The 113,106-nt window shown below is 65.9% G+C and carries 102 protein-coding genes and 1 tRNA gene (1 of these 103 only partly in view); 50 read left to right on the top strand and 53 right to left on the bottom strand.

The features are described 5' to 3' along the window. Positions 1-776, top strand: the end of a protein-coding gene (locus tag AC1DYS_RS25460) for an efflux RND transporter permease subunit (RefSeq protein WP_477904359.1). It extends 1,711 nt beyond the left edge of the window; the window shows 776 of its 2,487 coding nt (coding positions 1,712-2,487); its start codon lies off the left edge, out of view; the stop codon is at positions 774-776. On the opposite strand, the gene AC1DYS_RS25455 is transcribed toward AC1DYS_RS25460, so the two are convergent. Further along, a complete protein-coding gene (locus AC1DYS_RS25455) occupies positions 667-1,827 on the bottom strand; it encodes an epoxide hydrolase family protein (protein WP_477904358.1) in 1,161 nt (386 codons plus the stop codon). The two genes, AC1DYS_RS25460 and AC1DYS_RS25455, sit on opposite strands and share 110 nt — an antisense overlap. A gap of 123 nt (positions 1,828-1,950) precedes the next feature. Here AC1DYS_RS25455 and AC1DYS_RS25450 point away from each other — a divergent pair, with 123 nt between their 5' ends. Further along, the gene (locus AC1DYS_RS25450; RefSeq protein WP_477904357.1) at positions 1,951-3,189 is read left to right on the top strand and encodes a cytochrome P450; all 1,239 of its coding nucleotides are present in this window, start codon (positions 1,951-1,953) and stop codon (positions 3,187-3,189) included. Between the two features lie 102 nt (positions 3,190-3,291). On the opposite strand, the gene AC1DYS_RS25445 is transcribed toward AC1DYS_RS25450, so the two are convergent. From AC1DYS_RS25445 to AC1DYS_RS25410, 8 genes are all read right to left on the bottom strand, one after another. After that, complete coding sequence (locus AC1DYS_RS25445) at positions 3,292-3,999, bottom strand: ABC transporter ATP-binding protein (protein WP_477904356.1); 708 nt, start codon at positions 3,997-3,999, stop codon at positions 3,292-3,294. Continuing rightward, positions 3,992-4,759 carry an ABC transporter ATP-binding protein gene (locus tag AC1DYS_RS25440; RefSeq protein ID WP_477904355.1) on the bottom strand — a complete coding sequence of 256 codons (768 nt, stop codon included), beginning with the start codon at positions 4,757-4,759 and terminating at the stop codon, positions 3,992-3,994. Before AC1DYS_RS25440 ends, AC1DYS_RS25445 begins: the two co-directional genes overlap by 8 nt. Before the next feature lie 85 nt (positions 4,760-4,844). Then, positions 4,845-5,807 (bottom strand): branched-chain amino acid ABC transporter permease, encoded by a 963-nt coding sequence (locus AC1DYS_RS25435; protein WP_477904354.1) that lies wholly within the window; start codon positions 5,805-5,807, stop codon positions 4,845-4,847. After that, a complete protein-coding gene (locus AC1DYS_RS25430; protein WP_477904353.1) occupies positions 5,804-6,667 on the bottom strand; it encodes a branched-chain amino acid ABC transporter permease in 864 nt (287 codons plus the stop codon). The genes AC1DYS_RS25435 and AC1DYS_RS25430 overlap by 4 nt, the downstream gene beginning before the upstream one ends. Positions 6,668-6,712: 45 nt before the next feature. Continuing rightward, positions 6,713-7,849, bottom strand: a complete 1,137-nt coding sequence (locus AC1DYS_RS25425) for an ABC transporter substrate-binding protein (RefSeq protein WP_477904411.1) — start codon at positions 7,847-7,849, stop codon at positions 6,713-6,715. Between the two features lie 128 nt (positions 7,850-7,977). Next, on the bottom strand, positions 7,978-9,447 hold the full coding sequence (locus tag AC1DYS_RS25420) for a tannase/feruloyl esterase family alpha/beta hydrolase (RefSeq protein ID WP_477904352.1): 1,470 nt from the start codon (positions 9,445-9,447) through the stop codon (positions 7,978-7,980). Positions 9,448-9,660: 213 nt separating this feature from the next. After that, positions 9,661-10,839 (bottom strand): 4-hydroxybenzoate 3-monooxygenase, encoded by a 1,179-nt coding sequence (pobA, locus tag AC1DYS_RS25415; RefSeq protein WP_477904351.1) that lies wholly within the window; start codon positions 10,837-10,839, stop codon positions 9,661-9,663. Between the two features lie 176 nt (positions 10,840-11,015). Next, positions 11,016-12,029, bottom strand: a complete 1,014-nt coding sequence (locus tag AC1DYS_RS25410) for a LysR family transcriptional regulator (RefSeq protein WP_477904350.1) — start codon at positions 12,027-12,029, stop codon at positions 11,016-11,018. A 115-nt stretch (positions 12,030-12,144) separates the two neighbouring features. Between AC1DYS_RS25410 and AC1DYS_RS25405 the strand changes: the two genes are divergently transcribed. After that, positions 12,145-13,032 carry a helix-turn-helix domain-containing protein gene (locus tag AC1DYS_RS25405; protein WP_477904349.1) on the top strand — a complete coding sequence of 296 codons (888 nt, stop codon included), beginning with the start codon at positions 12,145-12,147 and terminating at the stop codon, positions 13,030-13,032. A gap of 191 nt (positions 13,033-13,223) precedes the next feature. Here AC1DYS_RS25405 and AC1DYS_RS25400 read toward each other — a convergent pair whose 3' ends face one another. From AC1DYS_RS25400 to AC1DYS_RS25375, 6 genes are read right to left on the bottom strand one after another with little or no spacing between them, the layout of a single operon-like run. Next, positions 13,224-14,570: a DUF1254 domain-containing protein gene (locus AC1DYS_RS25400; protein WP_477904348.1), complete on the bottom strand. Its 1,347-nt coding sequence runs from the start codon at positions 14,568-14,570 to the stop codon at positions 13,224-13,226. Continuing rightward, the gene (locus tag AC1DYS_RS25395) at positions 14,567-15,874 is read right to left on the bottom strand and encodes a sulfotransferase family protein (RefSeq protein WP_477904347.1); all 1,308 of its coding nucleotides are present in this window, start codon (positions 15,872-15,874) and stop codon (positions 14,567-14,569) included. The genes AC1DYS_RS25400 and AC1DYS_RS25395 overlap by 4 nt, the downstream gene beginning before the upstream one ends. A gap of 11 nt (positions 15,875-15,885) precedes the next feature. After that, entirely contained in the window at positions 15,886-18,357 is a 2,472-nt protein-coding gene (locus tag AC1DYS_RS25390; protein ID WP_477904346.1) for an efflux RND transporter permease subunit, read from the bottom strand. Then, positions 18,354-19,436, bottom strand: coding sequence for a WD40/YVTN/BNR-like repeat-containing protein (locus tag AC1DYS_RS25385; RefSeq protein WP_477904345.1), 1,083 nt, complete (start codon positions 19,434-19,436; stop codon positions 18,354-18,356). Before AC1DYS_RS25385 ends, AC1DYS_RS25390 begins: the two co-directional genes overlap by 4 nt. A 22-nt stretch (positions 19,437-19,458) precedes the next feature. Further along, positions 19,459-20,808 (bottom strand): DUF1329 domain-containing protein, encoded by a 1,350-nt coding sequence (locus AC1DYS_RS25380; protein WP_477904344.1) that lies wholly within the window; start codon positions 20,806-20,808, stop codon positions 19,459-19,461. A gap of 22 nt (positions 20,809-20,830) precedes the next feature. Further along, positions 20,831-22,498: a DUF1302 domain-containing protein gene (locus AC1DYS_RS25375; RefSeq protein ID WP_477904343.1), complete on the bottom strand. Its 1,668-nt coding sequence runs from the start codon at positions 22,496-22,498 to the stop codon at positions 20,831-20,833. 350 nt (positions 22,499-22,848) lie between these two features. Between AC1DYS_RS25375 and cysQ the strand changes: the two genes are divergently transcribed. From cysQ to hyoA, 8 genes are all read left to right on the top strand, one after another. After that, positions 22,849-23,643: a 3'(2'),5'-bisphosphate nucleotidase CysQ gene (gene cysQ, locus AC1DYS_RS25370; protein ID WP_477904342.1), complete on the top strand. Its 795-nt coding sequence runs from the start codon at positions 22,849-22,851 to the stop codon at positions 23,641-23,643. Continuing rightward, complete coding sequence (locus tag AC1DYS_RS25365) at positions 23,640-24,371, top strand: SDR family oxidoreductase (protein ID WP_477904341.1); 732 nt, start codon at positions 23,640-23,642, stop codon at positions 24,369-24,371. The genes cysQ and AC1DYS_RS25365 overlap by 4 nt, the downstream gene beginning before the upstream one ends. Before the next feature lie 71 nt (positions 24,372-24,442). After that, on the top strand, positions 24,443-25,219 hold the full coding sequence (locus AC1DYS_RS25360; RefSeq protein WP_477904339.1) for an SDR family NAD(P)-dependent oxidoreductase: 777 nt from the start codon (positions 24,443-24,445) through the stop codon (positions 25,217-25,219). A 16-nt stretch (positions 25,220-25,235) separates the two neighbouring features. Next, entirely contained in the window at positions 25,236-26,000 is a 765-nt protein-coding gene (locus tag AC1DYS_RS25355) for an SDR family NAD(P)-dependent oxidoreductase (RefSeq protein WP_477904337.1), read from the top strand. Between the two features lie 12 nt (positions 26,001-26,012). Next, entirely contained in the window at positions 26,013-26,558 is a 546-nt protein-coding gene (locus tag AC1DYS_RS25350; protein ID WP_477904335.1) for a VOC family protein, read from the top strand. 5 nt (positions 26,559-26,563) lie between these two features. Beyond that, complete coding sequence (locus AC1DYS_RS25345; RefSeq protein WP_477904333.1) at positions 26,564-26,989, top strand: HIT family protein; 426 nt, start codon at positions 26,564-26,566, stop codon at positions 26,987-26,989. Positions 26,990-27,008: 19 nt separating this feature from the next. After that, positions 27,009-27,824, top strand: a complete 816-nt coding sequence (locus AC1DYS_RS25340) for an SDR family NAD(P)-dependent oxidoreductase (protein ID WP_477904331.1) — start codon at positions 27,009-27,011, stop codon at positions 27,822-27,824. A gap of 248 nt (positions 27,825-28,072) precedes the next feature. Continuing rightward, positions 28,073-32,404, top strand: coding sequence for an NACHT domain-containing antiphage protein HyoA (hyoA, locus tag AC1DYS_RS25335; RefSeq protein WP_477904329.1), 4,332 nt, complete (start codon positions 28,073-28,075; stop codon positions 32,402-32,404). A gap of 220 nt (positions 32,405-32,624) precedes the next feature. Here hyoA and AC1DYS_RS25330 read toward each other — a convergent pair whose 3' ends face one another. Both AC1DYS_RS25330 and AC1DYS_RS25325 read right to left on the bottom strand, forming a co-directional pair. Beyond that, positions 32,625-34,001, bottom strand: a complete 1,377-nt coding sequence (locus AC1DYS_RS25330; protein WP_477904327.1) for an FAD/NAD(P)-binding protein — start codon at positions 33,999-34,001, stop codon at positions 32,625-32,627. Then, positions 33,998-34,627 carry a TetR/AcrR family transcriptional regulator gene (locus tag AC1DYS_RS25325; protein WP_477904325.1) on the bottom strand — a complete coding sequence of 210 codons (630 nt, stop codon included), beginning with the start codon at positions 34,625-34,627 and terminating at the stop codon, positions 33,998-34,000. The genes AC1DYS_RS25330 and AC1DYS_RS25325 overlap by 4 nt, the downstream gene beginning before the upstream one ends. Before the next feature lie 118 nt (positions 34,628-34,745). On the opposite strand from AC1DYS_RS25325, the gene AC1DYS_RS25320 reads away from it, so the two are divergent. The 5 genes from AC1DYS_RS25320 (at position 34,746) to cysN (ending at position 40,936) form a co-directional block, all read left to right on the top strand. After that, positions 34,746-35,540 (top strand): SDR family oxidoreductase, encoded by a 795-nt coding sequence (locus AC1DYS_RS25320; RefSeq protein ID WP_477904323.1) that lies wholly within the window; start codon positions 34,746-34,748, stop codon positions 35,538-35,540. Between the two features lie 11 nt (positions 35,541-35,551). Further along, positions 35,552-36,811, top strand: a complete 1,260-nt coding sequence (locus AC1DYS_RS25315; RefSeq protein ID WP_477904321.1) for a DUF1214 domain-containing protein — start codon at positions 35,552-35,554, stop codon at positions 36,809-36,811. 21 nt (positions 36,812-36,832) lie between these two features. After that, positions 36,833-37,990 carry a sulfotransferase family protein gene (locus tag AC1DYS_RS25310; protein ID WP_477904319.1) on the top strand — a complete coding sequence of 386 codons (1,158 nt, stop codon included), beginning with the start codon at positions 36,833-36,835 and terminating at the stop codon, positions 37,988-37,990. Next, positions 37,990-38,949, top strand: coding sequence for a sulfate adenylyltransferase subunit CysD (cysD, locus tag AC1DYS_RS25305; RefSeq protein ID WP_477904317.1), 960 nt, complete (start codon positions 37,990-37,992; stop codon positions 38,947-38,949). The genes AC1DYS_RS25310 and cysD overlap by 1 nt, the downstream gene beginning before the upstream one ends. 82 nt (positions 38,950-39,031) lie before the next feature. Next, positions 39,032-40,936: a sulfate adenylyltransferase subunit CysN gene (cysN, locus tag AC1DYS_RS25300; RefSeq protein ID WP_477904315.1), complete on the top strand. Its 1,905-nt coding sequence runs from the start codon at positions 39,032-39,034 to the stop codon at positions 40,934-40,936. 470 nt (positions 40,937-41,406) lie between these two features. On the opposite strand, the gene AC1DYS_RS25295 is transcribed toward cysN, so the two are convergent. The 13 genes from AC1DYS_RS25295 to AC1DYS_RS25235 form a co-directional block, all read right to left on the bottom strand. Continuing rightward, on the bottom strand, positions 41,407-42,420 hold the full coding sequence (locus tag AC1DYS_RS25295; protein WP_477904313.1) for a flavin reductase family protein: 1,014 nt from the start codon (positions 42,418-42,420) through the stop codon (positions 41,407-41,409). A 4-nt stretch (positions 42,421-42,424) separates the two neighbouring features. Continuing rightward, positions 42,425-43,669, bottom strand: coding sequence for an acyl-CoA dehydrogenase family protein (locus AC1DYS_RS25290; RefSeq protein WP_477904311.1), 1,245 nt, complete (start codon positions 43,667-43,669; stop codon positions 42,425-42,427). An 11-nt stretch (positions 43,670-43,680) separates the two neighbouring features. Then, positions 43,681-44,841 (bottom strand): acyl-CoA dehydrogenase family protein, encoded by a 1,161-nt coding sequence (locus tag AC1DYS_RS25285; RefSeq protein ID WP_477904309.1) that lies wholly within the window; start codon positions 44,839-44,841, stop codon positions 43,681-43,683. Positions 44,842-44,881: 40 nt separating this feature from the next. Then, positions 44,882-45,898 (bottom strand): phytanoyl-CoA dioxygenase family protein, encoded by a 1,017-nt coding sequence (locus AC1DYS_RS25280; RefSeq protein WP_477904307.1) that lies wholly within the window; start codon positions 45,896-45,898, stop codon positions 44,882-44,884. 65 nt (positions 45,899-45,963) lie between these two features. Further along, positions 45,964-47,052: an amidohydrolase family protein gene (locus AC1DYS_RS25275; protein ID WP_477904305.1), complete on the bottom strand. Its 1,089-nt coding sequence runs from the start codon at positions 47,050-47,052 to the stop codon at positions 45,964-45,966. Between the two features lie 132 nt (positions 47,053-47,184). Then, positions 47,185-48,321 carry an acyl-CoA dehydrogenase family protein gene (locus AC1DYS_RS25270; RefSeq protein WP_477904303.1) on the bottom strand — a complete coding sequence of 379 codons (1,137 nt, stop codon included), beginning with the start codon at positions 48,319-48,321 and terminating at the stop codon, positions 47,185-47,187. 7 nt (positions 48,322-48,328) lie between these two features. Beyond that, the gene (locus tag AC1DYS_RS25265) at positions 48,329-49,585 is read right to left on the bottom strand and encodes an acyl-CoA dehydrogenase family protein (protein WP_477904301.1); all 1,257 of its coding nucleotides are present in this window, start codon (positions 49,583-49,585) and stop codon (positions 48,329-48,331) included. Positions 49,586-49,589: 4 nt separating this feature from the next. After that, on the bottom strand, positions 49,590-50,630 hold the full coding sequence (locus AC1DYS_RS25260) for a zinc-dependent alcohol dehydrogenase family protein (protein WP_477904299.1): 1,041 nt from the start codon (positions 50,628-50,630) through the stop codon (positions 49,590-49,592). 43 nt (positions 50,631-50,673) lie between these two features. Beyond that, complete coding sequence (locus tag AC1DYS_RS25255; protein WP_477904297.1) at positions 50,674-51,471, bottom strand: enoyl-CoA hydratase; 798 nt, start codon at positions 51,469-51,471, stop codon at positions 50,674-50,676. Positions 51,472-51,481: 10 nt separating this feature from the next. After that, positions 51,482-52,663, bottom strand: a complete 1,182-nt coding sequence (locus AC1DYS_RS25250; protein ID WP_477904295.1) for an acetyl-CoA C-acyltransferase — start codon at positions 52,661-52,663, stop codon at positions 51,482-51,484. Further along, positions 52,660-53,730, bottom strand: coding sequence for an acyl-CoA dehydrogenase family protein (locus tag AC1DYS_RS25245; protein ID WP_477904293.1), 1,071 nt, complete (start codon positions 53,728-53,730; stop codon positions 52,660-52,662). The genes AC1DYS_RS25250 and AC1DYS_RS25245 overlap by 4 nt, the downstream gene beginning before the upstream one ends. Positions 53,731-53,774: 44 nt before the next feature. Then, a complete protein-coding gene (locus tag AC1DYS_RS25240) occupies positions 53,775-55,007 on the bottom strand; it encodes an acyl-CoA dehydrogenase family protein (protein ID WP_477904291.1) in 1,233 nt (410 codons plus the stop codon). Positions 55,008-55,009: 2 nt separating this feature from the next. Then, complete coding sequence (locus AC1DYS_RS25235) at positions 55,010-56,563, bottom strand: class I adenylate-forming enzyme family protein (protein ID WP_477904289.1); 1,554 nt, start codon at positions 56,561-56,563, stop codon at positions 55,010-55,012. A gap of 157 nt (positions 56,564-56,720) precedes the next feature. Between AC1DYS_RS25235 and AC1DYS_RS25230 the strand changes: the two genes are divergently transcribed. From AC1DYS_RS25230 to AC1DYS_RS25215, 4 genes are read left to right on the top strand one after another with little or no spacing between them, the layout of a single operon-like run. Further along, on the top strand, positions 56,721-57,491 hold the full coding sequence (locus tag AC1DYS_RS25230) for an enoyl-CoA hydratase/isomerase family protein (RefSeq protein WP_477904287.1): 771 nt from the start codon (positions 56,721-56,723) through the stop codon (positions 57,489-57,491). Positions 57,492-57,510: 19 nt separating this feature from the next. Beyond that, complete coding sequence (locus AC1DYS_RS25225) at positions 57,511-57,879, top strand: Zn-ribbon domain-containing OB-fold protein (RefSeq protein ID WP_477904410.1); 369 nt, start codon at positions 57,511-57,513, stop codon at positions 57,877-57,879. Positions 57,880-57,892: 13 nt separating this feature from the next. Next, on the top strand, positions 57,893-59,044 hold the full coding sequence (locus AC1DYS_RS25220; RefSeq protein WP_477904285.1) for an acetyl-CoA acetyltransferase: 1,152 nt from the start codon (positions 57,893-57,895) through the stop codon (positions 59,042-59,044). A 17-nt stretch (positions 59,045-59,061) separates the two neighbouring features. Continuing rightward, a complete protein-coding gene (locus tag AC1DYS_RS25215) occupies positions 59,062-60,207 on the top strand; it encodes a hypothetical protein (protein WP_477904283.1) in 1,146 nt (381 codons plus the stop codon). A 132-nt stretch (positions 60,208-60,339) separates the two neighbouring features. On the opposite strand, the gene AC1DYS_RS25210 is transcribed toward AC1DYS_RS25215, so the two are convergent. Next, the gene (locus tag AC1DYS_RS25210) at positions 60,340-60,921 is read right to left on the bottom strand and encodes a TetR/AcrR family transcriptional regulator (protein WP_477904281.1); all 582 of its coding nucleotides are present in this window, start codon (positions 60,919-60,921) and stop codon (positions 60,340-60,342) included. 146 nt (positions 60,922-61,067) lie between these two features. Here AC1DYS_RS25210 and AC1DYS_RS25205 point away from each other — a divergent pair, with 146 nt between their 5' ends. Next, entirely contained in the window at positions 61,068-61,868 is an 801-nt protein-coding gene (locus AC1DYS_RS25205; protein WP_477904279.1) for an SDR family NAD(P)-dependent oxidoreductase, read from the top strand. 80 nt (positions 61,869-61,948) lie between these two features. Here AC1DYS_RS25205 and AC1DYS_RS25200 read toward each other — a convergent pair whose 3' ends face one another. From AC1DYS_RS25200 to AC1DYS_RS25190, 3 genes are all read right to left on the bottom strand, one after another. Next, the gene (locus AC1DYS_RS25200; protein ID WP_477904277.1) at positions 61,949-65,611 is read right to left on the bottom strand and encodes a GAF domain-containing protein; all 3,663 of its coding nucleotides are present in this window, start codon (positions 65,609-65,611) and stop codon (positions 61,949-61,951) included. A gap of 218 nt (positions 65,612-65,829) precedes the next feature. Further along, on the bottom strand, positions 65,830-66,648 hold the full coding sequence (locus tag AC1DYS_RS25195; RefSeq protein ID WP_477904275.1) for a FadR/GntR family transcriptional regulator: 819 nt from the start codon (positions 66,646-66,648) through the stop codon (positions 65,830-65,832). A gap of 31 nt (positions 66,649-66,679) precedes the next feature. Continuing rightward, positions 66,680-67,861, bottom strand: coding sequence for a lipid-transfer protein (locus AC1DYS_RS25190; protein WP_477904273.1), 1,182 nt, complete (start codon positions 67,859-67,861; stop codon positions 66,680-66,682). Positions 67,862-67,954: 93 nt separating this feature from the next. Between AC1DYS_RS25190 and AC1DYS_RS25185 the strand changes: the two genes are divergently transcribed. The 6 genes from AC1DYS_RS25185 (at position 67,955) to AC1DYS_RS25160 (ending at position 73,428) form a co-directional block, all read left to right on the top strand. Then, positions 67,955-68,857, top strand: coding sequence for a MaoC/PaaZ C-terminal domain-containing protein (locus AC1DYS_RS25185; protein ID WP_477904271.1), 903 nt, complete (start codon positions 67,955-67,957; stop codon positions 68,855-68,857). Between the two features lie 23 nt (positions 68,858-68,880). Further along, entirely contained in the window at positions 68,881-69,714 is an 834-nt protein-coding gene (locus tag AC1DYS_RS25180) for an SDR family NAD(P)-dependent oxidoreductase (protein ID WP_477904269.1), read from the top strand. 11 nt (positions 69,715-69,725) lie between these two features. Further along, positions 69,726-71,114, top strand: coding sequence for an enoyl-CoA hydratase-related protein (locus AC1DYS_RS25175; protein WP_477904267.1), 1,389 nt, complete (start codon positions 69,726-69,728; stop codon positions 71,112-71,114). After that, positions 71,111-72,547 carry an MFS transporter gene (locus tag AC1DYS_RS25170; RefSeq protein WP_477904265.1) on the top strand — a complete coding sequence of 479 codons (1,437 nt, stop codon included), beginning with the start codon at positions 71,111-71,113 and terminating at the stop codon, positions 72,545-72,547. The genes AC1DYS_RS25175 and AC1DYS_RS25170 overlap by 4 nt, the downstream gene beginning before the upstream one ends. A 269-nt stretch (positions 72,548-72,816) precedes the next feature. Beyond that, positions 72,817-73,101, top strand: a complete 285-nt coding sequence (locus AC1DYS_RS25165) for a hypothetical protein (protein ID WP_477904263.1) — start codon at positions 72,817-72,819, stop codon at positions 73,099-73,101. Between the two features lie 6 nt (positions 73,102-73,107). After that, positions 73,108-73,428, top strand: a complete 321-nt coding sequence (locus tag AC1DYS_RS25160; RefSeq protein ID WP_477904261.1) for a hypothetical protein — start codon at positions 73,108-73,110, stop codon at positions 73,426-73,428. A gap of 92 nt (positions 73,429-73,520) precedes the next feature. Here AC1DYS_RS25160 and AC1DYS_RS25155 read toward each other — a convergent pair whose 3' ends face one another. The 7 genes from AC1DYS_RS25155 to AC1DYS_RS25125 are packed head-to-tail and all read right to left on the bottom strand — an operon-like array spanning position 73,521 to position 81,643. Then, on the bottom strand, positions 73,521-73,958 hold the full coding sequence (locus AC1DYS_RS25155; RefSeq protein WP_477904259.1) for a Zn-ribbon domain-containing OB-fold protein: 438 nt from the start codon (positions 73,956-73,958) through the stop codon (positions 73,521-73,523). A gap of 1 nt (position 73,959) precedes the next feature. Next, a complete protein-coding gene (locus tag AC1DYS_RS25150) occupies positions 73,960-75,123 on the bottom strand; it encodes a thiolase family protein (RefSeq protein ID WP_477904257.1) in 1,164 nt (387 codons plus the stop codon). A gap of 7 nt (positions 75,124-75,130) precedes the next feature. Next, entirely contained in the window at positions 75,131-76,690 is a 1,560-nt protein-coding gene (locus AC1DYS_RS25145) for an AMP-binding protein (RefSeq protein ID WP_477904255.1), read from the bottom strand. Next, positions 76,683-77,366, bottom strand: a complete 684-nt coding sequence (locus AC1DYS_RS25140) for a hypothetical protein (protein ID WP_477904253.1) — start codon at positions 77,364-77,366, stop codon at positions 76,683-76,685. The genes AC1DYS_RS25145 and AC1DYS_RS25140 overlap by 8 nt, the downstream gene beginning before the upstream one ends. Continuing rightward, positions 77,363-78,724 carry a phenylacetate--CoA ligase family protein gene (locus AC1DYS_RS25135; RefSeq protein WP_477904251.1) on the bottom strand — a complete coding sequence of 454 codons (1,362 nt, stop codon included), beginning with the start codon at positions 78,722-78,724 and terminating at the stop codon, positions 77,363-77,365. The genes AC1DYS_RS25140 and AC1DYS_RS25135 overlap by 4 nt, the downstream gene beginning before the upstream one ends. A gap of 5 nt (positions 78,725-78,729) precedes the next feature. Beyond that, positions 78,730-79,524, bottom strand: coding sequence for an enoyl-CoA hydratase/isomerase family protein (locus AC1DYS_RS25130; RefSeq protein ID WP_477904249.1), 795 nt, complete (start codon positions 79,522-79,524; stop codon positions 78,730-78,732). A 10-nt stretch (positions 79,525-79,534) separates the two neighbouring features. Next, positions 79,535-81,643, bottom strand: coding sequence for a 3-hydroxyacyl-CoA dehydrogenase NAD-binding domain-containing protein (locus AC1DYS_RS25125; protein WP_477904247.1), 2,109 nt, complete (start codon positions 81,641-81,643; stop codon positions 79,535-79,537). 172 nt (positions 81,644-81,815) lie between these two features. Between AC1DYS_RS25125 and AC1DYS_RS25120 the strand changes: the two genes are divergently transcribed. From AC1DYS_RS25120 to AC1DYS_RS25085, 8 genes are all read left to right on the top strand, one after another. Then, positions 81,816-82,640 carry a crotonase/enoyl-CoA hydratase family protein gene (locus tag AC1DYS_RS25120; protein WP_477904245.1) on the top strand — a complete coding sequence of 275 codons (825 nt, stop codon included), beginning with the start codon at positions 81,816-81,818 and terminating at the stop codon, positions 82,638-82,640. Then, a complete protein-coding gene (locus tag AC1DYS_RS25115; RefSeq protein WP_477904243.1) occupies positions 82,640-83,425 on the top strand; it encodes an enoyl-CoA hydratase in 786 nt (261 codons plus the stop codon). The genes AC1DYS_RS25120 and AC1DYS_RS25115 overlap by 1 nt, the downstream gene beginning before the upstream one ends. Further along, positions 83,425-84,642 carry a CaiB/BaiF CoA transferase family protein gene (locus AC1DYS_RS25110; protein ID WP_477904242.1) on the top strand — a complete coding sequence of 406 codons (1,218 nt, stop codon included), beginning with the start codon at positions 83,425-83,427 and terminating at the stop codon, positions 84,640-84,642. The genes AC1DYS_RS25115 and AC1DYS_RS25110 overlap by 1 nt, the downstream gene beginning before the upstream one ends. 55 nt (positions 84,643-84,697) lie before the next feature. Then, entirely contained in the window at positions 84,698-85,204 is a 507-nt protein-coding gene (locus AC1DYS_RS25105) for a 2,4'-dihydroxyacetophenone dioxygenase family protein (protein ID WP_477904240.1), read from the top strand. A gap of 9 nt (positions 85,205-85,213) precedes the next feature. Next, positions 85,214-86,380: an acyl-CoA dehydrogenase family protein gene (locus tag AC1DYS_RS25100; RefSeq protein WP_477904238.1), complete on the top strand. Its 1,167-nt coding sequence runs from the start codon at positions 85,214-85,216 to the stop codon at positions 86,378-86,380. Between the two features lie 82 nt (positions 86,381-86,462). Beyond that, positions 86,463-87,608, top strand: coding sequence for an acyl-CoA dehydrogenase family protein (locus AC1DYS_RS25095; RefSeq protein WP_477904236.1), 1,146 nt, complete (start codon positions 86,463-86,465; stop codon positions 87,606-87,608). After that, a complete protein-coding gene (locus AC1DYS_RS25090; protein ID WP_477904234.1) occupies positions 87,605-88,792 on the top strand; it encodes an acyl-CoA dehydrogenase family protein in 1,188 nt (395 codons plus the stop codon). The genes AC1DYS_RS25095 and AC1DYS_RS25090 overlap by 4 nt, the downstream gene beginning before the upstream one ends. 4 nt (positions 88,793-88,796) lie before the next feature. Further along, on the top strand, positions 88,797-89,924 hold the full coding sequence (locus AC1DYS_RS25085) for an acyl-CoA dehydrogenase family protein (RefSeq protein WP_477904232.1): 1,128 nt from the start codon (positions 88,797-88,799) through the stop codon (positions 89,922-89,924). Positions 89,925-90,205: 281 nt separating this feature from the next. On the opposite strand, the gene AC1DYS_RS25080 is transcribed toward AC1DYS_RS25085, so the two are convergent. From AC1DYS_RS25080 to cysS, 6 genes are all read right to left on the bottom strand, one after another. After that, a tRNA-Ser gene (locus AC1DYS_RS25080) sits at positions 90,206-90,298 on the bottom strand. Between the two features lie 108 nt (positions 90,299-90,406). Further along, positions 90,407-91,675, bottom strand: coding sequence for an aspartate kinase (locus tag AC1DYS_RS25075; protein ID WP_477904230.1), 1,269 nt, complete (start codon positions 91,673-91,675; stop codon positions 90,407-90,409). A 59-nt stretch (positions 91,676-91,734) separates the two neighbouring features. Further along, positions 91,735-93,057 (bottom strand): tRNA lysidine(34) synthetase TilS, encoded by a 1,323-nt coding sequence (gene tilS / locus AC1DYS_RS25070; protein WP_477904228.1) that lies wholly within the window; start codon positions 93,055-93,057, stop codon positions 91,735-91,737. Continuing rightward, positions 93,026-93,997: an acetyl-CoA carboxylase carboxyltransferase subunit alpha gene (locus tag AC1DYS_RS25065; protein ID WP_047495307.1), complete on the bottom strand. Its 972-nt coding sequence runs from the start codon at positions 93,995-93,997 to the stop codon at positions 93,026-93,028. Before AC1DYS_RS25065 ends, tilS begins: the two co-directional genes overlap by 32 nt. Before the next feature lie 64 nt (positions 93,998-94,061). Beyond that, on the bottom strand, positions 94,062-94,700 hold the full coding sequence (locus AC1DYS_RS25060) for a DNA-3-methyladenine glycosylase family protein (RefSeq protein WP_047495304.1): 639 nt from the start codon (positions 94,698-94,700) through the stop codon (positions 94,062-94,064). A 4-nt stretch (positions 94,701-94,704) separates the two neighbouring features. Continuing rightward, positions 94,705-96,078 (bottom strand): cysteine--tRNA ligase, encoded by a 1,374-nt coding sequence (cysS, locus tag AC1DYS_RS25055; RefSeq protein WP_477904225.1) that lies wholly within the window; start codon positions 96,076-96,078, stop codon positions 94,705-94,707. Between the two features lie 238 nt (positions 96,079-96,316). Here cysS and AC1DYS_RS25050 point away from each other — a divergent pair, with 238 nt between their 5' ends. From AC1DYS_RS25050 to AC1DYS_RS25030, 5 genes are all read left to right on the top strand, one after another. Further along, positions 96,317-96,805, top strand: coding sequence for a tetratricopeptide repeat protein (locus tag AC1DYS_RS25050; protein WP_477904223.1), 489 nt, complete (start codon positions 96,317-96,319; stop codon positions 96,803-96,805). Between the two features lie 153 nt (positions 96,806-96,958). Beyond that, positions 96,959-97,525, top strand: a complete 567-nt coding sequence (locus AC1DYS_RS25045; RefSeq protein WP_477904222.1) for a peptidylprolyl isomerase — start codon at positions 96,959-96,961, stop codon at positions 97,523-97,525. Between the two features lies 1 nt (position 97,526). After that, positions 97,527-98,027, top strand: a complete 501-nt coding sequence (locus AC1DYS_RS25040) for a peptidylprolyl isomerase (RefSeq protein ID WP_477904220.1) — start codon at positions 97,527-97,529, stop codon at positions 98,025-98,027. 8 nt (positions 98,028-98,035) lie between these two features. Then, positions 98,036-98,806, top strand: a complete 771-nt coding sequence (locus AC1DYS_RS25035; protein ID WP_477904218.1) for a UDP-2,3-diacylglucosamine diphosphatase — start codon at positions 98,036-98,038, stop codon at positions 98,804-98,806. Between the two features lie 9 nt (positions 98,807-98,815). Next, entirely contained in the window at positions 98,816-99,583 is a 768-nt protein-coding gene (locus tag AC1DYS_RS25030) for a M90 family metallopeptidase (protein WP_477904216.1), read from the top strand. A gap of 73 nt (positions 99,584-99,656) precedes the next feature. Here AC1DYS_RS25030 and clpA read toward each other — a convergent pair whose 3' ends face one another. After that, positions 99,657-101,957: an ATP-dependent Clp protease ATP-binding subunit ClpA gene (gene clpA / locus AC1DYS_RS25025; protein ID WP_477904214.1), complete on the bottom strand. Its 2,301-nt coding sequence runs from the start codon at positions 101,955-101,957 to the stop codon at positions 99,657-99,659. After that, entirely contained in the window at positions 101,954-102,307 is a 354-nt protein-coding gene (clpS, locus tag AC1DYS_RS25020; protein WP_047495285.1) for an ATP-dependent Clp protease adapter ClpS, read from the bottom strand. Before clpS ends, clpA begins: the two co-directional genes overlap by 4 nt. Before the next feature lie 202 nt (positions 102,308-102,509). Here clpS and AC1DYS_RS25015 point away from each other — a divergent pair, with 202 nt between their 5' ends. Next, entirely contained in the window at positions 102,510-102,782 is a 273-nt protein-coding gene (locus tag AC1DYS_RS25015; protein ID WP_477904212.1) for a cold-shock protein, read from the top strand. A 62-nt stretch (positions 102,783-102,844) separates the two neighbouring features. Here the strand turns inward: AC1DYS_RS25015 and icd are convergent, their stop codons facing one another. Beyond that, the gene (gene icd, locus AC1DYS_RS25010; RefSeq protein ID WP_477904210.1) at positions 102,845-104,098 is read right to left on the bottom strand and encodes an NADP-dependent isocitrate dehydrogenase; all 1,254 of its coding nucleotides are present in this window, start codon (positions 104,096-104,098) and stop codon (positions 102,845-102,847) included. 149 nt (positions 104,099-104,247) lie between these two features. Between icd and AC1DYS_RS25005 the strand changes: the two genes are divergently transcribed. Continuing rightward, complete coding sequence (locus tag AC1DYS_RS25005) at positions 104,248-104,421, top strand: hypothetical protein (protein ID WP_197068144.1); 174 nt, start codon at positions 104,248-104,250, stop codon at positions 104,419-104,421. A gap of 138 nt (positions 104,422-104,559) precedes the next feature. Continuing rightward, entirely contained in the window at positions 104,560-105,003 is a 444-nt protein-coding gene (locus tag AC1DYS_RS25000) for a DUF192 domain-containing protein (protein WP_477904409.1), read from the top strand. Positions 105,004-105,056: 53 nt separating this feature from the next. Here AC1DYS_RS25000 and AC1DYS_RS24995 read toward each other — a convergent pair whose 3' ends face one another. Next, positions 105,057-105,638 (bottom strand): superoxide dismutase, encoded by a 582-nt coding sequence (locus AC1DYS_RS24995; protein ID WP_477904207.1) that lies wholly within the window; start codon positions 105,636-105,638, stop codon positions 105,057-105,059. Between the two features lie 85 nt (positions 105,639-105,723). Then, positions 105,724-106,998 (bottom strand): exodeoxyribonuclease VII large subunit, encoded by a 1,275-nt coding sequence (xseA, locus tag AC1DYS_RS24990; RefSeq protein WP_477904205.1) that lies wholly within the window; start codon positions 106,996-106,998, stop codon positions 105,724-105,726. A 399-nt stretch (positions 106,999-107,397) separates the two neighbouring features. Here xseA and AC1DYS_RS24985 point away from each other — a divergent pair, with 399 nt between their 5' ends. The 7 genes from AC1DYS_RS24985 to AC1DYS_RS24955 all read left to right on the top strand — a co-directional run bounded on the left by AC1DYS_RS24985 (position 107,398) and on the right by AC1DYS_RS24955 (position 112,085). Continuing rightward, positions 107,398-108,039, top strand: coding sequence for a MotA/TolQ/ExbB proton channel family protein (locus AC1DYS_RS24985; RefSeq protein WP_477904203.1), 642 nt, complete (start codon positions 107,398-107,400; stop codon positions 108,037-108,039). Positions 108,040-108,051: 12 nt separating this feature from the next. Next, positions 108,052-108,471, top strand: coding sequence for an ExbD/TolR family protein (locus AC1DYS_RS24980; RefSeq protein ID WP_047496435.1), 420 nt, complete (start codon positions 108,052-108,054; stop codon positions 108,469-108,471). A 43-nt stretch (positions 108,472-108,514) separates the two neighbouring features. Beyond that, complete coding sequence (gene lpxK, locus AC1DYS_RS24975) at positions 108,515-109,534, top strand: tetraacyldisaccharide 4'-kinase (RefSeq protein WP_477904201.1); 1,020 nt, start codon at positions 108,515-108,517, stop codon at positions 109,532-109,534. 10 nt (positions 109,535-109,544) lie between these two features. Next, the gene (locus tag AC1DYS_RS24970) at positions 109,545-109,751 is read left to right on the top strand and encodes a Trm112 family protein (RefSeq protein WP_477904199.1); all 207 of its coding nucleotides are present in this window, start codon (positions 109,545-109,547) and stop codon (positions 109,749-109,751) included. Then, the gene (gene kdsB, locus AC1DYS_RS24965; RefSeq protein WP_477904197.1) at positions 109,748-110,503 is read left to right on the top strand and encodes a 3-deoxy-manno-octulosonate cytidylyltransferase; all 756 of its coding nucleotides are present in this window, start codon (positions 109,748-109,750) and stop codon (positions 110,501-110,503) included. Before AC1DYS_RS24970 ends, kdsB begins: the two co-directional genes overlap by 4 nt. An 82-nt stretch (positions 110,504-110,585) precedes the next feature. Then, positions 110,586-111,239 (top strand): adenylate kinase, encoded by a 654-nt coding sequence (gene adk / locus AC1DYS_RS24960; RefSeq protein WP_477904195.1) that lies wholly within the window; start codon positions 110,586-110,588, stop codon positions 111,237-111,239. A gap of 87 nt (positions 111,240-111,326) precedes the next feature. After that, positions 111,327-112,085 (top strand): 3-hydroxyacyl-CoA dehydrogenase, encoded by a 759-nt coding sequence (locus AC1DYS_RS24955; RefSeq protein ID WP_477904193.1) that lies wholly within the window; start codon positions 111,327-111,329, stop codon positions 112,083-112,085. Between the two features lie 3 nt (positions 112,086-112,088). Here AC1DYS_RS24955 and AC1DYS_RS24950 read toward each other — a convergent pair. Beyond that, on the bottom strand, positions 112,089-113,106 hold a 1,018-nt coding region (locus tag AC1DYS_RS24950), incomplete at its 5' end, for a tetratricopeptide repeat protein (RefSeq protein WP_477904191.1).

Genomic DNA, 113,106 nt, shown 5'->3' with positions numbered 1-113,106 from the left:
TCGACGGCGCGTGCAGCGTCACGCCTGTCGTGGCCTACCTCGCCGACCACAAAGCCGACACGCTGGCGCGCGTGCTCGCGGCCGTCGAAGGCTTCGCACGCGAGAGCAATGCACCGCAGCGGCAGTTCCTGCCCGCGGCAGGAAGTGCCGGCATCGAGGCAGTGACCAACATCGTCGTGCGCGAGGCCCAGACGCGCATGCTGGTGCTGCTCTACGCGTCGGTGGTGCTGCTGTGCTTCGTGACCTTCCGCAGCTGGCGCGCGGTGCTGGTGGCAGTGATCCCGCTGGTCATCACGTCAGTGCTGTGCGAGGCGCTGATGGTCGTGCTGGGCATCGGCGTGAAGGTGGCGACGCTGCCGGTGGTGGCGCTCGGCGTCGGTGTCGGCGTCGACTACGCGCTGTACCTGCTCAGCGTGCAGCTCCGCCTGCAACGCGCCGGCGTGCCACTGGCCGAGGCTTACCGCCAGGCCTTGCAGTTCACCGGCCGCGTAGTGGCACTGGTGGGCCTGACGCTCGCGGCCGGCGTGGCGACCTGGGCCGCATCACCGATCAAGTTCCAGGCCGACATGGGCGTGCTGCTGACCTTCATGTTCCTCTGGAACATGCTCGGCGCGCTGGTGCTGATCCCGGCGCTGTCGCACTTCCTGTTGCCCACGCCTGCGGCGCTCAGCGCAGATCGCGAAAGAACGCCTGCATCTCTGCCGCAAGCGCCTCAGGTTCCTCCATTGCCGGGAAATGCCCACCCGACTGCATCACGCTCCAGCGCTGCAGATTGACGAAGGTGCGCTCCACACGCGAGCGCGGCGGCCATGGCAGGAACTCTTTGGGAAACAGCGCGCAGGCCGTCGGCACGGTCACACGAGCACCGGCCGGGATGCCGGCACTGTCTTCGTCGACCGTGCCGCGGTACATCCAGATCGAGCTGGCGATGCTGTCGGTGACGAGGTAGATCATCAGCATGGTGATGATTTCGTCAGCGCTGTAGCGCTGCAGCGGGTCGTTGCCGGTGTCCGACCAGCGCTGCAGCTTCTCGACGATCCAGGCGGCGGTACCCACCGGGTTGTCGGCCAATGCGAGGCCGATGGTCTGTGGCCGCGTGTGGTGCACGGCCCAGTACGCCATCTCGCGCTGCTGGTTCTGCTGCATCGCCAGCCCCCACGCGCGTTCGTCGTCGGTCCGCGGCGCCGCCACATCGGCCGCCGACATCACGCACAAGTTCAGATGGATACCCGCCACTTGAGCTGGCTGATCGAGCGCCAGCCAGGTGGCAACCGCGCTGCCCATGTCGCCACCCTGCACGCCGTAGCGAGCATGGCCGAGCACCTCGTGCATCAGCGTGTGAAGCACTCGCGAGACGCGGTGCAAGCCCATCGGCGAGGCCGGGGCGGACGAGAAGCCGAAGCCCGGAAGCGAAGGAATGACGACGTCGCAGCCGTCCTGCGGGTCGCCGCCGTAGCGCTCGGGGAAGCATAGGCGCTCAACCAGCTTGTCGTACTCGAAGAACGAACCCGGCCAGCCATGCACCAGCAGCAGCGGCAAGCGGCCGGAACCCGACCCACGCACGTGAACGAAGTGGATGTCGAGCGAGTCGATGCGGGCGACGAACTGAGGCCATCGATTGAGGTGCTGATGCGCTGCCGGCCAGTCATAAGCCGTCGTCCAGTGCGCGACGAGCCGGCGCAGCCAGGCCAGGTTGGTCCCATGGCGCCAATCGCCATCGCCCTCCCCGGCGGGAATCGCCGGCCATCGCATGTCGGCCAGCTGGGCGAGGATGCGCTCGACGCGCCACGGCGCAACCTCGATGCGGAACGGAGTCGGTTGGGTCATGCCATGTCATCCCTGAAAAGCGTGAGCCCTGCAGCAGCCGTACAGGGGTTAACGCGATTCTCGCCAAGATGACCAACATAGTAAACTAGGTAAACGATGATACCGGACCATCGGAGAACCGCCATGACAGCCTCTTCTCTTCCCGCGTTCACATTCGATCCGCTGAGCCCGCAGGCGCTCGAGAACCCAGGGGCGGCCTACTCCGAGCTGCGCGAGCGATGCCCCTTCCATCATCACCGCAGCGAGACGCACGACTTCTACGTCACCAGCCGCTACGACGAGATCCGGCAGCAGGTGCTGGCAGACAACCCGGTGTGGTCGTTCAAGTTCGGCAACGCGGCCAAAGACACGATGAGCGACGTCGGCTTCGTCACCGACCAGCCCTTCCACAAGGCCTTTCGGGCCGTGCTGCAGCCGGGGTTCTCGCCGCGCGCGATCCAGGGCTACACGGCCGACGTCGAAGCCATCGGCAACGGCCTGATCGACGCGATGCTGACCCATGGCGAAGGCGACTTCCAGGCCGAGTTCGCGTTGCCGCTGCCCGCCAAGGTGATGTGCCTGATGCTGGGCCTGCCGCAGGAGAACTACCTCACCTACAAGCGCTGGTCGAACGAGCTGCAGGCCATGCTGTTCCACGACCACAGCCCCGGCTCGCAGGAAGAAGTGCTGCGCGAAATCCTGCCGTACTTCAGCGCACAGATCGCGGAGCGGCGGCAGCGGCTCGCCGATGCCGGCATCGAGCAACCTAGCATCGAACACCTCGGCACCGTGCTCCCCAACGACTACATCTCGCGCTGCGTCGTATCGCAAGTGGAGAACCGGCCGCTCAGTGAGGCCGAAATCCTGAACGTCTGCCTCGCCTTCCTGACCGGCGGCCAGGAGACCACCACGAACCTGATCGGCAACCTGGTGTGGCGGCTGCTCGAAGTGCCGGCACGCTGGGAGACCTTGAAGGCCGACCCCGGCCTGATCGAGACCGCCATCGAGGAAAGCCTGCGTCACGACCCGCCGGTGCTCGCGCACTTCCGCACCAGCCTGTGCCCGGTGAGCATGCACGGCCACGAGCTGCCCGAGCACAGCAAGCTGATGTTCAATATCACCGGCGCGAACCGCGACCCCGGCAAGTTCGAAGACCCCGAAGCGTTCCGGCTCGATCGCCCCTTGGCCGAGGCGCGGCAGCACCTGTCCTTCGGCAGCGGCGGCCACTTCTGCCTCGGTGCACCCATCGCGCGGCTGGAGGCAAAGATCGCGATGCGCCTGCTGACCGAGCGCCTGCCCGCCCTGCGCCTGGCCGGGCAGACCGAGCGCATCCACACCTGGATGTACTGGGGGCGCGAGAAGTTGCCGGTTGCCTGGGCCTGAGCTTGCGGTCGGCTGAGCGGGCGGCGCGCCAGTGCGGACGGATGAAGGCTTGAAGACCGAGAGGGGCGGGCCTCAAGGTTGGCCACGCGGCGATCGTCGAATTCAAAGTCTCGCGACGGCGAGCCAGCGATCGAGCCGATCGCGGTCGGCCATCAGCTCCGCGCTCGCGCCTTCATGCACCACGCTGCCGCGGTCCAGCACCACCGCGCGCTGCGTGATCGGCAGGATCATGCGCGGGTTCTGCTCGACGATGATCGCGCTCATGCCCTCGTCGCGCACCACACGCGCGATCGAGCGCAGCAGCTCCTCGACGATGATCGGCGCGAGACCCTCGAGTGGCTCGTCGAGCAGCAGCAGCTTCGGGTTCAGCACCAGTGCGCGTGCCACCGCGAGCATCTGCTGCTCGCCACCCGAGAGCTGGTTGCCCATGTTGGACTTGCGCTCGGCCAGGCGCGGGAACATCTCGTAGGCGCGCGCCACCGTCCACGGCCCGGGCCTCGCGACTGCGGTGAGGTTCTCGTGCACCGTCAGCGACTTGAAGATGTTGCGCTCCTGCGGCACCCAGCCGATGCCAGCGGCGGCACGCTCGTGCGGCGCAAGCGTCGTGATGTCCGCCCCGGCAAGCGTGATGCGCCCGGCGTGCCGACGCGTCACGCCGACCAGCGTGTTCAGGAGCGTCGTCTTGCCGGTGCCATTGCGCCCGAGCAGCGCAAGTGACTGGCCCTGCTCGAGCATGAGGCTGATGCCCTGCACGATGACCGCTTCGCCATAGCCGGACTTGAGCCCGTCGAGCTTCAAGAGCTCAGCCATGCGCGTGCCCTTCCGCCGACTCGCCCAGGTACACCGCCTTCACGCGAGGGTCGTTCGAGATTGTCTGCACGTCGCCCTCGGCGAACACTGCGCCGTTGACCAACACAGTCACGCTCTTCGCGAAGTTGAAGACCAGGTCCATATCGTGTTCGATCAGCAATACCGACACTTCGGGCGGCAGTGCGTTGATGATGTCGAAGATCTCCTGGCGCTCGCCTTCGGGCACGCCGGCGACCGGTTCGTCGAGCAGCAGTACGCGCGGCTCGCAGGCGAGCGCGGTCGCGATCTCGAGCAGCCGGCGCTTGCCGTAGGCGAGGTGCTTGACCTGCTGATCGGCCACGTCATCGAGGTGAAACTGCTTCAGCAGGGTGTCGCAGCGCGGCGCCACACGTGTGTCGGTGCCGAGCCGCTTCCACCATTGCGCCGAGATGCCGAGCTGCGCCGAGACGCTGAGCGCGAGCGACTGCAGCGGCGTCAGCTCACCGAACAGCTGGTTGATCTGGAAGGTGCGCACAACGCCGCGGCGCACGCGCTGGTGCGGGGTGAGCTGGGTGATGTCAGCCCCGTCCAACCAGATCGAGCCGGCCGTCGGCTCGATCACGCCAGTCAGCAGGTTGATCAGCGTGGTCTTGCCGGCGCCGTTCGGGCCGATCAGCGCGCGCCGGGCGCCCTTCTCCACCTGGATCGAGACGTCGTTGGTCGGCGTGATGCCGCCGAAGCGCTTCAGCAGGCCGCGGGTTTCGAGGACGGTATCGCTCATCGCTTCGCGCCCGAGCGCCGGGCCGCCCCAAGCCGGGCGCAACCCCCACGGGGGGTCGATCGTTGTACTCGACGAGTGGGGGGCATCAGTTTCTCCAGGTTCGTGGCCGGATCAGCCGCTCGCGGCCGACGAGCACGAGGACAACAAGGAACACGCCGAGCCAGAAGTTCCAGTACTGCGGCGTCCAGGCCGAGACCAGGTCGTGCAGCAGCTTGAACACGATCGCGCCGATGATGCCGCCGTACAGGTAACCCGTGCCCCCGATGACGAGCACCAGCAACACCTCGGCGCTGCGGTGAAAGTCGAACACGTCGAGCGACGCGAAGCCGCTGGTCTGGGCGAGAAGTGCGCCGGCCGCGCCGGCGATCCCCCCGGCGACCGTGTACACCGTGATCAGCCGCGCGTTGACCGACAGCCCGATGCTCGCTGCGCGCAGCCGGTTGTCTCGCAGGGCCTGCAGTGAGTATCCGAACGGCGAGTGCACCAGGCGGCGCCCAACGAGCAGGCAGACGATCAGCACGAAGAGCGTGTAGGCATACCCGACACGACCGGCGATGTCGAAGTCGAAGCGGCCGAACGGCGTCAGCAGCGGGCCCATCACGACGCCTTGCAACCCGTCGGCCCCGCCGGTCAACCAGTCGAGCTTGTTAGCGAGCTCGTAGAGGATGGAGGCGACCCCGAGCGTGACCATCAGTCGCGTCAGATCGGTGCCGCGCAGGATCAGCACGCTGGTCACTGCGCCGAGCAGCGCCGCCAGCGTGATCGCGACCATCATGCCGACCCAGGGGTCGGGCATCACGAGCTTGGCGAACAGCGCCGCCGCGTACGCGCCGAAGCCGAAGAACGCCGCGTGGCCGAGCGAGACGATGCCCGAGTAGCCAAGGATCAGGTCGAGCGAGAGCGCAAACAGCGCGAGGATCGCGATCTCGTTGAGCAGCAGCGCATGGCCGGGCAGCAGCAGCCACGACAGCAGCAGTGCGCCAAGCAGCGCGAACTCCCACCAGCGCCAGCGCGCGGCGTGTTTCAGTCGATCGGCAGCGGTCATCATTTGCCGCCCCCCGCTCGCACGAACAGCCCCTGCGGCCTCACCAGCAAGATCAGGATCATCAATGTGTAGACGATGAACCCGCCGAGCTTGGGTGCGTAGTACTTGCCGAACACGTCGGCGATGCCCAGCAGCAGCGCGGCCAGCAGCGGGCCGGTCAGGGTGGTCGTACCACCCACAGCACAGACCACCAAGAAGTGGATCATGAACTTCAGCGGAAACGTCGGGTCCAGTCCGACCAGCTCGGTACCCAGCGCACCGCCGAGCCCGGCCAGCCCAGAGCCGACGGCAAAGGTCGCGATGAAGATCCGGCCGACGTTCAAGCCGAGCCCGCTTGCGACGCGTGGGTCGTCCACAGACGCCCGCAATTGGCTTCCGAACCGGGTGCGCGACAGCACGCATTGCAACCCGATCGCAAGCAGCGCACACACGACGATGATGAACAAGCGATATTTGCCAATGCCGACCCATTCGATGTCGAAGCGACCCTGCAGCCAGACGGGCAGCGTGATGTTCTGCTGCATCGAGCCAACAAGGTAGTCAGCGCTGGTCACCGACATAAACACGAGACCGATCGAGAACAGCACCTGGTCGAGGTGCGGCTTGCGATACAGCCTTCGGTACAAGAGCGGCTCCAGCACGGCGCCGATCAGTGCCGCGCCGACAAAAGCAAGCGGCAGGCAGGCCAGGAATGGCACGCCGAGTCGGTTCATCGCGAGCACGGTGATGTAGCCACCGGCCATCGCGAACGCGCCGTGCGCGAGGTTGATGAAGTTCATCAGGCCCAGCGTCACCGCAAGGCCGACCGCGAGCACGTACAGCAGCATGCCGTAGGCAATGCCATCAAAAAGCAGGGTGAGCATGTGCGAGCTACCTCTCTGCCGAGAGGCAGCCTCTTCTCGTCGTCATCACTTCGACTTGCCCGGATCCTTCACGGCCCTGATCACGTCGAACTCGACGTTGTACAAGCCGTTGTTCATCGCCGGCACGCGCTCGACCTTGCGGATGTAGACATCCTGCACGATGTCGCGCGTCTGGCCGTCGATCAGCACCGGACCTCGCGGGCTCTCGAACACCTGGCCCTTCATCGCGTTGAGCAGCTTCTCGCCGCCTTCGCCCTTGGTGGCTTCGAGCGCCTTGTAGATGACGCGCATGCCGTCGTATCCGCCGACGGCCATGAAATTCGGGCGCATGCCCTTGTTCGCGGCCTGGAAGGCCTCGGCGAACTTCTTGTTCGTCGCGGACGGGTGCGCGGCCGAGTAGTGGTGCGAGGTGACAACCCCGAGCGCCACGTCACCCATGTCGTTCAACTGGTCGTCGTCGGTGACGTCGCCGGTGGCGATGAGCTTGACGCCGCTCTTGTCGAGGCCACGCTCGGTGAACTGCTTCATGAAGGATGCGCCCTGCCCCGAAGGCAGGAACACGAACAGCGCGTCGGGCTTGGTGTCGATGACGCGTTGCAGTACTGGCGCGAAATCGGGCGCCTTCAGCGGCGTGCGCAGCTTGTCGAGGATCTGCCCGCCGTCGAGGCGGAACTGGCTGTCGAAGAACTTCTCGGCGTCGAAGCCGGGGCCGTAGTCGGCCACCAGCGTGACAGCCTTCTTGATCTTGTTCTTCGCGGCCCAGTCGGCGAGCGCGACCGTCACCTGCGGCAAGGTAAAGCTGGTGCGCACGATATACGGCGAGGCCTCGGTGATGCTGCTCGTAGCGGCGGCCATCACGACCAGTGGCGTCTTGCTCTGCGTCGCCAGCGGCGCGGTGGCGAGCGCAGTCGGCGTGATGCCGAAGCCGGCGATCACCGCGACCTTGTCGTTGACGATCAGCTCTTGCGCGATGCGCTTGGTCGCATCGGGCACGGCGCCGTCGTCCTTCAGGATGACCTCGACGGTGCGGCCTGCAACCTTGTTGCCGTTCTGCGCCATCCAGAGCTTCACGGCCGCATCGATCTGCCGGCCTGTCGAAGCCGACTGGCCGGTCATCGGCAGGATGAGGCCGATCTTGATCGGCCCCGTGTCTGCGGCAAGAACCATTGCGCCGCTTGTCATCGCGAGAGCGGCCAGGATGGCCTGCCCGACGAGTCGTCTTGTGCTGCTCAAACTACTTCTCCATATCGAATGAATCAAATGCAGCGCGCTGGTGCTGCCAGCGCGCTTGTGCCGCTTCGACCCTGCAATCAGGGCGCTTCGCAACTGAAGCTGGCGGCGTCGTCCGTATTGCCGTTGCCTTTGTACTTCGCCACCTTCGGGTAGACGCACAGGGGCCGGGTGCGAAGCACAGCCTGGGTCGGATCGTCGCCCGTGTACTTGGTCGCGACGATCTGGTCCGGCGCGGCACCCTCCTTGACCCACTTGACGAGCGCCTTGAAGGCGTCGTGGTCGGCATCGGCTTTCGGAACTCCGTCCTGGCCGAACGCGTTAGGCCCGTCGCCACCGCTGCAGTGGCCCATGCCGGGCACCATGAAGAGCCGCGCGAAGGTATTGACCGCGGCTGCACCGCCCAGCTTCGAGTTCATCGCCTCGTAGTACTGCGTCGTGCCCTCCGGCATGATCAGCGGGTCGGCCCATCCGTGATAGTTGATCAACTTCCCGCCATGCGCCTTGAAGGCGGCGAGATCCGGGTCGTCAGTGCCGAGGACCGGGCCGACCATGGCAACGGTCTTGTCGAAGAACGCCCCATAGTTCGCGTAGGTCAGGGTCGTCCAGTCCCAGTTGGGATCGAGGTAGACGAAGTACTTGGCCTGCTCGGTCGCCGCAGCGAACGGAACCGCGCCCGCCATCGGGATCGTCGTCGCGCCGCGTTCGGTGCCGGGCCACAGTTGCACGCCGGATGCGTTGCGCGCGCCGCCCCAGATCTTCTGCATCACGCCCGCCTCGGCTCTGGTCAGGCAGGTGTCGTCGGCCTGGGTGCAGGTGTCCTTCGTGATCGCTGTGTCGCCGACCGGGTTGTAGGTGCACTGGCGCGGATCGTTCAGCAGCCCGTCGGTGACACCGTCTGCCATGTCGCATGACGCGATCGCGGCATTGGTCGCGAGCGTTTGCTTGGCAGCCGACAGCACGTAGCCGAGGTCTTGTCGCATCACGACCTGGGGCCAGATCTGCTGCGCCTGGAAGCGATCCCAATGGATGGCCGGGGCGCCGGCCAGGATCCCGTCGTAGTCCTCGGGATAGCGCTGCGCCATCATCATCCCCTGGCGGCCGCCAGTCGAGCAGCCATACCAGAACGACGTGTTCGGTTCTTGCCCGTAGAAGACGCGCGCCAGCTGCTTGCCGACCACCGCCATCAGGTGCTCGGAGCGAAACGCGAAGTCCTCCTGAAGCGCCACGTTGGCAACGCCCGGCGACAGCATTCCAAATGCGCCGCTGAGGAAAAAGCCCGAGTGGCCGGTGTCGGTCTGCACGCCGATGTAGCCTGCTGCAGCGGCAGCGGTTTCAGCGGCCACGGAGCCGGCGAACACGCCTCCGCCTTGGGAACGCAGATCGCCGTTCCACGCCCCGCCCATCGGCAGCGTGACCCAGATGTTGACGGCCTGCGCGACGACCACCTTGACCAGACAGTACGACACTGAACCGATCGTTCCCGGCACCGCGTCGAGGATGGTCGTCGGCGCATCGGTACTGAGCACTGCTGCGCCCACACCCGTCATGGAGCAGGCCTTGATCTCGCTGATGCTGACCGGCGTAGGGGTTGGCGTGGGCGCTGGGGCGGGGGCCGGCGGCAAAGCCGGCGCATCGCTTCCTCCGCCACAAGCTGCGGCACTCAACACGAGCGTCAGTGCGGCAGCAACTTTGAACTTGTTCTGCAGGGTTATGGATATCACGGCGTTGTCTCCTTCTGTTGGCTAGCGATTTGTTCGGGATCAGAGCGGCAGGCCGACGTAGTTCTCGGCCAGCGCAGTGGAGGCCGCGCGGGATCCGACCAGGTACGCCAACTCGGCGTGTTGCAGTCGATATCCGAACGTGCCTGCCTCGGGGAAACGGTGCATCAGTGAGGTGAACCACCACGAGAAGCGCACCGCCTTCCACACCCGCGACAGGCAGCGCGCCGAGTACTGATTCAGACCCGCACTGTCGCCTTCGAGGTAGTACTCCGCGAGGCCTCGCGCCAGGTAGCCGACATCGGTCGCGGCGAGGTTCAATCCCTTGGCGCCGGTGGGCGGCACGATGTGTGCCGCATCGCCGGCAAGGAAGAGCCGGCCGAACCGCATCGGCTCCGCCACGAAACTGCGCAAGGGCGCGATGCTCTTTTCGATCGATGGCCCGGTCGTGATGGTCGCCGCGATCTCAGCAGGGAGGCGGCGCCGAAGCTCGTCCCAGAAGGCATCGTCGCTCCACTGATCGATGTGGTCATCGAGCGAGCATTGGACGTAGTAGCGGCTTCGCGTCCTGCTGCGTTGGCTGCACAGGGCAAACCCACGTTCGTGGTTGGCGTAGATCAGCTCCGGCCCGACCGGCGGCACGTCCGCCAGCACGCCCAGCCAGCCGAACGGGTAGACCTTTTCGTGCGTAGCGATCGCTTCGGGCGGCACGCTTGCGCGGCAGACGCCGTGGTAGCCGTCGCAGCCGGCAATGAAGTCGCAGGCGAGCTCGTGGACGACCCCGTTCTTCACGTACCGCACCACAGGGTGCTCGCCGTCGAAGTCCTTGATCTCGACGTCTGCAGCTTCGTAGTCGGTGATCAGGTTCCCGGCAGCGCGCGACTGCATGAGGTCATGGGTCACCTCCGTCTGGCCATAGACGGTGACATGCTTTCCAGTGAGCGCCTGGAAATCGATGCGATGCAGTCCGCCGTCGAACGACAGTTCGATGCCGTCATGCGTCAGACCATCCTTGAGGCAACGGTCAGCAACGCCGGCTTCGCGAAGCAGGTCGACGGTGGTCTGCTCGAGGACACCGGCCCGGATACGGCCCTGGACATATTCCGCGCTTCTTTGCTCGACGATGACTGCGTCGATGTCATGGCGCGCGAGCAGCGCGCCCAAAAGCAATCCGGCCGGTCCGGCCCCAACGATCGCCACTTTTGTTCGTCTACGCACCAAGAGAAAACTCCGCTTCACTTTGCATGGTGCGAAGTCTCGCGAGTGGGCGCAGGTCCAACAAGTCGATCCGGCCGATGGCAATCATCAGGAAAGCAAATACACCTTGCGCTCCCCTCGCAAGACGGTGCGCGCGGAGTATCCGGCGCTAAGGGAAAACCTGATCACGCCAGAGAAGGTCACCACTCATCCGTCGACTCGTTGAAGAGATCGCTGACAACTTTGCGGATCCAGATGTTGCGTGCGTCCTTGTGGACTTTGCGGTGCCAGTGCTGGCGCAGTTCGATGCGCGGCGACGCAAACGGCGGCTCCATCGACTTGAGCCCGAAGGCGGCCCTGCCGTATTCGATGCCCAGCGCGTGCGGAACCGTGGCCACCATGTCGGACTGCGCGATGAGGCGGCGAACGCTCAGGAAGTGCGGCGTGTAGACGGCAACGCGGCGCTCCAGCCCCTGAGCCTCCAGGTGGCTCTCGAAGATCTCCTGGCTGCGCCCTTCGGATTGAACGACGACGTGCTGAAGCTTCAGGAAGTCACCCATCGTCAGCGCGGATCCCTGAATCGGATGGTCCGCTCGCAGCAGACAAACGAAGTGGTGCATGAAGAGCCGCTGCTGGAAGAAGTCGCCCTTCTTCAAGTCGGGGAAGTACCCCACGGCCAAGTCGACGTCGCCGTCTTCAAGTGCCTGCGCGAGATGCGCTGGGCGCATGCTGACCGAGCGCACGGGCGTGTCGGGCGACGCGACCGCAATGGCCTTGACGATGCGCGGCAGGAACACGATCTCCCCGACGTCGGACATGGCGAAGGTGAACGGCCGATGCCTGCGCGACGGTTCGAATCTCACTTCCGGCCGCAGCTTCTCGTCGACCTGACGAAGGAGCTCTCGGGCTGCGCTGGCGACTTCCGCGCCGCGCGGTGTTGGAGACATCCCGTCCGCCGATCGAACGAACAGGGGATCTTCGAAGTGAACGCGCAACTTGCCGAGCGCCGCGCTCACGGTCGGCTGGCTGACCCCGAGCTTGACCGCAGCCTGTGTCACGCTGCCACTGTCCAGCAGGGTCACCACCACGGAGAGTAGATTCAGATCGAGCTTGTTCTCTGACGACAACCGACGCCTCCGGGCCACTGCAGATTCCAGTCGGCAAACTACGCGATCCACGACATCGGGTATTTCAACGAATTGCTCGATTTGCACGGGATTGCGGAGGGAAGTCCCTCGCGAACCGGGAGGTTGACGCATCAGCCGCGCTAATATCGATGCGACCATGGCACCCCCTGCAGTTCAACCTTCGTCGCTCGAGCCGCGGCACATGTCGTGGCTGCGCGGCACCACCGGACAGCCCGAGCCCTCGTTGCTGCACGAGTCGCAAACCGCAGCCTGGGCCGGCTTTCGGCTGGGCATCTTTGAAGCGACCTCCAAGGAAGTGACAGGTCAGCGCGGCGAGCACGCGGCCCTGGCCATGATCTTGCGGGGACGCACTCGCGCGCGCATCGTCAGCCATGACGACGATTGCGACTTCAGTCCTGGTTCTGATTCGGTCGGTCTCTTCGCGCCCCACCTGGACATACGCTGGACTCGCTGGGACTGCGAACCGGGTTCACAGCGCTTGATGATCGAGCTGGACTTTGCGGATCTCACCCGTGCCGGTGATCTCGATGCGATGGTGGCGCCGCAGCGGCGTGTGTTGCGGCAGGATCTCACGATGCGCGACGGTCAGCTCGCGGCGCTGATGCGGCTCATCGCCGACGAAGTGCGCCTCGGCAGTCCGCACGGTTCGCTCTACGCGAGCTCGTTGAGCCTGGGCCTGGCCGCGCACCTGTTCAGCGAAAAGGGAGTGTCTGGGCGCGCATCCATGCGTGAGCGCGGCCTGCTGACGGCGTCGCAGAAGTCCCGCGTTCTCGATGTCATACAGCAGCGGTTGGCTGAAGACGTTGGCCTGGACGACCTGGCGACGGCGGCCGGTGTCAGTCGGTTCCATTTCCTTCGGCTGTTCAAGAACAGTCTCGGAATCACGCCACACCGTTTCATCATGGATCAGCGGCTCGCCGCCGCGCGCAAGTTGTTGGCGGACACCGATCAACGGCTCACAGACATTGCCGCGAGCACAGGGTTTTCAAGCCAGAGTCATCTTTGCACGACGATGCGAAGACGATTGGGCGTGACACCCAAGCACTGGCGGCGGCCCACGCAGGGGTAGTTCCGTACTGCCCCGGCCCCTACAGGGCCAAGGCATAACTCCGCGACCGGGAATGTCCACTACGTGGCGGCGAGATTCGAGGATCGAATGGCGGCTCAGGGTCGAACGCGCGCTGAACGGCTCCTATGAAGCCATGCACATCAGCGCTGGATCATCTGGCTGCGTCGACGTATCCGGTTTAGCGTGACTCGCTACCCGACGACGCGGATGCCCGGCGGCAGATAGGTCTTGTCGAGCAGTTCCTGCTTGGGCCAGTAGAGCCGCGCCACGACCTGGAACGGCCGCAGAGGCACGGGCAGCCAATTCGGCTCGCGCTCTCGCCCTGGCGATTGGTGTTGAAGGATCAAGGTCAGCGAACCATCGTCGCCCCGCTGCTGGCCGGCATCGCGGTCGCGCACGGCGTAGCGGCCGCTGGAGTGTTCGACCAGCAGCCGGGTCTTCGCGTCGTAGACGGTGAACGACCAGAACGCATGGACAGGGGGCGGGCCGTCGAAGCGGATCTCGTAGCGGTGTTGTGAGCCGTCGAGTGCCACGCCATGTGCGTCCACGTCCGCCACCATGTAGAGGCCTTCTTCGGCGTCCACGCCCCAGATGGCGTAGAGCGCGGCGGCTGCTCTCCGAAGCAGAGCCGCAGCGTCGCCGGCCATGCGAGCGCGGTTTCCGCGCAGGTCGAGCGGCATTTCCCAGCCATTCGCACGGTCGTCGAGCCGTGCGGCCTTGGCCTCGATGCGGCGGTACGCCGCCACGACGCCGGCATCGATCGCCTCGCGCAGTGGTGGCGTCAGGCGATCCGCATCGAAGGGCGTTCCGGCGGCGATGCCGATCCTGGCGAAGCGCTCGAACATCGCGCGTTCGCTGGCCGGCACGTTGCACAGCGGCAGCAGAAAATTGAAGTAGCGAATGAAGTCGGCCGAGCGCGCTTCGAGCTTCGGTGCCGACGGTGGCGGGAACTCGATCGCCGCCGCGGCCGGTGGCGCACCCGCGCCGGTGAAGCGGCTCAGCGGTTCGAGCCGGTACTGGTCTTCGAGCGCATGGATGGCAGCGCCGTCGTCGGCGTGCTCGAGCAGGATGCGGGTCACGATCTTGACCAGCCGGGTCTCGGCATGCGCCAGGTGGTCGACTCCGGCTGGCAGCTCTCCTTCCCAGTCCGGTCCGGCGATCAGGATGCGCGTGGCCTCGTTGCCGTTCACGCGCGTGCCGAAGAACGCGAAGTTGTGCGTGAACAGGTCGATCAGTTGGACGTCCTGGAAGCGATGCGCCGGGAAGCTCGGCAGGCTCAGCACGAAGGGCTCGGCTCGCAGGTCGAGCCAGCCTGCCGAGTACGGTGTGTCGTTGTTGATCCAGGGAATGATGTTCAGGAACGACGGGCCACCGAGCTGCCGGAAGTGATGCAGCCGGTTCATGCCCTGGTGCATCTTGCTTTGCGGGTCGATGGCCTGGGGGTAGAAGTAGCCGTAGCCCATCAGCATGGGATACGCATAGATGTAGGCCTCCTCGGCGATCGCAGAGGCTTCCGACAGTGTGAGATCGGCGCTCACGCGTGCGCATCCGTCGGCACGTTGAATCGCTCGTGATAGAAGCGCAGCGCCTTGCGGCGCTCGCCTTCGTCGATGCCGAAGTCTTCGGCCGAGTACTCGTGCGCGCCGTGCTTGGCGCGCGGGTTGCTGGCCATCCAGCCGCGCATGGCCTGTTCGGCCGCGGCGGTGAGTTTTCGTCCGGCGGCACTGTAGATGCTGCGCACCATCGTGATCGGGTCGGCCATCAACGCGGCGAATTGCACGTCGACGAAGCGCGGGTCGCCCACCGCACGGTCGCGGTCGATGCCGCGCAGCAGCCGCTCGACGGCGCCCGACAGGCTCCGCCCCATCACGAGCGGGTTCGGGTGGTCGAAGTACGCCCGCACGCCATAGCAAGTCAGGCTGGCCAGCGACACGGTGGCGGTGACGGCATCGCGATGGGTCTGGATGACCGTTGCATCCGGGAACACCGCGAGCAGCGGCTTCAGCTGCTCCATGTGGCTGGGCGCCTTCAGCACCCAGCGGCTGCCGCCCCGCAGCCATTGCAGGGTCTGCAGCACACGGCGGAAGTAGCGGTACCCTGCCTCGTGGTCCTGGCTCGCGTAGTAGCGCACATACGAGGGCACGGTGAACGAGAACTCGAAGCCCATGGAACAGAAACCCAACGCCAGCAGGCCGAGCTCCTCGTCGGGCGCCTCGGCCTGCATCTCATGCATGCGCACCAGTTCCGGGGCCACGCGGTGCAGCGAACTCAGCGCCTGTTCGGCCAGCGCGATGCGAGGGTCGGGTTGCGGCGGCGGCACCTCGGCGGCAGGGACGATCTCGGTGTCGTTGTTCCCGAGCGGCAGCGGGTTCAATATCTCCCAGAACGGCGCGCTGCGCAGCGCCGGGTCTTGCGCGAGCAGGCGGTGCAGGAAGGTCGTTCCGCTGCGCGGCAGGCCGACGATGAACCAGGGCGACGGGACCTCGAGTTCGAGGATCTCGGGCCGGCGTTTCCACAGCGCCTGCAAGCGCAAGCGCGTGACGAGGATGCCGAGCAAGCGCCTGTGCGCGCTCTGCCGGCCGGCTTGGCTCAGCAGCATCTCCTGTTCGAGCGATTCGCACAGCACCCGCAAGGGCTCGTGGAAAGGCTCGTCACCAAAGTCGCTCAGACCGGTCTGCTCCGTGGCCTTGTCCATCAAGCTGCCGGGCGACAACGGCCACGCCTCGGCCGATGCATCACTGCCGCTGCCGCCCTGCCCTGCCGTCGGCTGTGCCGGATAGGCGAACTGCGCGGCGCGCTCGGTCAGGCTGCTGCGCGGCGGAACGGGAACTCCCTTGAGCATGGTGGCTCCTTTCAAGCGGCCGCGCGCTGCGCCGCGGCCGGGTGGTTGGTGGCAGTCGCCACGGGCATGCCGGCGTCTTCGAAACCGACGATCGTCGGCGCGCGCGAGGGCAGCAGAAAGTGCGAGAGCGCCGGGATCAACACCAGCGCGCCGACCATGTTCCATAGGAACATGAAGGTCAGCAGCAAGCCCATGTCGGCCTGGAACTTGATCGGCGACCAGGCCCAGGTGATGACGCCGGCGGCCAGCGTGAGCCCGACCATCGCGACCACCTTGCCGGTGAACAGCACGGCGCGCTTGTAGGCCAGCCGCAGCGGCACGCCGGCGCGCTGCTGCGCGAGCTGCACGCTCAGCAGATAGAGCGCGTAGTCGACCCCCACGCCGACACCGAGCGCGATCACCGGCAGCGTGGCCACCTTCACGCCGATGCCCAGCAGCACCATCAGCGCCTCGCACATGAGCGAGGTGATCACCAGCGGCACCAGCGCCACCAGCACCGCCCGCCAGCTGCGGAAGGTGATGAAGCACAGCAGCGTGACGGCGCCGTAGAGCACGATCAGCATCGTCCGGTTGGCTTGCCGCACGACGATGTTGGTCACCGCCTCGATGCCTGCCGAGCCCGCGGCCGGAAGAAACTGCAAGCCGGTGGTGTCGTGCTGCGCGGCGAAGCGCTCGGCGATGCCCAGCACCCGGTTCAAGGTCTCGGCCTTGTGGTCGGCGAGGTAGGCAATCACCGGCGTGATGGCACAGCCCTGGTTGCTGAGCTCCGGGTTGTTCAGCAGCGCCGGCCGCACGCCCTGGTTCACCAGCGTCTGGTTGCGCGGCAGCGTCATCCACTTCGGTGAGCCCTCGAAGCCACCGGCGGTGTAGCGGCGCACCACCTCGGGCAGCGAGATCACGTCCTGCACGCTCGGGTCCTGACGCAAGGCCCAACCGAGGCGATCGCTTTCAAGCAGCACGGCGGCCTTGTCGCAGCCGCCGGGCGGTGTCTTCACGATGATCGCGAACAGGTCACTCGACAGGCCGTAGTTCGCGGTGACATAGGCACTGTCACGGTTGTAGCGTGAGTCGGGCCGCAGCTCCGGCGCACCGGCGTCGAGGTCGCCGACCTGCAGCTTGAGGCTGATCGCAAAGGCGCCCACCGCCAGCAGCGCGGCGCAGATCACCGCCCCGCGCGCCGCCTTGCGTTCGGTGAACTGGACAAGCCCGTCCCAGACCCTGCCCATGCCGACACCGTGGGCCTCTTCGTCACCTTCGCGCAGACTGCGACGCGCGGCCGCCGGGCTGACGCCGATATACGAAAGCAGCACCGGCACCAGCAGCAGCTTGGTGAAGATCAGGATGCACACGCCGATGCTGGTGGTGAGCGCGAGTTCGCGGATCACCGGAATGTCGATCACCATCAGCACCGCGAAACCGACCACGTTGGTCAGCAGCGCGGTCAGGCCGGCGAGGAAGAGGCGTCGGAAGGTGTAGCGCGCCGCGACGTACTTGTCGGCGCCGCGGCCGATGTCCTGCATGATGCCGTTCATCTTCTGCGCGCCGTGGCTCAAGCCGATCGAGAAGATCAGGAACGGCACGAGGATCGAATACGGGTCGAGCACGAAGCCCAGCAGCTGCATCACGCCGAGCAGCCAGACCACCCCGAGCAGCGAACTCGCGATCAGCAGCAGCGTGCTGCGCCAGCAGCGCGTGTGCAGCCCGATGATGACGGCAGCGATCGCGGCGGCGACGACGAAGAACAGCATCACCTCGGCCAGGCCGCTGATCAGGTCACCCGCGAGCTTGGCGAAGCCGACGATGTGAATACGGATCGTCGGCGATTCGAAGCGCTGGCGTATCCCGTCGAGCGCCTGCGCATAGGCGCGGTAGTCGAGCGCCTTGCCGTCCTCCGTCCGGTCCATCAGCGGCACGATGATTATGCTCGAGCGCTGGTCGTTGCCGACCAGGCTGCCGACGATGCCGGCACGGCCGACGTTCAGGCGCAACTGGGAGAGTGCCGCCGACGTCCCGCTCTGGTTCTCGGGCATCACCGGGCCGCCCTGCAGCCCTTCCTCGGTGACCTCGGTCCAGCGCACCACCGGCGTCCAAAGCGATTTCATCCATGCCCGCTCGGTGCCCGGCAACAGGAAGAGTGCGTCGTTGATCTTCGCAAGCGTGGCGATGTAGGCCGGGTCGTAGATGTCGCCCTTCGTGTTCTCCACCACCACCCGCACCGCGTTGCTGATGCCGGCCAGGTCCTTGCGGTTGTCGAGGTAGTTGCGGATGTACGGGTGCGACTGCGGAATCATCTTCTCGAAGCTCGCATTGACCTGCAGCTTGGTCGCCTCGAAGCCCAGCCACAGCGAGGCGACGGCGCAGATCAGCACCACCCACAGGCGGTGGTTGAACACCAGCCGTTCGAGCCGGTTACCGGAGCGGGGGTCGAAGTCGAGGCGCTCGATCGCGCTGGGCATGATCTCGGGTGTTTCTCGGCGGTTCATTCGAGGACCTCGATCCGGACTCCGCGTGCGCCGACGAGCGCCAGCGCTCGGCCGCCCGCCGGGCTGATACCGAAGATGGGCTGTGGCTTGATGCCCGTCACCAGCTGGAAGCTGGCGGCTTTGTCGCGGCTCAAGAGCACCTGCCCGCCCTGGCTCACGAGTGCGATGCGGCCATCGCCGAGCAGTGCGGCGCCGGTCAGGCCGGTCAGCACACCAGTGTCGACCTGCTGCCAGCTCTTGCCTCCGTCGCGCGAGCGCCATGCGTTGCCGCGCAGTCCGTAGGCCAGCAGCAGGTCGGGCGTGGCCAGCAGGCCGAAGAACGTGCCCTGGTACGGGGTGGGCAGCGCGCTGAACCGCTGGCTCGTGCGGTTCAAGCGCAGCACGAGACCGAGTTCGCCGACCATGTAGACCTCGTCACCCACCGCGCGGATGCCGTAGAGGTGGTAGCCCTTCGGGTTGTCGGCCAGATCGGAGGCCGCCCGCCAGTGCTCGCCGCCGTCGTTGGTGACAAAGATCAGATTGAAGGCGCCGACGGCAAAGCCGTTGCGTTCGTCGGTGAACCAGACATCGAGGAAGGGCAGGTCCGGGCCGTCGGCCGACATGCGCCTGGCTTCAACGAGCGCGGCGTCGGCCTCGGTGCTGCCCGTTCTGCTGGCGTAGGCGTCAATCAGCAGTGCCGCCACCTTTCGGCCGTCGAGCTGACGCACCCAGCGGCGTCCACCATCGGCACTGTGCAGGATCACGCCGTCGTGGCCCACCGCCCAGCCCTGCTGTGCGCTCGCAAAGTGCACCGCCACCAGGTCGGTGCTGACTGGCACCTCGGCCTGCAGCCAATGCGCGCCGTTGTCGTCAGAGGTCAGGATGTGGCCGCGCTGGCCCACCGCAATCAGTCGCGTCCCGGCGCGTGCAATGGCGAACAGCGGACCATGCGCTGCGAGCGGGCTGGCGGACGCAGGCAATTCCAATGGATCGATCGGCGCAGCGGTGGCCGGCAGCATGCCGGCAAGCACCGCGGCGAGCGCCCCAGCCCATGCCAGCCGAAGCGCCCTTGCCCGCCTGCCGATGCGTCCCGCGTTCATCGTGTGGCCGCCGCGTGCGCCGTCAGCGAATGCCGGTGCCGGCCAGCGAGTCCGGCGTCCAGAACTTGGACGGCCGCGGCGCCGGATGCTTGACGCCGTAGTACTCGCCGGTGTGCGAGATCAGCACATAGATGCCGTTGACCAGGTCGTAGTGCGACACCATGATCGCCACCGGCGCCGGCACCTCGTACGACGGCGTGGTGTAGTTCATGATCACGCGCCAGAGCTTGCCGGCGGCGTCGTAGGTTTCGGCCATCGAGCCGCCCTGATCTTCGTCCACGTAGAACGTGCGCTTGCTGTAGATGTGGCGCTTGCCCGGCTTCAGCGTGGCTTCGACGACCCAGACGCGGTGCAGCTCGAAGCGATTCAGATCCGGGTTGATGAAGTTCGGCTTCAAGATGTCCACGAGCTTGCTCTGGTAGGCGAGCTTGTAGGTGTTGTAGGGCATGTAGACCTCTTTCTTGCCCACCAGCTTGAAGTCGAAACGGTCCATCTTGCCGCTATAGAACGACGACTCGTCGAACACCTGCACACCGCCCGACGAGTCGGTCGGTGTGTCGTAGGCGAAGTCGGGCGACACGCGCACGCGGCGCTGGCCAGGCGAATACGACCACGCACGGCGGCCGGTGGCCACTGGGTCCAGGTAGTCGGCAAACATCGCTGCATTGCCGGCGCTGCGGGCCAGCAGCTGGTCACCCCGTTGCCACATCACCACGTCGGAGTCGCTCTTGTCCGGGTAGTAGTACGGCATTTCCAGCGCACCGATGAAGTCGGCCGACAACACCGCGCGACCGCTGGCGTCGACGTAACTCGTCTTGGCGCGGAAATCGGTCGTCGTGCCGTTGAAGTGCGTCTGCACGTTCCACATCGCTTCGATGCCTGACTTCGGGATCGGGAACGGCACACCGCCGCGGCAAGCGCCGTCCAGCCCCAGCCCGTCCGCGACCGTCTTGCAGCGCGTCGCGTTCTTCACCGTGTTGTCGAGCAGATAGGCCGGAAAGGCCGCCGAACGGTGCGTGGGGTAGACGTCGACGCGGTAGCCGGGGTACTTGGCCATCATCGCCTTGACGCCATCGGTGAGCTTGTCGGCGTACTTGTCCATGTTCTTGGCATCGATCGAGAACAGGGGCTTCTCATCGGCATACGGGTCGGGGCGGATGCCGCTGCCGGGCTTGTAGCTCGCCGGCGGCGTGGTCAGGCCTCCGGTGTACTCGGGGATCGTGCCGTCCTTGTTGCCGGCTTTTTCGGCGCCCACTGCCGTGAGCGTCGCGCCCAGCGACTTGGCTTCGGCGTCGCTGACAGCGGCGTGTGCCGCCAGGGCCGTGCTCAGCAGGGCCAGCGCGGCCAGGGTCTTGCGTGTTGTCGTGTTCATGGTCGTTGTGTCTCCGTGCGGATCAGAAGCTGGTGCGGAAGCTGAGAGCCAGCAGCCCGCGGTCTTCGTACAGCGGGCCGTTGCCGACCGTCACGACGCTGCCGTTGTCCTTGTACTTCCCGAAGAAGTCGCTGTAGGTCAGCCCGATGACGTACTGCGACTGATAGTCCAGCGTCAGGCCGACGCTGTAGTTGCCGGCGTTCTTGTTGCCGCCGCTGAGCGTCGCCGCATTGCCCTTGATGCCGCCCTGCACGAAGATCGGGATGGACAGGTCTGCACTCGGGAAGACCTGCAGGATCTTCGGGTTGAACAGCGCCGACACGCCGAGGTAGTTCTTCGTCGCGCAAGAGAAGCCGGTGCCTGCCGCAGAGCAACCCGCAAAGCCCTCGCCATTGAACAGGTTCGGGTTGGTGGTGACCTTGTTCCAACGGCTGCCGGCGAGTTCGAACACCGCCGTGTAAGGCACGCTCGCACTGAGGTTGCCGAGCACGGTGGCATTGATGAAGCCGTGGTAGGTGTCGCCACGCGGGCCTTCGAGCGTTGCTGCGTTGATGCCGCTGTTGATCAGCGCCGTGTTGCGGCGCATCGACAGCTCGCTGGCCACGGCGAAGCCACCGATGTTCTTGTTGAGGCCGACGCCGAACACTTCGGTGCCCTTGGCGTAGACCAGGCGGTAGAAGCCGGCACCGCTCGCCGATGGCGGCACCACCTGCGGGGCCGACCACGGTTGGCGCTCGTCGAACTTGCGGTAGTAGACGCCGATCGTGCCGTCGACCCAGTCGGGCGACCACTTGAGGTTGAGGCCCCAGTTGCCCGTCTTGCCAGGTTCGAGGGCATCGGTGCGGCGCACGTTCAGCGTGGGCGCAGCACCCGGGTTGAGAAAGAATCGATCGGGGCCGTAGAACAGGAAGTCGGCCGCGCCGTAGTAGGTGCCGCCCTCGGGCAGGCGGTTCGGCTTCCAGTCGAGGAAGTACTCGCCGGCCACGGCCAGGTTGTCCAGGATCTGCAGTTGCGCCGAGAGCTGGTTCAGCGGCAACACGGTTTCCTTGGCCTCGACACCCGGGCTGCTCAGCGACTTGCGTGAGTCGCTGGGCATCTGCGAATAGGCCACGCTGTGGTTCGCGTTGAAGATCACGTCGCCCCAGAACAGCGAATGCTTGCCGGCCTTCACGCGCAGCGTGGTGCCGCCGAGTTCGACGTTGCCGAACACGAAGGCATCGAGAAACTCGCCCGAGGGTCCGTTGTAGTAGCGCTTGGTGAACGACGAGTAGGTGTTGTTGTCGTAGCTGCTGTTGGCGTATGCCGCTGCGGTCGGCACGTTGTGGTCGTTGTAGCCGGCGTCGTACCAGCCCGCCGCGCTGACACGAAAGCCCATCTTGCCCTTGTAGACGAGGTCGAGTTCGGACAGCAGGTCGAGCCGGTTGTTGACCACGTCACCGCGATCGAACTTGTTGTCCGACTCGTCGGAGTTCGCAGCGTTGGCGATCTTCGGGTCCTTGCCCTCGGCGCGCACGGCGATGTTGTAGCGCACGGTGTTGTCCCAACGCAGTGCGAAGTCCGGGTTGCCGACATCGAACTCCACGGCATTCGCAGCACCCGCTGCGCAGAGCCCGGCGACGGCCCAGGCCAGCCTCGTCGCACGAGGCGCGGGTGCCTGCAAAGACCGTCCAACAATCTGCATCCGTGTCATTGTCTCGCTCCTCTTGTGGGTGGAAGGATGGCCCCGGAATCCGGGCACCGAAAGGTGCCGACGTCGTGGTGCCTCGGCTGCCGTTTCTGTTTAATGTCTAACGTAGTTATCTAGGTTAGCGTTGTACAAAGCCGAGGTCACCAGGGTTTGCACCAGCCAACGCGCTTCTTCTCGATCCATGAGTTACGGGTGCGGCGCCAGCATGTCACCAATCGGCTTTTTCTCCGCGACGCGATGCCGAGGGTTAACGCCGATGAAGCTTAATAGATAACTAAGTACTCTATGTAGAGACTGTGGACCACTGTGATCCTTGGGCTGCGCTGCCACCTCACACCCGAACACCATCCGCCATGACTCCACTGGAATTGCTCGACCGCATCAGCGCCATTGCGCGGGCCGCCGGCACCGCGGCCATGCAGGTGTACGCGAGCGACTTCGCGGTGCGCGGCAAGGCCGACCAGTCTCCCGTCACCGAGGCAGACGAGCGCGCCGAGGCGGTCATCCTCGAATGGCTGGCGGAGCTGACGCCCGACATTCCGGTGATCTCCGAGGAGCAGTCTGCTGCCGGGCTCGCACCTTCTGCCTGCGATCGCTTCTGGCTCGTGGACCCGCTCGACGGCACCCGCGAGTTCATCCAGCGCAACGGCGAATTCACCGTCAACATTGCGCTGATCGAGTCCGGCCGCCCGACGCTCGGCGTGGTGGCGGCCCCGGCGCTCGACCGGCTGTTCGCCGGTGCACTCGGCTACGGTGCCAGCGTGCACGACGCAGCCGGCGCACACCGCATCGCGTGCCGCGGGCTGCCTGCTGAAGGCATCACCGTGGTCTCCAGTCGCTCGCACGGCGACCGCGACGAACTCGACCGCTTCCTCCTGGGCCGCAAGGTTGCGGCCAGCACCGGCGCAGGCTCGTCGCTCAAGTTCTGTCTGGTCGCTGCAGGTGAAGCCGACCTGTACCCCCGTCTCGGCCGCACCATGGAGTGGGACACTGCCGCGGGCCACGCAGTGCTCGCAGCCGCAGGTGGCAGCGTCAAGACGCTGGCCGGCGACGACCTGCGCTACGGCAAGCCGGGTCTGGACAACCCGCATTTCGTGGCCAGCGGCCTGGCCGGCCCACTCTGTGGCATGACCCGGGAGCACGCATGAGTTCAGCGGTGGTGTATGTGCTGACGCAAGGCCTCGACATCGGCTCGCCGCTCGCCGCCGGGCTGGCTGCGCGCGGTGCCCGTGTGGCCTGGCTCAGTGATGGTGCCGAAGCGCCCATGACGGACGCCGGCGCAGACGTGATGCAGATTCCAGCAAGCTTTGGCTCACGCGCCAACCTCGAGCGCGCGTTTGCCGCCGCGGCGCAGCGCGTTGGCCCGCCCACGCAGGTGGTGGTGAGCGCCCTTCCGCTCGTGGCCTTGCAAGCGCAGGACATCGGCACGCTCGACGACTCCCAGTGGCAGGCCGCCTGCGGTGCCGCGATGAAGAGCGTGCTCTACGCGTTGCAGGCCTCGTTCACGCAGTTCGCGCAAGGTGGCGGCTCGGTCGTCGTGATCGGGCCGTCGCTTTCGCTTGCCGGGGCCGGCGGGATGGTCGCGCTGTCCACGGCCGTCGAAGGCCAGCGTGGCCTCGTCAAGTCGACCGCGCGCCAATGGGGCCAGCACGGCATCACCGTGAACTGGGTCGCGGCGGCACCGCGCAGCCTGTCACCGATATTCGGCACCTTGCCGCTGCCGGTGAAACCCGATGCGGTGATGGTTGCCCTGGGTCGCTCGCTCGACCTCGTGACCGAGATCGCGCCGGTGATCGAATTTCTCGGCAGCTCCGCAGGGCGCGTGATGACCGGTGCCACCGTGATGCTGGACGGCGGCGAATGGATGGTGCCATGAGCACGCCGGGCCGCCCCAAGTGCGAATACTCCCTCTCGGAGGGGACGGCGCGAAGCGCCAAGGGTGCACAAATGAACGAACCCAAACTGCTGCAGGGGCGCACGGCGCTCGTCACCGGGGCCGGCGGCGGCATCGGCCGGGGCCTGGCGCAGGCACTCGCCGGTGCCGGCGCCAACGTCGTGATCGCAGCGCGGCGCGCTGCCACGGGCGATGAAACGCTCGCGCTGATCGAGGCCGAAGGCGGCCGCGCCATCTGCGTGCAGACCGACGTGGCGCAGCGGCGCGATGTGGAAGCAGCGGTCAGCGCAGCCATCGCCACCTACGGCGGGCTCGACATCGTCGTGCACAACGCCTCCAGCGGCCAGTCGTCGGCGCCCACCCGATGCGAAGACATCGACGACGCCCGCTGGGACGAGCAATACGCCATCGCGATCGATGCCGCCTTCTACCTCGCGCAGGCCACCTTCCCTCACCTGCGCGACACCGGGCGTGGCCGCTTCGTGATCCTGAGCTCGGCGCAGGCGCTGCATGGCGGCACCATGAACCCGATCTACGCATCGGTGAAGAGCGCGCAGCGCGGCATGGTCAAGGCGCTGGCACGCGAGTGGGGGCCGCACGGCGTGACCGTCAACGCGGTCGCGCCGGCCGCCGAAACCGACGCATCGAAGGCCTACTTCGAGCGCAACCCCCAGATGCGCGAGCGCATCGTGTCGATGATTCCGCTGCGCCGCATGGGCGACATGCGCGACGACATCGGCGGCGCGATCGTGGCACTGGCCAGCGACTCGATGCGCTTCGTCACGGGGCAGACGATCCCGGTCGATGGCGGCGCCTACACGGCGCTCTGACGCGGCTACGCCACCCATGGTCTTGCATGACTTCTCGGGCAAGGTCGCGCTCGTAACGGGCGGGGCCTCGGGCATCGGCCAAGCGGTGGTGAAGGCCTTTGCCGCGGTCGGTGCCAAGGTCATCGTCAGCGACGTGAATGCAGACCTGGGCACGACCCTGGCCTCTGACATCCGCCGCGCCGGTGGCGACGCGCTCTTCGTGCGGGCTGACGCCACACGGCGCGACGACGTGGCGCATCTCGTCGATCGCAGTTTGGCGGCCTATGGCCGGCTCGACATCGCGCACAACAACGTCGGCGGCGGCTCGCCGAATCCCAGCCTGACTGATCTCTCGGAAGCCGAATGGGACCGCACCTTCGAGCTCTGCCTCAAGAGCACCTGGCTGTGCATGAAGTTCGAGATCCAGGCCATGCTGCGCCAGGGCGGCGGCGTCATCGTCAATACAGCCGCGTTGGCAGGCCAGGTGGTGACCGAGATGGCCTCGCCCGCGTACTCCGCAGCGAAGGCCGGCGTGATCCACCTGACGCGCCACGCCGCCGTCACGCATGGCCGGCACGGCATACGCGTCAACGCCATTTCGCCCGGCCTCACCGCCACACCCGACGTGGTGGCCCACATGACACCGGCGCAGATCGAATCCGTCACACAGGCCTGCCACCCGATACCCCGCATGGCCACGGTGCAAGAGCAAGCCGCAGCGGTGCTGTGGCTGTGCTCCGACGCTGCGTCGTTCGTCAATGGCGTGACCGTGCCGGTGGACGGTGGCTGGGCAGCGAAATAACAGGAGGGAACCATGAGCATGAAGTTCGGACCGATCTTCCATGTCGGCTATGCCGTGCCCGACATGGACAAGGCCCTCGCCTACTGGACCGGCGTGATGGGCGTGGGCCCGTTCTTCCTCGAACGCCACGTGACGGGGCAGGACGAGGAGTACACCTACAAGGGCCAGCGCTGCGTACAGGATGTGACGGTCGCTCACGCCTACACCGGCGACATGGACATCGAGCTGATCTGCCCGAACCTCGTCTCACCCTCCCCGGTGTGCGACTACCTGGCGCGTCACCCGGAAGGCGGCGTTCAGCACCTCGGCGTTCTCATCGACGACTGGGATGCGACCCTGGCGCGGCCCGAGGTCAAGCCCCACCTGGTGCTCCAGGGGCACGCCGGCAACATCCGCATCGCCTTCTGCGACGGCTTTGCAATGGGCGGCACGGCGCTCGAGTTCATCGAAGCCAGCGACGAGATCCGCGGCAAGTTCTCGCGGCTCAAGAGCTTTTGCCACGACTGGGACGGGCGCGACCCGATCCGCGGCAAGATCGGCTCGGCGCACGCGGGCTGATCGCGATGGCCTACGACAACACCAACGCGTTCGCGCGCATCCTGCGTGGCGAGCTGCCGTGCATCAAGGTGTTCGAAGACGAGCACACGCTGGCATTGATGGACATCATGCCGCAGGTCGATGGCCACGTGCTGGTGATCCCGAAAGAGGCGGCAACGACCCTGCTCGAGCAGACGGCCGAGAGCGCCGCCGCCTGCATCCGCACGGTCCAGCGCCTGGCCCGTGCAGCGCAGCAGGCCATGGCAGTGCCCGGCGTTCTGATCGTGCAGGTCAACGGCGAAGAGGTCGGCCAGACCGTGCCGCACGTGCACTTTCACGTGATGCCGCGCACCAGCAACGAGGCGCTGCGGCCGCACGTCGCCGAGCGCGAGACGCCCGAACGGCTGCAGGCCTTCGCACAGCGCATCGTCGCCGCGCTGGCCGCGACCTGAAGGCCACGGGACGACACCGATGGGACGACTGCAAGGCAAGGTCGCACTCATCACCGGCGCAGCGTCGGGCATCGGCCGCGCCAGCGCGCAACTGATGGCACGCGAAGGCGCCCGCGTGATCGTGGCCGACTTGAACCTCGGTGCGGCACAAGCCGTCGCCGCGGCGATCAACGCGGCCGGTGGCAGTGCCAGCGCCACGCACCTGGACGCGCTGGATCAGCGATCGATCGAGGCCATGATCGAGCACGCCCGCAGCACCTACGGCGCGCTGCACGTGCTGCAGAACAACGTGGGCGGCACCGACGTGTCGCGCGACACCACCGTGGTCGGCATGGACTGGAGCTGCTGGGAAACCACCCTCACGCTCAACCTCACGAGCACCGTCTACGCCTGCCGCTGCGCGATACCGCTGATGCTGGAAAGCGGTGGCGGCGCCATCGTCAACACCACCTCGATGGTGGCCGTGAGGGGCGACGTGCGCCCCACCGCCTACGCCACGGCCAAGGGCGGCGTGATCTCCTTCACCCGCTTCGTCGCCGCGCAGTACGGCGCCCAGGGTGTGCGCTGCAACGCCATCGCGCCAGGGCTGATCCTCACCGAACGCGCAACGCCACGCCCGCAGGCCGTGCTCGACATCTTCGCGCGTCAGACGCTCACCCCGCAGCACGGCGAACCCGAAGACATCGCCCATGCGGCGCTGTTTCTCGCCTGCGACGAGGCACGTTTCATCAACGGCCAGATCCTCGAAGTCGACGGCGGGCTGCATTCGCACAACCCGACGACGGCTGATCTGGTGGCGCTGGCTGGGGCGACTGCGGCGGCGACGCCTGGCTAACGCAGGGTGCTGACTCATGTCGAATGAGCGGTCACACAATGTGGTTGTCTACGGCGGGCTGTTTTGCGGGATGTGAGCCGTCTGTGACTGCCTGGGACTGAACTGCGTCATTTGCGCTCGACGGCCGGAACGACCGCTTCGGCCATGACCGGCCAATCGACGGGCAACGGCAACGGTGCAGTGAAGCCGGGAGCGCGGAACTTCTGCTCGGACAATGAGCTACGCTTCGGTGCGAGGTGGCTCTACTAATGGCAACGATTCCCCTTGGTCGCCGCTTCAACGAGTGGCGCGACGACACAGACCAAGCCTGGGCGAGGCGGCGAAAAGTTCGCGTGTCCCACGAGACCCTGACGTGGTCCGATCTGCTGGCCAAGCGCCGTGTGGTCATCCTCGCGGAGGCTGGCAGCGGCAAGACGGCCGAGCTCATCGCGCAGGCAAGCCTACAGGTTGCGGCTGGCAAGACTGCCTTCTGCGCCACGGTCCAGGACGTTGGCAGGGACGGGCTGGAGCGGACGCTTCGGCCTGCTGATCGAGCCCGACTGCAGGCATGGCGGGCTGGCAGCGAGCCTGCGTGGTTTTTCATCGACTCGATCGACGAGGCCAAGCTCGACAACATCCGGCTGGAGCGCGCGCTGCGCCATTTGGCCGAGGGCATCGCTGGTGCAGAGGCTCGCGCGCATATCGTGCTTTCAGGCCGTCATACCGATTGGGAGTTCGCGCGCGACGCGCGACGCTTTGACGAGGAGCTGCCGCTCCCCGCCGCCGCGATCGACGCCCCGCTGCCGGCGCTGGAGGAGTTGATCCGGAAGTTGCTCCGTAACGAAAGGCCTGAGGAGCTACCGCCCTCCGAAACGTCGATGGTGGTCGTGATGGCGCCGCTGGACAGCGATCAGGTACGCGCCTATGCAAGAGGGAAGGAGGTTCCCGATGTCGAGGGGCTCATCAGCGCCATCGATGGCGCGAACCTGTGGGCCTTCGCGAGGCGGCCGCTTGACCTCGACTGGATCGTCCGCCACTGGCGACAGCATGAGCGGTTGGGCAGCCTGACCTCGATGATCAACGAAAGCCTTCACGAGCGGATCCGTGAGACGGATCCGGAGCGAGCGCGCCGAGGCACCCTGGATCACACACGGGCACGGCAGGCCTTGGAGCGGATCGGCGCTGCCATGGTGTTAGGTCGCAAGCAAACGATCGCCATACCGGACATGGACGCTCCGGCTGACCAGCGGGACGCGATCCTGTTGGAGGACGTCCTACCCGAGTGGTCGCCAGACGATCGCACCCAGTTGTTGACCCGTCCGGCATTTGACCCAGCCACGTACGGCCGCGCCCGCTTGCACAACGACAACGAGGGTGTGGTTCGGGCGTACCTGGGCGCGCGCTGGCTGCATCGCCTGCGCGGCGCCAACTTGTCGCAGCGACGGCTGCATGACCTGCTATTCACCCAGACGTACGGCATCGACCTCGTCAGGCCCTCCATGCTGCACACGGCGGCGTGGCTGAGCCTGTGGGATGACAGTGTCGCGACCGAAGTGCTGAAGCGTGCGCCGCATCTGCTGTTCACAGCAGGGGATCCGGCGAGCCTGTCTGCACCGATACGCAGGGCCGCATTGCTGATGCTGGTCGAACGGATGAAGCGGGGAGAAGACACTCCTTTGCTCGATCACGGGCTCGTGACGCGGTTCGCGCAGCCCGACATCGTCCCGACGCTGCGGGAGATCTGGGCCGCCAACCACCAGGACGAAGAGATCCGGCTGTTCGTGCTGCGGTTGATTTGGCTGGGAAGGCTTCGTGAATGTCTCGACCTGGTCGGGGCAGTCTCGTTCGGTCGCTATCCGGATCGGTACACCACCATCATTTCCGGGCGAGCGCTGCTGGATAGCAGAGACGAGCTGATGCTCCAAGCCTATGCCGACTACATCAAGCGTGATTGCGCTTTGATCCCGACGACGGCGGTGTGGGAAGTCGTGGAGGAGCTGTTTCCCCGACTGATCGACGTCGACGACCTGCTAAAGATCCTGGCGTCGATCAAGCTTGGTGATGATGAAGGCGGCGGATTCAGCCTGGACTGGCATGGCAAGACGCTGGTGAACAGGCTCACTGCTGCAGGGGATGTGGATCGTCTGATCGACGGGCTGCTCGGGCAGTTGGCTGGGCAGCCGGTCCCTGATATGAACGACTTCTCGTCGCCCGAGGCGCAATATGCGCCTGCGCTAGCAGCCGCCGCGACGCGCTCCTTGGAGCTGTCTGCGCCTGACGTTGTCTCAGCGGCGGCGCTGGATGCGATGCTGCGCCTGAGTGATCGACGGCTGGCCTATCACCATCGCAAGTCAGGCGATCTGGATGACGCCATCAAGCTCGCGAACAGCTCGCCGCAGCGCCGGCGGAGAGCACTCTGGCATGCGGCTGACCGACTGGCTCAACACGAATACTTGCATGGGCGTCCCTTGCAGAGTTTCTTTCAGCTGCAAGTCTTGGGATGGGGACCGACGCTGGTGCTGTCCGACGTCGATTGGCTGCTCGCCGACTCACCGAACCGGACCAAGCCATCGGAAAAGCAGCTTGCGACCAACGCGGCATTGGCCCTTTGGTTGAACGAGGGGAACAAGGACGAAGTCCTCCGGGGACGCATCCAGTTCGTTGCGGCTGCCGATGCAGCGATGCTGGAGGCCTACACCGAGTGGATGACGCCACGAGTTCAGTCGGCGGAAGAGATCAAGGCCGAACAAGAGATCGCCGAGATCACGCGCCAGGGCAATGAGGCGCAGGCCAAGCGAGAGCAGTCCTGGTTCGATTTCGTATCAGACCTGCGAGTGAATCCGGGCCAGCTGCGGACATTGGTGCCCACCTCCGCAGAGGGTGGGGTCGACACGCGCATCTACAACCTCTGGCGCCTGTTGAGCCAGGCGACGCGCAGCAGCTCGAAATATGCGATCGACAGCGTGGCGCCCATTGCGACCATCATTGGCAAGGAGGTTGCCGCAGACCTGCTGGATGGGCTCTCTCAGGTTTGGCGGGCATGGTCCCCCACGTTGCACAGCGACCGCCCGCCAGGTGAGCGCAATCAAGTCGGGAACATCGACTGTCTTTGCATCGCTGCCGTTTCACTGGAGGCGGCGAGCCGCCCGAATTGGGCGGCCTCCTTGACGCGTGAGGAGGCTGTACGCGCCGCGCAGATCGCGACGCTGGAGATCAATGGCTTTCCGGAGTGGCTGTTCGAGCTGGCCGTCATTTGGCCTGAGTCGGTCGCGCAGGTATTGGCGAAGGAGGCTGCCGCCGACCTCGACGATCCTGCACCTGGCGTCCACCACCAGATCCTTGAGTACATCGATCGCACTCCTCAGCCCATCGCCTCTTTGATGTGGCCGCACCTGTACAGCGAGCTACAGGCGCGGCCCTCGCTCGGCGCGCTCGCGTTGCGCCCTCTGCTGCCCACCTTGGTCCACGGCGTTCCAGAGAGCGAAAGGCCTCAACTGTGTGCGCTCGCCATTGACCGGTTTAACAGCGTGCAGGATCCTCAGATCAGCGCTCAATACCTAGGGGTGGCTTACGCAATGGATGCCAGTAAAGCGACCGATGCGCTGACTGCGAAGCTGGACCGGCTCGGCGAGCACGAGAGGACGCCGCTGGTAGAGCGCGTTCTGCCGCACATCTTCGGCTCGCACTGGTCGCACGCCCCGACGCTCGTCACATCCATTGACTTGCGGACGTTGGAGCGGCTTGTCGTGCTGGCGTACCGCATCGTCAAGCCAGAGGAGGACCGAGATCGGGCCAATAAGGGGGTCTACTCACCCGACGAGAGGGACATGGCCGAAGCTGCGCGATCCTCCGCGCTTGAAGCCTTGATCAAGACGCCGGGCCAAGCTACCTTCGACGCGATCAGCCGGATGGCCGAGCAGCACCACCTGCCCTTCGCAGTAGAGCGCTTGCGGTCGATGGCCCATGGCCGCGCGGCGGAGGACGCTGAGGACACGCCTTGGCTGGCCAGCGAGGTAGCCAAGTTCGAGGAAACGGCCGAGCGTCGGCCAGCAACTGGCAAGCAGCTACAGACTTTGGCGATGCAGCGTCTGGCCGACATGCAGCACGATCTGATCCATGGCGATTTTCAGCAGGGAAGGACGCTGAGCGCCTTGTCTGATGAGCGAGCGGTTCAAAACTGGATCGCCGATCGCCTGCGCCATCAGCAGGGCACGTCCTATTCGATCGAGCGAGAGCCCCACGTGTCGGACGAGAAGGAGCCGGATCTGCGTTTTCGGGCGCGCGCCAGCGATGCCAGCGTCGCGACCGAGATCAAGGTGGCAGGAGGTGGAAGTTGGTCCTTGGCGGAGCTTGAGGAGGCGTTGAAGACTCAGCTGTGTGGCCAGTACTTGCGTGCTCAAGACGGCCGAGAAGGGATCCTGCTGCTGGTGAATCAGAAGCCGAGGGCCAAGGGCTGGCAGTTGCCCGACGGAGCGTTCATCGACTTCAATCAGGTGGTGGACCATCTTCGCGTCATGGCTGCATCCATACGTAGCTCGCTGCCGGGTGGCCCTCAACCGGAAATCTGTGTGATCGACGTTTCCAGCTGCGCCAGCCCGTGAGATGGCGTGCCGGGCGAGCCCGCGAGGTGACGAGGTTTGCCCGCTGACCTGCAAGCCAGTCAGTGACAGGTATGCGGCCGACAGCGTGCGTTCGGCACTGGTGACCGAAGGGCCGGCCACGCTGCACGGCGGTCGCTCAGATAGAGATCAAAGGCAGCAACGGATCGAACCAGCCGCCGGGCCCGCTTCTGCCTCCTCTCCAACTGATGCGATAGCCCTGCTACCCACAGAGCGTAGCTGCCAGCCGCTGCGCGTGCCCTCGCAACTCCGGCACGGCAGTGCATTCCCAGTAGCGCGCCCGCAGCAATGGGCCGATGTAGTGCAGCACTTGCGAGGCACGCCCGTCTGCACGCATCACCGCGTGGTCGTCGGCCACGGCGAGCCCCAGGCGCAACGGGTCTTGCTGCAGCAGGCCGCGCGCCAGCAAGGCCCGCATCAGGGGTTCGCTGGCCTGCGGTAGCTGCGTGCCGGGGCCGGTGCAGTTGACGACGGCACCGACCTGCAGCACCTTCGCTTCTGACTTGCCCCGGGGGCGGAATCTGACATCGACCGATTCACCTTCGTCGACGATGGCCACCAGGTGACCGGCGTAGGTCTGCAGCGTGCCCGACGCGCGCAATGCCTCCAGGCGCGCCGCGGGTTGAGGTGCCAGGCGATGCCGGTGCACATCCCAGTAGGCCTGGAGATGGCGCATGAACTGCGATCGCTGCCGCAGGTCAAGCCGTTGCCACAACGCGGGCGTGGCAGCGCGCAGTGTGGCGAGCGTGTCGCGCCAGTCCATGCCCTGCGCCTCATGAGCACGGCACTGCACGCGCAGACGCTGCAGCCACAGGCGCAAGTCGGGCGGGCCCGAGAGCAAATCGTCCGGTAGCACCGCCTTCTCGCCGGGTGCTGCATGGCTGCGGTGAGCCTGCGGCAGCAAGCCGCGCCGCGACAGCGCATGCAAGCCAGCCGCATGGCCGCGCGCCCGCAGGGCCAACGCCGTGTCGACCATCGTCAGCCCGGTTCCGACCAGCAGCACGGGACGCTGCAAGTCAATGCCATCGAGCGCACCCGGTCCCCACGGGTCGCGCACATAGCGAGGGCTGCAATCGAAGAAGCTGCGATCGACCAACGCCGGATCGGCCGGCGCAAAGTGGCCGAGCGCGAGCACGATGCGGTCGACCTCCCAGGGCGTGGAATCGCCGACCTGCAGCGTACCGTGGTCGCCGGCATCCTGCAGGTCGTGCACATGCCCGACGAGGTGAACGAAGCGCCCCGGCTCGGCCAGCGCAGCCTGCGCGCTGCGAAGCGTCCATTCGAGGTAATCACCGTAACGCTCGCGCCGCACGAAACTGCCCGAGTGAAGCGACGCGTCCTCGCGCTGTGCGAAGCGCAGGAAGTGGCCCTCGTCATCGTCGAACGCGCTCATCCTCCCCGCCGGCACGTTGAGCACATGCGCGTCGCTGCGCGTGCCGTAGGCCACGCCGCGCGCCAGCGGGCCCGAGCGATTGACCAGTGTGATGTGCAGGTCGTCGCGCAGCGCACGGCGCATCAGGTGCACGGCCGTGAGCGTGCCGCTCAAGCCTCCGCCGACGATGGCAATGCGCCGAGTCATCGGCCTGCACTCCTAGACCGACGTGCGCGCGAGGTGGGCGCGCTGCCGCGCAAGCCGTCGGCGAACACGTCGACGATGAAGTCGGGCAAGGCCGCGCGCCGTGGGTCGGCCTTGCCGATCTTGCCCATGCTGGCCATCAGCATCACGAAACCCAGCGCAGCAAGTTCCGGGTCGCAAGGCCGCAGGTCACCACCAGCCACGCCTGCGGCAAAGACATCGCGCACCGGCGCCATCACGCGCGCTTCGATCAGTCGGCGCACGAGGTCGCGGTGTTGCTCGGGCAGATGCGCCGCCATGTCGATGAGCGCGTGGTACGGCCGCGTCTGCGCCACCTCGTTGAAGTGCGCGGCGATCGCCCGCAGCCGCGCAAAGGTGTCTGGTAGGCCCTCGATGGCCCGCGCCAGCAGCAGACCGTCGAGCACGGTGCGGCGCTCGACGACGGCGATGAAGAGCTCGTCCTTGCCGCGCGGAAAGTGGTGGTACAGGCTGGGCTTGCGGATGCCGATTGCCTGCGCCACGGCCTCGAGCGACATCGCCGCGTAGCCGCCCTGCGTGAGCAAACGGTCGGCCTGCTCGATAGCGCGTTCGCGTGTTCCCGGGGCGGTCGAGGGGTCGGTGTTTTCCATGAGTGAAAGCTAAATCAGTTAACTATGTGTTGACGAGACGATGGCACGTGCCTATGGTTGCGACAGTCTCCCTACCGACCGGTAGGGCGTCAACCGAACAAACACGGAGACGAGTCCCATGGAACTGGGTCTGCGCGACAAGGTGGCGGTGGTGGCCGGCGGCAGCCGGGGCTGCGGGCGAGGCATCGCCGAGGTGCTGGCGGCCGAGGGTGCGCGGGTGCTGTTGAGCGGGCGCCAGCGCGAGCCGGTGGAGGCGACGGTCGCGGCTATCCGCGCCGCCGGAGGCACCGCGAGCGGCGTGGTCGCCGACATGACGGAACCCGCCGGCGCGGCGCAGATCGTGCAGGCCGCGCGCGAGGCGTTCGGCGCGCCAGACATCCTCGTCATCAACTCGCCCGGCCCCGTGCCGGATCGTTCGACCAACCGCTGGCGCGGTTTCGAGAACTGCTCGGACGCCGACTTCCTGCACGTCTACCAATGCTTCGTGATGAGCACTGTGTATCTCGCGCGCCAGGTGCTGCCGGCGATGCGCGAGAAAGGCTGGGGCCGCCTGCTGAACATCGGTTCCATCGCGATGAAGACACCTCACCTCGACGACCCGATGCCGGCCACCAACACGCGCGTCGCGGTGGCCGCGCTGATGAAGACCCTGGCGCAGGAAGAAGGGCCGCACGGCATCACCGCCAACACCATTGCCACCGGCCCGTTCGAGAGCGAGCTCTCGCGCGACTACCGCGCCTCGGGCACCGGCGTGAAGACCGCTGACTGGTACCGGAAGATGCTTCCCGTCGGCCGCTGGGGCGAGCCGAAGGAGATGGGCGCACTGGCCGCCTTCCTGTGTTCGACACAGGCTGCGTTCCTCACCGGCGAGACCATCCGGCTCGACGGCGGCTACACGAAGAGCCTGTTCTAGGACGCGCCGCGATGCTCACCAGCTCACTGGCCACCGCAGCACAGCGCGAGATCGAAGCGCAGGCCTTGCGCCTGTTCGAGTCCGACGCCGTACAGCGCGCCATGGCCGGGCTGCGCCCGCAGTTCCTCGCCGACCCGCGCGCGCAAACCGCCGCCGGCCTCGCCACGCTGGAGCAGAACCTGCGCGAAATCGTCTTCAGTGCCACCACTTGCGCAGTGAGCATGGACCCGGCGAACCCGCGTGCCTGCTGGACCATCAACCTGCCCCACCGCTGGCTCGGGCATGAGGTGCCTGGCGCGCGCCACGGCGTGGACAACCCGGACAACATCTACCGCGTGATCGCGATCGACGATACCTCGCACTACGAGCTGCAGGGGCGGGTGCCACCCAAGAGCGGCCCCGACGTGAGCTTCACGGTCTTCAGCGCCTACCCCGGCAACGGCGAAGACTCGCATTCGCTGGGCGTGCTGACGCTGGACGAGATCGATGTCGATGCCCACGGCCGCTTCACCCTCAGCGTCGATCCGCGCCCGGCCGACGGGCGGCGCAACCACCTGCAGGTGAATCCGCGCGCCAAGCTGCTGTTCGTGCGCGACTCCTTGCACGACTGGGCCGCCGAATCGCCGATCGAGCTGGAGGTCACGCGCCGGTCCGGCCCGGTGGCAAGACCTGCTGACGACGCCGAACTCGCGCGGCGCGCCGTGCAGATCGCCGAGCGCGCGGTGCCGTACTGGATCGCATCGATGCCCAAGTGGTTCGGCCGGCTTCCGCACAACACCATCCCGATGGCCGGCGCCACGAACTTCGCCTACGCGAAACAGGCCACCGCCGGCGCGCAATGGCGGCTCGCAGACGACGAGGCGCTGGTCGTGACCATCGATCCGATGGGTGCCGCGTACCTCGGCTTCCAGATTGCCGACCCTTGGGGTGCGGCGCCCGACTACGTCGCCCACACCGCAAGCCTGAACGCCTCGCAGGCTGAAGCCAACGCCGACGGCACGATCACCTTCGTCGTCTCGCCGCGTGACCCGCAGCTGCACAACTGGATCGACACCGCCGGCCTGAACGAGGGCACGCTGCTGATCCGCTGGCAGGCCATGGCACCGGGTGCGCTGGTGCCCGAGCGGTCGGTACGGCACGCCGGCGTCGTGAAGCGGACCGGTATCGACGCCCTGCTGCCCTGCCCCACTCGCCGCCTGACAGCGACCGACCGTGCCGCGCAGATCGCCGCGCGCACGGCCGGCTACATGCGCCGCCTGCGCGAAGACTGAACCTTCACTCGAGAACCCGCGATGAGTTCACTCGATGACCAATCGATGATTGCCGAGGCCGAACGCGCGACCGGCCTCAACGACTGGGGCGGCGACGACTTTCGCGAGCCCTTGCGCGTGCTCGTGGACGCGCTCAATGACGAGGCGCAACTGCACGAGCAAGGCGAACGCATCGCGCAGCGCCACCTGCACGACGTGCTGTGCGGCCGCCTGAAGATGGCTGCGGACCGAACGCGCCTGCCCGGCATCGCCGCCGAGAAGATCATCGCGCCGGTGTTCGTGATCGGCCTGCCGCGCTCGGGCACGACCTTTCTGCACAACCTGCTGACGCAGGACCCGGCGAACCGCTCGCCCGCGACGTGGGAAATCATGTTCCCCTCGCCGCCCCCCGAGCGGGAAATGTGGCGCGACGACCCGCGCATCGAACAATGCCAGCGCAAGCTGCGGGAGATCGGCTTTCTGGACGAAGGACTGCAGGCCATCCACCCCTTCGGCGCGCGCCGGCCCGAAGAGTGCAACTTCATCTGGGAGTACACACTGCGCACCGTCAACTACATGGCGTGGTGGAACGTGCCCAGCTACACGAAGCTGCTCTATGGCGGCGACATGCGGCCGGTGTACGAAGCACACAAGCGCTTTCTGCAGCACCTGCAGCACCGGCACCGCGGCGCCCGCTGGGTACTGAAGACACCGGCGCACATGGCCTGGCTCGATACCTTGCTGGCGGTGTATCCCGATGCGTGCCTGATCCAGTGCCACCGGGACCCGGCCAGGATCATTCCGTCGCTCGCCAACAACCTGCTGCAGTACCGCAAGCTCTACTCGACGCTGCGGCCCGCCGGCAGCTTCGGCATGGTCGAACTGCAGGCCGCCGGGCTGCAGCGGGTGGACGCGCTGCGCGACCGGCCCGAGTACCGCGACCGCTTCGTCGACGCGCACTACGCCGACGTGCAGGCCGAGCCGATGTCGGTCGTGCGCCGCATCTACGACCACTTCGGCATGCCGCTCGGCGCAGAGGCCGAAGCCGCGATGACGGCCTGGCTGGCACGCGACCGCGGCGAGCATGCCGCCGGGCCGCAACACATCTACAGCGGCGAAGAGTTCGGCGTGGAGCACGCCGAGATCGATCGCCATTTCGGCGCCTACCTGCGGCGCTACCACGTGGCATTGGAGCGCTGATGGCTGCCGTACTGTCTGACTTGACCGACCTGTCCACGCTCGCAACGACCACCGCGCCGCTGCGCCTCACGCACCTGCAACGCCTGGAAGCCGAAAGCATCGACATCCTGCGCGAGGCCGTGGCCGAAGCCGAGAACCCGGTGATGCTCTACTCGATAGGCAAGGACAGCTCGGTGATGCTGCGCCTGGCCATGAAGGCGTTCTACCCGAGCAAGCCGCCGTTCAAGCTGCTGCACGTGGACACCACCTGGAAGTTCCGCGAGATGTACGCGTTTCGCGACCAGATGGTGCGCTCGCTCGGGCTCGAGCTGCTGGTACACCAGAACCCCGAGGCACTCGCTGGCGGCATCAACCCGTTCACCCACGGCTCGTCGGTGCACACCGACGTGTGGAAGACGCAGGGGCTCAAGCAGGCGCTGGACCGGCACGGCTTCGACGTGGCCTTTGGCGGCGCGCGCCGCGATGAAGAGAAGTCGCGCGCCAAGGAGCGCATCTTCTCGTTCCGCTCCGCGCAGCACCGCTGGGACCCGAAGCTGCAGCGGCCCGAACTCTGGCGCCTGTACAACACCCGCAAGAACGTCGGCGAGAGCATCCGCGTGTTCCCGATCTCGAACTGGACCGAGCTCGACATCTGGCAGTACATCCACCTCGAGAACATCCCCATCGTGCCGCTCTACCTCGCGCAACCGCGCCCGGTGGTCGAACGCGACGGCATGCTCATCATGGTCGACGACGAGCGCATGCCGCTCAAGCCCGGCGAGGTGCCGATGACCAGGAGCGTTCGCTTCCGCACGCTGGGCTGCTACCCGCTGACGGGCGCGGTCGAAAGCCACGCGGCAACGCTCACCGACGTGATCCAGGAGATGCTGCTCGCGCGCACGTCCGAACGCCAGGGGCGACTGATCGACCACGACTCCAGCGGCTCGATGGAGAAGAAGAAGCAAGAGGGGTACTTTTGAACCCCCACGCTCACATTCGTTCACTGCCCCCCGAGGGGGCGCTGGCCTCCCTTGGGGCGGCCCTGCGGGAGTCCATCTGATCATGGCCCACGTTTCCGACCTCATCGCCCGCGACATCGGCAAGTACCTCGAGTCGCACCAGCACAAGAGCCTGCTGCGCTTCATCACCTGTGGCAGCGTCGACGACGGCAAGAGCACGCTGATCGGGCGGCTGCTGTACGAATCGAAGATGCTGTTCGAAGACCAGCTCGCCGCGCTGGAAGCCGACTCGAAAAAGGTCGGCACGCAAGGCGGTGAACTCGACTTCGCGCTGCTCGTCGACGGCCTGGCCGCCGAGCGCGAACAGGGCATCACCATCGACGTGGCGTACCGCTTCTTCTCGACCGACCGGCGCAAGTTCATCGTCGCCGACACGCCGGGCCATGAGCAGTACACGCGCAACATGGTCACCGGCGCCTCGAGCGCCGACGTGGCGGTGATCCTGATCGACGCGCGCAAGGGCGTGCTCACGCAAACGCGCCGCCACAGCTACCTGGTGAGTCTGATCGGCATCCGCAACGTGGTGCTGGCCGTCAACAAGCTCGACATGGTCGGCTACGACCAGGCCGTGTTCGACGGCATCGTTACCAACTACCGCACGTTCGCGCAGGAGATCGGCCTGGGCTCGTTCACTGCCATCCCGATGTCGGCACTGCGCGGCGACAACATCACCGAGCGCAGCCCGAACACACCATGGTATGACGGCCCGTCGCTGATGGAGCATCTCGAACGCGTGGAGATCGACGCCGAGACGGCACAGGCGCAGCCGTTCCGCATGCCGGTGCAGTGGGTGAACCGCCCCCACCTCGACTTCCGCGGCTTCTCGGGCCGCATCGTCGGCGGCGTAGTGCGGCCGGGCGACCGCCTGCGCGCGCTGCCCTCGGGCCGCGAAAGCCGCGTCGCACGCATCGTCACGCACGACGGCGACCTGGCGCTGGCGGTGGCAGGCCAGTCGGTCACGCTGACGCTGACCGACGAGATCGACATCAGCCGCGGCGACGTGCTCGCTGCAGCCGATGCTCAGCCCGAAGTGGCCGACCAGTTCGAGGCCAACCTGGTGTGGATGAGCGACGAGCCGATGCTGCCCGGCCGGCCCTACCTGATGAAGATCGGTGCCCGCACGGTGGGCGCTACGCTGGCTGCGCCCAAGTACAAGGTCAACGTCAACACGCTGGAGCACCTTGCCGCGAAAACGCTGGAGCTCAACGAGATCGGCGTCTGCAACCTGAACCTCGACCGCCCGATCGCCTTCGACCCCTACGAGCGCAACCACGACACCGGCGGCTTCATCCTCGTCGACCGGCTCAGCAACAACACGCTCGGTGCCGGCATGCTGCACTTCGCGCTTCGCCGCTCGCACAACATCCACTGGCAGTCGATCGAGGTCAACCAGCGCGCACACGCCGCGCTGAAAGGCCAGCAGCCCGCCGTCGTGTGGTTCACCGGGCTCTCGGGCGCGGGCAAGTCAACCATCGCCAACCTGGTTGAAAAGCGCCTGCATGCACTCGGCCGCCACACCTACCTGCTCGATGGCGACAACGTACGACACGGCCTCAACAAGGACCTCGGCTTCACCGAAGCCGACCGTGTCGAGAACATTCGCCGCGTGGCCGAGGTGGCGCGACTGATGGTGGACGCGGGGCTGATCACGCTGGTGTCGTTCATCTCGCCGTTCCGCGCCGAGCGCGACATGGCGCGGGCACGTGTGGCGGATGGGCAGTTCTGCGAGGTGTTTGTCGACACGCCGCTGCCCGTGGCCGAAGAGCGCGACCCGAAGGGGCTGTACAAGAAGGCACGCAGCGGCGGCTTGAAGAACTTCACCGGCATCGATTCACCTTACGAGGCACCGGTCTCGCCGGAGCTGCGCATCGACACCACGCAACTCGCCGCCGAGGCCGCAGCCGACGCCGTGATAGCGCAGCTGCGCCGAATGAATCTCATTGACTGACTCACCTGCCGGAAAGCCTTCAGGCACCGGCTGGGGAAAGTCCGCATACAGGCCCTCGCAAAATTAACTAACCTAGGTAACTAGGTTGATTGTGTTGGTTGGCATTCCGGTGCCGAGACAGGAGGACATCATGCTGCGTCGATCTGCACTCGTGTTGGGTTTGCTGGCGGTTGGCGGGCTGTCCGCCTGGGCGGTTCCGGGGTCGATTGCAGTGCCTGCGAAATCGGCCGCAGACGCCGGGTTGGCGTCCACCATGGAACCAGGTCACGACCGGAGCACCACACAAGACCCGTCGTTTCATGCTGCGGACGCACAAACGCAGCGCCCGGGCCTGAACAATGCCTCGTGGGAGATTCTGGTGGCGACCCGCAGCCCTTGAGAGGCCTTGCCGCCGATCGGCCCGCCTGGGCCGTACCGAACGCGCGATCAGCGCGGATGCGCGAGCGCTCTCAGCGCGAACCTCTTCAAACTCAGCAGGCCGTTGGCTGCACCGGATCGGTGTCGGTCTTCTTGTGAGGCCACAAGGTCGGCACGCCGGAAGCGGTATTCCGGATCAGCCGCTTCAGCAGGTTGCGCAGCAGGTGCGTTTCCGAATAGTCGATCTGCTGCAGTGCGTCTTCCTCGGCGCCCTTCGCCACCGCAGCCAGTTCGATCATCAGGCGGCGTCCGTTCTGGGTGATGCCGAACTGTGCCATCGGCATCTCGGGCAGCAGTGCGCCCACGACCATGCCTCGGTAGACAAGCGCCTCCACACGCCCCGGGTCGACACGCCGGTCCGCAAAGGCCATCAGCGCATTGATCTCTGCGACGGTGCGCGGCTCGCCGGTGGAAAGCACGTTGAGGATGAAGTAGTCGTCGTCGTCCAGCCCGCGCGCATGCAGTTCAGGCCGCATCTTGCTCAGCAGCATCGAGTGCGCGCAGCCCAGCAGATAGATCAACGCATCCCGGTTGATGCTGCCCTCGATTTCCTCGCCTGCGGTTTCAGCAAGCGGACGGATCGGCGGCTTCTTCACGGCCACCGCATAGCCGCCCTTCTGGAACACCAGCGGTGCCGCATCGAAGTGCTCGAAGGTCAGCACCTCGCCGACGAAGATTTCGTGGTCGCCACCCTCGTGGCGGTACGCAGTGCGGCATTCGAAGCGTGCGGCACAGCCGTCTAGCAAAGGCACGCCGCCGTGCCCGCGCCCCAGCTCGATGCCGGCGAACTTGTCGGCCCCGCGCTTGGCGAACAGGTTCGACAGCGCTTCTTGCCGCGCGCCCAGGATGTGCACGGCGAAGTACTCCGCCTCGACGAACGCCGCCAGGCTGCCCGAGCTGCGCGCCAGGCTCCACAGCACCAGCGGCGGCTCCAGCGACACCGAGTTGAAGCTGTTGACGGTGAGGCCCACGTCGTGGCCCTCGGCATCGCGGGTGGTGACGATCGTCACGCCGGTGGTGAACGCACCCAGCGCGTTGCGGAAGCCTCGGGCATCGATTCCATTCATCGCATCACACCGGTGAAGCGGGCGCCGTCGGCACCTCGCGGAAAGGCCCACGATCGGACCGCGGCTCGGCCGGCAGGCCCAGTGCGCGTTCGGCCAGGATGTTGCGCAGCACCTCGTCGGTCCCGCCTTGCAGGCGGTGGATCGCGCCGAAGCTGAACATGCTGTGGAACTGGCGCACTTCGTCGTCGGTCGTGGCCAGGCCGCGCGCGCCGAGCAGGTCGAGCCCGAAGGCGGCGATCGCCTGCGTGGTGGTCGCACCGACGAGCTTGCCCACCGCCACCTCGGCGCCAGGCTGGCCGCCGCGCTCCAGCGTGCTGAGGATGCGGTACACGCCGAAGCGCATGCCGGTGACCTTGGCATACCAGTCGGCCAGGCGCAGGCGCACGTCTTCCGAATCGATGGCACTCACGCCGTCTTCGCCGGCGCGGTTGGCCAGCTCGAAGATCTCGTCGAAACCGACCGGGGTGCTCGCACCAATCGTCAGGCGTTCGTTGCTCAGCGTGGTGAGCGCGACCTTCCAGCCTTCGTTGACCGGCCCGAGCTGCTGTTCGTCCGGCACGAACACGTTATCGAAGAACACTTCGTTGAAGTGGCTTGCACCCGAGAGCTGCCGGATCGGCCGCACCGTGATGCCGGGTGTGTGCATGTCGACGAAGAGCATCGTCAGCCCCTTGTGCTTGGGCAGGTCGGGGTCGGTGCGCACGAGCACGATGCCCCAGTCGCTGTGGTGGGCGCCGGAGGTCCAGACCTTCTGGCCCGACACACGCCAGCCGCCCTCGCAGCGTGTGGCGCGCGTGCGCACACCGGCGAGATCGGAGCCGACGCCGGGCTCGCTGAACATCTGGCACCAGATGGATTCGCCACTGGCCAGCGGCGGCAGGAAGCGGCGCTTCTGCGCTTCGCTGGCATAGGCCATCAGCGTGGGGGCGACGAAGCCCTGGCCGATCATGAAGGGGCCGAAGAGTTCGGTGAACACGCCCTCCTCTTCCTGGAAGATCACGTTCTCGGTCGGGCTCATGCCGCGGCCACCGTACTCGCGCGGCCAGACCAGGCAGGCCCAGCCGGCATCGAACTTCTTGCGCTGCCAGTCGCGTGCAACACGCAGCCATTCATGCTCGCTGGCGAAGGGTTGCCCCGCGAAGCGCATGCGCCGAATCTCGCCCATGCGGTCCCAAGGCGCGTGGGCGCGGATCCATGCCCGCGCCTCGGCGCGGAAGGCTTCCTGGACAGGCAGGTCGGTCAAGGTCATCGTGGACACGATCAGGTCGCGGCGCCGACAAGCGCCGGTTCGGCAGCGCGCGACGTGGTTGCTGCAGTACTGGCGCGCCGGCGCAACAGCGCGACCAGCCGCTCCTTCCAGCTGCGCAAGGAGCCGGGGCTGGCGGCCAGCGCCTGGGCGCGGCGGTAGAAGAGATGGCAGTCGGCCTCCCACGTCACGCCGAGCGCGCCGTGGACTTGCGTGCTGCCGATCGCACAGGTGCGGAACGCCTCGGTCGCCGAGATGCGCGCCACCGCCGCGGCCTCGGTCAGCTGTTCGCCTCCCACTGCCAGCGCGGCAGCACCGAAGTAGCAGTTCGAACGCGCCAGGTCGATGCTGACCAGCATGTCGGCCATCAAATGCTTGAGCGCCTGGAACGAGCCGATCGGGCGGCCGAAGGCATAGCGTTGCACGCTGTAGGCACGCGCCGAGTCGAGGGCGGCCTGCGCCCCGCCGAGCTGCTCGAAGGCGACGAACAAGGCATGCGCGTCGACGATCTGCTCCCAGGCGTCCTGCGCGGCCGTGCCGCAGGCCAGCACCTGGGCGGGATGGTGATCGAAAGCGAGGTCACAGCACGGGTGCAGCAGGTCCAGCGGAACGTCGCCGGCCGGCACGCGAGAGATGCCCTCAAGCGTGACCAGCAGCAGCCGGCTCGTCGCGCCTGCTCCCTGCAGACACAGCGCATGGGTGGCCGATGCGCCATCGAGCACGTTGCGCGCCAAACCGCTGAGCGGGGCACGCTGTGCAGCGGTCTCGCCCAACGCTGGCGCATGTGGCCAGCATTCGGTGGTCAGCAACACGCCGCGTGCTGAGCCGTCGACCAGGCGGGCCATCAAGGCCTGCACCGACGGGTCGTCGGCAAAGCCCATCAGCCCGTGCGTGAAGCCGCAGGCCGACGCAGTGAAGGGCACGGCGGACAGGTACCGCCCGACCTCTTCGGCCAGCACGCACAGCGCGAGCGCGGGCAGGCCGCTGCCACCATGCGCCTCGGGCACGCGAGTCGCGAGCCAGCCGAACTCGGCGAGTTGACGCCACAGCGCTGCGTCCCCGATGCCGGAAGCATCGTGCGCCGCCTCGAAGGCCGTGCGCGGGTGCGCCGCAGCGAGCAGCTTGCGGAACTCCTGCCGCATCGCTTCGTGGTCGTCGGAAAAGCCCAGATTCATGTCGGTGCGTAGGTCGCGAGTCGTTCGTGGAGGCGAGGCTTCAGGTCCGGGCCTTCATTCCCATGGCCCGCGCTTCGTCGTCGGCGCCCTTGCGGTCGCCCATGCCGTCGAGCACCACGGCGCGCGTGTCGCTGTCGCGGCGCAGCTCCGGCACATAAGGTGTCTTGCGGTTGGTGTTCTGGCGGCCGGTGGGCGAGCGCGCCTCGAGCCGACCGCTCGGTTCGGCCTTGAAGCCGAACAGCGCGAGCTCTTCGTCTGAAAGCGAGGCATGCACTGCGTCATGCAGGTTCTCGACGATGTTGTCCATCGGCTTGACCCAGTGCTGCTGCCACAGCGTGGTGAGCGAATAGCGGGTCTTGTCGGAGGTGGAGATGCCCGACTGGTGCCAGGTGCGGCTCTCGAAGAAGATCACCGATCCGGCCGGGGCCTCGACCGCCACGGTGTCGATCGGCTCCGGGTTATGCGCGCCGCGCTCGGCGCTGAACGCTTGCGCCGGGTACGGGCCTCGGTGGCTTCCCGGCACCACGCGGGTGGCGCCCATCGCCTCTTCGAAATCGGTGAGGCAGAGCATGCAGTTCAGGTAGGTGGGCACCTCGGTATAGGGCATGAACTGCTGGTCCACGTGCACCACCATCGGCTCGGCACCGCGCCGCACCACCAGCCCGGTCATCGCCGACAGGTGAACCGAGGCGCCGCGAAACACGTGTGTGTTGTAGGCCTTGAACAGCGGGTGCCGAAGGTAGTCGACGAAGACACGGCCCTTGTTGTAGAGCGCCGCGATGCCTTGCCAGCCCGGCAGCACGCCCGGCTCTGGGTGGCCGTACCAGGTCTTGCCGCCGCGACTCTGGCCGCTGAGCAGCGCCACACCCTGCTCGCATTCGAGTTCGGCCTGTTCGATCAGGCGGTCCTTGATGGCCTTGAGCTGGTCGCCGCTGATGAAGGCCTCGTGCACGCACAGGCCGTACTCGTCCATGTCGCGTTTGCCCTGCTCGACGTCTCGCGTCGGAGAGGGCAGCTTCATCGTCGGATGGGAGGGATTCTTCAGGACGGCGCTCATGGTGTTGTCTCCGGTAGTGGGCGCTGTGGCGCGCCTCGTGTGTGCGATGGATATCAGCGGGGCAGTCAGGCGGCCAGTTTGTCGGTCAACGAGCGCGGCTGCACACCGTATAAACGCGCGGCCGTGCCGCCGAGGATGTCGGCCTGCACCTCGGGCGCGAGGCCCGCGTAGCCGAACACGCCGTCGATGACACGACGCGAGTTCGGGAAGGTGCCTTCCATGTGCGGATAGTCCGAGGCCCACAGCAGGCAGTCGTGCCCGGTGATCGGGATCGTCGTCAGGCAGGCGCGGTCGAACTGGAACGTGGCCTTGACCTGCCGGTAAAGAATCTCGCTCGGCTTGCGGCTCAGCTTGGGCTTGACGTAGTACTGGTGAGCCTCGTTCACCTCGTCGAGCCGCTCGCCCAGGCCCGCCATCCACGAGGCGCCGGCTTCGATGACCACCATCGTCAGGCCCGGGTGCCGGTCGAGCGCACCGCCGGCCACCATGTAGGTGACCAGTTCTTCGGTCGCGAAGCCAAGCCGCGTGTAATTGATGATCGCAGCGCCGGGGCCGCGCTCGGTGATCGGCGTCAGCCCCGAGGCCACGTGGAACGCGAGCGGGATCTTCTGCTCCTGCGCGTAGGCCCAGATGGGATCGAAGTCCTTGTTGTTGTAACGAAGGCCCAGCGGCGGCAGCGTGGGCAGCATCACCGAGCGGTAGCCCAGCGCCACCACGCGGCGGAATTCGTCGAGCGTCTGCGCCACGTTGCGCATGGGCAGCACCGCGGTCGGCACGAAGGTGTCTCGGTGTGCGCCGAAGTTCTGCATGAGCCAGTCGTTGTAGACCTGCATGCACGCGAAGCTGAGTTCGTCGTCGTCGATGGCGTAGCACATCATGCCGAGGTTCGGGAACAGCAGCTCGGCGTCGATGCCGTCCTTGCGCATGTCCTGGAAGCGAAGCTCCGGGTTGGTGCCGCCGATGCGCGGGTTGTCGGAGTTGCCGTCGCCGACCTGCATGCGGTGCATGTCCTTGCCGTCGGCGGTCATCACGATGTAGCCATCGCGGCGCTCTGCACGCAAGGCGCGGTCGCGCAGGTGCGGCGGCAGGCCTTCCTGCCACAACGGGCGGGGCTCGACGACGTGCGAATCCATGCTGAAGACGAAGCGATCCATTCGGGTTCTCCTGCCGCCTCAGCCGCTGGCCAAAACGACAACATAGTTAACTAGGTTAGATTAAGCGTATGCCATTTGAGCGGCGGTGTAAATAGACGATTGCGCGGGTAAATCGGGTCTTGGGCGTGCGCGTCACGAGCTCACTTCTGCGGTGCGCCGCGCCAATGTGTCGACCAGCCGGTTGCGCCAGCTGGCCGGGTTGTCGAGCATCAGCGCCAGGCCCTTGGCACGCCGGTAGAAGAGGTGCATGTCGCCCTCCCAGGTGGCGCCGATGCCGCCGTGGGTCTGAATGGTTTCCTTGGCCGCGAACTCGAAGGCATCGCTGGCGGCGATGCGTGCGGCCGCCGCCGCCAGCGGCAGGTCAGCCGGGCTGGCGTCTAGCGCCCAGGCGGCGTACCAGGCGTTCGAGCGTGCCAGCTGGTTGCGCGTGTACATGTCGGCCAGCTTGTGCTTGATGGCCTGGAACGAGCCGATGGGCCGGCCAAACGCCTGGCGCACCTTGGCGTATTCCACGCCCATGGCCAGCGCCGCGTCGGCGCCGCCGATCTGCTCGAAGGCGATCAGCACCGCCGCGCGGTCGAGCACGCGGCGCAGCGCGGCAGCACCGTGCTCGATGCGCCGGAGCGGCTGGGCCGGCGCGTTGTCGAACACCAGGCGAGCCAGCGGACGCGTCGGGTCGAGCGACTGCAGGGGCTGGCGCACGACACCGGGGCCGTGCAGGTCGACGACGAAGAGACCGACCGCATCATCGGCCGCCCTGCCCGCCCGCGCGCTGACCACCGCGAAGTCGGCGACCAAGCCATCGGCCACCGGCATCTTCGTGCCCGAGAGGCGGCCACCGGCCACGCTCGTCGTGATGCGCTGCAGCGCCATCAGGGGCAGCGTGCCCTCGGCCGCGGCGAGCGTGGCGATGCGCTCGCCCGACGCGAGCGCCGGCAGCAATTCGCGCTGTTGCGCGTCGTCACCGGCCTGGAGAATGGCCTCGGCCGCGAGGTAGATCGACGACGCCACCGGCAATGGGGCCAGCGCCCGGCCAAGCTCTTCGGCAATGACGCACAAGGTGCTCGGACTCGAACCCAGCCCACCGCAGTTCTCGGGAATCGCGACACCGAGCCAGCCCAGCTCGGCGACCTGCTTCCACAGCGCGCTGTCGAACGCCTGCTCGCCTTCGAGAACCCGGCGTACCGCACGCAGGTCACATCGCTCGGCCAGCAGCCGCGCGGCCTGGTGCTGGATCTCTTTTTGCTCGGGAGAGAAGTCGAAGTCCATGGTCAGGTCACACCTTCGCCGCGCCGATCTGGTTGAAGGGCACGGCCTTGTCGACGCGCACGTCTTCCGGCAGGCCGAGGATGCGTTCGCCGATCACGTTGCGCATGATCTCGTCGGTGCCGCCCCCCAGGCGGTCGACCACGGAGCCAAGCCACTCGGTCTGCCAGACGCCGGCGAACGGCGAATGCGCCGGGTCCATCACCGCGCCCTGCGACTGCATCAACTCCAGCGCGAAGGCCGTCATCTCCTGAACCAGCGTGCCGAGCACGAGCTTGCCAATGGCAATCTCGGGCCCCGGCTCGACGTTGCGTGACAGCGCGGTGAGCATGCGCTGCACGGTGAAACGCACACCGGCTTCGCGGATGTAGTACGAGGCGATGCGTTCGCGCACGCCACCGTCTTCGATCGCGGGCCGGCCGTCGATCTCGGTGTCGCGTGCGAGCTGCACCAAGCTCGCGATCAGGGGCTGCAACTCCTTGATCGCAATGTTCGAGCGTTCGCCGGCGAGGAAGGCGATCACCACCTTCCAGCCCTCGCCGACCGCGCCGATGCGGTTGGCGTCGGGCACGCGCAGTCCGTCGATGAAGACTTCGTTGAAGTTGCTGCCGCCGGTGAGTTGCTTGATCGGGCGCAGCGTCAGGCCCGGCGACTTCATGTCGACGAGGAAGAACGTGAGGCCCTTGTGCTTGGGCACGGTCGGGTCGGTGCGCGCGACCATCACACCCCAGTCGGCGAGCTGCGCGTTGCTGGTCCAGATCTTCTGGCCGCTGACGATCCAGTCATCGCCCTCTTGTCCATGCTCGCGCTCGGCGCGGGTGCGCACACCGGCGAGGTCGGAGCCGGCGCCGGGCTCGCTGAAGAGCTGGCACCAGATCAAGTCACCGCGCAGCGAGGGGCGGATCAGGTCGCGCTGTTGCGCCGCACTGCCCTTCTTCATCAGCAACGAACAGCACCCGCGGTTGACGATCATGAAGTGGTTGGTGGCCGGCACGTCGCAGCGCGCCTCTTCTTCCATGAAGATCATGTTCTGCAGCGAGTTGCCGCCGCGTCCGCCGACCTCGGCGGGGAAGTAGATCGCACCGAAACCGGCGTCGAACTTCTTCGCCTGCCAGGCGCGCGCGAGCGGAAACTCCTTCACGAAGTCGCCGGTCTCCTGGTTCACCACCAGCGAGTTCGCGGCGTCGCGCGGTGCCGTGTTGGCCGCGAGCCACGAGCGTGCTTCGGCGCGGAACGCAGCTTCTTCGGGGGTGTCGTTGAAGTCCATCGAATCACTCCGCGATCTGCAGGCAGACCTTGCCGAACTGCTCGCTCTTCGGTGCCGCGGCGATCGCGTCGATGCCGGCCGCGAACGGCAGCACCCGCTCGATCACCGGCCGCAGTCCGGCCCCCGCGATGGCGCGCGCCATGGCGCGGTGCGACAGCAGCGAGCCAGCGTTGCTGCCATGCACGATGAGGTTGTGGCCCAGCAGCCACGGCAGCGAGACACCGATGTCGGGGCTGCCACCGGCACCGCCCAGCGCGTTGAACACGCTGACCCGGCCGCCGGGGCGCAGTGCCCGAAGCGACTGCGCCATCGTCATCGTGCCGCCGGGGTCGAGCACCAGGTCGGCACCGCGGCCTTCGGTGAATTCGAGCACCGCGGCCGACCACTCCGGCACGGCCTGATAGTTGATCGTGTGGTCGGCACCGAGGGTGCGGGCGCGTGCCAGCTTGTCGTCGTTCTTCGAGGTGACGATCACCTGCGCGCCAGCCTGCTTGGCGAACTGCAGTGCGAACAGCGGAATGCCGCCCGTGCCCTGCACCACCACCACGTCGCCGGCACCGATGAGGCCTTGCTCGCGCACGGCGCACCAAGCGGTAAGGCCGGCGAACGGCAAGGTGGCGGCCTCGGCGTCGCTCAGGTGCGATGGCACGGCGACCAGGCTCTCAGCCGGCACGACCATGTGCTCGGCAAAGCTGCCGTCGACCTCTGCACCGCCGAGCGTCGATCGGGCAATCGCCTCGGGGTGCGCACGCGTGCCCGTCCAGCGCTGAACGAAGAGCGGATTTACGCGATCGCCGATGCGCCACTGCACGACGCCAGCGCCGAGTTCGACGACCTCGCCGACACCTTCGCCGCCGAGCACGCGGGGCACGTGCGCGGCGCCGGATGCATAGGCGCCGGTGGCCACCTTGTAATCGCGCAGCGCCACCGCGGCCGCACGCATGCGCAGCAACACCTGGCCGGGTCCCGGCCGCGGCACGTCGCGTTCGACGAGCGCAAGCCCTTCGAGCCCCACTGTTTGCGAAACGATCGCGTGTGAGGTCATGACAGCCCCTCGCCCGACGGACGCGAACAGAAAGCTTCCATCATCACCCGACCGACTTCGCCGCCTTCAGCGAGGTGGCCATGCCCCGCGCGCCAATGTCCTTGAACTCTTGTGTGGACGAGCTCAGCAGGTGGGTGTCGAAGTGGGCCTGGATCGAATTGCGGAATCCCTGCATGTCGGCCGTGCGGTTGAGCGAGCGCTTCAGCATGCGCAGCGCCATGGGCGGCGCAGCGGCGATGCGCTCGGCCAGCTGCAGCGTGGTCGACTCAAGCTCCGCGCGCGGCACCACGTGGTTCACCATGCCCCACTCCTTGCCTTCGGCCGCCGTGATGCGCTGGCCGGTGAACAGGAACTCTTTCGCCTTGCGTGTACCCAGCACCCACGGGTGCACCAGCGCCTCGACCGCAGCGGCGCCCAGGCTGTGCGCGACCGGGTCGCTGAAGAAGGCGTCGTCGGCGGCCACCATCAGGTCGCACATGTTGGCCACCATGAAGCCGGCCGCGATGCACCCGCCCTGCACCTGCGCAATGGTGGGCTTGGGGAAGTCCCAGATGCGCAGCGCGTTGCCGAGGTAGTGGTCCTGTTCCCACACCCAGTGCTGCTCGGGGGTGTATTCGCTGCGTTTGGCGAAGCCGTCGAACAGGTCGTGGCCGGCACAGAAATGGTCACCAGTGGCGGCCATGATCAGCACCCGCACGCTGTCGTCGCGCGCAGCGCGTGCCAGCGCGTCGTCCAGCTCGGCAAGCAGGTTCTCGCTCTCGGCGTTGCGCTTGTTCGGCCGGTTGTGCGAGACGCGCAGCACCGGGCCGAGTTGTTCGTACAGGATGTCTTCGTAGTTCATCTTTGTCTCCTCAAACGATCTCTAGCAGCGCGGCTGCGCCCATGCCGCCGCCCACGCACATCGTCACCACGGCATACCACGCACCGCGACGCCGGCCCTCGATCAGCGCATGGCCGACCAGCCGCGAGCCGCTCATGCCGAACGGGTGGCCGATGGCGATGGCGCCGCCGTTCACGTTGAGCCGGTCGGGTGGGATGCCAAGCTTGTCGCGGCAATACAGCACCTGCACCGCAAAGGCCTCGTTGAGCTCCCACAGGCCAATGTCGTCAACCGTGAGGCCATGGCGCGCAAGCAGCCGCGGCACCGCGAACACCGGGCCGATGCCCATCTCATCCGGCTCACAACCGGCGACCTCGAAGCCGCGAAAAATGCCGAGCGGCGCGAGGCCCAGTCGCCCCGCGCGACGCGCATCCATCAGCACGCAGGCCGAGGCGCCGTCCGAAAGCTGGCTCGAGCTGCCGGCAGTCACCACGCCGATGTCACCGGCAACCGGCTTGAGCCGGGCCAGCCCTTCGGCGCTCGTGTCGGGCCGGTTGCCTTCGTCGCGCATGAAGTGCAGCCGCTGCTCGCCGCTGGCCTGCCCGGCCTTGTCGACGAGCAACTGCACCACGTCGATGGGAACGATCTCGGCGTCGAAGCGGCCGAGTTCCTGGGCTGCCGCAGTGCGGCGCTGGCTCTCGAGTGCGTAGGCATCCTGCGCGTCGCGATCGATCCGATAGCGCGAAGCCACGTTTTCGGCGGTCTGGATCATCGTTGCGTAGACGCCGGGGTGGCGCTCGAGCACGAGTTCGTCGCGGGCGCGAAAGCTGTTGCGGTGGTTCTGCACCAGCGACACCGATTCGACCCCCCCGGCCACGGCGACCTCGATTTCGCCGCAGCGGATGCGGTTCGCCGCGATCGCAATCGCGTTCAAGCCCGAAGCGCACTTGCGGTCGAGCGTGGCCGCCGGAACCGACACCGGCAAGCCGGCGTGCAGAGCTGCCTGGCGCGCGATGTTGCTGCCGGTAGCACCTTCTTGCCAGGCACAGCCGAGCACCACGTCATCGATCGCGTCGCCCGCCAGGCCGGCGCGCTGCACCGCGGCGGCGATCACGTGCCCACCGAGGGCCGCGCCATGCGTGTTGTTCAGCGCGCCGCGAAAGGCGCGGCCGATCGCCGTGCGCGCGGTCGAGACGATCACGGCTTCATTCATGCTGCACCTTCATCGCCTGTGGCCTGCATCAGCGCGGCGGCATCACCGCGCTGCGTCAGGTCGACCCAGAACGCATCGACACCCCGGGCGATCACAGCCTGGCCGAGGGTCTCGCTCCAGTGGCGGTCATTGCCGAACTCACTGCGCCACGACAGCAGGCGCTGCGTGAAATGGCGCAGGTCGTATTCGTGCGTGAAGCCGATCGCGCCATGCACCTGGTGCGCGACGGCCGCACCTGCGTCGATGGCGAGGTTGGCTCGCAGTTTGGCGGCCGCAATCTCGAAGGCCGCCTCGCCCAACGTGGCAGACCGGAACGCTGCGCGGGCCGCACAACCGACCGCGGCCACCTCGGCACCGAACGCGGCGAGCTGCTGCTGCACTGCCTGGAAATTGCCGATCGGCTTGCCGAACTGCACACGCTCGCGGGCGTACTGCACCGTGCGCGCCAGCACCGCATCGAGCGCACCGGCAATCTGCCCGACGCGCAGCAATGCGCATTGGTAGAGAAATCGGCGTGGCAGCGTCGCATCGCAGAAGACGGCAGTGACCAGCGCGGCGTCGAAGTAGAGCTTGTCGCGCGGCTCGCCGGCCGGGTTGTGGCCGGCGCGCAATGCGTTGGCTGCGGCTCGCGGCAACAGCAGCAGGCAAGCCTGCCCACCCAACTCGGCCACGGCGACGAGGTGGTCCACGTGCCGGCCCCAGGGCACCGCGTGCAGCGTGCCGGTGAAGCGCCAGCCGGTGCCGGCGTCACCCTCCAGCGCACCGATGGCCGTCGGCGCGAGGCCAACCGCGCCGGCAGGCGCATCGAGCCCGGCCTGCGCGAGCAACGCGTGGGCCAGCATCGCTTCGCAAATGGGGAGGCCAATGGCATGAGCCCCCACGGCCTGGGCGACGACCTGCGCGTCTTCCCAGGTACCGCCGATGCCACCGGCGTCTTCGCCGACCAGCAGCTGCGGCAGGCCCATCGCGGCCAGCTGTTGCCATAGCCCGACGTTCCAGCCTTCAGACACCGCAGCCTGCGTCGTGGTGCTGTCGCGAAGCAGCCGCGCCAGTGAATCGGCGAGCATTACCCTCTGCTCCGCTCTTTCTGCCTTTTCCGTTTGATCCGAACTCATCGCAATCCCAGTCCTCTGGCAATGATTCCGCGCAAGATCTCGCGCGTGCCACCACGCAGCGAGAACGATGGTGATGTCTGCAGCAACAGCGCGAGCACACGCGCGAGCGGCGCGTCGTCTTCGAGCGCAAGGCCGGCATCGGCCACGGCCTGCGCACGGCGCGGCAGCGCCTGCTCGAAGCTGTTGCCCAGGTCCTTGACGATGGCTGCCTCGACGGCGGGGTCGCGGCCGGCAGCCAGCTGGCCTGCGACCGAGAGCGACATCTGCCGCAGCGTCCACAGCTCGGCGACCGCGCAGCCCAGGAGTTGCTGCATCGCTTCGGAGGCCCGCGCGCCAGGCGCGGCAGCTTCGCGCAGCAACTCGACGAAGAGCGCATGGCTCGACAGGTAGCGCTCGGGGCCGCTGCGTTCGAGCGAGAGCTCGCTGGTGCACTGCTGCCAGCCCTGCCCTTCCTGCCCCAGCAGCCGGTCATGCGGCACCAGAACCTCGTCGAAGAACACCTCGTTGAAGTGCACGTCACCGACTAGGTCGGGAATCGGGCGCACGGTGATGCCGGGCGTGTTCATGTCGATCAGGAACTGGGTCAGGCCTTCGTGGCGCTTGGGTCCGCCGCCGGGCCGCCCCAAGGCGGACGCGCCCCCTCGGGGGGCCGGCGCCCCAGGCGCCTCGGGTGCGACATCATTCCCGTCACCGGTGCGCACGAGGGCGATCATCGTGTGGGCCTGCTGCGCATGCGTGGTCCAGACCTTCTGGCCGGTGATGCGCCATCCATCGCTTGTCTTCACGCCCCGCGTGCGCACGGAGGCGAGATCGGAGCCGGCATTCGGCTCGCTCATGCCGATGCAGAAGAAGCACTCACCCTGGGCGATGGCGGGCAGGTAGCGTTCACGCTGGGCCTCGGTGCCATAGCGCAGCAAGGCCGGGCCGCTCTGCCGGTCGGCGATCCAGTGTGCACCGACCGGTGCGCCTGCGGCCAGCAACTCTTCGAGCAGCACGTAGCGCTCCAGCGCGCTGCGCTCGCTGCCGCCGTAGCGCTTCGGCCAGGTCATGCCGATCCAGCCGCGCCGTGCGAGCTTGCGGCTGAACGCTGCATCGAACACCGACCATGAATTGGCCCGCCGCTCGGCCGGTGCGCTGCCGAGTTCGTCGCGCAGGAATGCGCGCACCTCGGCGCGGAATTCACTCGTGCCCTCAGGCATCTCGACCGGGTCGAAGGCGAAGGTCTGCATGGCTACTGGCTCACGCTCGCGAAGCGCTCGCGCAACTCGCGCTTGCTGACCTTGCCGGTGGCGAGCACCGGCAAGGCCTCGACGAAGACCACCGACTTCGGGCACTTGTACGAAGCGATCAGGCTGCGTGCGTGGGCAATCAGCGCGGCCTCGTCGGCGCTACCGCCGGTGCGCCGCACGACCACCGCCTTGACGGCTTCGCCCCAATGGGCGTCGGGCACGCCGATCACTGCCACGTCTTGCACATCGGCGTGCTCGAGCAAGGCCTGTTCGACCTCGCGGCTGTAGACGTTCTCGCCGCCGGTGATGATCATGTCTTTCTTGCGGTCGACGAGGAAGAGGTAGCCCTCGTCGTCGAGATAGCCCACGTCGCCGGTGTGCACCCAGCCGTCGCGCATGGTCTCGCGTGTGGCCTCGGGGTTGTTCCAGTAGCCGCTCATCGCGGTGTCGGACCGCGCGAGCACCTCGCCGGGAACGCCCGCTGCGCAGTCGCTGCCGTCGTCGGCCAGGATGCGCAGCTCGCTGCGCGGATGCGCCTGCCCAACCGACGCGAGCCTGCGCCGCTGCTCGGGTGTGCCATCGGGGAAGTGCTGCCACGCGTGCAACAGCGTCGGCAGGTTGATCTCGGTCTGGCCATAGCCGTTGACGAGGATGGGCCCGAAAGCGGCCAGCGCCCGGCGCAGCAGCGGCACCGGCATCGGCGCGGCGGCGTACATCAGCATGTGCAGGCTCGACAGGTCGTGGTCGGCGAACCCCGGCGCATCGAGCAGCGCCTGCAGCATCGTCGGCACCAGGTGCATGGCGGTGACGCGCTCACGCGCAATGCATTGCAGCACGGCCTGCGCATCGAAGCCTCGCTGCAGCACGATCGTGCCGCCTCGCCACTGCGCGCCGGCGGCAAGGCTGCGCGCGCCGATGTGGAACAGCGGCGCGATGGCCAGCAGCCGGTCATCGCCACCGAGCCTGAGCTCGCTGGACAGCGTCTCGGCCAGGCAAGCCTGCGCGCGGTGGCTCTGCACGACGCCCTTGGGGCGCCCGGTCGTGCCGCTGGTGTAGATGATGCACAGCGGATCGTCGGGCTGCGCCTGCGGCACGGGCAAGGCAGCACGGTCGTCGGCGATCAGCGCCTCGTACGGCTCGGCCCAGGCCGGGCACTCGGCCGGCGTGCCGATGCACACACAGCATTCGATGCCGCGCAAACGCGAACGCAGCGCCTCGACGAGCGCGGCGTACTGCGCCTCGAACAGCAGTGCACGAGGCTGCGCGTCGCCAAGAATCCACTCGATCTCGGCGGGGGCCAGGCGCCAGTTCACCGTCGTCAGCACGACGCCCGACCACTCCGCGGCACCGTAGACCTCCAGGTACTCGATGCCGTTCATCGCGAGGATGGCGACCCGCTCGCCGCGCCGCAGGCCGCGCTCGTGCAGGCCGCCGGCCAGGCGTGCGACGCGATCCGCGTACTGCGAATGGGTCAGGCGCTGCTCGCCGAACACCAGCGCCACACCGTGCGGAAAGTGGCGCGCGTTGCGTTGGATGATCTGGCCAGGGGTCGGCATCGGTGGGCTGAGCAAGGGTAAAAACAGAATCAGTTGAGCGAGGCTAACATAGTTAACTAAGTTGCCTATATGCGGGTCATCCCTGAGCGGATTTCGTCCCTGCCTGAAACCTTAATCACTAAACTGAGAACACTTAGATCACCATGTAAGGCACAGCGTGTCAATCGACCTGCATACCGACGGAGCCGTGGCCACGGTCACCCTGAACCGCCCCGAAAAGAAGAACGCGATGCTGCTGGCCATGCGTGATGCGCTGGCCGATGTCTGCGAACAGCTCAACGACAGGCCGGAGATCCGCGCCGTCGTGCTCACCGGGGCCGGCACCGACTTCTGCGCCGGTGCCGACATCGGAGAGATGGGCATGGGCGGGCTGAACGGTTCGTTCCTGCGTGCTCGCCACATGCACAAGGTGATTCGCTCACTGGCACGCGTGCAGAAGCCGATGGTGTGCGCCACCCGCGGCGTGGCGGTGGGCATGGGTTTCTCGATGGCACTGGCCTGCGACGTGATCATCGCGTCCGAGACCACCCGCTTCTCGCAGATCCAGAAAAAGATCGCGCTGCCACCCGATGCCGGCGGCGCCTGGTTCCTGACGCGCGCGCTCGGCGTGTCGCGTGCCAAAGACCTCGCGTTCTCGGCCCGCATGGTCGGCGCCGAGGAGGCGCTGCAGCTCGGCCTGGTGCAGCGTGTCGTGCCCGATGCGCAGCTGATGGACACGGCGCTGGCGCTGGCGCATGAATACGCCGCCGCGCCGACCATCGCACTCGGCCTGGCCAAGCGCATGTTCGACGTGGCCGCGACGCTGACCCTCGACCAGTTCATGGACCTCGAAGGCAGCATGCTGCCGTTGGCCGTGCAGGCCGACGATTTCAAGGAAGGCACGCAGGCCTTCAAGGACAAGCGCGCTGCGCGCTTCAGCGGCCACTGACCGCGCGAGCGCACCCATGATGGAAGCAACGACCCACCCTGAAGCGGAGTACCGCGACCACCTCGCGGCTGGCCGCTTCATGCTGCAGCGCAGCCGCAGCAACGGCGGCTTCGTGTTTCCCCCGCGCGTGGCCCAGCCCGGCAGCGGCGCCACCGACCTGGAATGGGTCGAGGCCTCGGGCCTGGGCACGGTGTACTCGTCGACGACAGTGCGGCAGAAGCCACCGGCAGCCGACTACAACGTCGCGCTGATCGACCTGGCCGAAGGCCCGCGCATGATGAGCCGCGTGGTCGGCGTGAGCCCTGGCGCGGTAACGATCGGCATGCTGGTGCGCTCGCGCATCGTGGTCGAGAACGACGTGTCAGTGGTCGAGTTTTACCCAGCCTGACAGGAACAGGGCGATGCATGGTTTCCCACGCGGCAAGACCGCGATCGTCGGCGCGGCCACCTTCGGTGTCGGCAAGTCGCCCGGCTTCGAGGCCATCGACCTGGCGGCACACGCCGCGCTGCTCGCATTGGCCGATGCGGGCCTGCGCCCGGCCGATGTCGACGCACTCTTCATTGCGCAGCCGCAAGACACGCTGGCCGGGCTGACCTTCAGCGAGTACCTCGGCATCCGGCCGAAGATCACGGACAACAACCGCAGCGGTGGTTCGGCCTTTCTGCTTCAGCTTGAACACGCCGCGCTGGCGCTCGACGCCGGCCTGTGCGACGTGGCCCTCATCGCCTACGGCAGCAACCAGGCCACCGCCAGCGGCGCGCTGGTTCAGACCAGCCGCTCGTCTCCGCATGAAGCGCCGTACAAGCCGCTGCGGCCGATCACGTCGTACGCGCTGGCTGCGGCGCGCCACATGCACCGGTATGGCACCACCAAGCAGCAACTCGCCGAGGTGGCCGTGGCCGCGCGGCGTTGGGCGCAGCTGAACCCTGAGGCTACGGCGCGCGACGATCTGAGCATCGACACGGTGGTCAACGCCCGCATGGTGAGCGACCCGCTCGGCGTGCGCGACTGCTGCCTCGTCACCGACGGCGCGGCCGCGATCGTGCTGACGCGCAGCGACCGCGCGCGTGACCTGCATGTGCGGCCCATCCACGTGCTCGCCGCCGCCGCGGCGGTGACGCACGCCGACATCTCGGCCATGCCCGACCTCACCGTGACCGGTGCTGTCGAGTCCGGGGCACGCGCCTACGCGCAGGCCGGCGTGACGGCAGCCGACATCGACGTTGTGCAGGTCTACGACGCCTTCACGATCAACACGATCCTGTTCCTCGAAGACCTGGGCTTTTGTGCCAAGGGCGAAGGCGGCGCTTTCGTCTCGGGCGGACGCATCGCCCCCGGCGGTGCGTTGCCGGTCAACACCAGCGGCGGTGGGCTGTCGTACTGCCACCCGGGCATGTTCGGCTTGTTCACGCTGGTGGAGTCGGTGCGGCAGCTGCGCGGCGAGGCCGGCGACCGGCAGGTGCACGGCGCCGAATTGGCGCTCGCGCATGCGAACGGTGGTGTACTTTCCAGCCAGGCCACCGCAATCCTCGGCACGGCCGCCACGCTCTGAATCAAGCAGGAGACAACATGAGCACAGACCACGACAGCTACGACAAGCAGTACATCGCGGCGCATGCCGAAGTTCACACTCCGCCGATCACGCTCGACGACGAGGTGCCCCGCTTCGAGGTGCTGCAGCACGAGAAGACCGACCTGTGGGAAGAAACTGCCTTCGCGCTGGTGGCCGAATGCGGTGACCACGACGTGCTGATGTGGACGGCGGGCTACCTGCTCAAGGGCAACGGCCGCGGTGTCTGGATCGACACGCAGGCGGCCGAGCACGACATGATGTTCATCGCCGTGCCTCGCGCGAACCGCGGCACCATGACCGACAACCCCTTCGCCCGCAGCGGCTGGCACCGCACCGAGCGGTTGGGCTTCGACGACGTGAAGGTCGAACGCAGCAGCGACCGGGTGTCATGGCAGTTCGAGGAACAGCAGTTCATCTCGCAACCGAACGCCCAGCCGCCGCTCTGGCAGGCCAAGGGAAAGGTCGCCGGGTTGGAACTAGACCTTGCCTACCGCCAGATGGGCAAGCCGATCTGGAACTGGGGTTCGTTCGCCTCAGCCGCCCAGACCGAGCGCGGTGGCTACGACGTGTTCGCCAAGGTCGACGGAACCATCAAGGCCGGTGACCGGACCTTCGTCGTCGAGAACGGCCAGGGCGTGCGCGAGCACATCCTCGTCGGCCAGGCCGCCGACCCGATCCGCAACCTGCCCGCACCGCGCGTGATGTGGTGGCTGTATGCGACCAAGGGCGACATCGGCATCAACTTCTTCCGGCCGGGCATCGTCGACATCGGCACGGTCTACGTGGGCGAGCGCGAGATCAAGTTCAACCCGGCCGCCGGCAAGGGCAGCATCAGCTACCACGCACTCGCGCACTGGGAAGACCCGCGCAGCGGCTACAACCTGCCCGTGCGCTGGCACCTGAACATGAGCTCGGCCGAATGCGTGGTCGACTTCGACATCCGCTGCCACGGCCGCGCCTACGAGTACTGGAACTGCGACGCCGGCGTGCGCATGTACTGCTACCAGATCTGCGTGTGCGACGGCTTCGTGCAGTTTCCCGACGGACGCAAGGTCGAGTTCAAGGACCACCTGATGCTCAACTCGTTCAACCGGACCATCCTGGTCAAGAAAGAACGCATCGACGGGCCAATGTACGAATAGGGTCGGCAGAAATGATGACGGCAGGTCGTTGACTGCCCGCAGCCACGCACACTCAACAGCACCCAACGCGCGGGCAGCGCCTTAGGAGCTGCGTGACGCAGCCTTGAGCGGCTCTCCCTCCGCTCGTTACGCTCACTCGGACGATTTACGCTCTCTCGCGAGCTTTGAACTTGCTTCGATCATCTCGCGCGCCTCTCGCAGAATCTCCTCCGAGAGCTTCGGATCGTCGACAGCGCGAGAGAGCATCAGTGCTCCCACCATCGTGGAAAGCGTCCGAATCGATTCGCTTCGCGCATTCTTCTTGACGCGCCCGCGGAACAGCCGCTGCAGCTTGTCAATCATCGCGACGAGGTGATGCGTCAAGACAGAGCGCACTTCCTTCTCACGCGAAATCTCGGAGGCCAACGCGGGCAGCAGGCAACCCTGGCCGGGCGCATCGCGGTGTTCCTCGCTGAGGTAACCGTGCAGGTATGCCAACAGGTCTTCAGGTGTGCCAGCTGCCGAATCCATGTCTGCCAGCGCCTTCTCTGAAGCGTCCTGAAGGCTCTCGGAAATCAGGGCCTCTTTGGATTCGAAGTGGTTATAGAACGGCCCGTGAGTGAGGCCGGTCGCCTGCATGATCTTCCCGACGCTGACGCCCGCGAACCCATGTTCACGGAACAACGCAGATGCTGCGCTGAGGATTCGCGAGTGTTTCTCCGCTGTCTCGGCCACTGGGTACCGCATCTGGAATCCCTTTCTGCTTCGGATTGAACGCTTGACATTTTACATGATGACCATCATGCTTCGCTCAAGCGTGATGGTCATCATGTTTGAAACGAAAGCCCGTGCGCACACGCACATCCCTGTTGGAGTACTGAATGTCTGATAGCAAGAACCTCGGCACCGCCGTCATCACTGGCGCCTCCGCCGGCCTCGGCCGCGTGTTTGCAGACCGCCTCGCCAAGCGCGGGTACAACCTTCTACTCATCGCCCGCCGCGGTGATCTGCTCGACGAAGTCGCCAAGAGACTCCGCAACTCATACGGTGTCACCGTCGAGACGCTCACCGCCGACCTGTCCAAGCCTTCCGAGCTTCAGGCCACGGCTGAGAAGTTGTCAGCCGACTCGAGCATCACCATGCTGGTGAACAACGCCGGTGTATCGACACTGGCCCCCATCGGCGGGACCAAGGCCGCTGAGGCTGCCAGCATGATTTCGGTCAACATCAGCGCGCTGACAGCACTGACCATCGCCGTTCTGCCGGGGTTCAAGGCTCGGGACAAGGGCACCATCGTGAACATCGGCTCGGTTCTCGGCTTTGCAGGCTTGCCCATCAGCAGCATCTACAGCGGCACTAAAGGCTACGTGTTCCTCTTCACGCGAGGGCTGCAAGAGGAAGTCGCAGGCACCAAGGTGCGCGTACAGCTGGTCGCCCCTGCCGCGACCGCCACCGATATCTGGGAGCTGTCGGGCGTGCCACTTTCGAACCTCGACGCAGCGACCGTCATGACCGCCGAGAACTGCGTAGACGCGGCGTTGCGCGGCATGGACCTCGGCGAGACCGTGACGATGCCGTCTTCCAACGAAGTGGAGCTGCTCTCCCGGTTCGATGAGTTGCGCATCAAGCTCCTCGTCACGGCACAGCACGGGAAGCCCGCAGACCGCTACGCCGCGGTCTAAGTACACCGGAGTACATAGCAACGGCCTCGCGACGCGCCGGCACCGGTGCGTCGCGTCGGTACGCCGACCCCCCGGGTTCCTTACCGCCGCGGCGTGGCCAGCAGCCTCTGCATGTCAGCCAGGAAGCGGTCGAAATCCAGCGGCTTGGTCCAGTAGTCCGCGACGCCATGGGCGCGAGCCTGCGCGACCGACTCGGGCATCGCGCTCGCAGACAGCGCGACGACGGTGAGGTCGCGGGTCGTGGGGTCGGCGCGCAATGCATCGAGCACCGCGAAGCCGTCGATGTCGGGCAGCTGCATGTCGAGCAGCACGAGGTCGGGTCGCAGCGAGCGTGCGAGTTCGATGCCGTTCGCGCCGTCTTCGGCTTGCACCAGGCGCACCCCGCTCCAGCGCGCCAACAGCTGTTCGACGAGCAGCTGGTTGACCGGGTTGTCTTCGATGTACAGCACCATGCCGACCGGTGACGCCGCATGGGCCGTCGCGTCGTCCAGCGTGGCGCGGATCGAGGGCATGAACGGCGGTGCATCGCCCGGCTCGGCTCCACGATAGGCCGGAAGTGAGACGCGCACGCGCGTGCCCCGCCCAACCTCGCTGTCGACGTCCATCAGGCCGTCCATCAAGCGCACCAGCTGGCGCGTCAGCACCAGGCCGATGCCGGTGCCTTGCACACCGCCGCGTTCCTGGCCGAGCCGGTTGAACGGCTCGTACAGGTGGGCCAACTGGTCGGGCGTCATGCCGACGCCGCTGTCGATCACGTCGATGAGCACGGCCTTGGCATCGCGGGCCACCTGGACCTGCACCGACCCACCTCGCCGGTTGTACTTGACGGCGTTGGAGAGCAGATTGATGAGAACCTGCCGCAGGCGGATCGGGTCCGCAAGCACCCAGGCAGGCGGCTGCTCAGGATCGGGCGCTGCCAGGCTGACACCCAACGGCTGCGCCAGCGGCTCTGCCATGTTGAGCGCCTCGACGAGCAGAGGGCCGAGCTCCACAGCCTGCGCCTGCACCAGCAACTGACCGATCTCGATGCGCGAAACGTCGAGCAGATCATTGATCAGCGCCAGCAAATGCCAGCCTGCGCCGCGCACGTGCTCGAGCTGCGTCAGCTGTTGCGGGGTGAGCCGGTTATGCGCATCCGCCTGCAGCAGCTGTGAGAAGCCGAGCACCGCGTTGAGCGGCGTACGCAGTTCATGGCTCATCCGAGACAGGAACTCGCTCTTGGCGCGGCTGGACGCCTCGGCCGCCCGCCTTGCTGCCGCCTCGATTTCGGCCTGCTTGCGCTCGGTGAGGTCGAGCACGAACGAGACGCCGTTGTCTTGCGAACCTTCCAGCAAGGCGCCACCAATCAAGACCGGGATGCAGCGGCCGTTCTTGTGGATCAATTGGGTTTCGTACGGCGAGGCCGTGCCGGTGCGGCGCAGCTCTTCGGTGGCCCGCACGTCGGCGGCCAAGTCGCCCTGCGGCGTCATCGCGGTCCACAAAAACTGGCCCGACAGCAGTTCTTCGCGGCTGTATCCGACCAGGCCCAGGAACGCTTCATTCGCATCCGATATGCGCCCGGACCGACTCCAGAAGAAGACGCCGATGACGTTGGATTCGACCAGCCGTTGCACGCGCAGCAAGCTGTCGCGCAAACGCGCCTCGCTGTGCTGCAACTCGCGACGAACCAGCAGGCTCGACAGGCCGTCGGCCAGGCGCCGGCCGATCTCCTGCAGGAGCTTCTCGTCGTCGGCGGTCCATTCACGCGCGTTGGAGCACTGATGCAACCCGAACAGGTAGGGCTTGTCCGTCGGCGGGTAGATGGCCATGCACAGCATCGACTGCACGCCGAATTGTTCCCGCACTGCGCCAGGCACTTGGTGCGTCGACTGCGCACCGAAGCGCAACGGACAGGGGGAGCTCAGCACGGCCCGGAACAGCTCGCTGAGCTCCGGGTCCATCGGCAACCCGTGCCCAAGCGCCGAGGCCCCAGGGTATTCGGGGCGCGTGCGTTCCATCGGCACGCGCCACGTCGGCGACTCGGGGTCGCACGGGTAAAGCAGCCATGCTCGATCGCATGCAAAGGTCGACAAGACCGCGTCGAGCACACCGCTCATCATCTGCTCGAGATCGTCCGACTCCTGGAGCGTGAGATTGATCCGGTCCATGCTGGCAAAGAAATGCAGCGTGGCCTGCTGCTGCTGCTCGAGGCGCTGGTGCTCGATGCGCGTGCGCAGCACCACGATGCCGAACGCCAGGTCGCCCGACAGTTCATGAAGCAGGCGCATCTCGTCCGCAGCGAAGACGGTGATGTCTTTCGAGTACAGGACGAGAACGCCAAAGGTGCGCTGGCGTTCATCTTTCAGAGGCAGAGAGATGATCGAACGAAAGCCGCATTGAAGGGCGCGATCGCGCCAATGTCCGGCAGGGAAATCGGCCTCGATGTCCTGCACCCACACGCTTTGCTCGTTTCGAATGGCGGTTCCGGAGGGGCCGCTTCCGAAGCCGGTGTCGGCCCAGGTGAGCGAGGCGTTGTCGAGAAACCCCCCATCGGCCCCTCCCCTGGCCACCAGGCGGATGCTCTGGGCTTCATCGTCCTCGCGATACCCCACCCATGCCATGTGGTAGCCGGCCTCGTCGCAGACGATGCGGCAGATTTCGTCGAGCAGCATCTGCTCGTTCCTGGCCCGCAGCAAGGTCTGGTTGCAGCTGCTGATGGCACGCAGTTCGCGGTTCAAGCGCCGCTGCGTTTCCTGGGCGAGCTTGTGCGCCGTGATGTCGCGGAAGGTCGTGACCACCGCATACGGGGCCGATTCGCCGCCCGCAACGAGCGGCTGCGAGTTGATGGAGATCCAGACCCGGCTCGCATCGGGCCGGTAAATTCCCATGACCACGTCGGTCTGCGGTTCTCCGGTGCGCAGGGTGACTGTCGCAGGATGGAGATCACCGGGGAAAGCGCTGCCATCTTCGTGGATCGCCCGCCACTGCACATGATCGGAAGCGCGGCCGAGCATCTGTTCGGCAGACCGCCCGTGGATGCGCTCGGCGGCGGGGTTGGCGGCCGAGACCTGGCCGCTCGCGTCCTGCACGCAGACGCCTTCGGCCAGGCTGTTGAACAGCGACCGATACAAGGTCTCCGTGGTGTCCAACGCCTGCTCCACCCGCTTGTGTTCCAGGCGGCCGCGCAGGGTCAGGATGCCGAAAGCCAGGTTGCCCGCCAGTTCGCTGAGGATGCCGATCTCGTCGACATCGAACCCGTTGACCTCGCTGGAATGGATCGCCAGCACACCGAAGGCCAGGCCTTCGGTCTTCAATGGCAGGGCAACGACAGACCGGTAGCCACGCCGCAGGGCCTCGCCACGCCAGCTGGCCACGGCCGGGTCGTTGAGGATGTCGCGGGAAAAGCAGGGCTGCCCCGTGCGGACCGCCGTGGCCCCCGGGCCGCGGCCGTACTCGCTGTCTTCCGCCCAGCTCGCGTTGGTGCTCTTGACGAACGCGCCTTCGACGCCGCCATAGGCTGCCGGCCGCCAGGACTTGGCCTCGTCGCGCTCTGCGAACGCGACCATGGCCATGCGGTAGCCGCCATCATCGACCGCAATGCGGCAAACCTCCTGCAGCAAGGCATCTTCGTCGGTGGCATGAATCAGCGCCCCGTTCGAACCACGCAACATTCGCAAGGCGCGATGGGTTCGAGCCAGGTCCACGACGGCTTGGGGCTCGCCCTTCGCGCCGGGATCGGTCGCCGGACCGTCGAGGTCAGACATGACGTCCGCGAGGCGTGACGAAATGAAGCATCGCTGCCTCCCTGAAGCGAGGTCCCGACCCTGATGGGTCACGCAGGTCGCCCAGCCTCACCCGGGAGATTGCAGCGATGTCTCTCCTGCGCGTCGGCTCATTGTCACCCCAAACACAGCCGTGGCCAGAGGGTGATTACGGGCCGCTCGCCCACCGCCATGCGGCGAATCGGACGATGCTCGCGGGCCTACTCCAGCAGATCGATCGGCCGATCCACCGCGTAGTTCTCGCGGATCAGCTTGTCGATGGTCTCGAGGTACTTGCGCCAGTAGGCCTCGGCACCTGCACCGTCTCCGGCTTCGATCAGGGCCAGTAGTTTCTCGTGCGCTTTCATGCCCCGCGTGCGCGAGGCGGAATCGAAGCGCTGCACATTGGCCGCCAGCGCGGTGGTCGAAATGTGGCTCTCGTAGATGTGCGTGAGCATGCTCATCAGCAGGATCAGCGGGCCATTGCCCGTGAGCTCGATCAGTGCGCGGTGGAAGCGCGCCGACGCGCGGGCGTGGCCGACTTCATCCTTGGCGGCGAGCGTGGCGCGTTCCTGCTCGATGAGCTGGCTCAGCACCCCCGGCGCGGTGCGCCGCGCGGTCGTCGCCACCAGGTACACGCACGAGGGCTCTATCAGCAACCGGGCGCCGTAGATCTCGGCCAGGGTCGTGGCCCGGCTCTGCAGCACCAGGCCGAAATGGCGCGCCGCCAGGCGAGGGTCGGGCAGGTGCACGCGCGGGCCGCCGCGCGAGCCGCGGGTGACCGTGAGCAGCGCCTCGGACTCAAGAATGCGCAGGGCCTCGCGCAGCGTGGGCCGCGAGACCGAATAGCGCGTCACGAGTTCGCCTTCGGAGGGCAGCGTGTCGCCGTCTTTCAGCTCGCCGCGAACGATCTTGCTGCGCAGGTCGCGGGCGACCAGCTCGGCTGTCTTCGGCACACGGAAGGGCTGGTCATCGCTGCTGCGAACGTCCAGCGATTGGCGCGCTCTGGCCAGCGCGGTGGCTTCGGGGTCGTCGGCCATGTCGTGCAATCAGGTAGCTAGGTTGACTGAATTATGACCCGAACACCGTCACCACACAGGCCCCTCCGAGCCCCACGTTGTGCTGTGCACCGAGCCGTGCGCCCTCGACCTGCCGCTCGCCGGCTTCGCCGCGCAGATGCCACACGATCTCGGCCGTCTGCGCGAGCCCCGTGGCTCCCAGCGGGTGGCCCTTCGAGAGCAGCCCGCCCGATGGGTTGGTGACAACGCGCCCGCCGTAGGTGTTGTCGCCATCACGCACGAACTGCTCCGCGCCGCCCTCGGGGCAGAGGCCGAGCGCTTCGTAGCTGATGATCTCGTTGGGGGTGAAGCAGTCGTGCAGTTCGACCACGTCGAGTTCATCGGCGGTGATGCCGGCCTGCGCATACGCCTGCTGCGCGGCGCGCCGTGTCATGCCGGCCCCGACGCCCTCGATCATGCTGCCAGTCTCGAAGCTGGTGCCGGTGTCGGTGGTCAATGCCTGGCCGGCAATCTCGATGCTGCGGGTCAGGCCATGCCGGCGTGCGAACTCGGCCGACACCACCAGCGCCGCCGCGGCACCGCAGGTCGGCGGGCAGCACTGCAGCCGCGTCAGCGTGCCGAAGATGTGTGGCGAAGCCAGCACCTCTTCGACCGTGGTCGGCTCGCGGAACACAGCGAAGGGGTTGCGCGCAGCGTGGCGGCGCGACTTGACGGAGACCATCGCGAAGGTGCTGTCGGCGATGCCGTATTTCTGCTGGTATTCGCGGCCCGCACCGCCGAAGTACTGCGCCGCCAGCGGCGCCTTCGCGTCCCACCCCACCGTGCGGTCGACCATCGCATTGAGCATGCCGTTGACACCCGGCCGGTCGTTGAACGGAGAGGACAGCGCGCCGGCGAGCATCTGCTCGAAACCAAGAGCCAGCACCACGTCGACGCTGCCGCTCTCGACGGCCTGGCGTGCCAGGTAGAGGGCGGTCGACCCGGTCGAGCAGGCGTTGTTGACGTTGACGATCGGGATGCCCGTGAGGCCCAGCGGGTACAGCGCCTGCTGGCCCGAGGTGGTGTCGCCGATGACAAAACCGACGTAGGCCTGCTGCACCTGCGTGTAGTCGATGCCGGCGTCGCGCAGCGCGAGACGCGCGGCCTCGGCCCCCATCGCGTCGTAGGCCGGGCTGCGGCCCGCCTTGGTGAACGGGACCATGCCGACGCCGGCGATGCGGGCCTTGTCTTTCATCGAGTCTCCTGAAGGCTGCGTGGCTTTGCCGCGCGCGGGTTGCCACCGATTGCTTGTAAGTCGAGATGGCCAGTATAGTTAACTACGTTAGCGATGTACAGAAAACTGGACGCGATGATCGACTACGAGAAATTGATGCGTTGGCCCTTGCCGCCAGTGACGCAGACCTACACCGAGCGCGACACCATCGTCTATGCCTTGGGGCTCGGCGTGGCGAACTCGATGCCGCTGGATGCGGCCGGTCTGCGCAGCGTTTACGAAGGCGCACCGGGTGGCTTGTGCCCGCTGCCTAGCATGGCCGTCGTTCTGGCCACCGGCCCTTTCTGGATGCAGGACCCGGCCACTGGCATCGACTGGCAGCGCATCCTCCATGGCGAACAGACATTGACGCTGCACAAGCCCCTGCCGGCCGCGGCCACCGTGATCGGCGAGCACCGCATCGAGGCCATCTTCGACAAGGGCCCCGACAAGGGCGCGGTGATGCTGCTGAGCCGGCAGTTGTTCGACGCAGCCAGCGGCGATCGACTCGCGACCGTGGGCTCGACCGCATTCATGCGCGGCGATGGGGGGTTCGGCGGCCGCAACGAGGGTGCGCCGAAGCCGCACCCTGTGCCGAGTGACCGCCCCGCAGACTTGACGCTGGACCTGCCGACACGCGTCGACCAGGCACTGATCTATCGGCTGAGCGGCGACCTGAACCCCTTGCATGTGGACCCGGCGGTGGCACGCGCCGCAGGGTTCGAGCGGCCCATCCTGCATGGCCTGTGCAGCTACGGCATCGCGGCACGGGCGCTGGCCACGCTGCTGTGTGCCGACGACCCGGCGCTGCTGACCCGGCTCGACCTGCGCTTCGCGAGCCCCGTCTACCCGGGCGAAAAGATCCGCACGGAGGTCTGGCTCGAAGCGCCGGGTCATGCCGCCTTTCGCGCACGCGTGGTCGAGCGCGACCAGTTGATCCTGAACAACGGCCGGGCCGAGTTCGCGCCCGCTGCCTGAACCCATACATCAAGGAGATTTCCATGGGCTTGCTCGACGGCCAGGTGGCCATCATCACCGGCGCAGGCGGCGGCCTCGGCCGCAGCTATGCACGGTTGCTGGCCAGCGAAGGCGCGGCCATCGTCGTGAACGACATGAACGCGGAGGCAGCGCAGAAGGTCGTGGCCGAGATCTCGGCCAGCGGCGGCCGGGCCGTGACCTGCGTGATGGACGTGGCCAGCGTCGCCTGCGGCGAAGCAATCCTGAAAACAGCGCTTGAAGCCTTTGGCGGTGTCGACATCCTGGTCAACAACGCCGGCATCCTGCGCGACAAGAGCTTCGCCAACCTGGCCGAGGAAAACTGGGACGCCGTGGTCAAGGTCCACCTCAAGGGCACGTATTGCGTCACCCAGCCGGTGTTCCGCTGGATGAAGGAGCAGCAGCGCGCCGGCGTGATCGTCAACACCAGTTCATCGTCGGGCCTGGGCGGCAGCTTCGGCCAGACCAACTACGGCGCGGCCAAGGCCGGCATCTGGGGCTTCTCGAACTGCCTCGCGCTCGAAGGACAGAAGTACGGAATTCGCGTGTGGACCTTGTGCCCTGCCGCCGCCACGCCGATGACGCAGGGCTTGATGACGGCGGAGATGGTGGCCAACTGGTCGCCTGACCGCGTGGCCTCGGTGGTGCTGTACATGGTGAGCCGGCTGTCCGGCAGCAAGACCAACAAAACACTGTTCGCCTCGGGCAGCAAGGTGATGGAGCTCAAGATGGTGGCATCGGCCGGCGTGCCGAACGGGCCCGACTTCGATGCCCACGCACTGGCCGCTGCCGAAGACCGCGTGTTCCTGCCCGAGCAGGCGCTCGACTTCAACGGCTGAGCACGACTCGCATGCCTGCGCCGCTGCCAATCGTCACACTGCATGTCGATGCCGACGGCATCGCGCTGATCACGCTCGACGATCCTGCACGCACGATGAACGTGACCTCGCCGGAGCTGATTGCCGAGCTGATGGCGGCGCTCGACCGAGTTGCCACCGACCCGTCGATCACCGGCGCGGTACTCACCTCGGGCAAGGCGGGCAGCTTCGTCGCCGGTGGAGACATCAAGGACTTCGTCGGTGCGCACGACCGCGGCATGACCGAAGCCGAGGCGTTCGAGATCAGCCACCGCTGGAACGTGGACCTGCACCGCATCGAGCGCTGCGGCAAACCGATCGCTGCAGCCATCAACGGCGTGGCGCTGGGTGGCGGCTACGAACTGTGCCTGTGCTGCCAACACCGCGTGCTCGCTGACGACGAGAACGTGCGCGTCGGCTTGGTCGAAGTGACGATCGGCCTGCTGCCCGCCGGCGGAGGCACACAGCGCCTGCCGCGGCTCATCGGCGTGGCGCCCGCGCTGGCGCTGATGCTCGAAGGTCGCCGCCTCCGCCCTGCCGAGGCGCTGGCCTGCGGAGCGGTGGACCAAGTGGTACCGCACGACCGGCTCGTAAACACCGCACGCGACTGGGTGCGCAGCCACCCAAAGGCCGTGCAGCCCTGGGACGCACCCGGCTACCACGCCACCGATGGTGGCTTCGACTGGCCGGCCGAACGTGCCGCGCTGCTCGAACGCACTCACGGCCGCTACCCGGCGCCGCTGGCCCTGTTCGATGCGGTGCGAGACGGCTTGCCGCTCGCCATCGAAGACGGCCTGCGCGTCGAGTCGGGCTGTTCCGCGACATTGCTGCCAAGCGCAGTGGCTCGCAACCTGATGCGCAGCGGCTTTGTCCACCGCCAGCTCGCGAAGCGCTTCGCCGGCCCGCCCGGCCCGTATGTGCAACGCCTGCGGCGGGCCTGTGAACAAGAAGTTGCTGCACTGCTCGACGAAGGCGTCGCCCCGGCCGCGATCGAGCAGGCAGCCCGCAGCGCAGACTGGTCCGCCCTGCCTTGGCCTGCTGAATCCATGGGTGCCACGGCAGGGAACGGTGGCATCGACACCGAAGCACTGGCTCGGCGCCTGCTCTGCGCCGCCGCACTCGAAGGCATCCGCTGCTTCGACGACGGCACGGCAAGCACTGCCGCCGAGGCCGATGTCGGCGCGCTGGCCGGCATCGGCTACCCGCGATGGACCGGCGGCGTGCTCTCGTACGTCGAGACCGTCGGCCTGGTGCACTTCTTGGCAGAAACCGAAACTCTGGCGGGCAAGCACGGAGTACGCTTCACGCCGCCCCCCGGTCTGGTCGAGCGCGCACGCGCCGGGCGCAAGTTCTACGACAGCGCGATGGAGACCCCAAAATGATCCAGCCTGCCCGAAGCAGCGTCGTGCTTGCCGCCCTCGTGCTCGCCGAGATCGTCAGCGCGGTCGAGGCGACGATGGTGTTCGCCGCCATGCGCGTGTTCTACCGCGAGTTCGGCGACCCGGTGCTGGTTGGCTGGGTCGTCACCGCCTTCCTGCTCGTGGCCGCGGCATCGGCATCTGTGTGCTCACGCCTGGGCGACATGTTTGGGCGCCGCCGGCTGCTGCTGATCGTGCTCGTGCTGGCGTGCCTCGGTTCGTTGATCAGCGCATGGGCCACCACGGCACCGGTGGTGATCCTGGGCCGCGCGGTGCAGGGCATGTCGGGCGCGGTGATGCCGCTGTGCTTCGGCCTCGTGCGCGAGAGCCTGCCCGAGCGCAGGGTTCCGTTCGGCATCGGCGTCGTCTCGGCAGCGGCCTTCGTGTCAGGCGGCGCGGCCATCTTCATCGGGGGGGTGCTGGTTGACCGGTTCGATTGGCACTGGATCTTCTATGTGGGCGCGGCCACCGCCGTGCTCGCGTTCGCCGCCGTCTGGTTCGGCGTGCCGCGTTCCGTCCAAGCGAAAACGAACGAGCCGGTGGACTGGCTCGGCGCGCTGCTGCTGGTGCCGTCGATCGCCGCGATCCTCGTGGCCTTGAGCCAGGCCAAGGCCTGGGGCTGGGGTGACATGCGCACGCTGGTGCTGCTCATCTGCGGCATCAGCGCCCTCGGCATCTGGGTGTGGCATGAGCTGCGCATCCGCACCCCGCTGATCGACGTTCGCCTGCTCGGCCACCGCCAACTCGCGCTGGCCAACATCGGCGTGGTGCTGCTTGCCCTCGGACCCCTGCAGTCGGGTCTGCTGCTGTCGCTGCTGCTGCAGCAACCGGAGTGGACCGGCGTGGGGCTGGGCCTGAGCGCCACGACGGCGGGCCTCATCCTCGCCCCGCCGATGGCACTTGCGATGTTCGTTGGCCCCGGCTGCGGCGCACTCGCGGCACGCTTCGGCGCACGCGTTCCCGCGCTGCTGGCCTGCGGCCTGCAGTTGCTGGGCTGGGGCGGCATCGCGTTGCAGCATGATTCGCTGCCCTTCGTTGCGGCGATGGTCGTCATGCAAGGCATCGGCATGGCAATGGCCTATGCGGCGGCCCCAATGCTGATCGTCGAAGTCGCACCTCCCGACCGCACCAGCGAGGTCACCGGCGTGTCGTCGGTCATCCGCTATGTGTTCAACGCCGTAGGCTCGCAGGTGATCGCCCTGATGCTGGCCAGCGCCGTCGTGAGCGACTCGGCGCACGGGCCAGGCAGGTACCCCGCCCCCTCGGCATTCGCGCTCACGCTCGCGGTGGTGGCGGGGTTGTGCGTTCTGAGCCTGATCGTCACGGCATGCCTGCCGGTGCGGGTACGGAGTTCGGTGCGAGAGGTGGCTGTCGGCGGGAAGGTGTCGGCGACGTAGCAGCGTGATGCGGACTGTGAAGTCCGCATTGCTATGGCAGTCTCACCGAATTTCGAATTCCTCCGCCCTGTTCTGAGTTCTCAGTCGATCCTCCTGCGGGCTAAATCAACGTCCGGAGTCGACCCAGTTCCTGACACTAGCGACCGGTGGCCTGCAGGTATCTCACCGCACTACTCCAAACTCAGGAGCGTCAGTGACCGTCCCATGTGGGCACCTGTAAGTTCATCGCCGACCGCAACGACGTACGGGCAGGCAACTGGCGGGCACACATGATCAACACACAGTTCCAAAGAGTCGTGCTGTCTCGGCTGTGGCTGACGTTCGTCGTCCTCGGAATGAGCTTCCTCGTGGGTGCGCTGGGAACTTTCAATCTCGTCAATCTGCTGTCGGCGAACTTGCGGCTGTTGCGCGACTACGGGTTGATGGCTTTGATGGACGGCGCATTTCTTCAATTGGTCGAACTTCTCGCGCAAGGCTTTGTGAGCTGCATTGCCTACGTCGTTTTCAAGACTTGCGAACATCGGCTGTCGGAATGGCTCGGCCACGGCTCCTGAGTACCCGTGGTGGTGAGAGGCCGCGCCAGGAAGTTAGGCGGCCATAGACAGCTTCTAGGCATCGAAGTCGTCGCCTCGTACGTCCACCGTGTGCTGCTGCGCGGCGGCGCGCCGTTCCGCAACGTGACCATCGAATTCCTGCAGCCACGGACGCCCTTTTTGGTATGCCTGACGGAAGGACAGATGACGCCAACGCGCGGCTCACGGCAGGACAACAAGATGAGTTGCGCCACGGGCGGCTTTCACCTGCTGGAGCACTCGGGCGCTGCCTCGCTGAAGAACGACGGCACGCACAGCATGGAGCTCGTTGTCATCTTCGTCCCATAGACATCGCAAGCCAGAGGCCCCGTCCATAACGGTTGGCCCATTCTCGTCCGCGCCGTGATGGACGCGACGCACCGACATCGAGAAGGCACGACCTACCGAACGGCCCGAAACCTCGGCAAGAAGATGCCAGCGGCGACCTGCTCGAACGCAACCTGCAGCGGCATGCCGATGCGGATGTTCTCCATCTCGACGCCGACCACATTCGAGAACATGCACGGCCCTTCGTCGAGCTCCACCACCGCCAGCACCAGCGGCACCTGGAAGCCCGGTGCCGGCGCCTTGTGCAGCACGGAGTAGCTGTACAGGCAGCCGCGCCCGCTCGCCTCGACCCATTGCCAGTCGGTCGCAAAGCAGTGCGTGCAAGCCACCTCGGGGCGGAAGAAATGGCGCTTGCAGGCATTGCACAAGGGCAGCATCAGCCGGCCCTGTGCGACGGCGTCCCAGAAGGGCCGGGTCAGCGGGGTGATGGCCGGCAGCGTCGGTGTCGGCATCACGCCCGGGGCAAGCCTGAACGGGGTGTCGGTCGTCATCTCAATCTCTCCCCAACACCATCAGTTCCACGTGCTGGGCACCTGACCCGGCGTTGCTCACGAACGCAGTCCTGGCATCGGGCACCTGGCGCGCGCCGTTGACGTGGCGCAGCTGCCGCACCGCTTCGATGACCTTCAGCGTGAGCTGGCCGGTGCCCGTCCAGCTGCCACCGAGCATGCCGCCGTCGAGGTTGGTCGGGCACTGGCCGCCAATGTCCAGCCGGCCGCCTTCGACGAAGGCCCCGCCCTCGCCTTCGCCGCACAGGCCGAGCATCTCGAACTGGCGCATCACCTCGAAGCTCACCGGGTCGTAGATGGAGAACACGTCGATGTCTTGCGGCGTTACGCCAGCCCGGCCGAATGCGCGCTGCACGGCGCCCTTGCCGAGATGGCGCATGTCGCGGTAGAGCGGCGGGTTGGCGTAGTTGCCCTGGAAGAACTCCATGCCTCCACCGAGTAGCCGCACCGGGTGGGCGGCCAGATCGCGCGCGCGCTCCGCGGTGGTGATCACGAGTGCACAGCCGCCTTCGTTCATCAGGCAGCAGTCGAGCCGGTGGAAGGGGCTCGCGATCATCGGCGAGGCCAGCACGTCGGCCACGGTGTATGGCCCGGCGCCGAACATCACGGCTTCTGGGTTCACGTGGCCGTGGTTCCGGATCGTGGCCGACACGCTCGCGATCTGTTCGGGCGTGGTGCCGAACTCATGCATGTGGCGCGTTGCGACGACCGCGAACTGCGCCATCACGAAGCTGCCATAGGGCTCGGCAAACTCCAGGTTCATGTTGGCGCCGGGCGACGTGCCATCGGTCGAGAACGGCCCGGCACGCCCGCTGCCGACCACGGCGGTCTCGCACAGGCCCATCTCGACCGCAGCGGCGGCCTTCAGCACGCCGCGCACGCCAGCGGTGTCGAGGTGGTGGCTGTCGACCCACGACAGCGGTCGCTTCAGGTACATGCCCCAGTTCTCGGCATCGCGCGGTGCGCCGCCCGGGCCCGGCCAGTCGATGGCCGCGCCGTCGATGTCGCGTGGCGTGAGACCGGCATCGGCAATCGCGCCTTTCACGGCCTCGATCACCAGGTCTTGCGATGTGCGGCCCGGTAGCGTGCGGGCCTGTTTGGTCTGGTAGACGCCAACGATGGTGGCGGTGCGTGCGTGGGTGCTCATGGGTCCTTCAAGCGCCTCGTGTGAGGCCGCCGGGGTAGCCTCCGCCGCCATGCGCAGCGTCGAGGGCCTTGTAGTCGAGCGCGCCGCCGGCGGTGCGCGGCAGTGCATCGACGAACACGACGAAGCGCGGCTTCTTGTATGACGCGATGCGCGCCCGGCAGTGCTCGATCAGTTCTTCGGATGCCGCACCCGCGCCCGGCTTCAGCACGACGAGTGCCTTGACGCTCTGCACCCAGGTCGCGTCGGGCACGCCGATCACGCCGCAGTCAGCCACCGCCGGGTGCGCCCGCAAACAACCTTCCACTTCGGCCGGATAGATGTTCTCGGCGCCCGACTTGATCATCTGGACCTTGGGCCCGATGAAGCTGAGCGAGCCGTCGGCCTCGCGCCGGCCGAGGTCGTTGCAGTGGTGCCAGCCGTCGCGCTGGCGCTGCGCATTCAGCTCGGGGCGACGCCAGTAGCCATGCATCACCGTCGGGCCGCGCACGCAGATCTCGCCGGTCTCGCCCGGCGGCAGCTCGCTACCGTCTTCGCCCAGGATGCGCACTTGCGCGACCGGCCCGGTACGGCCGTTCAGGCCGGTGTTGTGGCCCCAGCCGTAGTAGCTCCACGCCACCGGACCCATCACCTCGGTCTGGCCGTAGCCGAACAGGCTGCGCGCCGGCACCACCGTGACCATCGCATCCCATTCCGGGCTGACGCTGGCCGTGCGCAGACCGCTGAAGTCGAAGCGGCTGTCGTGGTTCAGCGCCACCAGTTCGTGGCACAGCGACTGCATCAGGAAGGCATAGTCGCAGCGGTGGCGATGCACCGCCTGCGCGATCTGAAGTGCATCGGTACGGCGGATGAACACGTTGCTGCCGCCGATGTGAAACACCGCCAACGTGACCATCAGCGTACCGACGTGGAACAGCGGGCCCGAGTTCAGGAAGCGCGTGTCGGCCGACAAGTCTTGAATATCGATGAGTGCGAGGCTCTGCCAGAGCATCGCGGTCTGGCTCAGCATCGCGCCGTTCGGGCGGCCGCCGAAGGCTGCGGTGTAGATGATCAGCGCAGGCAGGTCGGCATCGGTGTTGTAGCTGCGCGCGGCGGGCGCGCCGTTCGCGACGAAGGCCTCGTAGCCGCCCGCATCGTCACCGCCATCGAGGGCGAGCCAGAGCGCATCTCGATGGGTGGCCTGCGCGCGCGCAGCCTGCGCCGCCGCACCGATCTCAGCGTGCTGCCACACCACCACGAGAGGCTCGAGATCGTCGATCACGAAAGCCAGTTCGTCGGCCGTCTGACGCCAGTTGACCGGGCAGAACATCGCCCCCAGCATGCCCGCAGCGATGATGCCTTCGAGCACGCCCGGATCGTTCTGCGCCAGCCAGAGAATGCGGTCGCCACGGCCCACACCGGCGTCCTGCAATGCATTGGCCAGGCGCACCACGCGATCGGCCAGTTGCGGATAACTCAGACGCAGGTCTTCGGAAACAGCCGCCAGGTGTTCGGGCCGTGAGCGTCGGTGCTCTTCGAGCACATCATGCAAGGTCAGCGAGTGCAGCACGGTGGCGCCTTTGTCAGTCAACGTGCACGCGCCGCGCGGCGCCGTGCAGCTCTACGCGGCCTTGCACGCCAGTGCGCAGGCGCACGAACGGGCAGGCGCGCGGCGCCACGCTGCTGAGCAGCAGCTCGCCGTCGGGCGCTTCGATCAGCCACTCGCTCTCGTCGAAGCGTGCGCCATCGCCCATGGGCGACTCAAATGTGCAGATGGGACCGATCTGCCGCTGTGTCCACGGTGTGAGCCCAGCCGCACGCAAGGCTGGCAAGGCCTCGGGCATTGCCGCGACAACCGAGTGGCCGAGCAGCACCTGCAGGTCGCGACCCAGCGCCATGAAAGCGTCGACCAGCTCGCCACTCAGGCCCAACACCGCCTGCATGCGAAAGCGCCGCAGGAACATGTCGCTGCGCGGCGCGTCGATCGCCACCGGTTCGGCCACGCCGAATGGCACCTTCATGCCGATCAACGCGTTCTCGTAAGGCCACAGGATCTCGTTGTCGCAGCCGGCTCCGATCAAATGCAGCGGCAGCCCGGGGCGCACACCCAGCAACTCGAAAACCTTGCTGGCCCAGGCGGTGTCGCGTTCGATGTCGCGCAGGCTCACGGTGTAGGGCTGGTAGCCGCCGGGCAGGCGCAGCAGGCCGATGGCCCAGCGCTCGGCAAGGGAGCCGGCAGCCTCAGGGCGATCCAGTGACGCGCTCATTGCTTCACCGTCCGCGGGATCTTGTGCCGCGATCCCGACTGCATGATGAGCTCGTTGGGCACCAGCTCGATCATCGGTCGCAGCCCCACAGCCGCCTGCACCGAATCGGCAACGCGTTCGCGCAACGTGGACAGTTCAGGCGTGCCGCTGTAGCCGACGCGAATCGTCAGCACGTCCATCACGCGTTGCGAGCGCACGATCTGGAACAACCCGTTCGAGGTCTCGGGCACGTCTTCGATCGCACCCCACACATCCATCGGCAGGATCGAGCGCCCGCCGATCAGCGCCTCGTCGGCGCTGCGCCCGACTGGCGTGAAGCGCGCATGTGTGCGGCCGCAGCCACAGGTGTCGCGCCGCATGTCGACGATGTCGCCACCTCGGTAGCGGATCAGCGGGTCGATCGGGTTGACGAGCGAGGTGCAGACGAGTTCGCCACGGCCGTTGCCTTCGATCGTGACGCCGGTGTCCGGGTCGATGATCTCGGCCACGCCAATGTCTTCCCATGCGTGACAGCCGTCGTGTTCGCGGCAATCGTGCGCGTGGCCGAGGTCGCCGAAGCTCGTCTGGTTGAAGATCTTGCCGGCGAGGCCCCAGCGCTCGAATGTCTGCCGCATCTTCGGCCCTACCGGCCCCCCAGCGAACAGGATTCCCTTGTAGCTGGCGAACACGTCACGCATGTCGATGCCCATCGTGCGCTCGATCTCCTGCAGGCCGACGCCAAGGTAGGCCGTCATCGCGTAGAAGACCGTCGGCCGATAGCGGCGAGACAGGTCGATGAACTGGTGTACGTCGTCGGGCCCGTAGCCGAGCATGATCGGCGTGATCCCGAGCGTCTGCAGCAGGCGGAACATCGGCCCGCGCATGCGCAGCCCGAAGTACACGCCGTACTCGCCGGGCCGCAAGCCGATCTCCCACCAGTCGCGCAGCGTGCCGCCCCAGTAGCTCGACGGGCCATCGGCCGGCAGGCCCGGTGCCGCAGGCAGGTTGCCGCTGGCGTGGCCCCAGCGGTAGCCGAACAGCGTGGGGTCTCCGGTGGTGCCCGAACTCGAGCCGATGAAGCTCAACTCGGCAAGCTCGGTGCACAACAGCCCGCAGAACGGGTCGTCGTGCTGCTCGCGCCACGCGCGCATCTGGTCCTTGTCCATCAGCGGTGCCAGGCGCGTGAAGTCGGCTGTGCTGCGCACATCGCCCGGGCGAAGGCCGACCGCATCCCAGTGGTGGCGCACGAAGGCCGAGCGTTCGTACGCGTAGCCGATCATGTTCAGCAGGCACTCTTGCTGCAGGGCCAGCAACAGCGGGCGCGGCATCGTCTCAACTGGGTCGAGGCAGCGCTGGTCGGACGGCGGCAGTTCGAGCATGCGGGTCAGTGTCCAGTAAATCGTGGTGCGCGCTTCTCGTGGAAAGCACGGACGGCTTCGAGGTGGTCGTTCGACTGCAGCGAGGCAATTTCGTAGGCCAGGCCGGCATCGAGCACGCGGGCGGCCTGGTCCTTCAAGGCGAGGTTGAGCGTCGCCTTGGTCCATTGAATCGCCAGGCGTGCGCCATCGGCCCATCGCTGCGCCCAGCGGTCGACCGTCGCGTCGAGCTCAGCAGCCGGCACGCTGAAGTTAATGAGGCCGATGCGCTGCGCTTCGGGTGCGGCGAGCAGATCGCCCCCGAGCAGGTATTGCTTTGCCCGCGCCATGCCCACCAGCAGCGGCCAGGCGAGCGCGCCACCGTCGCCCGCCACGAGGCCCACGCGCACATGCGGGTCGCCGATGCGGGCGGTGTCGACGGCGACAGTCAGGTCGCACAGCAGGGCCAGCGTCGCGCCCAGGCCGATGGCATCGCCATTCAGGCGGGCAATGATGGGCTGCTCCACCTCGAGCAGCGTGTTGACGAAGCGCCGGGCAAGGTCGAACTCTTCTTTCAGCAGCGCGCTGTCGGCACGGATCTCGAGGCTTCGGTTCAGGTCGCCGCCGGCGCTGAAGGCCCTACCGGCACCCGTGAGCACGACGACCGATGTCGCGCGGTCTGCGCGCAAATCCTGGAACAGGCGCAGCAGCTCCGACTCCATGTCAAAGCCGATGGCGTTGAGCTTGTCCGGCGCGTTCAGGCTGACGCGGAGGACTGCGCCGTGCCGCTTGACGCCGAGCTGTCGGTACCCGGTGTGGTTCATGGTCGGCAACTCAAACCCGCTCGAGGCTGCGCGCCCTGGCGGCCATCTCGTCGAGCAGCGGTGCGGGCTTCCAGAGCGCACCCTGGCTCGCGTGATACTGCTGTACCGTCTCGTACACGCTGCCCCAGCCGCGCCGTTCGGCCCAATACATCGGCCCGCCCTGGTGGCGCGGGAAGCCGTAGCCGTGCACGTAGGCCACGTCGATGTCGCTGCTGCGCAGCGCGATGCCCTCGCCGACGATCTTCATGCCTTCGTTCGCCATCGCGGTCAGCACGCGCGTGACGATCTCGTCGTCAGTTACTGCGCGGCGTGCGATGCCGCGCTCGCGCGCCACCTGCTCGATCAGCACTTCGACCGCGGGGTCGGGCGTGCCGGTTCGGCCGTCGTACTTGTAGTAGCCCTGCCCTGTCTTCTGGCCGAAGCGCCCGAGCTCGCACAGCCGGTCGGCGATCGGCGAGTAGCGCAGCGTCTTGTCCCGAAACTGCTCGCGGTACTGGCGGATGCGCCAACCGACATCGAGCCCCGACATGTCGCGCATGAGGTAAAGCCCCATGGGGAAGCCGAAGCCCTGCAGCGCGCGGTCGACCTGCCAGGGCGTGGCGCCCTCCTCGAGCAGGAAGTCGCACTCTCGCCCGTAGACCGCGAGAATGCGGTTGCCGATGAAGCCGTCGGCATTGCCTGCCAGCACGCCTACCTTGTTGATCGCCTTCGCGAGCGCCATGGTCGTGGCGATGGTCTGCGCCGATGTCTTTGCGGCACGCACCACCTCGAGCAGCCTCATCACGTTGGCGGGGCTGAAGAAGTGCGCCCCGATCACGTTCTCGGGGCGGCCGGTCGCAGCGGCGATCTTGTCGATGTCCAGCGTCGAGGTGTTGGTGGCGAGGATCGCACCGGGCTTCATCACAGCATCAAGTTTTGCGAACACCCCCTGCTTGATGGCCATGTCTTCGAACGCGGCCTCGATGACGATGTCGGCCTCTGCGATGGCGGTGTATTCGAGCGTGCCGGTGATCAGCGCGAGCGCGCTGTCCATCTTGGCCTGCGTGAGGCTGCCGCGCGCCACCGAGGTGGCGTAGTTCTTCTCGATCAGCGCGCGCCCGCGAGCCAGGCCTTCTGCATTGGCGTCGAGCAGCCACACCGGAATGCCGGCGTTCGCAAAGCACATGGCGATGCCGCCGCCCATGGTGCCGGCACCGACCACCGCGGCCGAACGGATGGCCTGCGGCTGCAGGTCCGCCGGCTGGCCCGGGATCTTGGCCACGTCACGCTCGGCACCGAACAGATAAATCAACGCAGCGCGCTGCGGGCTGACCTTGCATTCGTCGAACGCCGTCATTTCCAGCGCATAGCCTTCGTCGAACGGGCGTGTGCACGCGGCCTCCACGCAGTCGACGATGCGTTGCGGCGCGATCAGGCCCTTCCACTTGCGAGCATTCTTCTGCCGCATGTCGGTGAAGAGGGCTGGGTCGATGTTGCCGGTGCGATCGGTCCGGTCACGCACAAGCTGCAGCGGCCTGCGCTCGGCAAGCATGCGCTGCGCAAACGCGATGGCGCCGGCCAGCAGATCGCTATCGACCAGTTCATCGACGACACCGTACTTCAGGGCCTCGGCGGCACCGATTGGCTTGCCGGTCGTGATCATGTCCAGTGCCTTTGCGCCACCGACGAGGCGCGGCAAGCGTTGCGTGCCGCCTGCGCCGGGAAGCAGCCCGATGTTGACTTCGGGCAGGCCGAGCTTGCAGCTGGGCAGTGCCACACGCGCGTGGCAGCCGAGCGCAATCTCCAGCCCACCGCCTAGCGCGTTGCCACCTAGCGCGGCCACCACCGGTTTGGCCGACGCCTCGATCGCGGCGATCACGTCGCGACCGCTCGGGCCGGTGATCGGCTTGCCGAACTCGCGGATGTCGGCACCGGGAATGAACTTGTCGTTCGCGCCGATCAGCACGATGGCTTCTACGGCTGCGTCGGCCGAGGCCAGCTGCACCGCGGCAAGCAGCTCGGCACGCACCGCCATGCTCATGGCATTGACCGGCGGGTTGGTGATGGTCAGGACGGCGATACCGCCAGCCATGCGGGTGTGAACGGTGCTCAAGAAAGTCTCCGAAGGGTTTGTGCTCATTGTCATCTACATAGTCAACCTAGTAAACTATGTTCACCCTATCGCAAACCCGACACCCACCGATGAGACCTCTTGTGTCAACGCAGCCGCGGACCGAGCGCCGGGCCGCTCCCAAGCCGGCCCGCATTCCCTCGGGGGATCGCCCGATGTACTCATTGGGCGAGGGGCTCCAATGAGCATCCGCGTTCCCTTTCTTCTGACCGAGCGGCACGGGCGTGTCGTCACGCTGACGCTGAACCGTCCCGATGAGCGCAATGCCATCGGCAGCCATGCCGACTGCGCTGAGCTGGTCGACGCCGTCGAGGCCGCAGCCGCCGACCCCGGCGTGGCAGTGCTGATCCTCACCGGCGCGGGCAGCGCCTTCAGCGCGGGTGGCAACCTGAAAGCGATGCGCGACCGCTCTCTCGGCAAAGACGGCATCGGCCCGCTCGACTCGCCGCTCGCCACGCGCAACAACTACCGGCGCGGCATCCAGCGCATTCCGCAGGCGCTGTGGGACTGCGAGCTGCCGATGATCGCGGCGATCAACGGCCATGCCATCGGCGCGGGGCTCGACCTGGCCTGTATGTGCGACCTGCGCATTGCCGCGCAAGGCGCGAAGCTGGCATCGAGCTTCATCAAGATGGGCATCGTGCCCGGCGACGGCGGCGCCTACTTCCTGCCGCGCGCGGTGGGCCTCGCGAAGGCCGCCGAAATGATGTTCACCGGCGAGCCGATCGGTGCCGACGAGGCGCTGACCTGCGGCCTCGTCTCACGCGTGGTGCCGGCCGACACGCTGCTGGCCGAGGCACGAACGCTGGCAGAGCGCATCGCCTGCAACCCGCCGCAGACGCTGCGCCTCGTCAAGCGGCTGCTGCGTGAAGCCGAGCACGCGCGTCTGTCCGAAGTGCTGCAGCTCTCGGCCGCCTTTCAGGCGCTGGCGCACGACACAGCTGATCACCAAGAGGCGCTAACCGCCTTCTTCGACAAACGAACGCCTCAATTCAAGGGACTGTGATGACCGACAAGATTCTTTCGCATCGGACCGGCGCCATTGGGCACATCGTCTTCAACAACCCGGAAAAGCTCAACGCGATTTCCCTCGAGATGTGGCAAGGCATGGGCGAGGCCGTCGAGCGCTTCGAGGCCGATCCCGAGGTGCGCGTGATCGTGCTCTCTGGCAGCGGTGACAAGGCCTTCGTGGCTGGCGCCGATGTCTCGAAGTACGAGGAAGAGCGCATGGGCGAGAACGCCGCCGAGCACTACGCGCAAACCGGCGAGAAGGGCCTGAGCGCGCTCTATTACTCGACCAAGGCGACGATCGCGGCGATCAACGGCTACTGCATCGGCGGCGGCATTTCGGTGGCCTCGTGCTGCGACCTGCGCGTCGCGACGCCGAAGTCGAGCTTCGGCCAACCGGCCATGCGCTATGGCATCGGCTACCGCTACAAGAGCCTGCGCCGCGTCACCGACCTGATCGGCCCGGCGGCCACCAAGGAGCTGCTGATCGGCGGCGCGAGTTTCGACGCGCAGCAGGCGCTGGCCAAGGGACTGGTCGGCCAGGTCTTGCCCGAAGACGGTTTCATGGACGCGGTGCTGAAGCAGGCCGGCCGCATCGCCGAAGGCGCACCGCTGACGCTGAAGCAGGTGAAGCACGCCATCGCGCAGATCGTGCGCGACCCCGACCAGCGCGAACTGGAACTCTCGGAGCAGTACTTCCAGACCTGCTATGCGAGCGCGGATTACCGCGAGGGCATTCGCGCGTTCGCAGAGAAGCGCAAGCCAGCCTTCAAGGGCGTGTGATGACAAGCGCCCGCGCCCTCGAAGGCGTGCGCGTGCTCGATCTGAGCCGCGTGCTTGCCGCGCCCATGGCCGCCCAGACGCTGGCCGACCTGGGCGCCGACGTCATCAAGATCGAGCGCCCCGGCAGCGGCGATGAAGGCCGCAGCTACGGTCCGCCGTTCCTGATGGACCGCGATGGCCGCAGCACCGGCACCGCGGCGTTCTTTCTCGCCTGCAACCGCGGCAAGAAGTCGGTCACCGTCGACATCGCCACGTCCGAGGGGCAGGACATCATCCGTGCGCTGGCGCTGCAGTCCGACGTGGTGCTCGAGAACTTCCGCGCCGGCGCGCTGCAGAAGTACGGGCTCGACCATGCGAACCTGCGCGCGCTGAATCCGCGCCTGGTCTATTGCTCGATCACCGGTTTCGGACAAGACGGGCCGTATGCCGAGCGGCCCGGCTACGACGGCGTGTTCCAGGCCATGGGCGGCGTGATGGCCGCCAATGGCCATGCCGACGAGCCGATGAAGATCGGCATCAGCATGGTGGACATCCTCACCGGGCAGCAGGCGGCGATCGCGATCCTGGCGGCGCTGCACCACCGCGACCAGGTCTCGGGTGAAGGCCAGCACATCGACCTCGCGCTGCTCGACTGCGCAGTGGCCTCGCTGTCGCACTTCGCAATGAACTACCTGGTCTCCGGCGAGGTGCCGGTGCGGCGCGGCAACGGTGGCTTCGGCGGCGTGCCGTCGCAGGCATTCGATTGCAGCGACGGCGGCATCTTCATCGTCGCCGGCAACAACAGGCAGTTCAGTGCGCTGTGCCAGGCGATCGACAGCCCGGCACTGGCCGAAGACGCCCGCTTCAACCACGCCGCCGGCCGCGTGATCCACCGCGACGCGCTGCTCCAAGCGCTGCGCGAGGTGCTGCGCCGGCGCACGGTGGCCGAGTGGCTGGCGCGGCTGGACGCGGCCGACGTGCCGGCCGGCCCCGTCAACGAGTTGCCCGACGTGTTCGCCAACCCGCAGGTGCAGCACCGGCACATGCTGGTCGAGACCGAGCACCCGCTGGCCGGTACGGTGAAGCTGCTGGCCAACCCGATGCGGTTGTCGGCCACGCCCATCGAGCACTACCCTGCCCCGCCTCTACTCGGCCAGCACACCCGCGAGGTGCTGACCGAGCGCCTGCAGTTCAGCGCCGAGCAGATCGACGCGCTCGCCGCACGCCAGGTGATCTGAGAGGCGGAGAAGTCTCGCAACCTCAGACACGACATCCCTTGACCGGAGCCTCACGATGACCACCAACCCCCTGCCCGTTCCCGTGCCCACCTTTGCCGTGCCACACGACGGCATCCCTGCTGCGCTGCACCGCGGTGAGAGCGAGTTGCCTTTCGTCGAGTTCGAACCCGGCATCGAGATGCAGGTGCTGCAGGTCGACATTCCGACCGGGCTGTGGGTCATCCGCATGCGCCTGCAGCCGGGCGCCACGCTGCCGACCCACCGCCACGGTGGGGAGGTGTTTGCGTTCACGCTGGCCGGCGCGTGGAAGTACCTGGAGTATCCGGAGGTCAACACCGCGGGCTCCTACCTCTACGAGCCGGCCGGGTCGATCCACACCCTGCACGCGCCGGCCAGCAACACCGAGGTCACCGACGTCTGGTTCGCGATCCGCGGGCCGAACCTGAACCTCGACGCCGAAGGCAAGGTGACGCTGATCCTCGACGCGGGGCTGGTCTTGCGCGTCTACCAGTCGAAGTGCAAGAAGGCCGGCCTGCCGCGCCCCGCCGTGATCGGCGCCTGAGGGACCCACATGGACCTGCGCTTCACCGCCGAAGACGATGCGTTTCGCGCCGAGGTGCGCGCGTTCATCGACACCGCGCTGCCGCAAGACGTGCGGCGAAAGATGGCCGAAGGCCGCTCGCTCACCAAGAACGAGATCGTGCACTGGCAGCGCACGCTGAACGCGCGGAACTGGGCCACACCGAGCTGGCCGCGGGAGCATGGCGGGCCAGGCTGGAGCGTCGTCCAGCGCTACATCTTTCTCGACGAGCTGCACCAAGCGCCGGCGCCCGAACCGCTGAGCTTCAACGTCAACATGATCGGGCCGGTGCTGTTCACCTTCGGCACTGCGGAGCAGAAGGCGCGCTTCCTGCCTCGCATCGCGAACCTCGACGACTGGTGGTGCCAGGGGTTCAGCGAACCCGGGGCGGGCTCCGACCTGGCGTCGCTGAAGACGTCGGCGCGGCGCGATGGCGAGCACTACATCGTCAACGGCCAGAAGACCTGGCAGGGCATGGGCCACCATGCCGATTGGATGTTCACGCTGGTGCGAACGGATGCCACTTCCAAACCACAAGCCGGCATCACGATGCTGTTGATCGACATGAGGTCGCCCGGCGTGACGGTGCGGCCCATCATCACGATCGACGGCCGCCACGAGGTCAACGAAGTCTTTCTCGACGAAGTGCGCGTGCCGCTGGCATGCCGCGTCGGCGAAGAGAACAAGGGCTGGGACGTCACCAAGTTCCTGCTCGGCAACGAGCGCACCGGCATCGCGCGCATCGGCATGTCGAAGCACCTGCTGCGTCGTGCAAAGACGCTGGCCACGCAAGTCGATGACGATGCCGCCGTGCTGACACGGGTGCGCGAGAAGGCGGCGTTGATCGAGATCGAGCTGAAGGCACTCGAAGTGACGCAGATGCGGCTGCTTGACGCGATGCGCGAACACTCGGCGCGGCCCGATGCGCGATCGTCGATCCTCAAGGTCAAGGGCACCGAGCTCCGCCAGGCTGCAGCCGAGTTGCTGCTGCAGGTGGCCGGGCCAGCGGCAGCGCGTTGCGTCGGCGAGTTCGACGACGCGGCCGATGCGATGAGCACGATCGCACCCATCGCGTTCAACCTGCGCGCCGCGTCGATCTATGGCGGCAGCAATGAAATCCAGAAGAACATCTTGGCGAAGGCGGTGTTGGGGCTATGAGCACGCCGAGCCGCCCCAAGTGCGAATGCTCCCGCTCGGCGGGACGGCGCGCAGCGCCCAGGGTGCACTTATGAACTTTGCCTTGAGTGACGACCAGCGCATGCTGCAGGACACGGTCGAGCGGCTGGTGTTGCGTGACTACGGCTTCGAACAGCGCAAGGCCTATGCGGCCGAGCCCGGCGGCTGGAGCCGCCAGATGTGGCGCACCCTGGCCGAGATGGGGCTGCTGGCCCTGCCCTTCCCCGAGGCGCAAGGCGGCCTGGGCGGTGGCGCAGTGGATGTGCTGCTGGTGATGCAGGCGATCGGCAAGGCGCTTCCGCTGGAGCCGCTGCTGTCCACGATGGTGATTGGCAGCGCGGTCCTGCGCGGCGCGAACCCGGCGCAACTCGACCGCTGGGTGGGCGCCATTGCGGCGGGCGACATGACGCTGGCCTGGGCGCATGCCGAGTCGGGCTCACGCTACCGGCTGCACGACGTGGCCTGCCGCGCGCAGCATGACGCCGAAGGCTGGGTGCTGGACGGCAGCAAGGCCCTGGTGCTGCATGGCGACAGCGCCGATCGATTGCTCGTCAGTGCCCGCAGCGCCGGCGCGCAGCGCGACCCGGCGGGAATCTCGCTGTTCATGGTCGATGCGCAGGCCCCCGGCATCGTGCGCGAGGCCAGCGCCATGCACGATGGCCGAAGGGCTGCGGACATCCGCTTCGACAAGGTGCGCGTCGACGAATCGGACCTGATCGGTATGGCGGGCGCTGCATTGCCGCTGATCCAGTCGGCCACCGAGGCCGCCATCGCCGCGCTCGCCGCCGAAGCGGTGGGCGTGATGGACACGGCGCTGGCGATGACGGTCGAGTACCTCAAGACGCGTCAGCAGTTCGGCGGCCCGATCGCGCGCTTCCAGGCCTTGCAGCACCGTGCCGCGGAGATGCTCATCGCGCTGGAGCAATCGCGCAGCATGGCCATGTATGCCGCGCTGATGCTCGACGAGCCCGATGCGCTCGAACGCAGCAAGGCACTCTCCGCCGTCAAGGTGCAGATTGGACAGGCGGCGCGCTTCGTCGGCCAGCAGGCGATCCAGTTGCACGGTGGCATCGGCGTGACGGACGAGTACACCGTCGGCCACTGCCACAAGCGCCTTGCGATGATGGATCTGCAGTTCGGCGACACCGATCACCACCTGGCCCAGTTCGCGCGGGCTGGCGGATTCATCAGCACTGAGGCCATTGCATGAATCTGCAGCGGGACCCGGCCATCGCAGCCTTTCGCGAAGAGGTGCGCAGCTTCCTGCGTGAGCAACTGCCGGCCGACATCGCGGCACGCACACTGCGGGGCTACCACGCGCGCAAGTCCGACATGACCGCCTGGACGCGCACGCTGCACGCACGCGGATGGTCGGCACCGCACTGGCCAGTCGAGCACGGGGGGCCGGGCTGGTCGCCGTTGCAGCGCCACGTGTTCGAAGAAGAATGCGCACTGGCCGGAGCACCGCCTACCTGCACTTCGGCGTTCAGCCTGGTTGCACCGGTCATCTACACCCACGGAACCGAGGCGCAGAAACGCCAGCACCTGCCGCCCATCTTGAGCGGCGACGCATTCTGGGGCCAGGGTTTCTCGGAGCCGAATGCCGGCTCCGACTTGGCAACGCTCCGCACCCGCGCGGAACGCGACGGTGACGAATACGTCGTCACCGGCCAGAAGACCTGGACCACCGAGGGCCACTTCGCCGACTGGCTGTTCTGCCTGGTGCGCACCAACCCCGAGGCAAAACCACAGCGCGGCATCAGCTTCCTGCTGATCGACGCCACCTCGCCCGGCATCACGATCCGGCCCATCGTTTCGATTGACGATGCGCACAGCCTGAACGAGGTGTTCTTCGACCAGGTGCGGGTTCCGGTCGCCAACCGCATCGGCGACGAAGGCCAGGGCTGGTCGTTCGGCAAGCTGCTGCTCGACAACGAGCGCGCGTTCAGCGCCGAAGTGCCGCGCAACAAGCGCATGTTGCAACGCTTGAAGGCGCTGGCGCGCGACCGCGGGCTGATCGCCGATCCTGTGTTCGCGCACCGCATTGCCGAACTCGAGGTCGAACTCGGCGCGCTCGAATGGATGACATTGCGGGCCTTGAGCGAGCACGGCAGCGCGGCAGCATCCGCGTGGCCCGCCGGTTCAGTGCTGCACGTGCTCGGCTCCGAGCTGCAGCAGAAGACCGGGGCACTGCTGGTCGAGGCACTCGGCGACCGCGGCGTGGTCGCGTATCCCGAATGGCAAGGCGCCGCGCCACCTGCCGACTACCCACCCGGTCCGCACGATGCGCCGGGCGTGACGGCCGACTTTCTCTACCGACGCGCGGTCACGATCTACGGCGGCAGCAACGAGATCCAGCGCAACCTGATCGCGCGGCACATGCTCGGCGCTTGAAACCATGGACTTCGCCCTCAACGAAGAGCAGACCCTTCTGCGCGACAGCGTCCGCCGCTTCGTGGACCAGGATTACGGCTTCGAGCAACGCCGCCGCCTCGTCGCCCACGAAGGCGGCTTCAGCGCGAAGCACTGGGCACAGTTTGCGCAGCTCGGTTGGCTGGGTGCCGGTTTGCCGGAGGCCGCCGGGGGCTTCGGCGGCGGCGTGATCGAGACGGCGATCATTGCCGAGCAGCTCGGCCGCGGCCTCGTCGTCGAGCCCTTCGTGCCGGTGGCCGTGCTGGCGGCACAGGCACTTTGGCATGCCGGCAGTGCCCAGCCGGTGTTCGGTGCGTTGGTGGACGGCGCCTATCGCATCGTGCCGGCTTTGAACGATGCTGTGGACGCGCCGGCCACGGTGCATGCAGCCGACAACGGTGCACGGCGTCTCGTCGGGCGGAAAACGCTGGTCGTCGGTGGCCCGCAGGCCGACCGCTTTCTGGTCTCGGCCGCAGAGGGCAACGGCGTTTCGCTGCTGCTGCTTCCCGTTGACGCACCCGGCCTCGTGCGCCACGACCACCGCTTGATCGACGGCACACCGGCCTGCGACCTGCACTTCGACACCGTGCTGCAAGCTGGCATGTGCCTCGGTGTGCCAGGTGCCGCCGCTGCCGCAATCGAGGTCGCACAACACCACGCCACGGCCGCCGTGTGCGCGCAGGCCCTCGGCGTGATGGACCTTGCCATTGAACTCACACGCGAGTACCTGCTGCAGCGCCAGCAGTTCGGCGTGGCGATCGCCAGCTTCCAGTCCCTGCGCCACCGCCTGGCCGACATGCTGATCGCACAGGAGCAAGCACGCGCCACGCTGCACGGCGCCCTGGCCGCGCTGCTCGATGACGAAGCGCAGAGCCGCGAACGTGTGCGGGCGGTGGCAATTGCCAAAGCCCAATCGGGCCGCAGCGGTCGCTTCATCGGAGCCCAGGCCATCCAGCTGCACGGCGGCATCGGCATGGCAGACGAAACCATGGTTGGCCATTGCTTCAAGCAGCTGATGGTGTTCGATGCGCAACATGGCAACACGGCTGCCCAGCTTCGCGTGCTGGCAGACGGACTGAATGGAGACCGACCGAGGGCGACGAATTCCACCTGATTGGCAACCCCATTCGGGGCCGCACGCCGAGATGTTTACTGTTGCAAGTGACAGTCGAACATATTGCGCGGATGTCAACTGTTACAGCTCGGCAGCTAACAGGCGAACACCAAACGGGTGAGGATAAGGGCGACGCTTCGCCCTTTGGGCCTGACAGCTGTTCGGCCTGTCGTCGCGGATACGCTACAAGATGCGTGCCGCAGAAGCGACGCGCGCTGTGCAGGTAGCAGTGTAGGTAGAAATGAAACACGGGCCGCAAGGGCCCGTGTTTACTAGGTTGCTGGAGGAGTCGGAGGGATTCGAACCCTCGATTCGCTTTTAAGGCGAATACTCCCTTAGCAGGGGAGCACCTTCGGCCACTCGGTCACGACTCCAGCACGAGGCGAGATTCTAAAGCAGAACGATCACGTCTTTCGCCGAACCACCCCAAGAAAGACGTGCGCCCTCAGGCGATTTGAAGCCGCGAGGGGCGCCTTGTACCGTCAGGCCGCAGCCTGCTCCAGATCGAAGGCCTTGTGCAGTGCACGCACGGCCAATTCCATGTACTTCTCGTCGATCACCACGCTGGTCTTGATTTCGCTAGTGGTGATCATCTGGATGTTGATGCCTTCTTCGGACAGGCAACGGAACATCTTGCTGGCCACGCCCACATGCGAGCGCATGCCGATGCCGACGATGCTGACCTTGCAGATCTTGGCATCGCCCATCACCTGCGCGGCGCCGGTTTGCGGCAGCACGGTGTTCTTCAGCACGTCGAGCGTACGCGCATAGTCGTTGCGGTGCACGGTGAACGAGAAGTCGGTCTTTCCGTCGTGAGAGACGTTCTGGATGATCACGTCGACGTCGATGTTCGCGTCGGCGATCGGGCCGAGGATCAAGGCAGCGATGCCCGGCTTGTCGGGCACGCCGAGCACAGTGACCTTCGCCTCATCGCGGTTGAAGGCGATGCCTGCGACAACAGCTTGTTCCATTTTTTCGTCTTCCTCAAAAGTGATCAAGGTGCCGGAGCGGGCTTCCTCGTCGATGTTGATGTCCCAGGGTGTGAAGCTCGACAGCACGCGAAGCGGCACACGGTATTTGCCGGCGAATTCGACCGAGCGGATCTGCAGCACCTTGGAACCCAGGCTCGCCATCTCCAGCATTTCTTCGAAGCTCACCGTCTGCAGGCGGCGGGCCTCGGGAACGATGCGCGGGTCAGTCGTGTAGACGCCATCGACGTCGGTGTAGATCAGGCACTCGTCGGCCTTCATCGCCGCCGCCACGGCCACGGCCGAGGTGTCGGAGCCGCCACGGCCGAGCGTGGTGATGTTGCGTTGCGGGTCGATGCCCTGGAAACCGGTGATCACCACCACCTTGCCGGCGGCTAGGTCGGCACGGACGCGGGTGTCGTCGATGCTCTGGATGCGCGCCTTGGTGTACGAGCTGTCAGTGGCGATGGGTACCTGCCAGCCGGCGTAGCTGACCGCCTCGAGGCCTTCGGCCTGCAGCGCGATCGACAACAGGCCGACCGACACTTGCTCGCCGGTGGACGCAATCATGTCGAGTTCGCGAAGGATGCCTTCGCTCGCCAACTCGGGCGACAGCTCTTTGGCCATGCCGAGCAGACGATTGGTCTCGCCACTCATGGCGGACGGCACGACGACCATTTGATGCCCGGCGCGGGCCCACTTGGCCACGCGTTTGGCGACATTGCGAATGCGCTCCGTAGAGCCCATGGAGGTGCCGCCGTATTTATGAACGATGAGTGCCATGAAGAACGGGTTCGCGGTAACGGTGAAGAGGGTTGCGTGCTGCGATGCAACCGCGCATTTTAACTGCTACGCCAATGAAGACTGAGCTGCGGCTGACCGGGCAGCGCCAACACCCGCGCGTCGAGCCCCAAACCGGGCACGAATACCAGCTGGCCACCGCTGTAGACGAGCGGGCCCTTGCGCTCCCATTCGGGGATGTCTGCGGCCTGGAACTGCTTCTTCAGGCTGCGGGCAGGGCGGCCGATGCCAGCCTGGAACTGCTCGCCGCCTTCTCGCGCGCGGAGCTCCAGGTGGGCAAGCCACGCGAGCGGCACACCACCCTCCATCACACGTTTGGCAATCAACTCGCCGCCCCATGCTGGAAGAGCGAAGCGGCCTGCTCCAAGAATGCTCAGCGACATGTCGCGCTCGCCTGGCTCTTCGGAAACCGGTTCATCGGAGGTGAACAACAGGTGTCCTCGATGGCGGCGCAGGAGGCCGTCGAGCAGTGGCCACTGTGCAGGCCCGCTGCCGGGCAGCTCTTGCTGCAGTCGCAGCACCAGGCTGGCCGGTGCCGCGTACCCGGTTTGCTCTTTCAACCAAGCGCGCAACGCGTTGGCCCGCCGCGGCTGGCTGAGGCGCAGCCAGTCTTTCACGCTCAGGCCCTTGGCATTCGACACCTCAGGCAAATCAATCGCCGCCAACTCGGCCAGGCAACTCGAGGCTTCGGCCGCCCACGCCGCGGCATCGGCCAAGCTGGCTTCGACCTGCGGAAAGGCTTGGCTCAAAGCCGGCCAAACCTTCAGCCGGAGGCGGTTGCGTGCAAAGCGGGCGTCCGCGTTGCTGTCGTCGTCGATGTAGCGCAAACGATGGTGCCGCACATAGCCCTCGATCGCCTCGCGCGAATGGTCGAGCCACGGTCGCACCCACGTGATGCCATCACGTTCGATGGTGCGCGGCATGCCTGCGAGGCCTGCAACACCAGCCCCTCGCAGTGCTTGAAGCAACAGCGTTTCGGCCTGGTCACGACGGTGATGCGCCAGCAGCACGATGCCCACATTGGCCTCGGCTGCCATCACTCGGAGTGCGCGATAGCGTGCCTGCCGAGCCCAGGCTTCGATGCTTTCTCCCGCGGCGGGCTGCTCGGTCAGTTTGAGAGTCAACAGCCGTACGGGCAGACCCTGTTTCGCCCACTGCGCGCATTGCGCTTGCGCGTGGGCCAGCCATTCGTCGGCGTGAGAACTCAGCCCATGGTGCACATGCAGGGCCGCTACCTGGGCGCCCTGCTCTGCCGCGGCGCGCGCGGTGGCATGGAGCAAAGCGGTCGAGTCGCGGCCAGCGCTGTAGGCGACCGCGATGCTGTGCGGAAGGTCAGCGTTCCTTGGTGTCGGTGAAGCGGCCATAGGCCTGCAGGCGCTCGTAGCGGCGTTGCAGCAACTCCTTCGGCTTGAGGTCGCTCACTTGGCGCAGCGCGTCGTTGAGTGCGCGCTTCAGGTAGGCAGCCATCTGCTTCGGATCGCGGTGGGCGCCGCCCACCGGTTCGTTCACGATCTTGTCGATGAGCCCCAGTGCCTTCAAACGGTGGGCGGTAATGCCCAGTGCATCGGCAGCCTCGGAGGCGCGCTCGGCCGTCTTCCACAAGATGGAGGCACAGCCTTCTGGCGAGATCACCGAGTAGATGGAGTACTGCAGCATCAGCATCTGGTCACCCACGCTGATGGCCAGCGCACCGCCCGAACCGCCCTCGCCGATGATCGTCACGATGATGGGCACTTCGAGTTGTGCCATCTCGAAGATGTTGCGGCCGATGGCTTCAGACTGGCCGCGCTCTTCGGCGCCGATGCCCGGATAGGCCCCCGGCGTGTCGACCAGCGTGAATACCGGCAGGCCGAACTTCTCGGCAAGCTTCATCAGGCGCAGTGCCTTGCGATAGCCCTCGGGCCGCGACATGCCAAAGTTGCGAGCCGCACGCTCCTTGGTGTCTCGCCCCTTCTGGTGGCCAATCACCATGCAGGCCTGGCCGTTGAAGCGGGCAAGGCCACCGACGATGGATTGATCGTCGGCAAACGCACGGTCGCCTCGCAGCTCCTGGAAGTCGGTGAAGACCTCGTTGATGTAGTCCAGCGCGTAAGGGCGTTGCGTGTGCCGCGAGATCTGCGTGACCTGCCACGGCGTGAGGCTGGAGTAGATGTCCTTGACGAGCTGGTGGCTTTTCTTGCTCAGCCGGTCGATCTCTTCGGAGATGTCGACGGCCGATTCGCTTTGCACGTAACGCAGCTCTTCGATCTTGGTTTCTAGTTCGGCAATGGGTTGCTCGAACTCGAGGAAATGTCGTTTGCTCATCCGGCTGGGATCCTGGGTTGATGAAGGCGTTGGGAGCGTCTTCACATGAGGCAGAAAGAGGCGCTCAATACGCCACAGGCAGAGGGTCGAGGCTTCGCCAAATGTACCATGTGGCTACCGAGCGAAATGGTGCCCAGGCGTCGCCGACTTCACGTGCTTCTGCTCGTGAAACAGGCTCGCCGCTGAAGTAGTTGACGCTGATGCCCTTGATGAGGCCGATGTCATCGAGCGGCATTACGTTCGGCCGCATCAGATGAAAGATCAGGAACATCTCGGCCGTCCAGCGGCCGATACCGCGAATGGCTACCAGCTCGTCGATGATGGCTTCATCATCCATCTGCTGCCATTGCCGCACGTGCACCTTGCCGGACTCGAAATGCTGAGCCAAGTCGAGCAGGTATTCGACCTTGCGCGCAGACAGGCCCGCCTCGCGCATGTGGGAAGGCTCGATGTCCACCACGGCCGATGGCAGCACGCGCATCGGCCCGCCATCGACCAGCGCGGCAAAACGATCCCACACGGCCTGGGCCGCCTTGACAGAGATCTGCTGACCAACAATGGAGCGTGCCAGCGTGGTGAAGGCATCTCCGCGGCTTTGCAGTTGACCCTCACCGCACTGAGGAATGAGCTTGCGCATCACGCGGTCGCGTTTGGAGAGGTGCTTGCACGCCTCGTCCCAATAGTCTGGGGTGACGGTACGCACCGGGTCAGCCCTTCGTCCAGGTCGTGCCTTGCGGCGAGTCTTGCAGCACGATGCCCTGGTCGAGCAAGTCTTTGCGGATCTGGTCGGCGAGCGCGAAATCGCGTGCCTTCTTGGCTGCTGCGCGGGCCTCGATCTGAGCTTGGATGGCCGATTCGTCCAGCGCGCTGCCCGACTGCAGGTAGGCGCGCGGGTTTTGCTGCAACACGTTGAGCGTTGCGCCGAGCCCCTTGAGCAAACCGGCCAGCTCGAGTGAACGCGTGCGATTGATCTCGCTTGCAAGCTCGAACAAGACGGCCACCGCCTCGGGTGTGCCGAAGTCTTCGTTCATCGCATCACGGAACCGCGCGGCCAACGGATGCGACCAGTCGACCGGCACGTCGGGCACATCCAGATCGGCCAAGGCCGTGTAGAGACGGCGCAGCGAGTTGCGTGCGTCGTCCAGATTGCCGTCGCTGAAGTTGAACGGGCTGCGGTAGTGCGTGCGCAGCATGAAGAAGCGGATCGTCTCGCCATCGAAACGCTCGAGCACTTCGCGAATGGTGAAGAAGTTGCCCAACGACTTGGACATCTTCACGTGGTCGACGTTCAGCAAACCGTTGTGCGCCCAAATGCGAGCAGGCCCTTTGCCGTACGCGCCTTCGCTTTGCGCGATCTCGTTCTCATGGTGAGGGAACTGCAGGTCGGCACCGCCGCCGTGTAGGTCGAACTGCTCGCCGAGCAAAGTGCACGCCATCGCCGAGCACTCGATGTGCCAGCCGGGGCGCCCCGCGCCGTATTCCGACGGGTACTTGGCGTCAGCCGGTTCCTCCGGCTTTGCGGCCTTCCACAACACGAAGTCGAGCGGGTCCTGCTTGCCATCGAGCACAGCCACGCGTTCACCCGAGCGCAACTCGTCGATCGACTTGCCCGACAGTTGGCCGTACTTCGGGAACTTGCGCACCGCGTAGTTCACATCGCCGTTGTCTGAGCGGTAGGCCAAGCCCTTGGCTTCGAGCTGGCCGATGGTGGCCAGCATCTGCGGCACGTACTCGGTCGCGCGCGGCTCGTGGGTAGGCTTGGCAATGCCGAGCGCACCAAGGTCCTGATGCATGGCGCCGATCATCTCGTCGGTGAGCTCACGAATGGAGATCTTGCGTTCGAGCGAGCGCCTGATGATCTTGTCGTCGATGTCGGTCACGTTGCGAACGTAGCTGACCTGGTAGCCGAGTGTGCGCAGCCAGCCGTAGATCACGTCGAACGCGATCATCATGCGTGCATGGCCCACGTGGCAAAAATCGTAGATCGTGATGCCGCAGACGTACATGCGCACGTGGTTCGGTTCGATCGGAACGAACACCTCGGTCTGTCGAGTCAAGGTGTTGAAGACGCGCAATGTCATCGGTGAGTGGCTGGAGTAGGTGCGCTCAGCGGCTGTTCGGCCTGGCATGCAACCGGGGAGCGCCGGGCTGCTTCAGTGCTGTACGCCGATGGCGAAGCGTTCTGTCGGAAGGGCTTTGAGCAGTGGGGCTGCGATACAATTTTGGGAGTATAGCGGCCTGCCCTTTTCTCTGAATTGTCCCTCGTCCGCTCGCTCGTCAGTGCCTAGATGCAGGCACTCGCAACCCACCTGAATGTCAATGGTCCGTACACGCACTCCGCTTTTTGGCCTGGTCGTCGCGGGCTTCGTGCTCACCGCCGGCGCGGCACGCGCAGATGACTACGCAGACATCGATAAGCTTTTCAGCGCGGGCCAGTGGACCGAAGCCGTACAGAAAGCAGACCAGTTTCTCGCGTCGAATCCACGCGATGCGCGCATGCGCTTTCTGAAGGGACTGGCACTGTCGGAGCAAGGTAAATCGGCCGACGCCAGCGCCGTGTTCGTCAAGCTGACTGAAGACTTCCCCGATCTGCCCGAGCCCTACAACAACCTCGCCGTGCTCTACAGCAAGCAAGGCCAGTACGAGCAGGCGCGCCGTACGCTGGAATTGGCCATTCGCATCGACCCAAGTTACGCGACGGCGTATGAGAACCTCGGCGACGTCTACGCCAAGCTGGCGATCGCGATGATTCGTGACCTGTTGGCGCCCAAGCCCTCAGCGCCTCACGCCGGCGAGAGGCTGAACTGAAAGTGGTGCCGATCCTCTCGTGGCTCGGTACCGGCGAGATTCTCATAGCCACCTTTGATGAAGTGCTGAAGGGTCAGCTCACCGGCCCGATGAAGCGCCAGTACTGGGCAAGGAGGGTGGACAATGGAAGATATTTTTCGAAGGAGTGATTGGATGAACAAACGCATACCTTGGTTGCCGACGCTCGCGGCCGTGGTCATCGGCCTCGGCGTGAGCCTGGCGGCCCATGCACAGAAGGTCAAGCTCGCCACTTCAATGGGTGACATCGTGATCGAACTCGACGCCGCCAAAGCACCGAAGACGGTCGACAATTTCGTGCAGTACGTGAAGGCCGGCCAGTACAACGGCACGATCTTCCACCGCGTGATCMSCGRYTTCATGATCCAGGGCGGCGGCTTCGCACCCGACATGTCGGAAAAGTCCACCCGCACGCCCATCGCGCTTGAAGCGCAGACCGGCCTGAAGAACGACCGCGGTACGGTCGCGATGGCACGTACCAATGACCCCGACTCCGCTACGGCGCAGTTCTTCATCAACGTCGTCGACAACGCGATGCTCAATGCCAACGGGCCGGGCAATGGCTACGCCGTGTTTGGCAAGGTCGTTCAAGGCATGGACGTCGTCGACAAGATTCGCGCGGTCAAGACCACGCGCAAACCGCCGTACTCGGACGTCCCCGCCGAGCCCGTCATCATCAAAAAGGCCACGCTGGAGAAATAACATGAGCAAGAAAGTCGAACTGCAAACCAACCACGGCACGATCCTGATCGAGCTCGACGACACCAAGGCCCCGGTGACCGTGGCCAACTTTTTATCGTACGTCGAAAARGGCCATTACAACGGCACGGTGTTCCACCGCGTGATCAAAGGCTTCATGGTTCAGGGCGGCGGCTTCGAGCCTGGCATGAAGCAAAAGCCTACCGACGAGTCGATCAAGAACGAAGCCAACAACGGCCTCAAGAACGACCACTACACACTCGCGATGGCACGCACCAGTGCGCCTCACTCGGCGTCGGCACAGTTCTTCATCAATACCACCAACAACGACTTCCTCAACTTCAAGTCGGAGTCGCCGAGCGGCTGGGGCTATGCTGTGTTCGGCAAGGTCATCGGCGGCAAGGAAGTGGTCGACGCCATCGAAGGCGTGAAGACGGGCAACAAGGGTGGCCATGGCGACGTCCCGCTGGACGACGTGGTCATCACGCAGGCCACGGTCGTCTGAGGGCCGCCATGCAGGCCGAGGTGAACGCACCGCCGGATTGGCAGTCCATCGACTTCATCTCCGACCTGCATCTCGCCGCAGAGACGCCTCGCACCTTCGAGGCGTGGGCCGACTACATGCAGCGCACCCCAGCAGACGCAGTCTTCATCCTCGGTGATCTGTTCGAGGTCTGGGTCGGCGACGACACGAGGTTCGAGGGCTTCGAAGAGCGTTGCGCCGAGGTGCTGACCAAGGCCACGCAGCAGCGCAGCGTCTTCTTCATGGTGGGCAACCGCGACTTCCTCGTTGGCACCGAGATGCTGGCAGCCTGCGGCGTTACGCCGCTGGCCGACCCGTGTCTTCTGACGGCGTTCGGTGAACGGGTGCTGCTGACACACGGCGATGAACTCTGCGTTGCCGACGTCGAGTATCAGAAGTTCCGCGCGATGGTTCGCAACCCTGCCTGGCAAGCCAAGGCCCTCGGCCAGCCGCTGGATGTGCGGCGTCACATGGGGCGCGAAGTTCGCAGCCAGAGCGAGATGCGCAAGCACGGCACGACGTCGCCGGCCGACTGGGTCGACATCGACCTTGCGATGGCCACTGCCTGGTTGCATGCTGGAAACGCGCCGACGCTGATTCATGGTCACACGCACCGGCCGGGCAGCGAGCCGCTTGGCGCTGCTGGCACCCGCCACGTGCTGTCGGACTGGGACATGGATCATGCGCCGCACCGTGCGGAAGTCTTTCGCTTTACGTCCGCCGGCATGGCGCGCTTGCCGCTGCACGATGCATTGACATAGCCAGCCGTGATGGAAGTTTTGCGCCGCTGGCGTGATCGGCGAACGCTGGCACGCCGGCCCATCCCCGATGCACTGTGGGCCAGCACGCTCGCCCACTTTCCCTTTCTTGCGGCGCTCGAATCCGCGGACGCAGGCAAGCTGCGAGAGCTGAGCACGCTCTTCCTCGACCGCAAGGAGTTCAGCGGTGCGCAGGGCCTGAACGTCACCGACGACATGGCGGTTGCCATCGCCGCCCAGGCCTGCCTACCCATCCTGCATCTGGGGCTCGACTGGTACGACGGTTTTATCGGCATCGTGGTTCATGCCGGCGAGGTGGTGGCCCGGCGCGAGGTCATGGACGAAGACGGCGTTGTTCACCACTACGACGAGCCCCTGTCCGGCGAAGCGATGGAGGGCGGCCCGGTCACGCTGTCATGGCAAGACGTCGCGGAGGCCGGCGATTCGGCCGAGTGGGGCTACAACGTGGTGATCCACGAGTTCGCCCACGTACTCGACATGAAAGACGGCAGCGCCGATGGCATGCCTCCGTTGCCCAGCCGTGCCGCCCAAGTCGAATGGCAGGCGGTGTTCGCCGCGCACTACGACGCGTTCTGCGAAAGGGTCGAAGCCGAAGAGGACACCCTGCTCGACCCGTATGGTGCAGAGGCACCAAGCGAGTTCTTCGCGGTCGCGTGCGAGGCCTTTTTCGTGGCGCCTCTGGATCTGCAGGCTGAACATGCCGAGGTCTATGGACTGCTGAGCCAGTTCTTCCAGCAAGACCCTGCCTCGCGCACCTGACCGCACAGACAACACCGGTCCGCAAAAAAGAAACGGAGCCAGAGGCTCCGTTTCTCGTTTCAGCTTGCCACGATCACGCTGTGGCCGGCTCGGCCTTGGGCTTGTCGCTCTTCTTCGGCGGCTGGATGTCGAGAGTCGTCTTGCCCTCGGCATCAATGTCCACCGACAAGCGACCACCGTCGACCAAACGACCGAACAACAACTCGTCCGCCAGTGCACGACGGATCGTGTCCTGGATCAGGCGCTGCATCGGGCGCGCACCCATGAGCGGGTCGAACCCCTTCTTGGCCAAGTGCTTGCGCAGCGCGTCGCTGAACGTTGCTTCGACCTTCTTCTCGGCCAACTGCCCTTCGAGCTGCAGCAGGAACTTGTCGACGACGCGCATGATGATTTCTTCATCCAGCGAGCGGAAGCTCACGGTCGCGTCCAGACGGTTGCGGAACTCCGGCGTGAACAGGCGCTTGATGTCAGCCATTTCGTCACCCTGCTCGCGCGAGTTGGTGAAGCCGATGGTTGCCTTGTTCATGGTTTCGGCACCCGCGTTCGTCGTCATGATCAGGATGACGTTGCGGAAGTCGGCCTTGCGCCCGTTGTTGTCGGTCAGTGAACCGTGGTCCATCACCTGCAAGAGCACGTTGAAGACGTCGGGGTGCGCCTTCTCGATTTCATCGAGCAGCAGCACGGCATGCGGCTTCTTCGTGATCGCCTCGGTCAACAAGCCCCCCTGGTCGAAACCGACGTAGCCCGGAGGCGCGCCGATCAAGCGGCTGACGGCGTGGCGCTCCATGTACTCGCTCATGTCGAAGCGGATCAGCTCGATGCCCAGAATGAAAGCGAGCTGCTTGGCCACTTCGGTCTTGCCAACGCCCGTGGGTCCGCTGAACAGGAACGAGCCGATCGGCTTGTCGGGCTTGCCAAGACCGGAGCGCGCCATCTTGATGGCGGCCGACAGGGCTTCAATGGCAGGTTCCTGACCGAACACCACGCTGTTCAGGTCACGCTCGAGCGTCTTGAGCTTGGACCGGTCATCGCTCGAAACGCTTGTCGGCGGGATGCGCGCGATCTTCGCGACGATCTCTTCGACCTCGTTGCGCGTGATGGTCTTCTTCTGCTTGTTCTTCGGCAGGATGCGTTGCGCAGCGCCGGCCTCATCGATCACGTCAATCGCCTTGTCGGGCAGATGACGGTCATTGATGAACTTGGCCGACAACTCGGCCGCAGCCTGGAGCGCACCCAGCGCGTACTTGACGCTGTGGTGCTCTTCGAACCGCGACTTCAAGCCCTTGAGAATTTCAATCGTCTGCTCGACCGATGGTTCGACCACGTCGACCTTCTGGAACCGACGTGACAGCGCCGCATCCTTTTCGAAGATGCCGCGGTACTCGGTGAAGGTGGTTGCACCGATGCACTTCATCGCACCCGAGCTCAGCGCCGGCTTGAGCAGGTTGCTTGCATCCAGCGTGCCGCCGGACGCTGCACCGGCACCGATCAGCGTGTGAATCTCATCGATGAACAACACCGCGTTCGGCTGGTCCTTCAGGTGCTTGAGCACGCTCTTCAGACGTTGCTCGAAATCACCGCGGTACTTGGTACCGGCCAGCAACGCGCCCATGTCGAGCGAGTAGACCTGCGCGTCCGCCAGGATCTCGGGCACGTCGTTCTGCGTGATGCGCCAGGCAAGGCCTTCGGCAATGGCCGTCTTGCCCACGCCAGCTTCACCCACCAACAGCGGGTTGTTTTTGCGGCGGCGGCACAGGATCTGGATGACCCGCTCGACCTCGAGCTCACGGCCGATCAACGGATCAATCTTGCCTTCGCGGGCGAGTTGATTCAGGTTTTGAGTGAACTGGTCGAGCGGGGAGCCCTTGGATTCCCCCTCTTCCTTTTCGCCCTCGCTGCCGGAGCTCTCGTTCGACTTGGGCTGCTCGGGCGGGTCGGTTTTCTTGATGCCGTGCGCGATGAAGTTCACCACGTCGAGGCGCGTCACGCCCTGCTGGTGCAGGTAGTAGACGGCATGCGAATCCTTCTCGCCGAAGATGGCGACCAGCACGTTCGCGCCGGTCACTTCCTTCTTACCGCTGCCCGTGGACTGCACGTGCATGATCGCGCGCTGAATGACGCGCTGGAACCCGAGCGTAGGCTGTGTGTCGACTTCATCGGCACCACCCACCGTGGGCGTGTTCTCCTTGATGAACTGCGCAAGGCTCTTGCGCAACTCGTCGATGTTGGCCGAGCACGCTCGCAGTACTTCGGCAGCAGAGGGGTTGTCCAACAGCGCCATCAACAGGTGCTCGACCGTGATGAATTCGTGGCGCTGCTGGCGCGCCTCGACAAACGCCATGTGCAGGCTGACTTCAAGCTCTTGCGCAATCATGCGGCCTCCATAATGCATTGCAACGGATGACCGCCGCGCCGTGCGGCGGTCAACACCAATTCGACCTTCGTGGCTGCGACATCCTTGGTGTACACACCGCAGACGCCACGACCTTCCTTGTGTACCTTGAGCATGATCTGCGTCGCCGTCTCGAGGTCGCGTTTGAAATACTCCTGGAGCACCATCACGACGAACTCCATCGGGGTGTAGTCGTCGTTGAGGAGCACCACCTGGAACATCCTCGGCGGCTCTGTCTTGGCCGTCTTGCGCTCGGCCACGACCGCGCCCTGCCCACGGTCAGGCGGAGTGCCCTTGGGTGGCGCTGGCAGTTTCGGTGTGTCGTCGGGCATGGAATGATTCTATAGAGTTGGAGCTTAGCGATTCACTGTCTCGGATATTGCGCCAGATGCCGGGAGCTCAAGCCCATAAAAGCACTGCGAGAGGCACATTTTTAGAGCCTTCCAAGAACGGTGCCGCACCCCCGCCGCTTGCCTTGACAGCCCGCAAACCGAGATTGAGAATGCCGCCGATCAATGGGAAGGGAGCCCCAGCATGGCGATCGGAACGGTGAAATGGTTCAACGATGCAAAAGGTTTTGGCTTCATCGAACCTGAGGGCGGCGGCGAAGACGTTTTCGCCCATTTTTCCGCCATCCAGATGGACGGCTTCCGGACGCTGAAACAGGGCGGCCGGGTCAGCTACGAAATCGTTCAGGGCCCCAAAGGCCAACTCGCTCAGAATATTTGCCCCCAGGACACGCCGGCCGATCTGCTGGTCGCGGCGGCAAACCAGGCTGGCACCAGCGCCGGCCTTTCTCCGAACTGAGGCCGTATCGGCATAAAAAAAGGCCCACCTGCGGTGGGCCTTTTGCTTGGGTGCGCCAAGACTCACATGTTTTCGATCATCACCTGACCGAAGCCGGAGCAGGACACCTGGGTGGCCCCGTCCATCAAGCGGGCGAAGTCATAGGTGACCTTCTTGCTCGCGATCGACTTCTCGAGCGAACTGATGATCAGGTCAGCAGCAGCCGTCCAACCCATGTGGCGCAGCATCATCTCGGCCGAGAGAATTTCGCTGCCCGGGTTCACGTAGTCCTTGCCGGCGTACTTAGGCGCGGTGCCGTGGGTAGCTTCGAAGCATGCCACCGAGTCCGACATGTTGGCCCCGGGGGCAATGCCGATGCCACCGACCTGTGCAGCCAGCGCGTCGGAGATGTAGTCCCCGTTCAGGTTGAGAGTCGCGACCACCGAATACTCGGCCGGGCGCAGCAGGATCTGCTGAAGGAAGGCGTCGGCGATCGAATCCTTGACGATGATTTCCTTGCCCGTCTTCGGGTTCTTGAACTTGCACCACGGGCCGCCGTCGATCAGCTGAGCGCCGAATTCCTTTTGCGCCAGTGCATACGCCCAATCACGGAAGCCACCTTCGGTGTACTTCATGATGTTGCCCTTGTGCACGATGGTGACGCTGGGCTTGTCGTTGTCGATCGCGTACTGCAGTGCCTTGCGCACCAGGCGCTCGGTGCCTTCGATGGAAACCGGCTTGATGCCGATGCCCGACGTATCCGGGAAGCGGATCTTCTTCACGCCCATGTCTTCGAGCAGGAACTTGATCAGCTTCTTGGCCTTGTCCGACTGGGCTTCGTACTCGATGCCGGCATAGATGTCTTCCGAGTTCTCGCGGAAGATCACCATGTTGGTCTTCTCCGGCTCCTTCAGGGGCGAAGGAACGCCCTTGAAGTACTGCACGGGACGCAGACAGACATACAGGTCCAGTTCCTGGCGCAACGCGACATTGAGGGAGCGGATGCCGCCGCCGACCGGCGTGGTCAGCGGGCCCTTGATCGAGACCACGTACTCGCGCAGCACCTGGAGCGTCTCTTCGGGCAGCCAGACGTCGGGGCCGTAGATCTTGGTCGACTTCTCGCCAGCGTAGACCTCCATCCAGTGGATCTTCTTCTTGCCGCCGTAGGCCTTCTCGACGGCCGCATCGACCACCTTGATCATCACCGGCGTGATGTCGAGGCCGGTGCCGTCACCTTCGATGAACGGAATGATGGGTTGGTCGGGGACCTGGAGAGAAAAATCCGGGTTAACGCTGATCTTCTGCCCGCCTTGGGGGACCTTGATGTGCTTGTACATGGATGACTCCGCTCGCTGCGATGGGTATCAGGGTTTGTATCCAAAGATTCTATGTCACGGCATCTGTCAACCGCCCGACAACAAGCCACGTTAGCCGGATGCCACTCGACAGTCGGGTGGTGGATTCAACTTTCGAAAGGTAAATCACAATGAACAAACTTCTGGCCGCTCTGATCGCTTCCTTGTTCGCCGTTGGCGCTTTCGCTGCTGACGCAGCCAAGCCTGCCGCTTCCGCTGCCTCCAAGGCAGAAGCCAAGGCCGAAAAGAAGGCTGAAAAGAAGGAAGAGAAGAAAGAAGCTAAGAAGGAAGAAGCCAAGAAGTAATCAACGTCTCGTTGATTGCCTTGGTGCTTTGCAGGGAGACTGCAAACGCTTCGAGAAACGCCCGGTGCTTGCATCGGGCGTTTTTCATGGTGGCCCCACCGATAATTGAAACCCGCTCAACTTGCTCGCATGGACAACATGATGAAACGCGCTTCGCTAGCGTTTATGGCCCTGGTCTGGAGTTGCGCGTCCCTCGCGCAAGATGGCCCGCAAAATCTRCCCGCCGTCACTCTGAAGGCAGGCATCTACAACATCCAGGCGCAACTGGCGCAAACACCCGACCAGCGCACTATCGGCCTGATGTTTCGGAGCAGCATGGCGACCAACGAGGGAATGCTCTTTCGCTTCGAGGAGCCGGGCATGCAGTGTTTCTGGATGAAGAACACCTTGTTGCCACTGTCTGCCGCGTTCATCGCGGACAACGGCACCGTCGTCAACATCGAAGACATGAAACCGCAGGCGCTGGACTCTCACTGCTCGAAGCAGCCAGTGCGCTTCGTCCTTGAAATGAACCAAGGCTGGTTTGCCAAGCGCGGCATCAAGCCCGGCACCAAGTTGTCCGGACCACCCTTTGCGCCCTGAATGAAAAAGGCCGGTCAGTGACCGGCCTTTTTACTTGCAGCCCGCCTCTTCGTTCAAGCGAAGTTCTTGGCTGCGAAGTCCCAGTTCACCAACGAGGTGAGGAAGGTCTCGACCCACTTCGGACGCAGGTTGCGGTAGTCGATGTAGTAGGCATGCTCCCACACGTCGATGGTCAGCAGCGCCTTGTCGGCGGTGGTCAGCGGTGTGCCGGCGGCACCCGTGTTCACGATGTCCACGCTGCCATCGGGCTTCTTGACCAGCCACGTCCAGCCGGAACCGAAGTTGCCGACGGCGCTCTTGGTGAACGCTTCCTTGAAGGCAGCAAAGCTGCCGAACTTGGCGTTGATCGCCGCGGCCAATGCGCCAGTGGGCTCRCCGCCGCCCTGCGGCTTCATGCAGCTCCAGAAGAAGGTGTGGTTCCACACCTGAGCCGAGTTGTTGTAGATGCCGCCGGACGACTTCTTGATGATGTCTTCCAGGCTCATCGACTCGAACTCGGTGCCCTTCTGCAGGTTGTTGAGGTTCACGACGTAAGCGTTGTGGTGCTTGCCATAGTGATACTCCAGCGTTTCCTTGCTGAGGTGTGGAGCCAATGCGTCCTGGGCGTACGGCAACGGGGGCAGAGTGTGTTCCATGGAGTTTCCTTTCTGTGGTTCGGAAGCGGAGAGCGTCGAATGATTGTAGGCAGCTTGTACGGCGCCGCATTGCCCAACGCGGAATTCAGCGCTCGCTGCGCGGGTTCAGCGTCACGCTCGACAGCGTGGCCGTGGCTTGGCCATCCACGAGTTCGGCGCGCACTTGCTGGCCCGCCGACAAGGCAGACGCCGTCGTGATCGGTACACCCAGGTCATCGCTCAACCAGGCGTAGCCACGCGCGAGAACTTGGCGAGGATCCAGAGCCCTCATCCGATCCTCCAGCGACCTGAGTCGCTGATGACGCTGCGCCAGCGTGACGCCCGCGGCGCGCTGTAGCCGCGCACTCCCTTCGTCGCAACGTTGCCGTTGGCGCGGCGCGTATTGCAGCAACTGGCTCGCCATGCGCTGCTGCAGCAGCGTCAGCCGGTGAGCATGCCGGCGAATGTTGTCCATCGGCCGCGTCAGGCGAAGTGCGGCGTGATCGAGCACCTGCGCCTGGGTGTCGAGCACGCGTCCCATGCGGCGCTCCATCACCGAAGCCACGGCGGCGAGCAAGGACAGCCCCTCCTCTTGCGTGGGCGATACCAGTTCGGCCGCGGCCGTCGGCGTGGGAGCACGCACGTCCGCCGCGAAGTCGGCCAGGGAAACGTCAGTCTCGTGCCCAACGCCGCACAAGACCGCCAACGGGCTGGCCACGATGGCCCGCACGACACGCTCGTCATTGAAGGACCACAGGTCTTCGAGCGAGCCTCCACCGCGGCAGACGATCAGCACGTCGACCTCCGCACGCCGCGCCGCGGCCTGGATCGCATTGACGATCGTGGCGGGCGCGTCTGCCCCTTGAACGAGACAGGGATACACGACGACCTCCACATGAGGCGCGCGGCGTGACAGTGCCGTGAGCACATCGTGCAGGGCCGCAGCAGCCAGCGATGTCACGACACCGACGCGGCGTGGAAAGCGCGGCAGCGCCCTCTTTCGCTCTGCGTCGAACAAGCCTTCGGCCTCGAGGCGCGCCTTGAGTTTCAGGAACTGCTCAAACAGCGCACCCTCCCCGGCACGCTGCATCGACTCGATCACGAACTGCAGTTCACCCCGCGGTTCGTAGACCGCGAGGCGCCCGCGTACCTCGACCAGTTGGCCATCCGCAGGAGCGAAGTCCACCAGGCTGGCAGCACGCCGAAACATCGCGCAGCGGATCAGCGCCGCACCGCCTTGTGCATCCTTCAGGCTGAGGTAGCAGTGCCCGCTGGAGGCGCGAGAAAACCCTGAGACTTCGCCACGGATCGTGCAGGCCGAGAAGCGGGCAGCCAACGCGTCGGAGACCGCATTGATGAGCGCCGAGACACTCCAGACCATGCGTTCACCGCGGGGGAATGGATTCTCAATCACAGGCAAACCCAGCGCTGATGCGGGTCGAGAACTCCACAAGCCCGCCAAACAAGGCATGGCGTGGTGATTTGACTGTCACGAGGCTTTCACAATCATGCAAGTGTTTGATTTTCAAGGATATTTTTATGCCTAAGTTTTAAGCAATCTGACGCAGCGCCTGAATTCACGCGGCTTGCGCGTCGCCACAAGCAGGTTGCCCACAAAGTTGTCCACAGTTGCAGTGGACGAACGCGACAACGGTCGCCGGCCGTCTTGGTGCGAGCGGAGATGCAGTGACAAGATCGAACCAATCACCGCGCGACAGGCCGAGGCTTGGGGCCATAATCGCGCCTCTCGAACGGCACATAACTCACCAAGAGGACCGGATTGTTTTCGATCATACAAGCCGCTGGCTGGCCCATTTGGCCCCTTCTCCTGTGCTCCATCGTCGCTCTGACGCTCATCATCGAACGCTTGTCGAGCCTGCGCGCGGCGCGCGTTTCACCGCCTCGCCTGCTTGACGAAGTCGTGTCCGTCACCCGTGCTCATTTGCCCGGCGCCGACGTGGTCAACAAGCTGGCCGACAACTCAATTCTGGGGACCGTGCTCGCAACCGGCCTCCGCACGGTGATCGCCGACCCGCGCTTGAGCGAAGCCGTGCTGCGCAGTTCGTTCGAGTCTGCCGGACGTGCGGCGGTGCACCGCATGGAGCGCTACCTCAACACGCTGGGCACGATCGCCTCGGCCGCACCCTTGCTGGGGCTGCTCGGCACGGTGATCGGCATGATCGAGATCTTCGGCTCACAGGCGCCGACGGGAGGCAGCAACCCGGCCCTGCTCGCACACGGCATTTCGGTCGCGCTCTACAACACCGCCTTCGGCTTGATGATCGCCATCCCGTCGCTGATGTTCTACCGCTACTTCCGTGGCCAGATCGAGGCCTACACGCTTGAGATGGAGCAAGCCGCCGAGCGCATGGTGCCGCACCTGATGCGCTTCTCGGTGCCGGCCAAGAAACCCGCGGCCTGACCGAGCATGGCGATGAACTTTCGCAAGCACCACCCCGAAGAACCCGAGATCAACCTGATCCCGTTCATCGATGTGTTGCTGGTGGTGCTGATCTTCCTGATGCTGTCCACCACCTACTCCAAGTTCACCGAGCTGCAGGTCGTGCTGCCGGTGGCCGACGCCGACAAGCCACGCGAGAACCCACGCGAGATCATCGTGTCGGTGTCCGGCGAAGGCCGCTACGCGATCAACCGCAAGACGCTGGAGGGTCGCAGCGTCGAGATGCTCGCAGCCGAATTGGCCGTAGCAGCCGAAGGATCGCAAGACACGGTGGTGATCATCTCGGCCGACGCGACGGCCGCCCACCAGTCGGTGGTGACGGTGATGGACGCTGCACGGCGCGCCGGCTTGGCCAAGTTGACCTTCGCCACCCAGGCAGGCCAAGGCCGCTAGCACCGATGTCCCCCGTCGCGGCCTGCTCAGGCCACTGAGGAACGTGTCGGCTGTATCCAAACTGCAGGCAGCGTGGATAAAGCGGGGCTGGCTCGCCTGGCTGCTACTGCCGATCTCGTGCCTGTACGGCTTCGTCGTGGCTCTGCGTGCAGTCTGCTATCGGCTTGGGTTGATGCAATCGATGAAGCTGCCGGTGCCCGTGATCGTCGTGGGCAATCTGGTGGCGGGTGGTGCAGGCAAGACCCCGACCACCATCGCGTTGGTTCGGCTGCTGCGCCAGCGCGGCTTCAACCCCGGAGTCTTGTCGCGAGGCTACGGTCGACAGGCCCGTGACGTCGCGCTGATCAGTCGGGATACGCCCGCAAACATCGCCGGCGACGAGCCGTTGTTGATCCAACTTCGCACCGACGCGCCCGTTGCCGTCAGTGCCGACCGAATCGCCGGTGGACGAGCACTGTTGCAGTCCGCACCCTCAGTCAACATCCTGATCAGCGACGATGGCCTGCAGCATCGCCGGCTCGTGCGCGACGTACAGGTGATCGTGTTCGACGAACGCGGCATCGGCAATGGTTGGCTGCTGCCCGCCGGGCCGCTGCGCGAACCCGCGCTGCGCACCGTGCCGCCCCGCAGTGTCGTGCTGTACAACGCGCCTGCACCGACCACCATGCTCCGTGGTCATCAGGTCGTGCGCCGCCTCAGCGGCCTCGCCTCGTTGTCGGATTGGTGGGCGGGACAACCCGCGAGGGCAGATGCGTTCATTCAGCTGTCGGGCCGCGAAGTATTGGCGGCAGCCGGCTTGGCGCGGCCGCAGCGCTTCTTCGACATGTTGCGCACCCAGGGCCTCTCGATCAAAGAACTCCCGCTGCCGGACCATCACGACTTTGCCACCCTGCCCTGGCCATCCAACACGGCCGATGTGGTGGTGACCGAAAAGGACGCCGTCAAGCTCAAGCCCGAAGCCATGGGCAGCACGCGCGTGTGGGTCGCGACGCTAGACTTTGACCTGAGCCCGGCGTTCGCAAACGAACTGATGCAGTGGCTGCCACCGAACGACAAACCGTGAAGGATCCGACATGGACACCCGACTGCTTGCACTGCTGGTCTGCCCCTTGTGCAAGGGGCCGTTGGAACACCAGCGCCCTCCGTTTCAAACGAACCATGAGCTGATCTGCCGCGCTGACCGCCTGGCCTTTCCGGTGCGCGACGGCATCCCGGTGATGCTGGAGTCGGAGGCCAGACCTCTCGATGCCGAGGCTCCTGCGTCCGAGGGTGCAGTGTGAGCTTCACGGTCCTGGTGCCGGCTCGCCTGCAATCGACTCGCCTGCCGCGCAAGATACTCGCCGACCTGGGCGGAGTGCCGATGGTCGTTCGAGTGGCGCAACGCGCGGCACTGTCCCAGGCAGTACGCGTCGTCGTGGCGGCGGACGATGCCGAGATCGTTCTGGCTTGCCAAGCGCACCGCGTTGACTGTGTACTGACCCGAGCCGACCATGCCACCGGCAGCGACCGATTGGCGGAAGCCTGCGCCTTGCTTGGCCTGGACGGCGCCGATGCAGTGGTCAATGTGCAAGGCGATGAACCGCTCATTGAGCCGTCACTGATCGACGCTTGCGCAGCGCTGTTGGTGAACCGCCCCGATTGCATGATGAGCACTGCTGCCCATGCCATCGATGACCCGAGCGAACTGGCCAACCCGAATGTCGTCAAGGTGGTGGTGGATGGCGCCGGCCGCGCGCTCTACTTCTCGCGCGCACCGATCCCGTGGTGGCGCGACGGGTACGCGCAAGGCATCAGCACCCTGCCGCCTGGCAATTTGCCTTTGCGCCACATCGGCCTCTATGGCTATCAGGCGGGGTTTCTGCGACGCTTCCCAAAACTCCCGCCCTGCCCGCTCGAAGCGGTCGAGTCTCTGGAGCAACTGCGCGTCTTGTGGCACGGCGAGCGCATCTCGGTGCATGTGAGCGCCGTACGACCTGGGCCGGGCGTCGACACGCCCGAGGATCTCGCCCGCGTACGCGCCCTGCTCGGTTGAGTACCCATGCTATTCTCATCAGCAAAGCTGGACCGCAGCCACTGCAGGTACCGCGCAAGATTCCATAAATAGAGGACGACAGATGAGAATGATCCTGCTGGGCGCGCCAGGCGCCGGAAAGGGGACGCAAGCCGCGTTCCTGTGCAAGAAGTTCGGCATCCCACAGATTTCGACTGGCGACATGCTGCGCGCTGCGGTGAAAGCCGGAACCCCTCTCGGCTTGGCCGCCAAGCAGGTGATGGACGCTGGCGGACTGGTCGGCGACGACATCATCATCGGTATGGTGAAGGAACGCATCGCCCAGCCCGATTGTGCAAACGGCTTTCTCTTCGACGGATTCCCACGCACGATTCCGCAGGCTGACGCGATGCGTGCAGCCAAGGTCAAGCTCGACGCAGTGCTCGAAATTCATGTGCCTGACGACGTGGTGCGCGAGCGAGTGACCGGGCGTCGCGTTCACGGCGCCTCAGGCCGCGTGTATCACACCAAATTCAATCCGCCGAAGGTGGAAGGCAAGGACGATGTGACCGGCGAGGACCTCGATCAACGCGTGGACGACACACTGGAGAAGGTGAACACCCGGCTCGAGAAATACCACGCCGAAACCGAACCTCTGGTTGGCTACTACAAGCAATGGGCCGCAAGCGGTGACCCGGATGCCCCGCGCTGCAGCAAGATCAGTGGCCTCGGGGCCCTGGATGAAATCACCGCACGGGCTCTGGCTGCGCTGCAGTGAAGCCGCTTATCGCATAAGGCAAAGCCGCTCGTTGAGCGGCTTTTTTCATTCAGAATCGCGGTCGACAAAATACTTCAGGAGCACTGCATGGACATCACGGGCAAGGTTTTCATCGTGACTGGCGGCGCGTCGGGTCTGGGCGAAGGCACCGCACGCATGCTGTCTGCACACGGCGGCCAAGTCGTCATCGCAGACCTGCAGGCCGATAGAGGCGAGGCCGTCGCCAAAGAACTGGGGGGCCTCTTCGTCAAATGCGATGTGAGCCAGGAAGCAGATGGTCAAGCTGCTGTTGCTGCGGCTGTTGCTGCAGGCAAATTGATGGGTTTGATCAATTGCGCCGGCATTGCGCCTGCTGCCAAGACGGTTGGCAAGGAAGGTGCGCACGCCCTTGCGCTGTTCAGCAAGGTCGTAACGGTTAATCTGATCGGCAGCTTCAACATGATCCGCCTGGCCGCCGAGGCCATGTCCCGCAACGAACCGGAAACCACGGGTGAGCGTGGCGTCCTGATATCGACCGCGAGCGTCGCGGCCTATGACGGACAAATCGGCCAGGCGGCCTACTCGGCCTCAAAAGGAGGCGTCGTGGGGATGACCTTGCCCGTTGCGCGCGACCTCGCAAGAAACGGCATTCGCAACATGACGATTGCACCGGGAATCTTCGGCACGCCGATGTTGTTCTCAATGCCACAGGACGTGCAAGACGCGCTGGCGGCCGGCGTGCCGTTCCCGAGCAGGCTCGGCACGCCAGCCGACTACGCCAAGCTCGTCCACCAGATCATCACCAATGACATGCTCAACGGTGAAGTGATCCGGCTGGACGGAGCGATCCGCCTCGCACCCCGCTGACCTCTATTTCTGGCGAGCGACAAGAGACCACAGTCGCGCGAGATCGCCGGTGCCGTCCGTGCCYGTGACTGTCTTGAAGACGGTCTGGGCACGCGCATTCTGACCCGCCAACAGCCAGGCGATGCCCAAGTGCAGCTTGGCATCGTCGGCGCGCTTGAGGCCGCCCTTGGCAATGCCCTGTTCCATCTGTGCAATACCGGCTTTGGGGTCTCCGAGGAAAACCTGAGAGAAACCCAAGTCGACCAATTCGTTGCCGGTCTTGGATGCAGTGGCTTCGGCCTGACGCGCAGCCATTGCCTGTTTCTCTTCTTCGCTGCGCTTGGCGACCAGGTCCTTGAGCCGGCGATGACGATCGGCTTCGGCAGGAGCACCAGTGCCCAGGACACCAGCGGCAAACCCCTTGTCGACTACTTGCTTGCCTTCGCCAGGCAAGCCGGCCTGCACAGCGAGCTGTGCCATTTCCATGTAGTCGGCCGCGTTCCGCATGCTGCCAGTTGCCAACATGAGCCGATAGGTGTCCAAGGCCAAGCGATCGCTGAAGTTGGGTTTGCGCTGCACGCGGCCCAGCATGTCCGCCCAGTACTCCTTCTTCGGGTAGTACGTGACGAGGCGTTCCATCGCCATCACATAGCTGCCGTTGTCGTTCACACGCTGGGCAGCGTTGAGCAGCAACTTGAGCCGATCTTCTGCAGGCGCTCGCCCCGCCTTCTCATCAGCCTGCACCTCGACCACGAGCTCCTTGGTCGCACCGGCGTAATCGCCGCCGAGATATTGCGACTGGATCACCAGCGTACGGATCTGGCCGTTGGTGCCACCTTCGGCCAGATAGCGCTTGCCCCACACCACGGTCTTTGCATAGTCCTTGGCTCTATAGAAAGCACCGGCCAGGGATTCGAGCATGCGAAGCTGGTCGGCTGCCGGCAGCTTGCCTGTGGCCTTCAGCGCCTCGAAAGACTTAGCAGCGGTTTCAGCATCACCCGCCCCTGACGCTGCAGCGATGCGCATGCGCTCGATCAAGAAG

Source organism: Rhizobacter sp. P2_G4, assembly GCF_056403575.1.
The sequence above is the reverse complement of the archived record's forward strand: the minus strand, read 5'-3'. Positions and strand labels throughout refer to the sequence as shown.

Excerpts from the sequence above, each read along its gene's own strand:
- AC1DYS_RS25455 (WP_477904358.1), bottom strand. The coding sequence starts at position 1,827 with ATGACCCAACCGACTCCGTTCCGCATCGAGGTTGCGCCGTGGCGCGTC.
- AC1DYS_RS25450 (WP_477904357.1), top strand. The coding sequence starts at position 1,951 with ATGACAGCCTCTTCTCTTCCCGCGTTCACATTCGATCCGCTGAGCCCG.
- AC1DYS_RS25445 (WP_477904356.1), bottom strand. The coding sequence starts at position 3,999 with ATGGCTGAGCTCTTGAAGCTCGACGGGCTCAAGTCCGGCTATGGCGAA.
- AC1DYS_RS25440 (WP_477904355.1), bottom strand. The coding sequence starts at position 4,759 with ATGAGCGATACCGTCCTCGAAACCCGCGGCCTGCTGAAGCGCTTCGGC.
- AC1DYS_RS25435 (WP_477904354.1), bottom strand. The coding sequence starts at position 5,807 with ATGATGACCGCTGCCGATCGACTGAAACACGCCGCGCGCTGGCGCTGG.
- AC1DYS_RS25430 (WP_477904353.1), bottom strand. The coding sequence starts at position 6,667 with ATGCTCACCCTGCTTTTTGATGGCATTGCCTACGGCATGCTGCTGTAC.
- AC1DYS_RS25425 (WP_477904411.1), bottom strand. The coding sequence starts at position 7,849 with ATGACAAGCGGCGCAATGGTTCTTGCCGCAGACACGGGGCCGATCAAG.
- AC1DYS_RS25420 (WP_477904352.1), bottom strand. The coding sequence starts at position 9,447 with ATGACGGGTGTGGGCGCAGCAGTGCTCAGTACCGATGCGCCGACGACC.
- AC1DYS_RS25405 (WP_477904349.1), top strand. The coding sequence starts at position 12,145 with ATGTCGTGGCTGCGCGGCACCACCGGACAGCCCGAGCCCTCGTTGCTG.
- AC1DYS_RS25395 (WP_477904347.1), bottom strand. The coding sequence starts at position 15,874 with ATGCTCAAGGGAGTTCCCGTTCCGCCGCGCAGCAGCCTGACCGAGCGC.
- AC1DYS_RS25390 (WP_477904346.1), bottom strand. The coding sequence starts at position 18,357 with ATGAACCGCCGAGAAACACCCGAGATCATGCCCAGCGCGATCGAGCGC.
- AC1DYS_RS25385 (WP_477904345.1), bottom strand. The coding sequence starts at position 19,436 with ATGAACGCGGGACGCATCGGCAGGCGGGCAAGGGCGCTTCGGCTGGCA.
- AC1DYS_RS25380 (WP_477904344.1), bottom strand. The coding sequence starts at position 20,808 with ATGAACACGACAACACGCAAGACCCTGGCCGCGCTGGCCCTGCTGAGC.
- AC1DYS_RS25375 (WP_477904343.1), bottom strand. The coding sequence starts at position 22,498 with ATGACACGGATGCAGATTGTTGGACGGTCTTTGCAGGCACCCGCGCCT.
- cysQ (WP_477904342.1), top strand. The coding sequence starts at position 22,849 with ATGACTCCACTGGAATTGCTCGACCGCATCAGCGCCATTGCGCGGGCC.
- AC1DYS_RS25365 (WP_477904341.1), top strand. The coding sequence starts at position 23,640 with ATGAGTTCAGCGGTGGTGTATGTGCTGACGCAAGGCCTCGACATCGGC.
- AC1DYS_RS25360 (WP_477904339.1), top strand. The coding sequence starts at position 24,443 with ATGAACGAACCCAAACTGCTGCAGGGGCGCACGGCGCTCGTCACCGGG.
- AC1DYS_RS25355 (WP_477904337.1), top strand. The coding sequence starts at position 25,236 with ATGGTCTTGCATGACTTCTCGGGCAAGGTCGCGCTCGTAACGGGCGGG.
- AC1DYS_RS25350 (WP_477904335.1), top strand. The coding sequence starts at position 26,013 with ATGAGCATGAAGTTCGGACCGATCTTCCATGTCGGCTATGCCGTGCCC.
- AC1DYS_RS25345 (WP_477904333.1), top strand. The coding sequence starts at position 26,564 with ATGGCCTACGACAACACCAACGCGTTCGCGCGCATCCTGCGTGGCGAG.
- AC1DYS_RS25340 (WP_477904331.1), top strand. The coding sequence starts at position 27,009 with ATGGGACGACTGCAAGGCAAGGTCGCACTCATCACCGGCGCAGCGTCG.
- hyoA (WP_477904329.1), top strand. The coding sequence starts at position 28,073 with ATGGCAACGATTCCCCTTGGTCGCCGCTTCAACGAGTGGCGCGACGAC.
- AC1DYS_RS25330 (WP_477904327.1), bottom strand. The coding sequence starts at position 34,001 with ATGACTCGGCGCATTGCCATCGTCGGCGGAGGCTTGAGCGGCACGCTC.
- AC1DYS_RS25325 (WP_477904325.1), bottom strand. The coding sequence starts at position 34,627 with ATGGAAAACACCGACCCCTCGACCGCCCCGGGAACACGCGAACGCGCT.
- AC1DYS_RS25320 (WP_477904323.1), top strand. The coding sequence starts at position 34,746 with ATGGAACTGGGTCTGCGCGACAAGGTGGCGGTGGTGGCCGGCGGCAGC.
- AC1DYS_RS25315 (WP_477904321.1), top strand. The coding sequence starts at position 35,552 with ATGCTCACCAGCTCACTGGCCACCGCAGCACAGCGCGAGATCGAAGCG.
- AC1DYS_RS25310 (WP_477904319.1), top strand. The coding sequence starts at position 36,833 with ATGAGTTCACTCGATGACCAATCGATGATTGCCGAGGCCGAACGCGCG.
- cysD (WP_477904317.1), top strand. The coding sequence starts at position 37,990 with ATGGCTGCCGTACTGTCTGACTTGACCGACCTGTCCACGCTCGCAACG.
- cysN (WP_477904315.1), top strand. The coding sequence starts at position 39,032 with ATGGCCCACGTTTCCGACCTCATCGCCCGCGACATCGGCAAGTACCTC.
- AC1DYS_RS25295 (WP_477904313.1), bottom strand. The coding sequence starts at position 42,420 with ATGAATGGAATCGATGCCCGAGGCTTCCGCAACGCGCTGGGTGCGTTC.
- AC1DYS_RS25290 (WP_477904311.1), bottom strand. The coding sequence starts at position 43,669 with ATGACCTTGACCGACCTGCCTGTCCAGGAAGCCTTCCGCGCCGAGGCG.
- AC1DYS_RS25285 (WP_477904309.1), bottom strand. The coding sequence starts at position 44,841 with ATGAATCTGGGCTTTTCCGACGACCACGAAGCGATGCGGCAGGAGTTC.
- AC1DYS_RS25280 (WP_477904307.1), bottom strand. The coding sequence starts at position 45,898 with ATGAGCGCCGTCCTGAAGAATCCCTCCCATCCGACGATGAAGCTGCCC.
- AC1DYS_RS25275 (WP_477904305.1), bottom strand. The coding sequence starts at position 47,052 with ATGGATCGCTTCGTCTTCAGCATGGATTCGCACGTCGTCGAGCCCCGC.
- AC1DYS_RS25270 (WP_477904303.1), bottom strand. The coding sequence starts at position 48,321 with ATGGACTTCGACTTCTCTCCCGAGCAAAAAGAGATCCAGCACCAGGCC.
- AC1DYS_RS25265 (WP_477904301.1), bottom strand. The coding sequence starts at position 49,585 with ATGGACTTCAACGACACCCCCGAAGAAGCTGCGTTCCGCGCCGAAGCA.
- AC1DYS_RS25260 (WP_477904299.1), bottom strand. The coding sequence starts at position 50,630 with ATGACCTCACACGCGATCGTTTCGCAAACAGTGGGGCTCGAAGGGCTT.
- AC1DYS_RS25255 (WP_477904297.1), bottom strand. The coding sequence starts at position 51,471 with ATGAACTACGAAGACATCCTGTACGAACAACTCGGCCCGGTGCTGCGC.
- AC1DYS_RS25250 (WP_477904295.1), bottom strand. The coding sequence starts at position 52,663 with ATGAATGAAGCCGTGATCGTCTCGACCGCGCGCACGGCGATCGGCCGC.
- AC1DYS_RS25245 (WP_477904293.1), bottom strand. The coding sequence starts at position 53,730 with ATGCTCGCCGATTCACTGGCGCGGCTGCTTCGCGACAGCACCACGACG.
- AC1DYS_RS25240 (WP_477904291.1), bottom strand. The coding sequence starts at position 55,007 with ATGCAGACCTTCGCCTTCGACCCGGTCGAGATGCCTGAGGGCACGAGT.
- AC1DYS_RS25235 (WP_477904289.1), bottom strand. The coding sequence starts at position 56,563 with ATGCCGACCCCTGGCCAGATCATCCAACGCAACGCGCGCCACTTTCCG.
- AC1DYS_RS25225 (WP_477904410.1), top strand. The coding sequence starts at position 57,511 with ATGGAAGCAACGACCCACCCTGAAGCGGAGTACCGCGACCACCTCGCG.
- AC1DYS_RS25220 (WP_477904285.1), top strand. The coding sequence starts at position 57,893 with ATGCATGGTTTCCCACGCGGCAAGACCGCGATCGTCGGCGCGGCCACC.
- AC1DYS_RS25215 (WP_477904283.1), top strand. The coding sequence starts at position 59,062 with ATGAGCACAGACCACGACAGCTACGACAAGCAGTACATCGCGGCGCAT.
- AC1DYS_RS25205 (WP_477904279.1), top strand. The coding sequence starts at position 61,068 with ATGTCTGATAGCAAGAACCTCGGCACCGCCGTCATCACTGGCGCCTCC.
- AC1DYS_RS25200 (WP_477904277.1), bottom strand. The coding sequence starts at position 65,611 with ATGTCTGACCTCGACGGTCCGGCGACCGATCCCGGCGCGAAGGGCGAG.
- AC1DYS_RS25195 (WP_477904275.1), bottom strand. The coding sequence starts at position 66,648 with ATGGCCGACGACCCCGAAGCCACCGCGCTGGCCAGAGCGCGCCAATCG.
- AC1DYS_RS25190 (WP_477904273.1), bottom strand. The coding sequence starts at position 67,861 with ATGAAAGACAAGGCCCGCATCGCCGGCGTCGGCATGGTCCCGTTCACC.
- AC1DYS_RS25185 (WP_477904271.1), top strand. The coding sequence starts at position 67,955 with ATGTACAGAAAACTGGACGCGATGATCGACTACGAGAAATTGATGCGT.
- AC1DYS_RS25180 (WP_477904269.1), top strand. The coding sequence starts at position 68,881 with ATGGGCTTGCTCGACGGCCAGGTGGCCATCATCACCGGCGCAGGCGGC.
- AC1DYS_RS25175 (WP_477904267.1), top strand. The coding sequence starts at position 69,726 with ATGCCTGCGCCGCTGCCAATCGTCACACTGCATGTCGATGCCGACGGC.
- AC1DYS_RS25170 (WP_477904265.1), top strand. The coding sequence starts at position 71,111 with ATGATCCAGCCTGCCCGAAGCAGCGTCGTGCTTGCCGCCCTCGTGCTC.
- AC1DYS_RS25165 (WP_477904263.1), top strand. The coding sequence starts at position 72,817 with ATGATCAACACACAGTTCCAAAGAGTCGTGCTGTCTCGGCTGTGGCTG.
- AC1DYS_RS25155 (WP_477904259.1), bottom strand. The coding sequence starts at position 73,958 with ATGACGACCGACACCCCGTTCAGGCTTGCCCCGGGCGTGATGCCGACA.
- AC1DYS_RS25150 (WP_477904257.1), bottom strand. The coding sequence starts at position 75,123 with ATGAGCACCCACGCACGCACCGCCACCATCGTTGGCGTCTACCAGACC.
- AC1DYS_RS25140 (WP_477904253.1), bottom strand. The coding sequence starts at position 77,366 with ATGAGCGCGTCACTGGATCGCCCTGAGGCTGCCGGCTCCCTTGCCGAG.
- AC1DYS_RS25135 (WP_477904251.1), bottom strand. The coding sequence starts at position 78,724 with ATGCTCGAACTGCCGCCGTCCGACCAGCGCTGCCTCGACCCAGTTGAG.
- AC1DYS_RS25130 (WP_477904249.1), bottom strand. The coding sequence starts at position 79,524 with ATGAACCACACCGGGTACCGACAGCTCGGCGTCAAGCGGCACGGCGCA.
- AC1DYS_RS25125 (WP_477904247.1), bottom strand. The coding sequence starts at position 81,643 with ATGAGCACAAACCCTTCGGAGACTTTCTTGAGCACCGTTCACACCCGC.
- AC1DYS_RS25120 (WP_477904245.1), top strand. The coding sequence starts at position 81,816 with ATGAGCATCCGCGTTCCCTTTCTTCTGACCGAGCGGCACGGGCGTGTC.
- AC1DYS_RS25115 (WP_477904243.1), top strand. The coding sequence starts at position 82,640 with ATGACCGACAAGATTCTTTCGCATCGGACCGGCGCCATTGGGCACATC.
- AC1DYS_RS25110 (WP_477904242.1), top strand. The coding sequence starts at position 83,425 with ATGACAAGCGCCCGCGCCCTCGAAGGCGTGCGCGTGCTCGATCTGAGC.
- AC1DYS_RS25105 (WP_477904240.1), top strand. The coding sequence starts at position 84,698 with ATGACCACCAACCCCCTGCCCGTTCCCGTGCCCACCTTTGCCGTGCCA.
- AC1DYS_RS25100 (WP_477904238.1), top strand. The coding sequence starts at position 85,214 with ATGGACCTGCGCTTCACCGCCGAAGACGATGCGTTTCGCGCCGAGGTG.
- AC1DYS_RS25090 (WP_477904234.1), top strand. The coding sequence starts at position 87,605 with ATGAATCTGCAGCGGGACCCGGCCATCGCAGCCTTTCGCGAAGAGGTG.
- AC1DYS_RS25085 (WP_477904232.1), top strand. The coding sequence starts at position 88,797 with ATGGACTTCGCCCTCAACGAAGAGCAGACCCTTCTGCGCGACAGCGTC.
- AC1DYS_RS25075 (WP_477904230.1), bottom strand. The coding sequence starts at position 91,675 with ATGGCACTCATCGTTCATAAATACGGCGGCACCTCCATGGGCTCTACG.
- tilS (WP_477904228.1), bottom strand. The coding sequence starts at position 93,057 with ATGGCCGCTTCACCGACACCAAGGAACGCTGACCTTCCGCACAGCATC.
- AC1DYS_RS25065 (WP_047495307.1), bottom strand. The coding sequence starts at position 93,997 with ATGAGCAAACGACATTTCCTCGAGTTCGAGCAACCCATTGCCGAACTA.
- cysS (WP_477904225.1), bottom strand. The coding sequence starts at position 96,078 with ATGACATTGCGCGTCTTCAACACCTTGACTCGACAGACCGAGGTGTTC.
- AC1DYS_RS25050 (WP_477904223.1), top strand. The coding sequence starts at position 96,317 with ATGGTCCGTACACGCACTCCGCTTTTTGGCCTGGTCGTCGCGGGCTTC.
- AC1DYS_RS25035 (WP_477904218.1), top strand. The coding sequence starts at position 98,036 with ATGCAGGCCGAGGTGAACGCACCGCCGGATTGGCAGTCCATCGACTTC.
- AC1DYS_RS25030 (WP_477904216.1), top strand. The coding sequence starts at position 98,816 with ATGGAAGTTTTGCGCCGCTGGCGTGATCGGCGAACGCTGGCACGCCGG.
- clpA (WP_477904214.1), bottom strand. The coding sequence starts at position 101,957 with ATGATTGCGCAAGAGCTTGAAGTCAGCCTGCACATGGCGTTTGTCGAG.
- clpS (WP_047495285.1), bottom strand. The coding sequence starts at position 102,307 with ATGCCCGACGACACACCGAAACTGCCAGCGCCACCCAAGGGCACTCCG.
- AC1DYS_RS25015 (WP_477904212.1), top strand. The coding sequence starts at position 102,510 with ATGGCGATCGGAACGGTGAAATGGTTCAACGATGCAAAAGGTTTTGGC.
- icd (WP_477904210.1), bottom strand. The coding sequence starts at position 104,098 with ATGTACAAGCACATCAAGGTCCCCCAAGGCGGGCAGAAGATCAGCGTT.
- AC1DYS_RS25005 (WP_197068144.1), top strand. The coding sequence starts at position 104,248 with ATGAACAAACTTCTGGCCGCTCTGATCGCTTCCTTGTTCGCCGTTGGC.
- xseA (WP_477904205.1), bottom strand. The coding sequence starts at position 106,998 with ATGGTCTGGAGTGTCTCGGCGCTCATCAATGCGGTCTCCGACGCGTTG.
- AC1DYS_RS24980 (WP_047496435.1), top strand. The coding sequence starts at position 108,052 with ATGAACTTTCGCAAGCACCACCCCGAAGAACCCGAGATCAACCTGATC.
- AC1DYS_RS24970 (WP_477904199.1), top strand. The coding sequence starts at position 109,545 with ATGGACACCCGACTGCTTGCACTGCTGGTCTGCCCCTTGTGCAAGGGG.
- adk (WP_477904195.1), top strand. The coding sequence starts at position 110,586 with ATGAGAATGATCCTGCTGGGCGCGCCAGGCGCCGGAAAGGGGACGCAA.
- AC1DYS_RS24955 (WP_477904193.1), top strand. The coding sequence starts at position 111,327 with ATGGACATCACGGGCAAGGTTTTCATCGTGACTGGCGGCGCGTCGGGT.